Annotated in this window: 103 protein-coding genes and 1 pseudogene (2 of these 104 cut by a window edge); 49 read left to right on the forward strand and 55 right to left on the reverse strand. The window is 62.6% G+C overall.

Features of this window, described 5'->3' with window-relative positions; all coding sequences use genetic code 11:
• Window positions 1-345, forward strand: the 3' portion of a protein-coding gene (locus NKJ77_RS02805; RefSeq protein ID WP_081726812.1) for a cupin domain-containing protein. 24 nt of this gene lie to the left of the window's left edge; only the last 345 of its 369 coding nucleotides appear in the window; the start codon falls outside the window, past its left edge; its stop codon occupies window positions 343-345.
• A 23-nt stretch (window positions 346-368) separates the two neighbouring features.
• Here the strand turns inward: NKJ77_RS02805 and NKJ77_RS02810 are convergent.
• The 12 genes and pseudogenes from NKJ77_RS02810 to fliK all read right to left on the reverse strand — a co-directional run bounded on the left by NKJ77_RS02810 (window position 369) and on the right by fliK (window position 11,539).
• Window positions 369-2,011, reverse strand: a pseudogene (locus NKJ77_RS02810) (MFS transporter).
• 223 nt (window positions 2,012-2,234) lie between these two features.
• Window positions 2,235-4,103 carry an asparagine synthase (glutamine-hydrolyzing) gene (asnB, locus tag NKJ77_RS02815; protein WP_352534177.1) on the reverse strand — a complete coding sequence of 623 codons (1,869 nt, stop codon included), beginning with the start codon at window positions 4,101-4,103 and terminating at the stop codon, window positions 2,235-2,237.
• A 71-nt stretch (window positions 4,104-4,174) separates the two neighbouring features.
• Entirely contained in the window at window positions 4,175-4,441 is a 267-nt protein-coding gene (gene fliQ / locus NKJ77_RS02820) for a flagellar biosynthesis protein FliQ (protein ID WP_023671896.1), read from the reverse strand.
• A 24-nt stretch (window positions 4,442-4,465) separates the two neighbouring features.
• A complete protein-coding gene (gene flgD, locus NKJ77_RS02825) occupies window positions 4,466-4,873 on the reverse strand; it encodes a flagellar hook assembly protein FlgD (protein ID WP_023671895.1) in 408 nt (135 codons plus the stop codon).
• Window positions 4,873-5,316 (reverse strand): flagellar biosynthesis repressor FlbT, encoded by a 444-nt coding sequence (gene flbT, locus NKJ77_RS02830; RefSeq protein WP_023683290.1) that lies wholly within the window; start codon window positions 5,314-5,316, stop codon window positions 4,873-4,875. Before flbT ends, flgD begins: the two co-directional genes overlap by 1 nt.
• Window positions 5,313-5,660, reverse strand: coding sequence for a flagellar biosynthesis regulator FlaF (gene flaF, locus NKJ77_RS02835; RefSeq protein WP_023671893.1), 348 nt, complete (start codon window positions 5,658-5,660; stop codon window positions 5,313-5,315). Before flaF ends, flbT begins: the two co-directional genes overlap by 4 nt.
• A 30-nt stretch (window positions 5,661-5,690) precedes the next feature.
• Window positions 5,691-6,734, reverse strand: a complete 1,044-nt coding sequence (locus NKJ77_RS02840) for a flagellar hook-associated family protein (RefSeq protein ID WP_023733444.1) — start codon at window positions 6,732-6,734, stop codon at window positions 5,691-5,693.
• A 3-nt stretch (window positions 6,735-6,737) separates the two neighbouring features.
• A complete protein-coding gene (flgK, locus tag NKJ77_RS02845; RefSeq protein WP_023686357.1) occupies window positions 6,738-8,192 on the reverse strand; it encodes a flagellar hook-associated protein FlgK in 1,455 nt (484 codons plus the stop codon).
• 176 nt (window positions 8,193-8,368) lie between these two features.
• Window positions 8,369-9,622 carry a flagellar hook protein FlgE gene (locus tag NKJ77_RS02850; RefSeq protein WP_023691731.1) on the reverse strand — a complete coding sequence of 418 codons (1,254 nt, stop codon included), beginning with the start codon at window positions 9,620-9,622 and terminating at the stop codon, window positions 8,369-8,371.
• A 94-nt stretch (window positions 9,623-9,716) separates the two neighbouring features.
• Entirely contained in the window at window positions 9,717-10,385 is a 669-nt protein-coding gene (locus NKJ77_RS02855; protein WP_023683295.1) for a response regulator transcription factor, read from the reverse strand.
• A gap of 220 nt (window positions 10,386-10,605) precedes the next feature.
• Window positions 10,606-11,193: a transglycosylase SLT domain-containing protein gene (locus NKJ77_RS02860; RefSeq protein WP_502902114.1), complete on the reverse strand. Its 588-nt coding sequence runs from the start codon at window positions 11,191-11,193 to the stop codon at window positions 10,606-10,608.
• The gene (gene fliK, locus NKJ77_RS02865) at window positions 11,126-11,539 is read right to left on the reverse strand and encodes a flagellar hook-length control protein FliK (protein WP_352534181.1); all 414 of its coding nucleotides are present in this window, start codon (window positions 11,537-11,539) and stop codon (window positions 11,126-11,128) included. The genes NKJ77_RS02860 and fliK overlap by 68 nt, the downstream gene beginning before the upstream one ends.
• 576 nt (window positions 11,540-12,115) lie before the next feature.
• Here fliK and NKJ77_RS02870 point away from each other — a divergent pair.
• Window positions 12,116-12,448 carry a hypothetical protein gene (locus NKJ77_RS02870; protein WP_352534183.1) on the forward strand — a complete coding sequence of 111 codons (333 nt, stop codon included), beginning with the start codon at window positions 12,116-12,118 and terminating at the stop codon, window positions 12,446-12,448.
• 59 nt (window positions 12,449-12,507) lie between these two features.
• Here the strand turns inward: NKJ77_RS02870 and NKJ77_RS02875 are convergent, their stop codons facing one another.
• The 20 genes from NKJ77_RS02875 to NKJ77_RS02970 all read right to left on the reverse strand — a co-directional run bounded on the left by NKJ77_RS02875 (window position 12,508) and on the right by NKJ77_RS02970 (window position 31,196).
• Window positions 12,508-13,935 (reverse strand): MotC family chemotaxis protein, encoded by a 1,428-nt coding sequence (locus NKJ77_RS02875; RefSeq protein ID WP_352534185.1) that lies wholly within the window; start codon window positions 13,933-13,935, stop codon window positions 12,508-12,510.
• Window positions 13,932-15,296, reverse strand: a complete 1,365-nt coding sequence (locus NKJ77_RS02880; protein WP_352534187.1) for a MotB family protein — start codon at window positions 15,294-15,296, stop codon at window positions 13,932-13,934. Before NKJ77_RS02880 ends, NKJ77_RS02875 begins: the two co-directional genes overlap by 4 nt.
• A 31-nt stretch (window positions 15,297-15,327) precedes the next feature.
• A complete protein-coding gene (locus NKJ77_RS02885) occupies window positions 15,328-15,954 on the reverse strand; it encodes a hypothetical protein (protein ID WP_023683300.1) in 627 nt (208 codons plus the stop codon).
• Between the two features lie 3 nt (window positions 15,955-15,957).
• Window positions 15,958-17,598, reverse strand: coding sequence for a flagellar basal-body MS-ring/collar protein FliF (gene fliF, locus NKJ77_RS02890; protein WP_352534190.1), 1,641 nt, complete (start codon window positions 17,596-17,598; stop codon window positions 15,958-15,960).
• 189 nt (window positions 17,599-17,787) lie between these two features.
• Window positions 17,788-18,672, reverse strand: a complete 885-nt coding sequence (locus NKJ77_RS02895) for a flagellin N-terminal helical domain-containing protein (RefSeq protein ID WP_023683302.1) — start codon at window positions 18,670-18,672, stop codon at window positions 17,788-17,790.
• Between the two features lie 281 nt (window positions 18,673-18,953).
• Complete coding sequence (locus NKJ77_RS02900; protein ID WP_023683303.1) at window positions 18,954-19,838, reverse strand: flagellin N-terminal helical domain-containing protein; 885 nt, start codon at window positions 19,836-19,838, stop codon at window positions 18,954-18,956.
• 210 nt (window positions 19,839-20,048) lie between these two features.
• Window positions 20,049-20,780, reverse strand: coding sequence for a flagellar type III secretion system pore protein FliP (gene fliP / locus NKJ77_RS02905; RefSeq protein WP_023686348.1), 732 nt, complete (start codon window positions 20,778-20,780; stop codon window positions 20,049-20,051).
• Entirely contained in the window at window positions 20,777-21,277 is a 501-nt protein-coding gene (locus NKJ77_RS02910) for a flagellar basal body-associated FliL family protein (RefSeq protein WP_023686347.1), read from the reverse strand. The genes fliP and NKJ77_RS02910 overlap by 4 nt, the downstream gene beginning before the upstream one ends.
• Window positions 21,278-21,294: 17 nt before the next feature.
• Entirely contained in the window at window positions 21,295-21,999 is a 705-nt protein-coding gene (gene flgH, locus NKJ77_RS02915) for a flagellar basal body L-ring protein FlgH (protein WP_023686346.1), read from the reverse strand.
• Window positions 21,996-22,577: a MotE family protein gene (locus tag NKJ77_RS02920; RefSeq protein ID WP_031195437.1), complete on the reverse strand. Its 582-nt coding sequence runs from the start codon at window positions 22,575-22,577 to the stop codon at window positions 21,996-21,998. The genes flgH and NKJ77_RS02920 overlap by 4 nt, the downstream gene beginning before the upstream one ends.
• Window positions 22,578-22,580: 3 nt before the next feature.
• Window positions 22,581-23,822: a flagellar basal body P-ring protein FlgI gene (locus tag NKJ77_RS02925; protein ID WP_023683306.1), complete on the reverse strand. Its 1,242-nt coding sequence runs from the start codon at window positions 23,820-23,822 to the stop codon at window positions 22,581-22,583.
• On the reverse strand, window positions 23,819-24,346 hold the full coding sequence (flgA, locus tag NKJ77_RS02930) for a flagellar basal body P-ring formation chaperone FlgA (protein WP_023686344.1): 528 nt from the start codon (window positions 24,344-24,346) through the stop codon (window positions 23,819-23,821). Before flgA ends, NKJ77_RS02925 begins: the two co-directional genes overlap by 4 nt.
• Before the next feature lie 6 nt (window positions 24,347-24,352).
• A complete protein-coding gene (gene flgG, locus NKJ77_RS02935) occupies window positions 24,353-25,141 on the reverse strand; it encodes a flagellar basal-body rod protein FlgG (RefSeq protein WP_023686343.1) in 789 nt (262 codons plus the stop codon).
• 11 nt (window positions 25,142-25,152) lie between these two features.
• Window positions 25,153-25,488: a flagellar hook-basal body complex protein FliE gene (gene fliE, locus NKJ77_RS02940; protein WP_023686342.1), complete on the reverse strand. Its 336-nt coding sequence runs from the start codon at window positions 25,486-25,488 to the stop codon at window positions 25,153-25,155.
• Window positions 25,488-25,904 carry a flagellar basal body rod protein FlgC gene (flgC, locus tag NKJ77_RS02945; protein ID WP_023686341.1) on the reverse strand — a complete coding sequence of 139 codons (417 nt, stop codon included), beginning with the start codon at window positions 25,902-25,904 and terminating at the stop codon, window positions 25,488-25,490. The genes fliE and flgC overlap by 1 nt, the downstream gene beginning before the upstream one ends.
• A 2-nt stretch (window positions 25,905-25,906) precedes the next feature.
• The gene (gene flgB / locus NKJ77_RS02950) at window positions 25,907-26,287 is read right to left on the reverse strand and encodes a flagellar basal body rod protein FlgB (protein WP_023683310.1); all 381 of its coding nucleotides are present in this window, start codon (window positions 26,285-26,287) and stop codon (window positions 25,907-25,909) included.
• Between the two features lie 85 nt (window positions 26,288-26,372).
• The gene (locus NKJ77_RS02955) at window positions 26,373-27,239 is read right to left on the reverse strand and encodes a hypothetical protein (protein ID WP_023673646.1); all 867 of its coding nucleotides are present in this window, start codon (window positions 27,237-27,239) and stop codon (window positions 26,373-26,375) included.
• On the reverse strand, window positions 27,226-28,647 hold the full coding sequence (gene fliI / locus NKJ77_RS02960; protein ID WP_352534195.1) for a flagellar protein export ATPase FliI: 1,422 nt from the start codon (window positions 28,645-28,647) through the stop codon (window positions 27,226-27,228). Before fliI ends, NKJ77_RS02955 begins: the two co-directional genes overlap by 14 nt.
• A 4-nt stretch (window positions 28,648-28,651) precedes the next feature.
• A complete protein-coding gene (flgF, locus tag NKJ77_RS02965; RefSeq protein WP_023671749.1) occupies window positions 28,652-29,377 on the reverse strand; it encodes a flagellar basal-body rod protein FlgF in 726 nt (241 codons plus the stop codon).
• A gap of 7 nt (window positions 29,378-29,384) precedes the next feature.
• Window positions 29,385-31,196 (reverse strand): DUF1217 domain-containing protein, encoded by a 1,812-nt coding sequence (locus NKJ77_RS02970; RefSeq protein ID WP_023686338.1) that lies wholly within the window; start codon window positions 31,194-31,196, stop codon window positions 29,385-29,387.
• Window positions 31,197-31,340: 144 nt separating this feature from the next.
• Here NKJ77_RS02970 and motA point away from each other — a divergent pair, with 144 nt between their 5' ends.
• The 6 genes from motA to NKJ77_RS03000 are packed head-to-tail and all read left to right on the forward strand — an operon-like array spanning window position 31,341 to window position 36,198.
• Entirely contained in the window at window positions 31,341-32,216 is an 876-nt protein-coding gene (gene motA, locus NKJ77_RS02975) for a flagellar motor stator protein MotA (protein WP_023671751.1), read from the forward strand.
• 35 nt (window positions 32,217-32,251) lie between these two features.
• Entirely contained in the window at window positions 32,252-33,184 is a 933-nt protein-coding gene (locus NKJ77_RS02980) for a FliM/FliN family flagellar motor switch protein (RefSeq protein ID WP_023725154.1), read from the forward strand.
• Window positions 33,185-33,217: 33 nt separating this feature from the next.
• Window positions 33,218-33,607, forward strand: coding sequence for a flagellar motor switch protein FliN (gene fliN / locus NKJ77_RS02985; protein WP_023725153.1), 390 nt, complete (start codon window positions 33,218-33,220; stop codon window positions 33,605-33,607).
• Window positions 33,608-33,651: 44 nt separating this feature from the next.
• Complete coding sequence (locus tag NKJ77_RS02990; RefSeq protein ID WP_023728370.1) at window positions 33,652-34,668, forward strand: flagellar motor switch protein FliG; 1,017 nt, start codon at window positions 33,652-33,654, stop codon at window positions 34,666-34,668.
• 13 nt (window positions 34,669-34,681) lie between these two features.
• Window positions 34,682-35,764, forward strand: a complete 1,083-nt coding sequence (gene flhB / locus NKJ77_RS02995) for a flagellar biosynthesis protein FlhB (RefSeq protein ID WP_352534197.1) — start codon at window positions 34,682-34,684, stop codon at window positions 35,762-35,764.
• Window positions 35,761-36,198 carry a BspJ family T4SS effector nucleomodulin gene (locus NKJ77_RS03000; protein ID WP_023671756.1) on the forward strand — a complete coding sequence of 146 codons (438 nt, stop codon included), beginning with the start codon at window positions 35,761-35,763 and terminating at the stop codon, window positions 36,196-36,198. Before flhB ends, NKJ77_RS03000 begins: the two co-directional genes overlap by 4 nt.
• A 31-nt stretch (window positions 36,199-36,229) precedes the next feature.
• Here NKJ77_RS03000 and NKJ77_RS03005 read toward each other — a convergent pair whose 3' ends face one another.
• Window positions 36,230-37,000 (reverse strand): helix-turn-helix transcriptional regulator, encoded by a 771-nt coding sequence (locus NKJ77_RS03005; RefSeq protein WP_023683474.1) that lies wholly within the window; start codon window positions 36,998-37,000, stop codon window positions 36,230-36,232.
• A complete protein-coding gene (locus tag NKJ77_RS03010; protein ID WP_023831533.1) occupies window positions 36,997-37,707 on the reverse strand; it encodes a helix-turn-helix transcriptional regulator in 711 nt (236 codons plus the stop codon). Before NKJ77_RS03010 ends, NKJ77_RS03005 begins: the two co-directional genes overlap by 4 nt.
• A 507-nt stretch (window positions 37,708-38,214) precedes the next feature.
• Between NKJ77_RS03010 and NKJ77_RS03015 the strand changes: the two genes are divergently transcribed.
• Window positions 38,215-41,121 (forward strand): M16 family metallopeptidase, encoded by a 2,907-nt coding sequence (locus NKJ77_RS03015; RefSeq protein ID WP_352534199.1) that lies wholly within the window; start codon window positions 38,215-38,217, stop codon window positions 41,119-41,121.
• Window positions 41,122-41,182: 61 nt separating this feature from the next.
• Window positions 41,183-42,376 carry a TMEM43 family protein gene (locus tag NKJ77_RS03020; RefSeq protein WP_023831530.1) on the forward strand — a complete coding sequence of 398 codons (1,194 nt, stop codon included), beginning with the start codon at window positions 41,183-41,185 and terminating at the stop codon, window positions 42,374-42,376.
• 90 nt (window positions 42,377-42,466) lie between these two features.
• On the opposite strand, the gene NKJ77_RS03025 is transcribed toward NKJ77_RS03020, so the two are convergent.
• Window positions 42,467-43,498, reverse strand: coding sequence for a histone deacetylase family protein (locus NKJ77_RS03025; RefSeq protein WP_023831529.1), 1,032 nt, complete (start codon window positions 43,496-43,498; stop codon window positions 42,467-42,469).
• A gap of 24 nt (window positions 43,499-43,522) precedes the next feature.
• The gene (locus tag NKJ77_RS03030; protein ID WP_023686329.1) at window positions 43,523-44,176 is read right to left on the reverse strand and encodes a TetR/AcrR family transcriptional regulator; all 654 of its coding nucleotides are present in this window, start codon (window positions 44,174-44,176) and stop codon (window positions 43,523-43,525) included.
• Between the two features lie 270 nt (window positions 44,177-44,446).
• Here NKJ77_RS03030 and NKJ77_RS03035 point away from each other — a divergent pair, with 270 nt between their 5' ends.
• From NKJ77_RS03035 to NKJ77_RS03075, 9 genes are all read left to right on the forward strand, one after another.
• Window positions 44,447-46,126, forward strand: a complete 1,680-nt coding sequence (locus tag NKJ77_RS03035; RefSeq protein WP_023831528.1) for an amidohydrolase — start codon at window positions 44,447-44,449, stop codon at window positions 46,124-46,126.
• 156 nt (window positions 46,127-46,282) lie between these two features.
• Complete coding sequence (locus tag NKJ77_RS03040; RefSeq protein ID WP_023691713.1) at window positions 46,283-47,383, forward strand: ABC transporter ATP-binding protein; 1,101 nt, start codon at window positions 46,283-46,285, stop codon at window positions 47,381-47,383.
• Window positions 47,384-47,385: 2 nt separating this feature from the next.
• Complete coding sequence (locus NKJ77_RS03045) at window positions 47,386-48,306, forward strand: ABC transporter permease (RefSeq protein WP_023696888.1); 921 nt, start codon at window positions 47,386-47,388, stop codon at window positions 48,304-48,306.
• Entirely contained in the window at window positions 48,299-49,099 is an 801-nt protein-coding gene (locus NKJ77_RS03050; RefSeq protein ID WP_023671766.1) for an ABC transporter permease, read from the forward strand. The genes NKJ77_RS03045 and NKJ77_RS03050 overlap by 8 nt, the downstream gene beginning before the upstream one ends.
• Window positions 49,100-49,122: 23 nt before the next feature.
• Complete coding sequence (locus NKJ77_RS03055) at window positions 49,123-50,157, forward strand: ABC transporter substrate-binding protein (RefSeq protein ID WP_023671767.1); 1,035 nt, start codon at window positions 49,123-49,125, stop codon at window positions 50,155-50,157.
• A 62-nt stretch (window positions 50,158-50,219) separates the two neighbouring features.
• A complete protein-coding gene (locus tag NKJ77_RS03060; RefSeq protein WP_023831527.1) occupies window positions 50,220-51,416 on the forward strand; it encodes a serine hydrolase domain-containing protein in 1,197 nt (398 codons plus the stop codon).
• A gap of 32 nt (window positions 51,417-51,448) precedes the next feature.
• Window positions 51,449-52,630, forward strand: a complete 1,182-nt coding sequence (locus NKJ77_RS03065; RefSeq protein WP_023831526.1) for a serine hydrolase domain-containing protein — start codon at window positions 51,449-51,451, stop codon at window positions 52,628-52,630.
• 114 nt (window positions 52,631-52,744) lie between these two features.
• Window positions 52,745-55,066: a Tex family protein gene (locus NKJ77_RS03070; RefSeq protein ID WP_023831525.1), complete on the forward strand. Its 2,322-nt coding sequence runs from the start codon at window positions 52,745-52,747 to the stop codon at window positions 55,064-55,066.
• A 65-nt stretch (window positions 55,067-55,131) separates the two neighbouring features.
• Complete coding sequence (locus tag NKJ77_RS03075) at window positions 55,132-55,314, forward strand: hypothetical protein (protein WP_023831524.1); 183 nt, start codon at window positions 55,132-55,134, stop codon at window positions 55,312-55,314.
• An 11-nt stretch (window positions 55,315-55,325) separates the two neighbouring features.
• On the opposite strand, the gene NKJ77_RS03080 is transcribed toward NKJ77_RS03075, so the two are convergent.
• Window positions 55,326-56,237: a LysR family transcriptional regulator gene (locus NKJ77_RS03080; RefSeq protein ID WP_352534203.1), complete on the reverse strand. Its 912-nt coding sequence runs from the start codon at window positions 56,235-56,237 to the stop codon at window positions 55,326-55,328.
• Between the two features lie 105 nt (window positions 56,238-56,342).
• Between NKJ77_RS03080 and NKJ77_RS03085 the strand changes: the two genes are divergently transcribed.
• From NKJ77_RS03085 to amaB, 12 genes are all read left to right on the forward strand, one after another.
• On the forward strand, window positions 56,343-57,539 hold the full coding sequence (locus NKJ77_RS03085; RefSeq protein ID WP_023831523.1) for an acyl-CoA dehydrogenase: 1,197 nt from the start codon (window positions 56,343-56,345) through the stop codon (window positions 57,537-57,539).
• 248 nt (window positions 57,540-57,787) lie between these two features.
• Window positions 57,788-61,147 carry a transglutaminase family protein gene (locus NKJ77_RS03090; protein ID WP_023831522.1) on the forward strand — a complete coding sequence of 1,120 codons (3,360 nt, stop codon included), beginning with the start codon at window positions 57,788-57,790 and terminating at the stop codon, window positions 61,145-61,147.
• Between the two features lie 6 nt (window positions 61,148-61,153).
• A complete protein-coding gene (locus NKJ77_RS03095; RefSeq protein ID WP_023831521.1) occupies window positions 61,154-63,565 on the forward strand; it encodes a circularly permuted type 2 ATP-grasp protein in 2,412 nt (803 codons plus the stop codon).
• Between the two features lies 1 nt (window position 63,566).
• Window positions 63,567-64,451, forward strand: a complete 885-nt coding sequence (locus tag NKJ77_RS03100; RefSeq protein WP_023831520.1) for a transglutaminase family protein — start codon at window positions 63,567-63,569, stop codon at window positions 64,449-64,451.
• 101 nt (window positions 64,452-64,552) lie between these two features.
• Window positions 64,553-65,488 (forward strand): glycosyltransferase family 2 protein, encoded by a 936-nt coding sequence (locus NKJ77_RS03105; protein ID WP_023831519.1) that lies wholly within the window; start codon window positions 64,553-64,555, stop codon window positions 65,486-65,488.
• Entirely contained in the window at window positions 65,481-65,837 is a 357-nt protein-coding gene (locus NKJ77_RS03110) for a glycosyltransferase family 2 protein (RefSeq protein ID WP_352534206.1), read from the forward strand. The genes NKJ77_RS03105 and NKJ77_RS03110 overlap by 8 nt, the downstream gene beginning before the upstream one ends.
• The gene (locus NKJ77_RS03115) at window positions 65,789-66,358 is read left to right on the forward strand and encodes a hypothetical protein (RefSeq protein WP_023831516.1); all 570 of its coding nucleotides are present in this window, start codon (window positions 65,789-65,791) and stop codon (window positions 66,356-66,358) included. The genes NKJ77_RS03110 and NKJ77_RS03115 overlap by 49 nt, the downstream gene beginning before the upstream one ends.
• Window positions 66,355-67,116 carry a glycosyltransferase family protein gene (locus NKJ77_RS03120; RefSeq protein ID WP_352534209.1) on the forward strand — a complete coding sequence of 254 codons (762 nt, stop codon included), beginning with the start codon at window positions 66,355-66,357 and terminating at the stop codon, window positions 67,114-67,116. The genes NKJ77_RS03115 and NKJ77_RS03120 overlap by 4 nt, the downstream gene beginning before the upstream one ends.
• A gap of 63 nt (window positions 67,117-67,179) precedes the next feature.
• Window positions 67,180-68,280, forward strand: coding sequence for a DNA topoisomerase IB (locus NKJ77_RS03125; protein WP_023831514.1), 1,101 nt, complete (start codon window positions 67,180-67,182; stop codon window positions 68,278-68,280).
• An 81-nt stretch (window positions 68,281-68,361) separates the two neighbouring features.
• Window positions 68,362-68,736 carry a YciI family protein gene (locus NKJ77_RS03130; protein ID WP_023725131.1) on the forward strand — a complete coding sequence of 125 codons (375 nt, stop codon included), beginning with the start codon at window positions 68,362-68,364 and terminating at the stop codon, window positions 68,734-68,736.
• The gene (locus tag NKJ77_RS03135; RefSeq protein ID WP_023707663.1) at window positions 68,733-70,007 is read left to right on the forward strand and encodes an RNA polymerase sigma factor; all 1,275 of its coding nucleotides are present in this window, start codon (window positions 68,733-68,735) and stop codon (window positions 70,005-70,007) included. Before NKJ77_RS03130 ends, NKJ77_RS03135 begins: the two co-directional genes overlap by 4 nt.
• A gap of 175 nt (window positions 70,008-70,182) precedes the next feature.
• Window positions 70,183-71,697, forward strand: a complete 1,515-nt coding sequence (amaB, locus tag NKJ77_RS03140) for an L-piperidine-6-carboxylate dehydrogenase (RefSeq protein ID WP_023735004.1) — start codon at window positions 70,183-70,185, stop codon at window positions 71,695-71,697.
• A gap of 207 nt (window positions 71,698-71,904) precedes the next feature.
• Here amaB and NKJ77_RS03145 read toward each other — a convergent pair whose 3' ends face one another.
• On the reverse strand, window positions 71,905-72,774 hold the full coding sequence (locus NKJ77_RS03145; RefSeq protein WP_023814580.1) for a hypothetical protein: 870 nt from the start codon (window positions 72,772-72,774) through the stop codon (window positions 71,905-71,907).
• A gap of 298 nt (window positions 72,775-73,072) precedes the next feature.
• Here NKJ77_RS03145 and asnB (NKJ77_RS03150) point away from each other — a divergent pair, with 298 nt between their 5' ends.
• Genes asnB (NKJ77_RS03150) through nadE form a run of 4 tightly spaced genes read left to right on the forward strand, consistent with a single transcriptional unit; the run spans window position 73,073 to window position 77,868 of the window.
• Window positions 73,073-75,010, forward strand: a complete 1,938-nt coding sequence (gene asnB / locus NKJ77_RS03150) for an asparagine synthase (glutamine-hydrolyzing) (protein WP_023831512.1) — start codon at window positions 73,073-73,075, stop codon at window positions 75,008-75,010.
• 22 nt (window positions 75,011-75,032) lie between these two features.
• Complete coding sequence (locus NKJ77_RS03155) at window positions 75,033-75,296, forward strand: acyl carrier protein (protein WP_023671787.1); 264 nt, start codon at window positions 75,033-75,035, stop codon at window positions 75,294-75,296.
• A gap of 23 nt (window positions 75,297-75,319) precedes the next feature.
• Entirely contained in the window at window positions 75,320-76,867 is a 1,548-nt protein-coding gene (locus NKJ77_RS03160; RefSeq protein ID WP_023831511.1) for a class I adenylate-forming enzyme family protein, read from the forward strand.
• Window positions 76,864-77,868: an NAD(+) synthase gene (nadE, locus tag NKJ77_RS03165; RefSeq protein ID WP_023831510.1), complete on the forward strand. Its 1,005-nt coding sequence runs from the start codon at window positions 76,864-76,866 to the stop codon at window positions 77,866-77,868. The genes NKJ77_RS03160 and nadE overlap by 4 nt, the downstream gene beginning before the upstream one ends.
• Window positions 77,869-77,937: 69 nt before the next feature.
• Here the strand turns inward: nadE and NKJ77_RS03170 are convergent, their stop codons facing one another.
• The 5 genes from NKJ77_RS03170 to NKJ77_RS03190 all read right to left on the reverse strand — a co-directional run bounded on the left by NKJ77_RS03170 (window position 77,938) and on the right by NKJ77_RS03190 (window position 84,167).
• Window positions 77,938-79,053, reverse strand: coding sequence for a hypothetical protein (locus tag NKJ77_RS03170; RefSeq protein WP_352534213.1), 1,116 nt, complete (start codon window positions 79,051-79,053; stop codon window positions 77,938-77,940).
• Window positions 79,050-79,778 (reverse strand): N5-glutamine methyltransferase family protein, encoded by a 729-nt coding sequence (locus NKJ77_RS03175; RefSeq protein ID WP_023671791.1) that lies wholly within the window; start codon window positions 79,776-79,778, stop codon window positions 79,050-79,052. Before NKJ77_RS03175 ends, NKJ77_RS03170 begins: the two co-directional genes overlap by 4 nt.
• A gap of 169 nt (window positions 79,779-79,947) precedes the next feature.
• Window positions 79,948-81,078 carry a glycosyltransferase gene (locus tag NKJ77_RS03180; RefSeq protein ID WP_352534215.1) on the reverse strand — a complete coding sequence of 377 codons (1,131 nt, stop codon included), beginning with the start codon at window positions 81,076-81,078 and terminating at the stop codon, window positions 79,948-79,950.
• Window positions 81,056-82,654, reverse strand: coding sequence for a Wzz/FepE/Etk N-terminal domain-containing protein (locus tag NKJ77_RS03185; protein WP_031195430.1), 1,599 nt, complete (start codon window positions 82,652-82,654; stop codon window positions 81,056-81,058). The genes NKJ77_RS03180 and NKJ77_RS03185 overlap by 23 nt, the downstream gene beginning before the upstream one ends.
• A gap of 220 nt (window positions 82,655-82,874) precedes the next feature.
• The gene (locus tag NKJ77_RS03190) at window positions 82,875-84,167 is read right to left on the reverse strand and encodes a VpsF family polysaccharide biosynthesis protein (protein ID WP_210164489.1); all 1,293 of its coding nucleotides are present in this window, start codon (window positions 84,165-84,167) and stop codon (window positions 82,875-82,877) included.
• A 348-nt stretch (window positions 84,168-84,515) separates the two neighbouring features.
• On the opposite strand from NKJ77_RS03190, the gene NKJ77_RS03195 reads away from it, so the two are divergent.
• A complete protein-coding gene (locus NKJ77_RS03195; RefSeq protein WP_196815074.1) occupies window positions 84,516-85,619 on the forward strand; it encodes an acyltransferase family protein in 1,104 nt (367 codons plus the stop codon).
• A gap of 42 nt (window positions 85,620-85,661) precedes the next feature.
• Here NKJ77_RS03195 and NKJ77_RS03200 read toward each other — a convergent pair whose 3' ends face one another.
• Window positions 85,662-86,702 (reverse strand): glucosamine inositolphosphorylceramide transferase family protein, encoded by a 1,041-nt coding sequence (locus NKJ77_RS03200; RefSeq protein WP_352534218.1) that lies wholly within the window; start codon window positions 86,700-86,702, stop codon window positions 85,662-85,664.
• Between the two features lie 609 nt (window positions 86,703-87,311).
• Between NKJ77_RS03200 and wecB the strand changes: the two genes are divergently transcribed.
• From wecB to NKJ77_RS03215, 3 genes are read left to right on the forward strand one after another with little or no spacing between them, the layout of a single operon-like run.
• Window positions 87,312-88,466: a non-hydrolyzing UDP-N-acetylglucosamine 2-epimerase gene (gene wecB, locus NKJ77_RS03205; RefSeq protein WP_023831503.1), complete on the forward strand. Its 1,155-nt coding sequence runs from the start codon at window positions 87,312-87,314 to the stop codon at window positions 88,464-88,466.
• Window positions 88,459-89,796 (forward strand): UDP-N-acetyl-D-mannosamine dehydrogenase, encoded by a 1,338-nt coding sequence (gene wecC, locus NKJ77_RS03210; protein ID WP_023686301.1) that lies wholly within the window; start codon window positions 88,459-88,461, stop codon window positions 89,794-89,796. Before wecB ends, wecC begins: the two co-directional genes overlap by 8 nt.
• Window positions 89,793-90,596: a WecB/TagA/CpsF family glycosyltransferase gene (locus NKJ77_RS03215; protein WP_352534221.1), complete on the forward strand. Its 804-nt coding sequence runs from the start codon at window positions 89,793-89,795 to the stop codon at window positions 90,594-90,596. The genes wecC and NKJ77_RS03215 overlap by 4 nt, the downstream gene beginning before the upstream one ends.
• Before the next feature lie 40 nt (window positions 90,597-90,636).
• Here the strand turns inward: NKJ77_RS03215 and NKJ77_RS03220 are convergent, their stop codons facing one another.
• A complete protein-coding gene (locus tag NKJ77_RS03220; RefSeq protein WP_023831502.1) occupies window positions 90,637-92,076 on the reverse strand; it encodes a lipopolysaccharide biosynthesis protein in 1,440 nt (479 codons plus the stop codon).
• A gap of 168 nt (window positions 92,077-92,244) precedes the next feature.
• Here NKJ77_RS03220 and NKJ77_RS03225 point away from each other — a divergent pair, with 168 nt between their 5' ends.
• Window positions 92,245-93,363, forward strand: coding sequence for a glycosyltransferase (locus NKJ77_RS03225; RefSeq protein ID WP_031195420.1), 1,119 nt, complete (start codon window positions 92,245-92,247; stop codon window positions 93,361-93,363).
• 18 nt (window positions 93,364-93,381) lie between these two features.
• Here the strand turns inward: NKJ77_RS03225 and asnB (NKJ77_RS03230) are convergent, their stop codons facing one another.
• Entirely contained in the window at window positions 93,382-95,271 is a 1,890-nt protein-coding gene (gene asnB / locus NKJ77_RS03230) for an asparagine synthase (glutamine-hydrolyzing) (RefSeq protein WP_023831500.1), read from the reverse strand.
• 221 nt (window positions 95,272-95,492) lie between these two features.
• Window positions 95,493-96,734, reverse strand: a complete 1,242-nt coding sequence (locus tag NKJ77_RS03235; protein ID WP_031192949.1) for a glycoside hydrolase family 5 protein — start codon at window positions 96,732-96,734, stop codon at window positions 95,493-95,495.
• 16 nt (window positions 96,735-96,750) lie between these two features.
• Here NKJ77_RS03235 and NKJ77_RS03240 point away from each other — a divergent pair, with 16 nt between their 5' ends.
• From NKJ77_RS03240 to NKJ77_RS03250, 3 genes are all read left to right on the forward strand, one after another.
• Window positions 96,751-98,757, forward strand: a complete 2,007-nt coding sequence (locus NKJ77_RS03240; protein ID WP_023671805.1) for a heparinase II/III family protein — start codon at window positions 96,751-96,753, stop codon at window positions 98,755-98,757.
• Between the two features lie 203 nt (window positions 98,758-98,960).
• Entirely contained in the window at window positions 98,961-99,953 is a 993-nt protein-coding gene (locus NKJ77_RS03245) for a sterol desaturase family protein (protein WP_352534224.1), read from the forward strand.
• Complete coding sequence (locus tag NKJ77_RS03250; RefSeq protein WP_023831499.1) at window positions 99,950-101,104, forward strand: GNAT family N-acetyltransferase; 1,155 nt, start codon at window positions 99,950-99,952, stop codon at window positions 101,102-101,104. Before NKJ77_RS03245 ends, NKJ77_RS03250 begins: the two co-directional genes overlap by 4 nt.
• Window positions 101,105-101,565: 461 nt before the next feature.
• Here the strand turns inward: NKJ77_RS03250 and NKJ77_RS03255 are convergent, their stop codons facing one another.
• From NKJ77_RS03255 to NKJ77_RS03280, 6 genes are read right to left on the reverse strand one after another with little or no spacing between them, the layout of a single operon-like run.
• Window positions 101,566-101,928, reverse strand: a complete 363-nt coding sequence (locus NKJ77_RS03255; RefSeq protein ID WP_023711040.1) for a EutQ-related cupin domain-containing protein — start codon at window positions 101,926-101,928, stop codon at window positions 101,566-101,568.
• 3 nt (window positions 101,929-101,931) lie between these two features.
• Window positions 101,932-103,365, reverse strand: a complete 1,434-nt coding sequence (locus NKJ77_RS03260; RefSeq protein ID WP_352499100.1) for an NAD(P)/FAD-dependent oxidoreductase — start codon at window positions 103,363-103,365, stop codon at window positions 101,932-101,934.
• Window positions 103,365-104,543, reverse strand: a complete 1,179-nt coding sequence (locus NKJ77_RS03265; protein WP_352499101.1) for a M20 aminoacylase family protein — start codon at window positions 104,541-104,543, stop codon at window positions 103,365-103,367. The genes NKJ77_RS03260 and NKJ77_RS03265 overlap by 1 nt, the downstream gene beginning before the upstream one ends.
• Window positions 104,540-105,349, reverse strand: coding sequence for an ABC transporter permease (locus NKJ77_RS03270; protein ID WP_352499102.1), 810 nt, complete (start codon window positions 105,347-105,349; stop codon window positions 104,540-104,542). Before NKJ77_RS03270 ends, NKJ77_RS03265 begins: the two co-directional genes overlap by 4 nt.
• Entirely contained in the window at window positions 105,346-106,545 is a 1,200-nt protein-coding gene (locus tag NKJ77_RS03275) for an ABC transporter permease (RefSeq protein WP_352534226.1), read from the reverse strand. Before NKJ77_RS03275 ends, NKJ77_RS03270 begins: the two co-directional genes overlap by 4 nt.
• A 31-nt stretch (window positions 106,546-106,576) precedes the next feature.
• Window positions 106,577-107,632: an ABC transporter substrate-binding protein gene (locus NKJ77_RS03280; protein ID WP_352534228.1), complete on the reverse strand. Its 1,056-nt coding sequence runs from the start codon at window positions 107,630-107,632 to the stop codon at window positions 106,577-106,579.
• Window positions 107,633-107,752: 120 nt separating this feature from the next.
• On the opposite strand from NKJ77_RS03280, the gene NKJ77_RS03285 reads away from it, so the two are divergent.
• Genes NKJ77_RS03285 through NKJ77_RS03305 form a run of 5 tightly spaced genes read left to right on the forward strand, consistent with a single transcriptional unit; the run spans window position 107,753 to window position 112,322 of the window.
• The gene (locus NKJ77_RS03285; RefSeq protein WP_352499105.1) at window positions 107,753-109,087 is read left to right on the forward strand and encodes an aspartate aminotransferase family protein; all 1,335 of its coding nucleotides are present in this window, start codon (window positions 107,753-107,755) and stop codon (window positions 109,085-109,087) included.
• Complete coding sequence (locus NKJ77_RS03290; protein WP_352499106.1) at window positions 109,087-109,824, forward strand: GntR family transcriptional regulator; 738 nt, start codon at window positions 109,087-109,089, stop codon at window positions 109,822-109,824. The genes NKJ77_RS03285 and NKJ77_RS03290 overlap by 1 nt, the downstream gene beginning before the upstream one ends.
• Entirely contained in the window at window positions 109,824-110,930 is a 1,107-nt protein-coding gene (locus tag NKJ77_RS03295) for an ABC transporter ATP-binding protein (protein WP_352534230.1), read from the forward strand. The genes NKJ77_RS03290 and NKJ77_RS03295 overlap by 1 nt, the downstream gene beginning before the upstream one ends.
• 31 nt (window positions 110,931-110,961) lie before the next feature.
• Window positions 110,962-111,897, forward strand: a complete 936-nt coding sequence (gene kce / locus NKJ77_RS03300) for a 3,5-dioxohexanoate:acetyl-CoA acetone transferase (protein ID WP_352499108.1) — start codon at window positions 110,962-110,964, stop codon at window positions 111,895-111,897.
• Complete coding sequence (locus tag NKJ77_RS03305) at window positions 111,894-112,322, forward strand: acyl-CoA thioesterase (protein WP_352534232.1); 429 nt, start codon at window positions 111,894-111,896, stop codon at window positions 112,320-112,322. The genes kce and NKJ77_RS03305 overlap by 4 nt, the downstream gene beginning before the upstream one ends.
• An 814-nt stretch (window positions 112,323-113,136) precedes the next feature.
• On the opposite strand, the gene NKJ77_RS03310 is transcribed toward NKJ77_RS03305, so the two are convergent.
• Both NKJ77_RS03310 and NKJ77_RS03315 read right to left on the reverse strand, forming a co-directional pair.
• Window positions 113,137-113,826: a hypothetical protein gene (locus NKJ77_RS03310; RefSeq protein ID WP_352499109.1), complete on the reverse strand. Its 690-nt coding sequence runs from the start codon at window positions 113,824-113,826 to the stop codon at window positions 113,137-113,139.
• Window positions 113,827-113,987: 161 nt separating this feature from the next.
• Window positions 113,988-114,542 carry a transposase gene (locus NKJ77_RS03315; RefSeq protein ID WP_352499110.1) on the reverse strand — a complete coding sequence of 185 codons (555 nt, stop codon included), beginning with the start codon at window positions 114,540-114,542 and terminating at the stop codon, window positions 113,988-113,990.
• A 268-nt stretch (window positions 114,543-114,810) separates the two neighbouring features.
• Here NKJ77_RS03315 and NKJ77_RS03320 point away from each other — a divergent pair, with 268 nt between their 5' ends.
• Window positions 114,811-115,343, forward strand: partial view of a helix-turn-helix domain-containing protein gene (locus tag NKJ77_RS03320; RefSeq protein ID WP_352499111.1) — the 5' portion only. 484 nt of this gene lie beyond the right edge of the window; only the first 533 of its 1,017 coding nucleotides appear in the window; it begins with the start codon at window positions 114,811-114,813; the stop codon falls past the right edge of the window.

Raw genomic sequence — 115,343 nt, forward strand, 5'->3', positions numbered from 1 at the left:
TCGACCTTCCACGATCTCGCCAAGGCCGAGATCGGCGCGTTCTCTCCTAAGCCAACCTCGATTGAAGGGGATCAGGTCGAGGCCGTGCGCTCGTTCTTTCAATCGCCGGACGGGACTGTCGATGTCGGCATCTGGGAATGCACGCCCGGCCGCTTCACCGCCGATCGTTCGGACTCGTCGGAGATCTGCCACATCATTTCGGGGCGCGTGGAACTGAGCCGCATCGATGGCGAGGTGCGGGAACTCGGTCCGGGCGATCTCCTCGTCCTGCCGCAGGGCTGGAAGGGCGAGTGGCTGATACGCGAGACCACGCGCAAGCTCTACATGATCCAGAGCGCCGGCTGACCGGCGCTACGGCTATGGCGAGCTCAGTGATCGATCGGCCCCTTCGGCGAGACCAGCGCGGTGCCGGCGGTCGTCGGGCGCTCGATCAGGCGGCGCACGCGCGGCGGTTCGTCGCCGCTGTGCAGCGCCCGCACCCGCTCGCCGACGACGGCGTCGGCATGGGTGGCGCGCCGGTTGTGGCGGATGTATTCCAGCCAGGTCGGCGTGTGGTAGTGTTCGATCCAGACTGCGGGATTTTCTAGGTCCCGAGCCAGCGTCCAGTTGCGGGCGCCGTCGCGGCGGCGGATGCGCCCGCGCTCGGCCATGGTGGCGAGGAATTCGGGTACATCTTCGTCGCGGATAATGTACTCTATCATGATGGCGATGGGGCCGCTGCGCGGCTTCAGGTCGAGGCCGAGATGCGGCTCCTTGAAGCGGTTGAGCGGGTCGAGGTTGAGAGTCGTCTGCTGCGGCAGCGGCAGGAACAGGCCGATGGCGCCGCCAACAAGCATCGCGATGGCCGCCGCAATCAGCGCGGTTTCGGCGCCATGCGCATCGGCAACGACGCCCCAGATCCAGCTGCCCAGCGCAATGCCGCCGAAGGTCGCCGTCTGGTAGACCGACAGCACCCGGCCGACGACCCAGCGCGGCGTCGACATCTGCACCGTGACGTTGAAATGCGACAGCGCGATCACCCAGCAGGCGCCGCCGATGAGCAAACCCGCCGCAGTCTGCCAGGCATTGAGGCTGATGGCGGCGTTGAAGGCGCAGACGGCAAAGCCGGCGAACGCATCCGCACCATCGTCTCGCTGGATAGCAATTGTCTGAGACGCACGCTGATCAGCGCGCCGCCGACGGCGCCGATGCCGAAGGCGCCGAGCATGATGCCGTAGGTCAAGGCATCGCCCTTGACGACGTCGCGCGCCACCAGCGGCAGCAGCGCCAAAACCGCGCCGGCGCTGAAGCCGAAGGCGGAGCCCCTGACCAGCACCTTGCCGATGTTGGGCGACATGGCGACATAGCGCAGGCCGGCGCCCATGGCGGCGCCCAGCGTCTCGCGCGGTAGCGTCGAGACCGGCAGCTCCGGCTTCCAGCGGAATAGCACGATGATGAGACCTATATAGCTCAGCGCATTGGCGGCGAACGCAGCAGCCGCACCAGCGGCGGCAACGATGATGCCGCCGATCGCCGGGCCGACGCTGCGTGTCAGGTTGAAGCCCAGTGAATTGAGTGCAACCGCGGCCGGCAGCTTGTTGCGCGGCACCATGTCGCCGACCGATGCCTGCCAGGACGGGTTGTTGAGCGCCGTGCCGCTGTCGATTAGGAAGGTGAAGGCAAGCAGCGTCCACGGTGTCATCCAGCCGTTCCAGGTGAACAGCGTTAGAAGTGCAGAGACGACCAGCATGAAGATTTGGGCGATCAGCATCACCTTGCGCCGGTTGAAGCTGTCGGCGATGGCGCCGGCGACGAGTGCAAACAGCATGATCGGCAGAGTGGCCGAGGCCTGGACCAGCGCCACCTGATAGGGCGACGTGGCGATGGTGGTCATCATCCAGGCGGCGCCGACGCCCTGGATCAGGCCACCGAAATTCGACACCAGGCTGGCCGACCAGACGGCGCGGAAGATGCCGTGCCGGAACGGCGCCAGCGCCGAAACGCGTTCGCTGTCCGGCTCGTCATCGATCATCAGACCTGTCCCACCTTAACGTGCTGGTTTCGTCCGCCGGGACGACAATCATGGCATCCGTTTGAAATAGAGCACGACATCCAAAAGGGCGAACGCGTCTTCGAAAAAGATCATGGTCCAACAACAGGATAGCAAGGCGAAAATACGTCAGCCGGGAAGGGTTCGCTACCCAGAGCGATGTTCTCATTGGTCCACTGCTCGGGGCTGTCGGCCGCGCGCGAAGTCAGCTTCTGTCCCGGGCAGCGGTATGCAAGGCTTCGGTCAGCGTGCCTGTCGTCTCGCCGCCGGCGTGAAGGCGCAGGAAAAGCTCCATGCCGACAAGCCGCAGCCTGGACGGTTGCTCGCGCCGCGCCAACTGGACCATGTCCTCCAAATTCGCGGCGGGCCATTTCAAGGCATCGCGCAGGAAACCGCCGCGTAGCAAAGTCTCCGTGCCGGCCGAAAATTGCGACGACATCTCGAAGCCGATCTTGCGCGCCTGGACGTTCTGGCGCGGAATATGCTTTTCAGCGACCTTTCGCAAAAGCCATTTTCCTGTTTTGTCGCGGTATTTCTGCCGCCTCGGCAAATGGATGGCGAAGTCGATCAGGCGGTTTTCCAGGAACGGGACCCGCAGTTCCACGGACGCCGCCATGCTCAGCCGGTCGTGCCGGTGCAGTATGTCCTGCAGATGCGAATAGAGGTCGTAGAGGCAACTACCGAGAAAGGCGCGATCCGCGGGCGGCATAACCGGCTCCAGGCGGTCGAAGATCTCGGTTTGCAGGAAATTCAGCTCCGGCGACAAAGCACGCAGGACCATGCTGCGATCCATTTGTGAGTGGCTTCCAGCCGAGACCTTGTAGGGGGCATGACGCTGTTGCTCGAATCTCCGGTCGAGCGAGCGCTTCGAATGGACCAGGCGCCGGGGCCACGACCAGGAACGCCACTTCTTCATGCTCAAGGCCTGCAAGGGGTAGCCGCCAAACAATTCGTCTGCGCCTTCGCCGGTGAGCAGCACCTTGACGCCATCGGCCCGGCATCGTTCGGCAAGCGCCAGCAGTGCGACATGGCTGGCGTGCCAGCCATCGCTTTCAAGATGCCAGATTACCCTTGGCCAAAGTTCGAAAAACCGGTTCCTGTCGACCGGCACCCGGCGCAAGGGCACGCCGACATGGCGGCCGGTGCGTTCGGCGTCTTCGGCCTCGCTGTAGCCGAGCTGCGGGTCGACGACATAACCGTGGACTTCCGGCCTGAACCGCTTTGCCAGCGCCGTTATCAGGCCGGAATCGACACCGCTGCTGCAGGCGGTGGCAACGCTGGTATCGGCGATGCAGTGAAGTCCGACGCTGTCCTTGAGCAACGCCTCGAGCGTCGCCATGTGTTCAGCATCAGCGGATGCATCGCCGGTAATGCGCGCGGTCTCCAGCACGTCCAGCACATGCCAGAAGCGGCGCTTCTCGATAACGCCATCGGTGATCTTCCACAGGCCGGCGGGCGGCAGGCGCTCGATGCGGTCGAACAGGCTGTAGCTGGAATCGCGGCTCTGCCAGGCAAGCCGCAAGGTGATCTCGCGGCTGTCGATGTCGCGCGGAAAACCGTCGCAGGCGAGGATCGCCTTGTCCTCCGAGGCGAACAGGATTCGCTCCGGCGTGTCGGCCACCGACATCGGCTTGATTCCAAGACGGTCACGCGCAAGCCACAGCGCACTGCTGCGAGCGTCGAAATAGGCGAAGGAAAACATCCCGTCGAACAGCGGCACGGCTTTTTCGGGACCCCAGTGATGCAAGGCTTCGAGAACCACTTCGGCATCGCAGATGGTTCGAAAGACGACGCCTTGCGCCTGCAGCGTTTCGCGCAGCGAGCGGTAATTGTAGACCTCGCCATTGTAGACGAGAGCGCCATCGCCGGAAGAAGTCAGCATCGGCTCACGGGCGGCGGGCGAGGGATCGATGATGGTAAGTCGGCGGTGACCGAGCGCCAGCCGATTGTTGTGCCAGCTGTCATGATCGTCGGGGCCGCGATGTACCAGCGCCTGCATCATGCTGGCGACATCCGACAGGTCGTTGGCGTCGATCGGGTTTCGTTTGCGCCAGACGCCGGCTATTCCGCACATGGCCTGCCGGTGAGTTCTGCCTGAGTCATGGCCTGCAATCTAGCCGGAACACAGCCGCCTGCAAGCGCTGCCTAGAACCCGTTTTCGATGCGCTCGAAGATGACGTTGGTGAAGGCCGATATCTGGCTGCCGATGAACGGACCGGTCAGCGCCACGACCAGCATGATGGCTACGATCTTGGGTACGAAGGTCAGGGTGATTTCCTGGATCTGGGTCAGGGCCTGGATCAGCGCGATGCCGATGCCGACCACCATGGCAACCAGCACCACCGGCGCGGACGCGACGAGCACCGTCCACACCGCATACTGGACGATGTCTAGGGCGTCGGCCTCGTTCATGTGAGCGCGCCTCTATGGAACTGTCTAGCTGGCCGGCTTTATCGAAACGCCCGCGCCGACCGGCACTTCGGTGCCGTTCTGCAGCACGGCGATCACGCCGTTGCTTGCAAGCTTGACCGAGGCCACGACGCCGGTCGTCTTGCCGTCGGCCGAGGTGATCGAACGGCCGATCAGGGCATCGGCCTGCGATAGCGCCGACGACTGCATGATCTGGTCGAGCTTGGTGTTGGTCTGCACCGATTGCTCTACCTGCGAGAAGGTGGCGAGCTGGGCGACATACTGCGTCGAATCCATCGGTTTCGTCGGATCCTGGTTCTTCATCTCGGCGATCAGCAGCTTCAGGAACGACTGGTAGTCGACCGCTGTCTTCGATGTCTGCTGGGTACCCTGGTTGGCACCCGTGGGGATCGTCGTCGTCATGTCCACATTCATCAGTATTGTGCTCCCACGGCCAGCGGGCGCTTCGCACCCTGAACATCGTCGTTGCCGCCAAGTGCGCGGCGTTCGAGCGGATAAAGCGCACGGATAGCCTTCAGCGCTTCATAGATATGGTCCTCGCCGACCATGCGGTCGATCTGCTTCAGCGCGCCACTGATCTGCTCATCCTCGAAGCTTGCCAAAAGCAAGGGCAGCGAGCGGCGGAACATGGCGCGCGCCTCGATGGCGCCGGCCGGGTTCATCAGCATCACCTGCAGGATGAAATAGAGCTGCTTGAGCGGCGTCGAGGCATCGTCGGCCTGGATGACATGGTTCTCGAGCAGGAACTGTACGTCGTTCATCAGCTCGACGGTGACCTTGCGGTCGACGCGGATGACGGCGCCGTTGATGTAGATCTTCTCGTTCGGCTTCAGCGATATCTTCAGCGTGTTGGTCATTGAATGCCGTCCCGGATGATCTGGGACACTTCGATCAGCCCTTCGAAATTGTCGGTGCGGCCCTGGCGGATGTCCTCGGCCTCGCGCAGCAGCCACAGGCCGATGGAGATGAGGTTGGCGCGCAGTTCCTTGGGCAGGACATTGTCGCTGGAACCGAGATCCTCGACGAAGGTGGTCCAGACCCGGTTGGTGAAGTGCAGCGCTTCGACCGCCTCCATCGAGGTGTGGCCGACCGCCGCCGCCGCCGCCAGCATTTCGATCGAGCGGGTCAAAAGCTGCCGCTCGCGATCTTTCGCATCGGCAACGGAGTCTGTCTGGATGTCGGCGTAGGAGAATTGATACATCGTTTGGCTCTACCGTTGCGGTTGAGATTGTCAGGTCAGGTAGTTCAGCAGGCTCATCTGCTGCAGGCGCGCGGTCAGCGCGAAGGACGTCTCGATATGCTGCGTCAGATCCGCGACGCGGGTGGCGGCCTCGGCCGGATCGACGCCCTCCAGATCGAGGATATGGCGCTCGAACAGGTCGACCTGCGTCTTCATGCGGTCGCTCGCGTCGGAAACACGCTTCTCGGCAAGGCCGGTCTCGGCCTGCAACTGGCCGAGTCCGCCCAGCGCCTCGCCGACCATCGCCTGGGCGCGACCGACGACGGTGGTCTTCGCCGCCTGGCTGATGTTGCCGGAGAGCAGGCCGGTGACCAGGGCGGAAGCCATGGCGAGCTTGCGGATGCTGTCTTCATTGGCGCTGGCCGAGGTCTGGGTGGTTTCGCCCAGCGAAATGCGGCTGACGATCTGCTGGTCGGTGGCGTTCGACCAGTTGGCCTGCCAGCCGGCGCCCATGAACTGCGGCACGACATTGCTGGTGATGAAGCTATCCATCTGGGCGGCGGTGATGTTGGCGGCGAGCGGATCGGTCTGCGTGAAGCCGAAATACGACGAGAAGGAAGCGTCGAACGCCGCCTTGGCCGGCGAGCCGGCGGCAGTGAAGTCATCGATCGGCTTGACGTCGGTGTTGGTGCCGGCAAACAGATATTCGCCGTTGACGCTGGCGTTGAGGATAGAGGTCATCTGCTGCACGGCGGCCTTGCCGGCTTGCTGCGTGATGGTGCTCGAGGAATTGCCGGCGGCGGTCAGTGCGGTCAGCAAATTCTGCGCAGTGTCGGAAAGCTGGCCAAGCGCAGCCTGCGTCGAGGACAGCCGCGCGGTGACCAGCGAATTGGAATCGATGATGACGTTCAACCGGTCGAGGTCGCGCGAGAAGGTGACCGCCTGCGAGGTGCGCGCGCCGAGCGCCAGACCGACATCGGCGACGGTGCCGGTCGTCGATTCCTTGGTGGCTTTGACCAGTTCGCCCTGCATGCGCATCTGCTGATAGCGCGCGGCGTTGGAGAGAGCGGCTGAGGAGACGGATGTGGCTTTCATGGCTTATCCCACGGCATCGAGCAGGGCCGACAGCATGTCGTCGACGGTTTTCATCATGCGCGCCGAGGCCTGATAGGTGTGTTCGAGGTCGAGCAGCAGCGACATCTCCTGGTCGACATTGACGCCGGTGTCGTTGGACAGCGCCTCGGCGGTGCGCGATGCCAGCGCTTCCTTGGCGTCGGCGTTGCTCGAGGCCTGCTGGCGCTGGCCTTCGAACCAGCCAATGGCATTGGCGGCGTAGTCGGACACGCTGGACGTGACGGTGATGCCGGCCGCAGCGTCGAAAGGCATCGGCTTGTCGAGCTTGTCGCCATAGCCGATCAAGAGCTGCGAATAGGAGGCGTTGCCGGCAGTGTTGGCGATATAGGCCGCACCATTGGCGCCGCCGTCGCGCAGCAGCACCGGATTGCCGCCGACGCTCGAGTCCATTGCGGCGTTGACCTTGATCGAGCCGGCAAGCCCGTCGATCAGCGTGCCGGCGGCCGGAATGGCGGGCGCACCCGACCAGGTGAACAGGCCGGTTCGGTCGGGCTGCGAAGGTGCTGTTTCGGCAAAGGCGGTGATGAGGCCGCGCGCCACTTCGTCGAGCTGGCTCTGCATCGTCGCCGCGACGCCGTCGCGCAAGGTGATGAGCCCGGCGAGCTTGCCGTCGGCGCTGGTGTTGCCGCCAGCCCCGGCGCTGACCGGCACATTGTCGATGTAGATGGTGTTGCCTGGTGTGCCGGCCGTGTAGCCCGCCGACGGGGTGAAACTTACCGAGCGCGGAATGGTCTCGAACAGTGTCGTGCCATCCTTGGTGGTGATGACCATGTCGTTGTCGCCACGCGTGAAGGTCGACACCGGCACATAGTCCGCGATCTTCTTCAGCAAAGCGTCGCGCTGGTCGAGCGCGTCGGATGCGTCGGTACCCGAACGGGTTGCGGAGATGACCGCCTTGTTGGCGTCCTGGAACTGACTAAGCAGCGAGTTGAGATCGTTAACCGCCGTTGATATCTCGCCATCGGCCTGGGTGCGGAAATCCTGGATCGCGTTGGTGCCGTCGTTCAGAGCGCGCACCACCTGCTGGGCCGCGTCGATGACGCTGGAGCCGAGGTTCTGGTTGGATGGCGTAGCGGCGTAAAGCTGCAGCGCGTTCTGCAGCTTGCCGATCGCGGTCGAGGCAGAGGAGGCGTTGTCGACGCCGTTGACGGCAACGGCGAGGCGGTCAATTCCGCTGTAAAGCGTGCTCTGGCCGCTCCATGCCGATTGCGCGCTAAGGTTCTGGCGAAACAGCAGGGCGTTGGTGGCGCGCTGGATCTCGACCGAGCGGGCGCCGGGCGCGCTGCTGACGACGACCGCCGTGCGGCGGGCATAGTCGGGGTTGCTGGCGTCGGCAATGTTGCGGGAAAGGACGCTGGTCTGCTTCGATGTGGTCTGAAGCGACTGTTGGGCTATGGTCAATGCGGAAGTCAGCGACATGCGGGTCTTTCACGAGGCCAGTGGGGACGGGATGACGTCTCTGCCCTGTCGGCGGCATCGGCGTTCGGAAACCTGCAATTCCAGACCACCCCGGCCGGTTTGCCGGTGTGGCCTTGAATTCGAAATCCGCGCACCGCGCTGCTCTGGTTTGGGTTCATTCCCCTGGCGCCCGTCGTTTATCTCTTCAGGTTGACAAGGACATCCATGAGGTCGGAACCGGTCTGGAACACTTTCGAGTTAGCGGTGTAGCTGCGCTGCGCCGCGATCATGTTGGTCAATTCCTCGGCGATATCGACGTTGGAATTTTCCAACGCGCCGGAGATGATGCTGCCGAGCTTGCCTTCGTTGGCGAAGCCGATGCGCACGGTGCCGGAGTCGGTGGACTGCGCATAGACATTGCCAGGCAGTGCGGTGAGGTTGTCGGCGCTCTGGACGTCGGCCAGTGGAATCTTGAACAGCGGCTTGGTCGAGCCGTCCTGATACTGGGCGTAAATGACTCCGTCCTCGCCGATCTGGATCTTTTCGATCGTGCTGGGCGCGTTGCCGTTGACCTTGGCTTCGGAGACCGTGAAGCCGGTGCCGAGCTGAGTCAGCTTGGACAAATCGAGGTCGAGCGACGCACCGCCCGGTACGGGGATGGTAATCGAATCGACGGCGCCGGTGAGTTTGCCGGTGGTGGTGTCGAAGGTCAGGTTGGCCGTGGCCAGCGCGCCGCCCGTATAGGGGAAGGATGTGCCCGGCGTCGCCTGGGACTGGTCGAACACAGAGACCGACCAGGTGCCGGTCCCGGTGTTGGTGAAATAGAGGTCGAGCAGCTTCTTGTTGCCGAGATTGTCGTAGGTGACCATCGAGGATTTCGACGTGTATTCCGCCGTCGGGCTGTTGGTGGACGGCAGCGGACCGGCGGGCGGCGTGGCGCCGGCCGGCAGATTGGCGTTGAAATTGCCCGCGGTGCTGGGCGTCGCGGTCATTTCCTGGTCGGAGATCTGGACCGGCACCAGCCCTTCGAAACCATTGGCGGTGGCAGCCGGTGTGCCGTTGGCGTAGCTGTAGGCCATCAGCTGGTAGCCGGCGGCGTTGACCAGCCTGCCCTGAGCGTCGGGAACGAATGCGCCGGCGCGGGTGAGGAAAGGCGTTCCGCTGGGGTCCTGGACGACGAAGAAACCGTTGCCGTTGACCGCAAGGTCGGAAACCGAGGTCGTGTACTGCAGCACGCCCTGGGCGCTGATGGCCGAGCGGATGGTGGTGTTGACGCCGCCGGAATTATAGGCGCCGCCAACCTGCGGCATGATCAGCGTCGAAAACTCGGCCGAGGATCGCTTGTAGCCGGTGGTGTCGGAATTGGCGATGTTGTCGGCTGTCGCCGAAAGGCGGTTGGCCTGCGCGTTCATGCCGGAAACGCCGGTCCGCATCATTCCGTAAAGGCTCATCGAAACGTCTCCTCAATGCCCAACATCGTTGGGCCCATGTCTGTGGTCGCGAGGATATAATTTTTGTCTTGCGCGAGGCTGGCGCAGACCGCCATCAGAACACCAGCCGGTAGCCAAGGAAGCGCTTGGAATCTATCGGGTCCTGGCCGAGCTTTTCGCGCAGCTTCTTGCGCAATTTGGAGATGTGGCTCTCGACCACGTTCTCCTCGACCTCTTCGTCGAAGATGCCGTAGATGGCGTTGAAGACCTGGGTCTTGGTGACCCGGCGTCCGCGGTTGCTCGCCAGATATTCGAGGATGCGGCGTTCGCGACGCGGCAGAGGCAGCGGCTGGCCATCGATCTCGGGATCGCGGCCATCCATGAAGATGCGCATGGCGCCGATCTCGGTGTAGCTGACGTCCTCATGGGCGCGGCGGCGGATGGCGGTGATGCGGGCCAGGATCTCCCGAATATGGACCGGCTTGCGGATGACGTCGTCGACACCGCTCTCGAACAGCCGCAGCGTATTCTCGAGCGAGTGCTGTTCGCTCAGCGCAATGACCGGAGCGCCGGTGCGGTCGCGGATCTGGCGTGGCGAGATGGCGCCTTCGCGGCAGTCGCCGATGAGGAAGGCTCGGACCGATCGCAAATCCGTGTCGGCGGCCGATGTCACCCACTCGCCGAATTCGCCGGACGCGAAGCCTGCACAGGCGACGCCCTCACGATCGAAAAGTGAATTATAGCCTTCAGTTACGAGCTCACGCTCGTCAACGATTACAATCATCGGCCCCGCCTCCGAATCAGATCATCTGCCCCGTGGGAAGAGCCGTAACCGGTGCCGGGAATCCTGAACAACCATCATTTCTTGTAGCTATTTTCTTGGGAGTTATTTCGAGTTTCGAAATAACCGCAATCAGGAGGTTGTATCGTTGGTTGCCGAACGGGTGACGTGGCACGTCAACCGCCGGGCGTGGATTTGCAGCCGTTCGCAAGAGATGATTCACCTAAGGGTTGCAAAAGTTGCGGGCGTTCGGGGTCCATTTGCCGAAGCCGGTGGCGACCATATTGGCGATGACGCGGCAGACATAGAATTTCTGCGCGGGATCATTGTCGGGGCCGGCGTGGTAGCGGGCGACGGCCATCGACCAACTGACATGACGCGCATGCAGGCTGGCCAGGAAGCGTGCGGCATAGTCGACATTCTGGCGCGGGTCGAGCATGTCGTCGACGCTGCGGAAATGCGCGGCGTGATAGTGATGGTTGATCTGCATGCAGCCGAGGTCGATCAGCGTCTTGCCCTCACGCCGGGCTGCTTCGAAGGTGGCTATGGCCTCGGTGCGGTTCCTTGGAAATACCGCTTTCCCCTGTATATTCAGCGCATTAGGTTGCAAGCTACCCTTCTTGCCGGTCTCGGTCAGCCCGACCGCATAGAGGATGCCGGTGGGCACGCCATAGCGGTCGGCGGCACGCAAAATCTCGGGCTCGCAAGGGTTGGTGGCGGCGGTGGCCGGCTTGGTGGCGAGGCTAGATAAACATATCGTCGCCAGCACGCTCGCGAGCAGGCGCGCCAGCGCGGCCGAATTCCTGGGCATCGTCATTGCGGTTTCTTCCCGACTGGTGGCCGCCCGAACCCGTATTGTTGCCGCTCGAGTTTCCGGGCTGAAAAGCGGACTGGTCGCGGCCTTGCGGCATTGGCTGCGAGTTCGCTGCATCGCTGCGAACCCCTGCGTGGACTGCTATCGAAGGTTGCAGGATGGTGACCTTGTCGACATCGAAGCCGAGCCCGCGCAACGACTTCACGATGGCGTCGCTATCGGTGGCGAGACGGCGGTAAGCCTCATGGGTTTCGGGCTTCAATTCTATCGAAAGTTGTTCTCCGGAAAGCCTCAGACTGGCGGTGACCATGCCGAGCTCTGCCGGGTGAAGCTCGATCTTCAATATATGTGTCGGAACGGCAACAGAACCGGCCGTCTGGGCGGTCGTTGACGGCCTCGAAACGGCTGGCCGCAGGCCGTTGTCCGAAGCCAGCGCGTCGATAAGCGCCGAAGTCGTTTGGTTTATCGGACTATGCGCCGGCGCGGGGAAGCTCTGTTCGGCGACAATGTCGACGCGCGCAGCGAATGGCGGCTGTTTTCCCTGTGTGGACGATGCCGCGGAATGGGCTCCATCGACGGACTTCGCCGACGGCGCGGACCGTTTTGCCTCGGGTGCCGAAACGTCGCTTGCCGTCTGGTCCGCCGGTAGAGGAGGCGTCGGACCATCCTGGTGCGGCAGTTTGCCGGACTGGAGCCCGATCGCGGGCAGCTTTTGCGCCTGATCCTGTGCGGAAACGCTGGTACCGGGCTTGGCCCGTTCCGATCGCGTCGTCGTGTCGAGTCTGTTGTCAATGCCGGAAGCTGCGCGGTGTCTCTTCAGAGGCGACGTCTGTGCAGAAATGGCCTCGCCAGCGGGCGCCGGTTGCCCAGTCTGTCCATTCGTCGCGATGCCGTTCCCGCTTGTCCGGACCGTTGAGAAATGCCTGATATCGTGCAACGCCAGCACCAGTGGCAAATGATCCTGCAGCGATCCTGCATCCGCGTCTCGTCCGGCCACCTCAGCGTCCTTGGATGGTTTGTCCGGGCCACTATCGGCATGTTCTTTTGCGGCCTTGCCGGCAGCGGATTTCGTCCCCGTTTTGCCAGACTGGGTGTGTGGGATTTCGCTTTTGCCGGGACCGGCAGGGCTGCGTTTGGCCCAATGCAGCTCGTGCGACGCGGCCTCAATTGCTCCCTGGCCTATCGGTGTCGGCGCATCGTCGTCGCCGCGCACCATGTCGCCGAAGCTTTTGTCGCCGCCCTTGGCGTTTGAGGCCGACTGCTTCGATCCGGCGTGCGCGGGAGCCGGCAGGGCCTGGCCAACATTGGTGGTCATTTCGGGGCTGCTCCAAGCATCTGGTCGATCAAATCGAGCTGGCGACGCGTCCTCGCCATGGCGGCGTCGGTGGGATCGGCTGGCTCTACGGCGGCGGGGGCCGGCGCCGATGCCGGCACGACCGGAGCCGCATCGCTGGCCGGGGCGACTGCAGGCGTTTCCGCCGCCTTTGCCTCTGGCGTGCTTGGTGCCTGCGCGGCCGGTTCACTTGCCGCCTTCAGTCGGTCGGTTGCTGCCGGTTCACTCGATGTTGTGGCGGCTGGCTGTTCCGGCACCGCGCCTTCGACCGACGGCAGCTCTGGCTCGTCGGGTTTTTCCACTGCCGCGGTCTTGACCGGCTCCTGCCTGGCCGCGGCAGGTGCGGGCTTTTCGGCAGGCAACGGCGCCGGGGGGGCGATGACTTCACCGGCTACGGCCTGCGCGGCATCGAGCAGGTCGCGGTCGCTTTGCGAAAGCTGGTTGCGATCGATCTTGTCCAGCTTGGCGCGGACCTCGCCGATGGTGCCGGACGTTACCGTGGACAGGCTGGAATAGAGCTGGGCGCGCGGATCATCCTGATTGTGGATGCCGTCGCGGCCCCGTTCAGCCCTGGCCGAGGCAAAGGCGGAGAGATCGGCAAAGCCGTCGATGGCGGCGCGGCGGGCGATGCGCAGATAGATCACCTTCTCGCGCTCGGGATCCATCATTGCGGTGATGTCGGCGAGCTTGTCCTGGCTGATTGCCATGTGCAGCGCGATGACGCCGGAGACGAAGGCGTCGGCGAACTGGCTGGCATAGGGCGAATAGAGGTAGTCTTCGACATATTGGGTTGAGGCAAGCGCGAAACGCGCACCGTCGCCTTGCGCGGCGGCGATGCCGACCGAGCGGCGCAGCGCTGCTTCCTCGACCAGCGTGCCGGGGCTGAGCAGGCGAGCATCGCCGAGCAGCGCAAGCGCGCTGACCGGTTGCTCGGTGGCGAGAAGCGAGCCTTTGACCAGCGCCAGAAAGGCACCGAGATCGGGGGGCAGGGTCATCGGATCGATCGGCTTCAGCGCCTCGATCGCAGCCGCCTGCCGGCCGTTCAGATAATCGACAATGCCCTTGGCGATGGCCAGGCTTTGCGGGTCGGCCTTGGCGCGCGACACCGCCGCCTCGACGGTGACGGGGTTGCCGCCACTCATGCCATAGACCAGCAAGGCGCGAAAATTCTTCGGGTCGCGGAAATCGTCTGCGTTCGCCGCGCGCAGCCTTGTGTCGGCCATTTCGAGCAGCTTGGCCTGCATCGGCAGCGCGGCGTGATCGCCTGCGGCTATGCGGTCCTGCACAAGCTGCAGCGAGCGCACCAGCTGATAGGGCTGCAAGCCGTCCTCGGCGAAGGCCGATGGCGGATGGACAGCGCTCAGCAGCAGCAGCCCGACGCCGCCGATGATGGCGGCGCGCCTCATCCGTCGGTCGCCATCAGGATTTCGATGCGGCGGTTCGCTGCAGCCATCGGGTCGGCCGCGATTTTCGGCTCGCGGTCGGCGAAGCCGGCGACCTCGGTGATGCGGCGCTCGTCGACGCCGCCGCGCACCAGCATGTAGTAGGCGGAATGGGCGCGCGCCGTGGACAGCCGCCAATTGTCATAAGTGTCGCTGCGGAATGGCCGCGCGTCGGTGTGGCCGTTGATGCTGATCGTGCCTTTCTGCTCGTTGACGATGCGGCCGATCTTTTCCATCGCCAGCACCAGTTCACGCCTAGGCACCGCCGATCCGATCTCGAACATGCCGAAATCGAACTGGTCCGTGATCGAAATGACGACACCCTTGTCGGTGGCTTCGACGGAGACGCCATTATGCAATTTGTCGCCTGGCTTGAAGGCCTCGGCCAGTTCCTGCTTGACCTGCGCCGCGGCTCTAACAGTGGCGGCCGTCGGCGCTTTTTCTGCGGCTTCGGGTTTGGGTGCGGGTTGTGCTTCGGCGGCTTCGGCCTTTGCAATTTCGGCCTTCGCTGCTTCAGCCTTGGCCTCTGCTTTGGCTTCAGCCTTGGTCAGCGGCTTATCGGAAACGGATTTCGCCAGCGGCTCGAGCGGCGCCGCGGCCACTGGCGGCGCCGCGGCCGCTGGCGGCGCGGCCGGCACGGCCTTCACCTCCGCCACTTGCGTCTGTGCCGCCTTGTCACCCGGCTTCAGCGGATCGCCTTCGATCTTGGTGCGTTCGGCGGTGGCTTCGGCGCCTGGTGCAGCCACCTGCTGCGACCAGAAATCCGGCGCGAACGGGTCGCGGTAGGATTGGCCGCTGGATGCGCCGGTAGCTGGGCCGGACGCCTGCGCGCCGCCATCGCCCTTCTCGCTGACATTTTGCATGACGCCGGTGTCGGTGGCGATTTCCGACAGCACCGCATAGGGATCGGCAAACAGATGCTCGTCGGAAAGATCGGTCTTCGGCGCCGATTCCTTCGATTGCTTCTTGTCGGAAGTACCGGCGCCGCCGACGCCGTCCTGTCCGGCCTTGCTGGTCTTGTCCCGCGGGTCGTCCGCCGTCAGCCCGACCTTGCTCGGGCCATCGCCGAGGTCTTCGAGGCCCTTGCGGCTGGCGTTGCGATCGACCAGCTTGACCGGATTGAAGTAGCTGGCAACGGCCGCCTTGGTCTGCTCGTTGGCGGCGTTGATCAGCCACATGACGAGGAAGAAGCACATCATGGCGGTCATGAAATCGGCAAAGGCAATCTTCCAGACGCCGCCGTGGTGGGCGTCGTCGTGGTCGTCGTGATTGCGCCGCACGATGATGATCTCGTGCCTGGCGTCTGCGGCCTCGACAACGCTCATGACGTCCACTCGTTCATAATAGGGCCCTCGCTCATGATAGGGCCTCCGACAAGGCGGCCGACCATTCGGCAATGCGGGTTTCGAACACCGCCTCGTCAATGGCGACGGTAAGGTCGAAGCCGGGCGCCTCGATGAAATCGAGATTGGCCGCGCGTGGGCCGAGCGAAGCCTTCAGTGCCTCGAACAATGACAGCGGTCCGCGCACGGCGATGCGCACCGCCTCGCTGTCGCCGACGGCTTCGCGGATCGTGCCGGCAAGGGCTTCCAGCGAACGCTTCTGCAGATCGTCGCTGACAAGGCCGCCAATGATGCGCGCAATGGTGGCGCCGACGAGGTCGCTGACCTTCGCCTCCATGATCTCGATACGGGCAGTGACGACCGCGCCGAGATCGCCGCCGAAACTTTCCAGAAAGGCCTTTGCTTCATCGGCGTTGGCCTGTCTCTGCGCCTCGAGCGCTGCCTGGTGGGCGATGGCAAGGCGGGCTTCAAGGGCGGCTTCGGCATCGATGACCGCTTCGGCGATCAGCGCGCCGATGTCGGCCTGCGGCGCCGACGTCTCCGGCCTTGGCTCGGCCATGGCCGCGAGCGAGGGCTGGCCGGCACGCTGGCTGCGTGCGCCGAAATCCGGCAAAAGGTCGAAAAGCGCTGCCGAGGCCATGGTCTATACCGCTGCTTCCTGGGCCGCCCATTTGCGCAGGATCTGCGCGGTGCGCTCCTCATTGATGTCGACCATGCGGGCAAGCCGCTCCTGCGGCGCCGGCCTGATCTTCTGACGAAGATCGTCGAGTGGAGTCGCGCCTGGGCGGCTGCCGGGCAAGGCAGCCGGCGCCGGTTCGGCGCCGGCGGCTTCGGGTGTCGGCAGCGAACGCTGGACGTCGTCGAAGCTCGGACCGGCAAGTGCCGGCGTCGGCCGCGCGCTCAGCGCGGTGGCCATTGGCCTCAGGCCGAAGAAGGCGACCAGGAACACCACGACGATGAACGCGCCGGCGTTGATCATCGTACCGGCATGGGTTCCGATCGACGCCATTATGCCCGGCTGTTCGACCGGCTCGCCGTCCAGCCCGTCGATGAACTCGACCGCCGAGACATCGATGATATCGCCGCGCTTGTCGTCGAAGCCGGTGGCCGAGGCCACCATCTTCTGGATGTCGGCAACGCGCTTGGCGATCTGCTCGGGCGTTGCGTCCTTGCCGAGGATGGTCATCAGCCGCTGCTGATTGACGACGACGGCGATCGACATCTTGGTAACGGAATAGCCGTTCGAGACTGTGGCGATCTTCTTGGAGTTGATCTCGTAATTGGTGATCTCCTCCTTGCGGTCGTTCGCCGATGACGTCTGCGGACCATCGGTGCTGGTCGCCTGGGTCTCGGGCAGGTTCTGCTCGACGGTGGCCGGGGTCGAGGCCTGCCTCTGATTGCTGTTTTCGTTGGCGCGCACCGACTGCACGGAACGCTCCACGCGCGACTCCGGATCGAAGATTGTCTCTTCGGTCTGGCGGGTGTCGGTATTGACGTCGGCTTTGACGCTGGCGCGGAAATTGTCGGGGCCGAGATAAGGCGTCAGCGCGCGGCGGATGTTGTCGCCGATCTGCGCCTCGACGGTCTGCTCGACGCCGAGCGTGCGGGCAGCACTTGTGTTGGAGGGATCGTCGCCGGCGGCGAGAAGGTTGCCGTTGGAATCGAGCACGGTAACCTTGTCGGCCGACAGGCCCGGCACGGCGGCGGCGACGAGATGGCGGATCGACATGGCGCTCTTTTCGGCGTCGATGCCGGAATAGCGGATGACCACCGAGGCGGAGGGTTGCTGTTCGTCGCGGCGGAAATTGGCGCGCTCGGACATGACGATGTGAACGCGGGCGGCCTTGATGCCGGATATCGACTGGATGGTGCGGGCGATCTCGCCTTCCAGCGCGCGCACGCGGGTGATCTGCTGCATGAAGGAGGTCAGCCCGAGCGAGCCGACATTGTCGAACAGTTCGTAGCCGGCATTGGCGCTGGTCGGCAGGCCCTTTTCGGCGAGCAGCATGCGCGCCTGCGCGGTGGTGCCGGCCGGCACCAGCACGGAGGTGCCGTCGGAGCCGACGTCGAAGCCGATGCCGGCCTCGCCGAGCACCAGGCCGATCTGGTTCACGTCGGAGCGATCGAGCCCGACATAGAGCGTCTCATAGGCCGGGCGGTTGAGATAGACCGAGCCGATGCCGATGACGGCCATCACCAATGCGGCAATGCCGGCCAGCATGGCAAGGCGCCTGACGCCAAATGCCCTGAGATTCGAGATGATGCTCTGGATCTGTTGCGGCACGATTCAAGCGCTCCCAGCATGATATTCCGTGGGAACACTAGACCGCGAAGCTTGTGCGAAGATGATAGAGCATGTCGCCCGGAAGTGTGCAGCGGTTCCGGGTCAACGACATGCGTCAAAACACACCCATACAGGAAAGGGCCGCGCTGTTGGCGCGGCCTATTCAAGGAAGAGAAAGCCGGGTCAGGCTTACTGCTTGAACAGCGCCAGGATCGACTGCGAGTTGCCGTTGGCGATCGACAGCGACTGGATGCCGAGCTGCTGCTGGACCTGGAGGGCCTGCAGCCGCGTGGATTCCTTGTTCATGTCGGCGTCGACCAGCGCGCCGACGCCCTTGTCGATGGAGTCCGAGAGGTTCGACAGGAAGCTCTTCTGGGTGTCGATGCGCGACTTGGCGGCGCCGAGATAGGCGGCACCCGTGGACAGCTTGGCAAGCGCCGTTTCAACGGCGCCGAGTGCGGTGTCGATGGCCGCAGGGAGGACCTGGGTGGTGCTGGGATCGAAGAAGGTCGTCGCCAGCAGAGCGCCGACGATGCCGCCAGTGCCAGGAAGATCGAGAACCTGCGTGTCGGCCGCCTTGACGTCGATGGTGTCGATGGCGACGGTCGTGCCGGTGCGGTTATAGGACGCGACGATCTTCAGGTCGGAGGTCGCAGCAGCGTCGTTCTGCAGCAGGTTCGAGCCGGCATAGGAGGCGTTGGTGACCGACGACTTGATCTGGTCCTGGATGGCCTTGATTTCGGTCGCGATCTTCTGCTGGTCGTCCTTGCTGGCGCTGCGTGCAGTGACCAGCTTGGCCTTGATCAGGTCGACCTGGTCCTTGATGTCGGTGATGGCGGTGTAGGCGGTATCGACCTTGCCGGCGCCGAGGCCAAGCGCGTCCTGAACGGCCGAAAGCGCCTTGTTGTCGGACTTCATCGTGGTGGCGATCGACCAGTAGGCGGCGTTGTCGCTGGCGGTGGCGACGCGGTAGCCGGTCGAAATGCGTGACTGGGTGGTTTCAAGCTGCTTGTTGGTGTTGTTCAGGCTCTGCAGCGCGGTCAGAGCCGAAGCGTTCGTCATGATGCTAGCCAAGATATTTACCCCTTTTCAAACACTGGCGTGTCCCGAACACGCCGGATCAACTTCATCAAGGGGGTAGGCATAAGCCCATCGACCGTATGGTCTGCCCGCCATGGAATGGTTAACCATGACTACCGGGATATGGTTAACGGCCTGTTAAACCAAGCCATTCAGGGCGCTGGCCAAGAGCAAAAATCGGCAGCCATTCAGCAAGACAATCAACAGCCGCAAAAGAAATCGGGCCGCGCTGTTGGCGCGGCCCGACGGATGGTGTCAGTCGTAATGTCGAGAGATCAGCCGCGGAAGAGCGACAGGATCGACTGCGAGTTGCCGTTGGCGATCGACAGCGCCTGGATGCCGAGCTGCTGCTGGACCTGCAGGGCCTGCAGCCGCGTCGATTCCTTGTTCATGTCGGCGTCGACCAGCGCGCCGACGCCCTTGTCGATCGAGTCCGACAGGTTCGACAGGAAGCTCTTCTGGGTGTCAATGCGCGACTTGGCGGCGCCGAGCGAGGCAGCGCCGGTGGACAGCTTGGCAAGCGCGGTTTCAACAGTGCCGAGCGCGGTGTCGATGGCGGCGGGGGTAACCGCCGTGGTGCTCGGGTCGAAGAAGGCAGCGGCGAGCAGGCCGCCGACGATGCCGCCCGTGCCGGCGACATCGAGAACCTGCGTATCGGCTGCCTTGACGTCGATGGTGTCGATGGTGACGGTCGCGCCGGTACGGTTGTAAGCCGCAACGATCTTCAGGTCGGACGCAGCGGCAGCGTCGTTCTGCAGCAGGTTCGAGCCGGCGAAGTTGGCGTTGGCGACCGAGGACTTGATCTGCGCCTGGATGGCGTTGATTTCGGTCGCGATCTTCTGCTGGTCTTCCTTCGAGGCGCTACGGGCAGTGACCAGCTTGGTCTTGATCAGGTCGACCTGGTCCTTGACGTCGTTGATGGCGGTGTAGGCGGTGTCAACCTTGCCGGCGCCGAGGCCGAGGGCGTCCTGCACGGCCGAGTTGGCCTTGTTGTCGGACTTCATCGAGGTCGCGATCGACCAGTAAGCGGCGTTGTCGGAAGCGGTGGCAACGCGGTAGCCGGTCGAGATGCGGGCCTGCGTCTGCTCGAGGGATTTGTTGGTGTTGTTCAGGCTCTGCAGCGCGGTCAGCGCCGAGGCGTTCGTCATGATACTGGACATGGCTACTCGTACCTTGATTTTTACAGGGTGTTTTTGACATACCGGCTTTTCCGGTATGACGGAGCGGCATCATGCCAATGATCGTGAGACCCGATCACCCGCCATCTGCGAGCAATATGCGGGCAAGTCCCTACCAAAGGGCTAAACGGGACGGTTAACCGGAAATATATTGCATAAAACTTTAGCAAGGCGCCAACGGCGCGCGGACGGTCAGGTGAAGGAGCGCACCAGGCTGCCGACAAGCAGGTTCCAGCCGTCGATGAGGACGAAGAACAGGATCTTGAAGGGCAGCGAAACGACGGTCGGCGGCAGCATCATCATGCCCATGGCCATGGTGATGGTGGCGACGATCAGGTCGATGACGAGGAACGGCAGCACGATCAGGAAGCCGATCTCGAAGCCGCGGCGGATTTCGGAGATCATGAAGGCCGGCACCAGGATGCGCAGGTCGACGGTGTCCCTGGCAACGACCTGGCCGCGTTCGCGGGCGAGATCGGCGAACAGGTCGAAGTCCTTGTCGCGGACATTGTGCAGCATGAAGGTGCGGAACGGGTCCGAAATCTTTTCGAACGCCTCGGTCTGGCTGATCTGGTTGTCCATCAGCGGCTTGACGCCGGTGTTCCAGGCCTGGTCGAAGGTCGGCGCCATGACGTAGAAGGTCATGAACAGCGACAGCGAGATCAGGATCAGATTGGCCGGCGTCGACTGCAGGCCGATGCCGGCGCGCAGGATCGAGAAGGCGATGACGAAGCGGGTGAAGCTCGTCACCATGATCAACAGGCCCGGCGCCACCGACAGCACGGTGATCAGACCGAACATCTGGATGATATAGCCGACGGTGGCGCCGTCGGCCTTGCCGATGCCGCCGAGATCGAGCTGCTGGGCGGCGGCGACAGAGGTGGCGGCGACGACGATCGCGGCGGCGAGGACGAGTTTTCTCATTCGAGCAGCAATGTCCTGATCAGAACCTGTTTGGCATGGCCACCGCTGCGGATTGCGGCGCGCTCCTCGAGGTCGGCTTTCAAATGCTGGTAGCCGCTGGCGCCTTCGATCTGATGCATCTTCAGGGTGCGGACCATGGCAAGCAGGTCCTGGTGAATGCTTTCGGTAAGTTCCGGCGGCTGCGGCGCATCGTAGACCACCGACGCTTCCAGCCTTATCCAGGTGTCGGCAGGCGAAGCCAGATTGGTGGTGATCGGCGCCAGCTGGACAAGCGTCGGCCCGGTGCCGGGCGCATGTTCGGCCGCCTTGCTCGGTTGCTCGGCGTTGGACTGGTTCTCGGGCGCGGCGGGCACCGGCACCGGTCCCCCGACGCCCTTCAGATAGCCGCCGGACATCCAGCCCATGCCGATCGCGGCGCCCGTCATCGCCAGCAGCATCGCAAGCTGGATGACAAGCGACGGGCCCTTTTTTTGCTGAACCTGTTCGACATTTGCCACGGCGCCGTTCTCCAGTCCTAAAAGGGGAGGACTTGGTCGAGGATCTGCTGACCGTAAGCGGGCTGCTGGATTTCGCTGACGCGGCCGCGGCCGCCATAGGAGATGCGCGCCTCGGCGATGCGTTCATAAGAGATGGTGTTTTCAGCGCCGATATCGGATGGACGCACCATGCCGGCGATGGTCAGCACCCTGAGCTCGTAATTGACGCGCACCTCCTGTGAGCCCCGGATCATCAGATTGCCGTTGGGCAGGACTTCGGTGACGACGGCGGCGACGTTGAGCTCGAGGTTCTCCGAGCGCTTGATTTCGCCGTCCGCATTGGTTTCGGTGGTGGAGCTCAGCCCCGCGTCGCCCTTGCCGCTGGTGGTGGCACCTTCCCATCCGAGGTTGACGTCATAGCCGAGCTTGCGCCCGGCGGTGCGGCTGCGGTCGTTCTGGTTCTTGAAGTTGGCCTTGTCGTTGAGCTTGATCCTGACGGTGAGGATGTCGCCATCGCGCAGCGCGCGTGGGTCGGTGAACAACCGGCTCTGGCGATCATCCCACAGCGAGAATTTCTTCACTGGCGCGGGTGGCGTTTCGGGATAGGAGTAGGGCGCATTGACGCTGCCGGTAATGCCGGCGCCAACCGGCGACAGCGCCGGCTCCCTGCCGATCTCCCTGGGGTCGGAGGCGCAGCCGGCAAGTGAAGCGGTGGCGACCAGGGCGAGTATATGCGACTTCATGACGGGTCTACCCTTCGCGCCGCGCTGGCCATAATGCCGGTGAGCGTGGCTGCCGCCTTCTGGTCCATTTCGTTGAGAATGACGCCGGCCTTGCGCGAATCGAGTTTCATCAGGATGGCGGCGGCGAGATCAGTGTTGACCATGGCCAGGCGCTCGGCCGCGGCATCCGGTTTCATGCCGGCATAGATCTTGACGACGCCATCCTCGGCGCGGGCCAGGAAAACTTCACGCCGCTTCAGCCATTGCTCGTATTCGGCGCGCTTGTCGTCCAGCGCCTTCATGCGCTGGTCGATGCCAGCCTGCAACTGCTTCAACTCTTCGGCCTGCAGCGCGTAACGGCGGTCGCGGGCGGCGTCGGCGATGTTGGAGCAGAAGCGCTGGATCTCGCTTTCATCGGGCACCTTCTCGCGGACCAGCTGCTGCATTGCCGCCGGCTGTTGCCCGCCAGGCAGAACCTGCCGCACCGCTTCTTCCGCGCGGACAGTGCCGCCGGCAAGGACGGTGGCGGCGATGACGCAAGCTGCCAAGGCCGCGCTTCGGCGGTGCTGCTTTTGGGAAAAGAAATCGATCATCGGCATGGCCTATTGGAGAACCAGATCGGCCTGCAAAGCGCCGGCCGACTTGATGCCTTGCAAAATGGCAATGATGCCGTCCGGCTTGACGCCGAGACGGTTGAGGCCCGACACCAGCGTTTCGAGGTTCGGTCCGTCGAGCACATTGACGCGGGCGTCAGGCCGCGTGGCATCGATGGTGGTGAAGGGTTCCTCCGCTGTCACGCCCTTGGAGAACGGTTCCGGCTGGACGATCTTCGGCTGTTCGGTGATGCGCACGGTGAGCGTGCCGTGGCTGATCGCCACCCGCGAGATCTTGACCTCGTTGCCGATGACGATGGTGCCGGTGCGTTCGTCGATGACGACGCGTGCCGGCGTGTCGGTCTCGACCACCAAATTCTCGATCTCGGCGTAGAAGCGCGCCGCCGAAACATTCTTCGGCCGCCTGATCTGCACGGTACGTGCATCGCGCTCCGCCGCCACGCGCATGCCGAAGCGTTGCGAGGTGTAGCCGTTGATGGCGTCGGCGATGCGAACGGCAGTGGAGAAATCGGGGTTGCGCAATTGCAAGGTGAGCAGCGCCTGGTCCTCGAATTCGGCGCGCACCGTGCGCTCGACGATGGCGCCGTTGGGCACGCGGCCGGCCGTCGGCACGCCCTGCGTCAGCTTTTCGGCATCGCCCTGGGCAGTGAAGCCGGAAACGATGACCGAGCCTTGCCCGACAGCATAGATTTCGCCATCGGCCGCCTTCAGTGGCGTCATTATCAGCGTGCCGCCGGCAAGCGATGTGGCGTCGCCCATCGAGGAGACGTCGATGTCGATGCGGGCGCCCGACTGCACGTAAGGCGGCATGTTGGCGGTGACGATGACGGCGGCGACGTTCTTGGCCCGCGCGCTGCCGCCTTCGGTGGCGATGCCGAGATTTTCGAGCATGGCGCGGATCGACTGTTCGGTGAAGGGCGAATTGCGCAGGCTGTCGCCCGATCCGGCGAGGCCGATGACGAGGCCGTAGCCGACGAGCTGGTTGTCGCGCGAAGCCTGCAGCTGCGCAATGTCCTTGATGCGCGATGCGACCTGGCCGGGTGGCAGAGAGCTTGGGCCGTTGGAGACCCTGAACATGCGGTTGGTGGTGGCCGGATCATATTCGGGATCGACAAAGGCGCCGCCATTCTGGCCGGCAAGATCGCGCTTTTGCTTCGGCGTAAGACCGTCGGCCAGCGCCGGCTGCAGGCCGACAACGGTCGCGAGCAGAAGGGCAGCTCCGCGTCTCATGACGCGCTGACCCGGACGGTGCCGTCCGCCATCACCGTGCCGGAAAAGATCTTGCCGCTGTCTGTGTTGCGGACCTTGATCAAATCGCCGGCGGCACCCGGCTGCAGCGACACCGCCGTAGCCGAAATGGTGAGGTCGCCGGCGATGAAATAGACCTGCACGGCGGCGCCCTGTTCGACCAGCCAGGCGTCGCGGATGGCGGCGGCCGGGATGTAGCGGCCGGGCAGCAGCGTGCGCTTGGCGACCTTGCCCTGGAGTTCCATGGCCTGCGTGGCGACCGCATCCGGCCTGTGCTTTCCGGGGAGCAGCGTCACCGGTTTCAGCACGCCGGTGTCGATCATCTCGCCGGGATAAATGACCCGGTTGGGGATCAGAACGATCTCGCCGGTTGCCTGACTGCTCGCGACGTGGGTGCTGGTCTGCTGGTCTGCGCTCTCCTGGGCAAACGCCGGCACACCGCCGGCTACCAGCGCGAGCATCAGCGCGGTGCGGCAAAGCGCGGAGCGGGAGGCCGGAGAGAGCATCAAACCTTACCTGATGTTCTTGGACACGACGGAGGCCATGTCGTCGGCGGCCTGGATGACCTTGGAGTTCATCTCATAGGCGCGCTGCGCCGAGATCAGCTCGGTGATTTCCTTGACAGGATCGACGTTGGAGGCCTCGAGATAACCCTGCTCGACCGAGGCGAAGCCGGGATCGCCGGGCACGCCGACATTGGCCGGGCCCGAGGCCGGCGTTTCCTGGAACAGATTATCGCCGAGCGGCGCCAGGCCGGCTTCATTGGCGAAGTTGGCGAGTTGCAGCTGGCCGAGCAGCTGGAGGTCGGTCTGGCCGTCGATGCGGGCAAAGACCTGGCCGGTCTTGTTGACCACGACTTCGATGGCATCGGTCGGCACGGTGATGGCCGGGATGACATTGGCGCCGTCGACGGTCACCAGCTGGCCGGTGGCGTTGGTGTTGAAGGCGCCGGCGCGGCTGTAGAGTGTGCCGCCGTCGGCGCCCTCGATCTGGAACCAGCCTCGGCCGGTCAGCGCCATGTCGAAACTGTTGCCGGTCGAGGTCAGTTCGCCCTGGGTATGGACGTTGCGCACCGCCGTCGTCTTGACGCCAAGGCCAATCGACACGCCTTCCGGCACCAGCGATGAATTGGAGCGGTTGGGCACGCCCTGCGTGCGGTCGACCTGGTAGAGCAGGTCGGAGAATTCGGCGCGCGCGCGCTTGTAGCCGGTGGTGTTGATGTTGGCGATGTTGTTGGCGATCACTTCCAGATTGGTCTGCTGGGCATTCATGCCGGTCGCTGCGATGGCGAGTGCTTTCACGGCAAGTCTCCTCAGATGCCCATACGGCTGATTTCGAGATAGGCGGAGACGACCTTGTCGCGGATGGCGATCGTGGTCTGCAGGGCCTGCTGGGCGCTCATGACGGCGTCGACGACCTGACGGGTATCGGCGTCGCCCTTGAGCGCCTGGATCGAGACCTGCTCGGCGTTGTGCAAGGTGTTGACGGTCTTTGAAGCAGCCTGGCTCAGCGCTTCGGCGAAGGTGGCGCCGATTTCGCTGCCGGCCATCGGCGCCCTGGTGCCCTGGAACAGGTCGGTCGTGGTATCGGCGCCACCGATCTCCGGCTTGAGGGGAAGCGATCCGATACCGCCAATGCCGCTGATCATTACTGGTTCCTCATCAGGTCGATGGTCATGGAGATCAGATCACGCGCCTGCTTGATGACCTGAAGGTTGGCTTCGTAGGAGCGGTTGGCCTCGCTCATGTCGGCCATCTCGACCAGCACGTTGACATTGGGCATCTTGACGTAGCCCTTGTCGTCGGCGGCCTCGTTGCCGGGCTGGAATTCGACGGGAAAGTCGCTGGGGTCGCGGTCGATGGAGTTGACCTCAACTGTCGTGCCACCGGAGGCACGGTCGAGTTCCGAGACGAAACTGATGGTCTTGCGGCGATAGGGGTCAGCGCCCGGGGTGTTGCCGGTCGACTGCGCGTTGGCGAGATTTTCCGAGACGACGCGCAAGCGGTCCGACTGGGCGCTGAGGCCGGACGCGGCGATCTTGAGGGCTGAGGTCAAGGCGTCCATGGTCAGCTCTTCACCGCCATCATCATCATCGAATGGAAGGCCTTGACGATCGCGGTGTTGAGTTCAAACGAGCGGCGGACCTCGCCGGCCTTCATCAGTTCGTTCTCGACCACGACCGTGTTCTTCGAGGGCATGATGGCGCCGGTCGTCTCTTCTGGCTTGACCGTGAAGCCGGCATTAGTGGCGGCAGTGCCGAGGTGGCCTGCCTGGGTGGCGGTCAGCGACACTGCCGTGCGGTCGAGCACCTTCTCAAACGGCTCGACATCGCCGGCGGTGTAGCCCGGCGTGTTGACGTTGGCGATGTTGCCGGCAATGGCCGACTGGCGCACCGACAGCCATTGCGACTGCTTGGCGGCGAGATCGAAAAGATTGACGGGCTCCATGGGGATCTCCGGGCTGGTACGTACAAGACTAGGCTGCCAGTCTTGCGCGGACCTTGCGCGGCTCGGGGGTAAATCCGGTGTGCCGCTATTTGGAGAGTTCGATCACCTGGTCGGTGCTGGTGACCATGACCCACTTGCCGCCCCGTTGCTCGATCGACGAGACGACGCTGGTATCGGGCAGCTTCGAGCCGCGCTGGACGATCCACAGGCCGGCATCGTCCTCGATCATGGCGCGGCCATTGGCGACATGAACCATGCGAAATTTGGCGTCCGCCGGGAAGGGCTGCTCGTCGACGCCGGGAGGCTGGGTCTTGTCCTCGGGGTCCTGCAGCGTGCCGGTGGCGAACAGGTCGACATCGGGAACATCGTTTGCCGTCAGCGGCTGACCGCTGTTCTCCATCTGCGAGCCGCCGCTGACCCGCCCTGCATTGGTGCCGCTGCCGCCGAACTTGATCGCCTGCACGCCGAACTGGTCCTGATTGAAGAAGATATACCAGGGAAACAGCGCGCAGATCAGGCCAAGCGTGATGCCGAGCGCGGCAAAGACGATATCGCTGCGGCGGTCGGATTTCTTGTCGAGCCTGGGATATTGCGGCCTTGGCGGCTGCGGCCATTCGGTGACCGGGAACAGCCCGTCGAGAAGCGAGTCACGACTGGTCTCGATCGCTTCTTTGGGGCCGGCGCGAGGGGTCCTTGGCAATTCAGGCTTGACGACGCTGGGCAAGGCAGGCTCGGCCAAGCGAGGCACAGTGGACTCGACTACGCTGGCTACCCTGGGCAAGAATGGCCTGGCGGCCCTGGCCAGAATGGCCTCAGCCTTGGCGGCCTTGTCGAGATCGGCCTTTGCCCTGACAGCTCTCGCTTCGTTGGCCCGGGCTTCCTCGGCGGCACTGGCCTCTGCGATCATCTCGCGCAAAAGCCGCTCGGTGTACTGAAGCTCAGTCTCCTGCATCGACACTTTGCTTGCCTTTCAGATGACGGGCGAGGTCGGAGAATGCGTCGCTCGAGGCGCGATCCCTGGGCGACTGCGTCAGCGCCTCGTAGATCAGCGGCACCTGGCGCACGGCAATATCGAGCTCGGCATCGGCGCCGCCCTGATAGGCGCCGAGCAGGCGGATGTCGCGCGTGTCCTCGAAGCGCGAGATCATCGACTTCAGCCTGGTCACCAGCATGCGTTGCTCGGGGCTCCATGCCTTGTCGGCGAGGCGCGAGATCGACGACAGCGGATTGACCGGGGGGTAGCGGCCCTGTTCGGCAATGGCGCGGTCGAGCACGACATGGCCGTCGAGAATGCCGCGTACCGAATCGGCGACCGGGTCGTTGTGGTCGTCGCCGTCGACCAGCACCGAGATGATGGCAGTGATTGATCCCTGTCCTTTGATACCGGGGCCTTCAGCGCCCGGGCCAGCGCGTTCGAGCAGCTTGGGCAGGTCGGTGAAAACCGAAGCGGGATAGCCGCGGGCGACCGGCGGCTCGCCGGTGCCGGTCGCTACCTCGCGCAGCGCATGGGCAAAGCGGGTAATCGAATCCAGCACCAGCAGCACGCGATGGCCCTGGTCGCGAAAATGTTCGGCAACGCGCATGGCGGTATCCGGCGCGCGCCGGCGCATCATGGCGCTCTCGTCGCTGGTAGCGACGACGGCGACCGTCTTGGCCATGCTCTCTGCGCCGATCGTGTCTTCGAGGAATTCGCGTACCTCGCGGCCGCGCTCGCCGATCAGCGCCACGACCACGGTGTCGAAGGCGTCGGCGCCGGCCAGCATGGCGAGCAGCGTCGACTTGCCGACGCCGGAACCGGCAAAGACGCCGAGGCGCTGGCCGAGGCAGAGCGGCGTGAAGATGTCGATGACCTTGACCCCGGTCGTGAAGGCGGTGCCGACGCGCTGCCGCGCCATGGCGCCGGGCGTTGTGCCGTCGCCGCTCGCAGGCTCGCCGATCCTGATCAGCGGCGGGCCGCCGTCGATGACGCGGGTCAGCGCGTCGATGGCGCGCCCACGCCACGAAGCATGCGGCGTTACCGTCAGCGGGCCGCGGCGAAACACGGCGTCGCCGATGCCGGCGTCGGCGCTGCGTTCGAAAGGGGCGATGACGACTTCGTCGCGGCCGATCCTGACGATCTCGCCGCGGCGCGTGCCGGCATTGCCGCGCTGTTCGACGAGGTCGCCAAGCCTGGCGACTTCAGACAGGCCGCGCACCTTGTAATGCGTTGGCGAAACCTCCGAAACACGGCCGCCGCGCCGCAGCAACGTCTCGGTGTCATCGAAGCGGCGCCAGATCCGCTCCAGCGCAGCCAGCCGGTTTTCCGGTGCTGTCTCCGGTTGCCGTTCAAGCGCGCGTATCGATGATTTGCTGCTCGACATGCTGCTACGACTTGGAGCCGAGCGTCTTGATGGCGTCGTCGGTCGAGGCATCGGTCTGGCGCATCAGCGCCGCCGTGTTCTCGAAGGCGCGCTGGACCATGATCAGGCGCGTCATCTCCAGCACCGGATTGACGTTGGATTCCTCGACATAGCCCTGCGCGACGCCGAGATCGGAACGGTCGGTGACCGGCTCCGGCGCACGCGCGGGCACGATGCCAGAATTGCCGTAGCGGACGAAATTCGGGCCGGGATCGAAATTGAACAGGCCGATGGCGCCGACGAGCTTGTCGCCCTGGCGCAGCGAGCCGTCGGCGCCCGCCTTGGGTGGGCCGTCGCGCGGGTCGAGCTGGATCGGCGCACCGCCGGCGTCGAGCACCGGATGGCCTTCGAGCGACATCAACTCGCCGTTCTCGTTCATCGAAAAGCGTCCGTCGCGCGTCATCACGGTGCCGGCCGGGGTGTCGATGCCGAACCAGGCATCGCCCTGGACGGCGAAGTCGAACGGGTTGCCGGTCTGCGTCATCGCGCCATGCGCGCCGGACAAATAGGTCTTGCCGGAGGAGGCGAAGGACACCGATTTGGGGCCGCTGCCGGAGACGACATCCTCGAACTTCACGCCGGTGGCGCGAAAGCCGATGGTCGAGGCGTTGGCGACATTATCGGCGATGGTGTCGAGACGGCGCTCAAGCGCGATCTGCGAGGAAAGGGCGACGTAAAGGCTGTCCTGCATGGTGTTCTCAGAATCTCAGTTTCTGCATGGCCATCATCAGATCGGTCGAGATGCCGACGGTGGTCGGCTGCGCAAACAGCACACCGATCGATGTCTGGGCGGTCGAGGTCGGATGATTGATTTCCCAAAGGCTGGTGAAGCGGGTGAGGAATTTCTCGAGCTTGGCCGGGTCGGTGAAATCGGTGAGGTCGAGCTTTGCGTCGAAGGCCTGCGCCTGCTTGTCGATATCTGCGGCAGCGAAGGAATCGGGCAGGCCGATGGCGGTGCGTACCACGCTGGCCAGGGCCGTGTCGGCCAGCACGTCGTACCAGTTGGTGATGGTCGAGGCCTTGCGCTCGAAATAGAGCGCCAACCGCACGCCCTCATTGGTCTTGCCGGCGTCTTCTTCCAGGGTCTGGCGCATGTATTTGTCGACCACCGGCTGCTGCGACGGGCTGCGGGTCGTTGCCGCTTCGCCGTAGGCCTCGAAATTCAACGAGGTGGCGAGCCTGGCATAGGCCTTGTTGGAGAGCTTGTTGGCGACACTGGCGGGATCGCGGACACCGCCCTCAAGGACATCACGGACGAGATCCTTGTTGGTGGTCGCCGGATCGAGCCCGCTTGCGGACAGAGCATAGTTATAAAGGCGGCTGTCGGCCATCAGGTCGTCGACCGATTTCACCTTGGTGATGTTGGCGAGGTAGTAGCTGGTCTCGGCCTGGACGGCGTCCGCATTCGGCTTGATGAGGCCAAGACTGGACTCGGTCGTGTAGAGCTTCGGCGTGGTCTTCAGCACCGCGTCGCGCGTGATCGTCTGATCGCCATACTGGGCAAAATCAAAGGCGCTGACGAAGTTGGCGTAGCTCTTGTCGGTCAACAGGTTGGCGGGACTCAACGGATCGGTGACGCCGCCATTGACCATGGTGCGGATCTGCTTCGTCGTCTGGGTCGATGCATCAAGCCCATAGGCAGCCATGGCGAAGGTCAGCAGGCGCTTGTCCTTCAGCAGGTCTTCGATGGACTTCACCTTGGAGATGTTGGCTGCGTAGTAGTCGGCCTCGCCCTTGATGTATTGCGCGGTCGGCTTGACGAGCAACAGTCCGGTTCCGCCGATCACAGCCTTCGGCACCGCCTGCTGGACGGCGTCGCGCGCCGTAGCCTGGTCGCCATATTGGGCAAAGTCGAAAGCCGCGACGAAAGCCGCATAGCCCTTGTTTGTCGACGTGTTTGCGGGGCTGTTCGGGTCGGTGACGCCGCCTTCCAGCATGGCCCGCACGGTCGCAGCCGGCTCGGCGTCGGCGTCCAGGCCGAACGCGGCCATCGCATAGGTGAGCAGGCGATCGTTGCCCATCAGGTCGTCGATCGATTTTACGTTGGAAATGTTGCTCAGGTAGTACGAGGTTTCGCCCTTGTAGTAGGTGAAGCCGTTCTGCGAAGGGCCGACCGAGACCTGGAGACCATAATTGTTGGTCACGCCCTGCTGTGCCGAATTGTAGCTCGTGGCATTAGCGCCAAGTGCGGCGAAATTGAAGGCCGACACGAACTCGGCATAACGCTTGTCGCTCAGTTTGTTGGCGAAGCTGTCGGAATCCGACACCCCTTCCTTCAGGGCTTTGACCATGAAGGCCTTGGCGTAAGCCATGTCGCCGAGACCGAAGGCTTTCATGGCATATTTGAACAGCCGGTCGTTCTTGACGAAATCGTCGATCGATTTCACGCTGCCGATGTTCGCGAGATAGTAGTCGGTGTCGCGCTTGGTGATCGGCTCCGCCTCGATGCGGTCGATCGCCTTGGGGATGTCCCTGGCGATGAGCTGGTAGCTGGTAAAAGTGCTCAACACGACATGCCTCCGGTCGCAGCTTCAAAAGCAAGACTATGCGGACTTGCTTGCGCGAGGCTGAATCGCCTCACCTTGCATGATTCAAGCCTCACACAAGGCACGGGGGCTATCGGTTAGGCCTGACGTGATGCGGAAGGATCTGGCGTGGGCATTCTGATCGGACTTGTGGTGACGCTCGGCTGTGTTCTCGGCGGCTTCATGGCGATGGGCGGCCATCTGCATGTGCTGATGCAGCCTTGGGAAGCGGTGGTCATCTGTGGCGCCGCACTTGGAACCTTTCTCGTCGCCAACCCGATGAAGACGGTCAAGGACACCGGCAGGGGTATCCTCGAAGCGTTCAAGCAGGCGGTGCCGAAAGAGCGCGACTATCTGGAGACGCTGGGCGTGCTGCACAGCCTGATGCGCGAACTGCGCTCGAAGTCGCGCAGCGAGGTCGAGGCGCATATCGACAATCCGGAGGAGTCGGCAATCTTCCAGGCGTTCCCGACCGTGCTCAAGAACCACGACCTGACGAATTTCATCTGCGACTACTGCCGCATCATCATCATCGGCAATGCCCGCTCGCATGAGATCGAGGCGCTGATGGACGAGGAAATCCAGACCATCAAGTCCGACAAGATGAAGGCTTACCATGCGCTGGTGGCGGTGGGCGATGGTCTGCCGGCGCTCGGCATCGTCGCCGCCGTGCTCGGCGTGGTCAAGGCGATGGGCGCGCTCGACCAGTCGCCCGAAATCCTCGGCGGCCTGATCGGCGCTGCCCTTGTCGGAACCTTCCTCGGCATCTTCCTGTCCTATGCGGTGGTCGGGCCGGTCGCCACCAAGATCAAGACGGTGCGCGAGAAGAAGAACCGCCTCTATATCATCGTCAAGCAGACGCTGCTTGCCTACATGAACGGCGCCCTGCCGCAGGTGGCGATCGAGTTCGGTCGCAAGACCATCTCGTCCTATGAGCGGCCGACGATCGATGCCGTCGAGCAAAGCACGATGAACACAGCTTCCGCCGAGAAGAAAGCGGCTTGAGCCATGCATGACGACAGACAGGACCGCACGCCGTCATGACAAGTCCTGGCAGCCCCTCGCAAGCCCGCTCGCTGATCATTGAGCGTCTGGTCGGTGACAGCGGTGAGGCCGCTCATGTCATCGGCACCGGGCGCTCGATGGGCGAGCGCGCCCTGCCGCTGCTGCAGAAGAGCCTGGCCGGCGAACTCGGCGCACCGGTCACCGTCGACCTGCGCGCGGTCGAGATCAGCCGTGTTCCCGATGCCCGCACGAATGCCGGCGATGCCTTTGCCATGGCCATCATAGCATCGCCGACGTCTTCGGATGCGATGACGCTGGTGGCTGATGCGCCGGCCATCGCCGTGATGGTGTGCGCGCTGTTCGGCGGCGATCCGGATCAGCCGGTTTCGCCGATCGAGCGCGCTCTGTCGCAGATCGAGACCGATGTCGCGACCACGATCTTCCAGGAAGTTGCGCAGGCGTTGAACGGATCGGGCCGGCGCTCGCTCGAGCTGCGGCTGCCGGTGCCGCGGGCGCTTTCGGGCAGCGAAGCCAAGCGCCGCGTGCTGCGCGATGGCGCGGCGGTGCGCATCGTCTTCGGCATCTCGACGCCGACCGACAGCGGAACGGTCACGGTGATGATCCCGCAGCGCATCCTGCTGGCCACACGCGGTATCGCCGATGTCCACGACAGCGAAGGCACGACCTCCGACTGGCGGGCACGTTTTTCCGAAGAAGTGATGCGCTCGACGGTGACGCTCGAAGCGACCATGCCGCTGGCCCGCCTGACGCTCGGCGACCTCGCCGGCTTCGAGCCGGGCCAGATCATCGAGCTCGAGGAGACGGCGCAGTCCCAAGCCAAGCTGAGCGCGCGCGACAAGACGCTGTTTGTCTGCGAGTTCGGTAAACTCGGGCAGAACTACACCGTCCGGATCAGGCATCCTTACGATGCCGGTCAGGATTTTATCGATGGGCTCATGCCGGGCTGACGCCGGGCAAGCCCAAGCATCTGGAGACGAGTGATGGCCAAGACCAAGGTGGAAGCCAATATCGACCAGCCGGACGAACAGCTCGACCGCGCCATCGAGGAATTGCGCGGTGTCCTCCAGGAGGAGGAAAAGCGCCCCGACGCCGCCTTGCGGGCTGCCACGTCCGGCGCCAATTCGAACATCATCATGAGCATCCCCGTCGATGTGCAGATCATCCTCGGCAGCACGGAAATGTCGGTGTCGGACCTGATGGCGCTGCAGAAGGGCTCGACGGTGGCGCTCAACCGGCGCATCGGCGAACCGGTCGATGTCGTGGTCAACGGCCGCAAGATCGCGCGCGGCGAAATCACCGTGCTGGAAAGCGATCCGTCGCGCTTTGGCATCAGGTTGACCGAAATCATCGCTGCCGCCAAGAGCGCCTGAGGATTAGACGACATGCGGTCTCAGCAGCGATCGGAGCTTATGCCATGACGACGCCGGTGACGCTCACGCGCCCGCAAAAGGCCGCCGCCATCCTGGTGGCGATGGGCAAGCCTTCGGCCAGCCGGCTGCTGAAATTCTTCAAGCAAGAAGAACTGAAGGCACTGATCGAAGGGGCGCGGCTGCTGCGCACCATTCCGCAAAGCGACCTCGAACGCATCGTTGCCGAATTCGAGGCCGAGTTCACCGAAGGTGCGGGCCTGCTCGATTCCGCCGACCGGATGGACACGATCCTCAATGAATCGCTGTCGCCCGAAGAGATGAGCGCCATCATGGGCGACAAGCGCTTCGAGGTTGCGCCGGAAGGACCACCGCCGATCTGGCCGGAGCTGGAAAAGCTCGAGCCGACGCGTCTGGGCACGTTCCTTGCCGCCGAGCATCCCCAGACCGCGGCCATGGTGCTGTCGAAGCTTGCGCCGCAGGCCGCCGCCAACATTCTGCTGACGATGGAAAAGCCGATGCGCAGCCAGATCATCAAGCGCATGGTGACGATGGCGACCATTCCGGACGCGGCGACCAGGATCATCGAGAACCAGCTGCGCGCCAGCGTGCTGGCGCAGACAGCGACCAAGGACATCTCGGCGGGACAGGCGCGCGTCGCCAGTATGCTCAACGAGATGGACAAGCCTCAGTTGGAAGAGGTCATGCAGGATCTGGAAGAGGCCGGCACGCCGGACCTCGGCGGTGTCCGCTCCAGGTTGTTTGCCTTCGACGATCTGCCGCTTTTGACGCAGAAGGCGCGGGTGCTTCTGTTCGACGGGCTGTCGACCGAACTGATTACGCTGGCGCTGCGCGGTGCACCACCCGCATTGACGGAATCGGCGCTCTCGGCGATCGGCGCACGGTCGCGGCGCATGATCGAGTCCGAGCTCGGACAGGGCTCGGAAGGCATTCAGCTTGCCGACATCATGACGGCGCGCAAGAACATCGCGGTGGCGACAATCCGGCTTTCGCGCGAGGGGGCTTTCGAACTGCCCTCATCGCAGCAGAGCGAAGCGGCTTAACGCCGAGCGCTGAATGGCTGAAGCGGCGGACAAAGACTCCAAAACCGAAGACGCGACCGAAAAGAAGATCCGCGACACCGTCGAACAGGGCAAGCTGCCCCATTCGCGAGAGGCCGCACTTCTGGCGTCCTTCATCGCCATACTGGTGTTCACCGTCTTCTACGCCAAGGACGCGGTCGTTGATCTCGGCATGTTCCTGTCGATGTTCCTGGAAAAGCCCGAGGCGTGGCCGATGGACACCGAGACCGACGTCATCGCGCTCTACAAGACCGTGATGATGGAAATAGGCAACGCCGTCGTCAGCCTGCTGGTGCTGCTGGTGGTGGCCGGCATCGGCGCCTCGGTGCTGCAGAACATGCCGCAAGTCGTCGGCGAGCGGATCCGGCCGCAACTGTCGCGCATCTCGATAGCTAAGGGCTGGACCAGGATGTTCGGTATTCAGGGCTGGGTAGAATTCCTGAAATCGCTGGGCAAGCTCGGCTTCGCCAGTATCGTGCTCTACTTCACGCTGTCGCAGGACTACCGCCAGCTCCTGGCCGGCATGATCACCAACCCCGTCGCTTTCGGCCTCGTCATCAAAAGCATCACCGTCGACATATTGGTGGCGATCGTCTTCGTCATGGGGCTGATCGCGGCGGTCGACGTCGTCTGGTCGCGCTTCCATTGGAAGCAGGATCTGCGGATGACCAAGCAGGAGGTCAAGGACGAGTTCAAACAGTCCGAGGGCGACCCGATCATCAAGTCGCGGCTGCGCTCGCTGGCGCGTGACCGGGCGCGCAAGCGGATGATGACGGCGGTGCCGCGCGCGACGCTGATCATCGCCAATCCGACGCACTTTTCCATCGCGCTCAGATATGTCCGCGACGAGGATTCAGCACCCATGGTGCTGGCCAAGGGCCAGGACCTTGTGGCGCTCAAGATTCGCGAGGTTGCCAAGGAGCACAACATCCCGATCTTCGAGGACGTGGCGCTCGCCCGCTCCATGTACAAGCAAGTTTCGGTTGATAGCGTGATCCCGTCGCAATTCTACCAGGCCGTCGCCGAACTGGTGCGGATCGTCTACTCCAAAAAGGCTGAGCGGAGACAAATTTCATGAACCGCCAACCGCACGCAAAATCCCGCGAACTCATCGTCGCCAAGGCCATCGAGCAGGTGGTCGACGAGTTGCGGCTGATCGATGTCGCCGACTACATCGCTTTCATCCGGCTCGAGCATTTCGCTTGCCTGTCGGATCTGGTGGATTCGGCGGTGGAGCTGTTCTTCCTGCCGGGCACGCTCAGGCTCGGCCATGGCGGAGAGGCACATGTCGACTGGAGCGGCAGCCCGCGCATCGTGCTCGATCTCGAGCTTCGGCCGCCGGGCGTCACCGTCTATTTCCAGCTGACGCTGAGCGAGGAGAGGTCTTCGGTCGCGGTCAACTATGTGTCGTTCGAAAAGCCGGGCGAGGACCCCGAGCACAACACGGCCTTGCTGGAGACGGTGATCGAAGAGGCGCGGATTCGCCGGACCGAGCCGCTCGCCTATCGCTGATCTTTTGTCTTACTCCAACTGCCAGACGCGATCACTCGATCAGCCCCAGCCGCAGCGCCTTGGCCACCGCCTGGTTGCGGTTGACCGCGTTGAGCTTCTGCGTCGACTGGGTGAGATACTGGTTGGCGGTGTGGACCGACAGCTTCAACAGCCTGGCGATCTCTTCGCTGGTGTTGCCGTTGGCGGTCAGCTTCAGGCACTCCAGTTCACGCTTGGAGATCGACCGCATCCGGCCGGCATCGTTCGGACGAATGCGGGCGACGGCGGCGAACAGCGAAAAACAGCGGGCGTGGATTTCGTAGAGCGTGTCCTCCGGCAAAGCGATCGTCGAGCCGAGGAACACCACCAGCCCGCAATGGCCGCGATCGGCATGGACGGGAAAGCCAATGCCGTTGGTGCCCGGCGCCAGCGGCTCCGTCCGCTCCGCCCAGGCGAGGTTCTTGAAGACGGCGTCCGAGCCGGCGATGCCGTCATCGGCCCACCAGCGCGGCGCTGTCGAGGCGCCGCTGTGGCGAACCATCTCCTCACCATTGGCGCCGGCAATGAACTTGGTTGTCACCGCGGTGGCGGGATAGTCGGAATCGAAGCTCGGCACCAGGCGCGCCCGTTCCGGCGAGGGGCTGACGAAGTAGAGGCCAAACGCCGACGCGTTGATGTCGACGGCGATCCAGCGGCAGCGGCGCACCGCGTCCGGGATGGTAACGGCATGGTGCGTCTCGGAACCGATGGAGAAGGCGCCGAACGGATTGCGCTGCTCGTTGAAAAGGGCTTCGGCCGCCGCCTTGATGTCAGCATGTTTCAAATGATGCCGCTCCTGATCGCCGTGGCGATGGCCATCGCGCGGTTCGACGCCGCGAATTTCTGGATGGCGTGGGTGATGTAGCTGTTGACGGTGTTGGACGAGACCCCGAGGATCACTGCGACCTCATCGGTGGTTTTGCCTTCAGACACCCAGAACAGGCATTCGCGCTCGCGGTCGGACAGCGGGTCCTGCATGGCGACGGCGGCGATCAATTGCGGGATGGCGGACAGCGCGTAACAGCACTTCAACTGAGCCTTCATCAGCGCCGGCTGGTCGATACTGCCGGCCTCGGCCGCCGAGAAAAGCGCAAACAGCCGCTGGCGGCCGACATTGAGCCGCAGTGAATAGACTTCGGCATGTCCAAGCACGTCGAGCAGGCGCGCCTCTTCGCCTGTGAGCAGTCCGCCGGCGTCGGGTGCCGCGGCGGCGACCAGGGGCCTCGGGCGGATGCCAGGTGCAACGGTCAGCGGTCCCTGGGCAAGGCCGGCGATCAGCCGCTTGCCGATCAGTTCAATGGCGTCGAAGATCCAGTTGGATGAGACGATGCGGGCGTCGTTGCGGTCCTGGTCGTGGACGATGGCGACGAGCATGTAGCTGTCGGCGCCGATCTCGGCGGCAAGCTGCATGAAAAAGGAGGTGAGATCGCCGCGCGATTCGAGGCGCGAGCCTAACGTATCGGATTGGAGAGGCGCGGCGGAACTGCTCATTGGATGCTTTGGTTGTATGTCATGGCCGGAGTCTTTTCTTGAGCCCGGACGCTGGGGTTAGCAGCGGCCGAACTTGAAGACGCATCACGTTTACGAAGCACTCACACGGCGCGGCGGTCGCGCTGATCGCCGAATCCATTCAGGGAACGCGAAGCCGTCCGCGTCTGGTGCCGGTCATTGGCCGGAACTTGAGACTTTGGGTGGTCGCCGCGCCCCCCAAGGACCGGCTGATTCGGGTCTAATCTACCCGCAGATGAATCCGACATCAAACGCGATTTGACAAAATCAATATTATTGGACTCAAGCGACTCAGGGGCTGCTTTCGCGGCCTTTTCCGCCGCAAAAGGCCTGAAACGCCGACACGAAAAAGCCAGAGGGTGTTGCGATACTGCCGTATCGAGGGCCGATCGATTCCGATAGGGTCTCGGCAGCCGTGAGGGGTGGGCATCCCTTCGGTCATACGGCGGATTTGGCGGCGCTTGCTCGCGGCCATCAGCATCGGGGGTCATGATGAAGCAGGTTTTCCTGGCGTTCACGGTGGTGCTTGCGGCTCTTGCCGGCATGGCAGCGCCCGCCAAGGCTGAGCCGACCGTTACCTATGCGCTCGACAACGGGCTGCAGGTGGTGCTGGTGCCCGACCATCGCGTGCCGAAGGTGGTGATGAACCTGCGCTACCGCGTCGGGTCGATGAATGAACCCGCGGGACGCTCGGGCTTTGCGCATCTGTTCGAACATCTGATGTTTTCCGGCACGCCGGCCTGGCCGAACGTGTTCGGCGCGCACGCCGCGCTCGGCAACGAGATCAATGCCTGGACCACCGAGGACGGCACGGTTTATTATGTCGACGGGCTGTCGTCGTCACTGCCGATGATCTTGTCGCTTGAGGCAGACCGCATGGCCAATCTCGGCCGTTCGGTGACTCAGGCCAAGCTCGATCTGCAGCGCTCGGTGGTCAAGAACGAGATGCGCCAGAACGTGCTCGACAAGGCCGGCGCATCCGGCTGGGAAGCTTTCTGGTCCGGGCTGTTCCCGAAGCCGCATCCCTATAGCCGCATGGTCATCGGCTCGGTCGCCGATCTTGATGCGGCGACGCTCGACGATGTCAGGGGTTTCTTCAACAGCTACTATCTGCCCAACAATGCGGTGCTGGTGCTGGTCGGCGACTTGGAGATCGACGACACCAAGGCGCTGATTGCCGACACGTTCGGCAGCGTGGCGCGCGGCGCCGATGTGGCGCGGCCCGCCGTGCCGGCACCGACGCAGGCCCGGCTCAAGCTGGTGCTCGAGGATCGTGTACCAAGCCCCATCGTCGTGGTCGGCTTCAGTGGCCCGGTGGCGCAGTCGCCCGACAATGGTGCGCTCAGCATTGCCGCCGAACTGCTCGGCAACGGCGAATATGGATTTTTGCGCAACCGGCTGGTTTCGCAGTTGGGCATTGCCACCTATGCCAGCGCGAGCTGGACCGGCGGTCTGCTCGGTGGCCGCTTTACCTTCGAGGCGGGTGCCGCCGAAGGTGTGGCGCCGGAAGCGCTGGAAAGCGCGATGAAAACGGCGTTCGCGGATTTCCTGAAGACCCCGCTCGATCCGGTCGATGTCGAGCGTGCGCGCACGGGCATCTTGCAGGCAGCGCGGCTCGGCAGCGAAGCACTGAAGGATCGCGCCGGCGTCGTCTCCTACAATGCCGACGTGCTCGGCGATGCGCAGAGCGCGCTGGTCGACGACCCGCGGGTGAAGGACGCCAGCGTGGCGGATGTCGAGGCCACGATGAAGCGGCTGTTGAAACCGGAAGACGCCAGCGTGCTGGTGCTGAAGCCCGGACCGCGCGGCGGCTATCCCGATGCACTGATCGGCTCGTCCGGCACACCGCAGCCGTTCACCGCGCCGGAGCGAGCGGCGATCGACATTCCGAAGCATGCGGCCGGGCAAGCGCCTTCGGCAACACTGCCCGCCATGGAAACGGCGACGCTCTCGAATGGCATCAAACTCGTCCACTACACAATGCCGGAAGCGCCGATGGTCTATGTCGCGGCCAGTGCCGCCGGCGGCTGGAACAGCGTGCCGGAAGGCAAGGAGGGATTGCTGGAGCTTGCAGCAAGCATGGCGACACGCGGGGCCGCCGATCGCGGCTCGGCTGATTTCGCCAAGGCGGCCAGCGACATCGGCGCCGGCGTCGGCCACCAGGCCGGAACGCTGACCACGATGATGACGCTCGGCGTGCCGCCGGAAAAGCTCGATCAGGGTATTGGCCTGCTCGCCGACGCGGTGCTGAAGCCTCGTTTCGACAAGACCGAATGGACGGTGCTGATGGCGCAGACGGTCGACTGGCTAAACGGCCGCGAGGCGGATCTGCCCGGCGTTGCCGGCCGCATGGCAAAGGCGACGCTGATCCCGCAGGTGCCGGGCAAGACAGCGGTGGACTGGTCGGCAAAGGCGCTGGCCTCGATCTCGCTCGACGAGGCGAGGGACGCATTCAAGGCGGAGTTCACGCCGAAGGCGGTGACCTTCTACAGCGTCGGCCCGATGCCGGTCGCGACCGTCGCCGCCAGCCTTGAAAAAGCATTCGGCGCGTGGACAAGCGACACCGACGGCTATGCCGTCGAGCCGTCGCCGGCGGCGCATTTCAACGGGGGACAGAAAGTGCTGCTGGTGCCCGAACCCGGCGCCAGCCAGTCGGCGCTGTTCGTGGCGCGGCCGGCGCCCGGCACCGACGAGAGCGAGCGCGCCGAATCGACCGCGGTCTCCAACCTGCTTGGCGCCGATTTCTCCAGCCGGCTGAATTCGGTGATCCGCGAGGAGAAGGGCTACTCCTATGGCGTGTCGAGCTATCTGATGAGCCCGATGAAGGCCGGCTCGGGATTGGTCGTGGCAACCACCGTCGAGCGCGCCAACACAGGGCCGGCGATTACCGAAATCCTGAAAGGATTTGCCGGCCTGACCACCTTGCCGGTGGCGCAGGACGAGGTCGACCGCACGGTGACTGTCTATCGCCGGGCGCTGGCTGGATCGGCCGAGACGTCGGCTGGTCTGTTCTCCTCGCTGATTGGCGCGGTCGGCAGCGGATCGACGCTGGAGGACCAGCAAACCCGCATGGCGGCGCGCACAAAGCTGACGCTCGATGCGGTTCAGAAACAGGCGCTGGCCCTTGCGTCGCTCGATCCGTCGCTGATCGTGGTGGCGGGCGACCCCGATGTGGTGATGGCGCAGCTTGCCGCTATCGGTTTCAAGGACGTCGAGATCGTCAAGCGTGACGAGGTCGGCGAAGAGACGGCGATGCGGGCGCTCGATCTTCTCGGGGGCAATCGCCAGGCGCCGCTCTCCGCATCGCCATGGCGGGTCGGCGATGGCGGCACGACACGGGCGGTGCATTCCTGTACAGGCGATAGGGACTGCGGCGCGCAGATCCACGCCGACTGATCGATACGAGGCGGCCGCCGGCCGCGTTTAAATCTTGGGCAACTTTGTTTCGGGGGAAACGATGAGCGATTCATTTCGGGAAGTCACATCCGTCTCGTGGTTCGGGCGGATCAAGCGCGCCGTCGGCGGGGTCATCTTCGGCCTTATCTTGATCGTGCTGATGGTGATCGGGCTGTTCTGGAACGAAGGCCGCGCCGTGCAGACGGCGCGCTCGCTGGCCGAAGGTTCTGGAGCGGTGGTTTCGGTCGGCGCCGACAGCGTCGATACCGCCAATGACGGCAAGCTGGTTCATGTCAGCGGACTGGTGACGGCGGACAGCGGCCTGGCGGATCCGGATTTCGGCATCGCCACGCAAGGGCTGCGGCTGTCGCGCAGTGTCGAGATGTATCAGTGGAAGGAAGAGTCCAAGTCGCAGACGACCAAGAAGCTCGGCGGTGGCGAAGAGACGGTGACCACCTACAGCTATTCCAAGGTGTGGGACGACAGCCAGATCGACTCGTCGGACTTCAAGAAGCCGGACGGCCACCAGAATCCGCCGATGGAAATCCACGGCCGGACCTTCCAGATTCCTGAGGGCAAGCTTGTCGCCTTCGATCTCGATACGCCAGTGCTGGACCGTATCGAGGGTGACAAGGACTATTCGCTCTCAGCCGACCAGTCGGCGGCGATAAAGGCTGCCTATACCGGAACGAAACCGCTCAGCATCGTCGATGGCAAGATTTTTCTCGGCAATGACAACACGACGCCCGCTTTGGGTGACTATCGAATCGGCTACGAACTGGCGCCGCTGGGCGTGATCAGTATCATCGCGCGCCAGGCCGGCAGCCGCTTCGAGCCCTACCAGACGCAAGCCGGCGATGCGCTGCTGATGGTCGATACCGGCAACGTCCCGGCCGAAAAGATGTTCGCCGACGCGGTCAGCGCCAACACGCTGATCACCTGGCTGCTGCGCGGCGCCGGCTTGCTGTTGCTGACCATAGGCTTTGCGCTGTTCCTCAGCCCGATCGGGGTGATCCTCGACGTCATACCCTTCCTCGGCAGCATGGCGCGGATGGGCACCGGCATCATCGCCTTCGTCCTGGCGATCCTGGTCGGCACGGTGACGATTGCGATTGCCTGGTTCTGGTACCGACCGTTGCTGGCGCTCGCCATCCTGGCGGCAGGCGTGATTGCGGCGGTGATTGTCTACCGTATCGGTCGGTCGCGAAGGCCAGCCGTTCCGGTGGTTGCGCCCAACCCGGCGGCGGCCGCCTAGATAGAGGTCGGGGCGGCCGGAGCCGCCCCATATCTCTTTGGCGCAATTCCGGCCGGAAAACCGCCTCACACTTGTCCTGGAATTGCTTTCCTATTTGTCCTCGAAGCCGGTGAGCACGCCGACGGCGTTGATGCCGATCTCCTCGACGGCGTAGCCGCCTTCCATCACGAACAGCGTCGGCAGGCCGAGCTTGGCGATGCGATGGCCGATCTTCGGATAGTCCGGGCTTTTCAGCTTGAACTGGCTGATCGGGTCCTTCTCGAAGGTGTCGACGCCGAGCGACACGATGACGATATCGGGGGCGTAGGCGGCGAGCTTGGCGCAAGCGTCCTCCAGCGAGGCGTTCCAGGCGTCCCAATTGGTGCCGAAGGGCATGGGATAATTGACGTTGAAACCTTCGCCGGCGCTGGCGCCGCGTTCATCGGCATGGCCGAGGAAGAACGGATACTCCACCATGGGATCGCCATGCAGGTTGAGAACCTGCACGTCGGCGCGTTCATAGAAGATCTCCTGCGTGCCATTGCCGTGGTGATAGTCGACGTCGAGGATCGAGACGCGTTTTGCGCCCTGATCGAGGAACCACTGCGCGGCGACCGCGGCATTGTTGATGTAGCAGTAGCCGCCCATGAACCCGGCACCGGCGTGATGGCCGGGCGGGCGGCAGAGCGCGAAGGCCGACCGCTCGCCACCCTTGACCAAGGCCGCCGTCGTCAGCGCCACGTCATAGGACGATTTGATCGCGGTCCATGTGCCTTCGACGAAGGTGGCGCCGGCGTCGAAGGAATAGTAGCCGAGCAAGGCGTCGACGCGCTTGGGTGGCACGTCGCCGCGCAGGCCGCGCGTCGGCCAGGTGAAGGGCATCGCCGTGCCCTCGAAGCCGGCGGCCTTCCACGCCGGCCAGACGGTCGGCAGGAAGTCGATATAGTCGGCCTTGTGGATGCGCTTGGCGGCTGTGAGATCGTGCTCGACCGGTCCGATGATCGGCCCCAGCTTCTCGCTCTCGACCCGCGCCTTGATGAACTCGGCCCGCGACGGCTTTTCGAAACCCGGCACGATTGCCGACGTGACCAGTTCCATCTGGCCGGCATGGCCGGCATGAAGCGGCGAATAGACAGTCTTCATGAATTTCCTCTCGAAATAGCGAAATCAGTCAAGGTTGAGATAGGGGGTGACCAGAGCGAGCCACATTCTTTCCACATCGTCCTCAATGAGGTCGTATGTCTTGCGATCCCGCTTCAACCCCACAAGCCGGCAGGCGTGCCCGACATCCATCATCAGCACGCCGAGTCGGCTGGCGATCTTGTCTTCAAGGGCCGGGTTCACATGCTGCAGCCACGCGGCGTAAAGCGCGATGATCTGCTCGTCATATTCGTCCTGGATCGGCCTGAGGTCGGCATTGCCGGATATCGCCTCGATCACCGGCATCAGGGTGGCGTTTTCGAGATATATTCTGGAGGTATCGATGAAGAGCTTGCGCACCTCCTGCCGAAACTCGTCGCGGTTGGTGGGTGGGGTGACCTCGATGCGCCTGGCGATCACCTCGGGAAACGACGACAGCCAGCGCCGGGCGAGGTCGAGGAGAATGGCTTCCTTGTTGGGAAAGTACTGGTAGACCGAACCGACCGACAGGCCCGCGCGCCGGGCAATGGCGAGCGTCGTCGGCGTCTTGGTTCCCTGCTCCCGCGTCAGGATCAAAGCCGCGTCGAGTATCCGGTCGACCACCTTGCTCGACCGTTCCTGCCGCGGCTGCTTGCGCGGTTCGAGCGCCATCCTGGTTTCGCGGCTGAGACTGCGCTTCACGGATTGATGCCTTCGTTCCCTGCCGGTTTCAACACAGGTCCCGGTCTCAAGTGGTGTGTTGTCCACAATACATTCGAAATTCGGCACGTTGACAAACGCGAATAATTAGTCGCATTCTTTTATCCACGCTGTTTTGAGAGATCACAAGGGGAATTTCGAAACAGCGCACTGGCATCAGTTTTCGTCCGATAACGCCGCTCCAGCGGAGTGGCAGCTTGTCGGACAAGAGGGTTGTCGGTCTCAGCCAGTCGTCAAAAGCGCGGAGTCGCGATGTCTGTCACGGGTGCGGGTCAAAATGCTGATCTGATCGTCATCAATGGTCGCGTGCGGACCATGGACGATGATAATCCCGCCGCCGAGGCGATTGCCGTCAAGGACGGCGCCATCATCGCCATCGGCAACCACGCCGCCATCGAAAAACTCAAGGGAACGACCACAGACGTGATCGACGCCACGGGCGGTTCGGTCCTGCCCGGTTTCATCGAAGCCCACATGCATCTGTTCTCGGGAGGGGCTGAGCTCGCGCATCTTCAACTCGGCGGTATCCATGGCTTCGAGGCGCTTCAAAGCGCCATCCGCGACTACGCCACGACGTGGCCCGAGGCGAAGATGCTTGTGGGACAGGGCGTCGACTACACCGTGCTCGGCGACGAGCGGGTGACACGCCATCATCTCGACGCCATCCTGCCCGACCGCCCCTTCTGCATGGCGGCACCCGACCACCATACGATGTGGGCCAACACCAAGGCGTTGGAGATGGCCGGCATCCTGAAGGGACGCACGCTCGGTCCGGGCAACGAGATCGTGATGGGTGACGACGGCCTGGCCGCGGGCGAATTGCGCGAGGGCGAGGCCTTCGGTCCGGTGCTCGACCTTGCCGGCGAAAGCCGGGTGCGGTTGGGGCTGTCGACCGGCGGCGAGCCGGACCCAATGCCGTCGGCCGCCGAGCGGGCCGCTGACCGTGACATCATGCGGCGCGGACTTGCCTGGTGCGCGCGCCACGGCATCACCTCGATCCAGAACATGGATGGCAATCTCTACCAACTCGAATTGCTTTCCGAGATCGAGGCCGAGGAAGGCCTGCCCTGCCGCGTCAAGATCCCGTTCCACTACAAGAATTTCATGACGCTCGACATGCTCGAGAAGGCGTCCGTCATGGCCGAGCGCTACGACAGCGAGTGGCTGTCATCGGGCATGGTCAAGGTGTTCTATGACGGCGTGCTCGATTCCTGGACCGCGGTTATGGTCGAACCCTATGCGGATCGTCCCGACTGGGTCGGCGAGCCGCTGTTCACGCCGCAGCAATTTATCGATCTCGCCGTGGCTATCGACAAACGCGGGCTGCAGATCGCCGTGCACTCGATCGGTGACGGCGCCGTGCGCGCAGTGCTCGACGGTTACGAGGCGGCGCAGAAGGTCAATGGCAAGCGCGACAGCCGGCACAGGGTTGAGCACATCGAGGTCACCACAGCAGCCGACGTGCCGCGTTTTGCCGAACTCGGCGTCATCGCCTCGATGCAGCCGTCGCATCCGCCCGGCGCCATGGATTTTCCGCTGGAGCCGACGGTGTCACGCATCGGGCCGGCCCGCTGGCCGCTGAGCTATGCCTGGCGCACCCTGAAAAGCGCCGGCGCCCATGTCGTGTTCGCCTCGGACTGGCCGGTGGCAGCGATCGACCCGATCCTGAGCATTCAGGCGGCAGTGCAGCGCAAACCATGGGCAGAAGGCGATCCTGACCAGAGTTTCTCGCTGCAGGAAGCGATTGCCGCCTACACGGTCGAGGGCGCCTATGCCGAATTCGCCGAGCATCGCAAAGGCGTTCTGAAACCCGGCTACATGGCGGATCTGGTGGTTTTGTCGGCCGATATCGAGAAGACGGCGCCGGCCGATCTGCACAAGCTGCGACCGGTGACGACGGTCTGCGGTGGCAAGGTAACCTACCAGGCCTGACAATGGCATGCGGCTTGCACAGCTTGCCGCTTGCAAGACGAAATGACCGACTGAACTGTGGTTCAATGCCGGACTTGCCAACCTACCGGCCGTGTGGTCACATCGAACAGGGGAAAAACTCCGCCAGCAAGAGCGGGGTCAACAGTGAGGCGTATCGTGCCGGAAAAACCGGATCGGAATGCAATTGAAGTCGTAAACGTCAGTAAAATTTTCGGATCGGGTGAGGGGCAGGTTGCTGCCCTCGATACGGTCTCGGTATCCATCCGCGAGAATGAGTTCTTCACCCTGCTGGGACCATCCGGCTGCGGCAAGACCACGTTGCTGCGGCTGATTGCCGGCTTCGACTTTCCAACCGCCGGCGAAATCCTCCTCTACGGTCAGGACATCGCGCCGTTGCCGCCCTTCAAGCGGCCGGTCAACACCGTCTTCCAATCCTACGCGCTGTTCCCGCATATGACGGTCGCCGACAATATCGGCTTTGGCCTGGAAATGCTGGGCAAGCCGAAGGCCGAGATCAAGGCGCGCGTCGCCGAGATGCTGAAACTGGTGAAGATGGAGGCGCTGGCGGGCCGCCGCACCAGCCAGATCTCCGGCGGCCAGCAGCAGCGCGTGGCGCTCGCCCGGGCGCTGGCGCCGCAGCCCAAGGTGCTCCTGCTCGACGAACCGCTCTCGGCCCTGGACTACAAGCTGCGCAAGGAAATGCAGATCGAATTGAAGCGGCTGCAGCACGAGACGGGCATCACCTTCATCTTCGTCACCCACGACCAGGAGGAAGCGCTGACCATGTCGGATCGCATCGCGGTGATGTCGTCGGGCAAGATCCTGCAGGTCGGCTCGCCGCGCGACATCTACGACCGGCCGGCCGAGCGTTTCGTCGCCGACTTCATCGGCGAGTCGAACTTCCTCAAGGCGGATGTGGTTAGCGCGACTGGTGGCCGGGCGACGGTGAAGCTGCCGTCTGGTGTGGAAATCCCAGCCTCGCTGCCGGAAGGCTTCAGCCCCAGCGGCAAGGTCACCATCGTCGTGCGTCCAGAGCATGCGCAGTTGGGCACGGCCAGCCCGAGCGCTTCGCTGTCCGGCACCGTCGAAAACATCGTCTATCTCGGCACCGACACGCACTTCCATCTGCGCCTTGCCGGTGGCGAGCCGTTCATCGTGCGGCGTCAGAACAGCCGCGGCGCCGGTGACGGCTTCGTGCAGGGCGGCCAGATCGGCATCATGATCGGCAACGACGCCGCGCAAGTGCTGAAGGACTGATCATGGCGACCGCGGAACAAGTCGCCAAGGCAGCGCAGCGACGCGATGTGCGCGACCGGTGGCTGCTGTCAGCGCCAGCCTTGCTGGTGATCTTCCTCGCCGCGACAGGCCCCTTGCTGATCGTGCTGATCTACTCGTTCCTGACGCCTGGCCCCTATGGCGATGTGAAGTGGCAGTTTTCGCCCGATGCCTGGCTGTCGGTGTTCATGGAACGCGACATTTTCGACGATACGCTTTCGCTTGCGGCAGCGCATGTCACCATCTTCTGGCGCTCGATCAAGCTGGCGGTGATAACGACGATCGCCACTTTGGCATTGGGGTTTCCAACCGCCTATTTCATGGCGACGCGCAGCGAGAAAACCAGGGATCTCTGGCTGTTCCTGATCACCATTCCGTTCTGGACCAACCTTCTGATCCGCACCTTCGCCGTGCTGCAGATCATCCGCAACGAAGGCATCATCAACACCATCCTGATCAAGCTTGGTATCGTCTCGGCGCCGGTGCAGATCCTCTTCACCGACACGGCGATTCTGATCGGCATGGCCTATGTCTATCTGCCGCTGATGGTGCTGCCGATCTATGCCAGCATGGAGAAGCTTGATTTTCGCCTCGTCGAGGCGGGCTACGACCTCTACGCGACCCGATTCAAGGTATTGCGGAAGATCATTTTCCCGCTGGTCAAACCCGGCGTCATTGCCGGCTCCATCCTGGTCTTCATTCCAGCCCTTGGCGCCTATGTGACGCCGAGCGTGCTTGGCGGCGGCAAGAATATGATGCTGTCCAACCTGATCGAATTGCAGTTCGGCCAAGGCCGCAACTGGCCGCTCGGCTCGGCGCTGTCGATCACGGTGATGATCATCGTCATGGTGGCGCTGCTTGCCTATGTGCGCAATGCCGGCAAGTCGGGGGCGCGGCATGGCTAAGAACTTTTCCATCAAGCACCAGACCGGCTTCACGGTGATCGCTGCGACCTGTTTTATCGTGCTCTATCTGCCGATCATCGTGCTGGTCGCCTATGCCTTCAACGCGGCGAACTCGACGTCCGAATGGGGCGGCTTTTCGATGCGCTGGTTCCAGTCGGCTTGGCAGAACGTGCAAGTTATCGACGCGACGCTACGCTCGTTCCAGATCGGCGCCGTGGCTGCGGTGCTGTCGACAATCTTTGCCACCATGGCCGCGCTTGCCACCACGCGCACCGCGTCCTATCCGGGCCTCACCTTCAAATATGCGGCGATCAACCAGCCGCTGATGGTGCCCGAGATCGTCACCGGCGTGGCGCTGCTGATCTTCTTCTCGCGCATCAAGATCTTCACCGGCTATTCCGGCATCGGCTATCTGATCGCCGCGCACACGGCGTTCTGCATCCCGTTCGCCTATCTGCCGATCCGGGCGCGGCTGGAAAACATGGACCTGACGCTGGAGCGCGCGGCCGCCGATCTGTACGCGACGCCTTGGAAGACCTTCCGCCGCATCACGCTGCCGCTTTTGTGGCCCGGCATACTGGCCGGACTGATGCTGGCCTTCGTCATCTCGCTCGATGACGTCGTCATCACCGAGTTTGTCAAATCGGGCGGCCAGGATACGCTGCCCACCTACATGCTCGGCCAGATCCGCCGCGGCATCACGCCTGAGATCAACGCGATATCGACCGCCTTCCTGCTGCTTTCGGTCGCGATCGTCACGTTGTTTTTCTTCGTCAGCAGGAAAAGAGACTGAACCGACAAATGGGAGCTAAAACCATGAACTGGAAAACAACGACAGCCGCCATCGGGTTGGCGCTGCTCGCAACGACGAGCCTGGCCCGCGCCGATGGCGAGCTGAACATCTACAATTGGGGCAACTATACCAGCCCCGACGTGATCAAAAAGTTCGAAGCCAAATACAACGTCAAGGTGACCATCACCGATTACGATTCCAACGATACGGCGCTCGCCAAGGTACGCCAGGGCGGCACCGGCTTCGACATCGCCGTTCCGTCGCAAACCTACGTGCCGATCTGGATCAAGGAGGGCCTCGTGCAGGAGACCGATCCGGGCAAGATGGAGAACTTCAAGAACGTGGCGCCGGAATGGGCCAATCCAGACTTCGACCCCGGCCGCAAATATTCCGTGCCGTGGGCGCTGGGCACCGTCGGTGTCGTCGTCAACACCGATGCCTACAAGGGACCAGCCGACAGCTGGGGCATCATCTTCAACACGCCGGACGAGCTGAAGGGCAAGACCAATGTCGTTCCCGAGATGAATGACGTTATCTTCGCGGCGATCAAATATGTCGGCGGCCAGCAGTGCACCGACGACAAGACGGTGCTGAAGAAGGTGCGCGACACGCTTGTCGCGGCCAAGCCGAACTGGATCGCCATGGAATACAACACCATCGAAAAGATGGGCGCCGGCGACTTCAAGGCGACCAGCGACTGGAACGGTTCGGCGCTGCGTCAGCGGCTGGCCAATCCGGCCATCCATTACAATTATCCGAAGGAAGGCTACGGCCTGTGGAGCGATAACGTCGTCGTTCTCAAGGAAGCCAAAAATGTCGAGAACGCCAAGCTGTTCCAGAACTTCATCATGGATCCGGAAAACGCGGCCGGCCTCTCGGCCTTCCATCGCTACGCAAACGCCATTACCGGCTCGGACAAGTACATGCCGGCCGATATGAAGGATGCCCCGGAAGTCGTCATTCCGGAGGCTGCGAAGGCACAAGGCGAATTCCAGAAGATGTGCGCGCCTGAGATCCAGGACATCTACACCAAGATCTGGACCGAACTGCAGAAATAACCGCAGCCTGACAGACCCGGCGGCCTGCGCCGCCGGGTCTTTTCTTTTCCGGAATGGCTTTCATGGACTCCTATCGCAACAGCGATCCGCGGCCGTCGATCATGCAGGGCTCGCCGCCTCAAATGGTGCTGCCGAAGCTCGACTGGGACCGGCCGCCATGGAATCGCTGGGCCTTCCAACACATCCGCGAATTCCTGCCGACCATCGAGGTCTGGCGCGGCAATGGCCATCGCCATCGTCTTGAGCGCGCAGAGACCGATCTCGACGCGCTGCCGGTGGAAGACAGCAAGGGCCGTCCGACGACGCTCGTTGGCCTGCTCGACGAGACCTACACGGACGGCTTCCTGGTGCTCAAAGACGGCAAGGTCGCCTATGAGCGCTATTTCAACGGCATGGCCGAGCGTACGCTGCATCTGTCGCAGTCGATGGCGAAGTCGGTAACAGGCACCGTGTTCGGTATTCTGGTTGGGCGCGGCTTGATCGACCCGGCCAAACCGGTGACCGCCTATCTGCCGGAGCTCGGCGCGACCGGCTGGGACGGCGCCAGCGTGCAGCATGTGCTGGATATGACCACCGGCGTGCGGTTTTCCGAGGAATACACCGACCGTTACTCCGACATCGGCCAGGTTGATGTCGCCACGGGCTGGAAGCCGGTGCCGCCGGACAGCGATCCGGATTTCCAATGGCCGCCGCATCTGTTCGAGTTGATCCAGCAGCTGAAGGACAAGGTGCGGCCGCATGGCGTCGCGTTCGAGTACCGCTCGATCGAGACCGACGTGCTTGCCTTCATCATGGAGCGGGTCACCGGTAAACGGCTGGCGCAGCTGGTGTCCGAGGAGCTGTGGCAAAAGCTCGGCGCCGACGAAAGCGCCTGCTTCACGGTCGACAGCGCCGGCTATGCGCTGGCCGATGGCGGCTTCAACGCGACGCTGCGCGATTACGCCCGCTTCGGCCAGCTGATCCTCGACAAGGGCCGCGGCATCGTGCCGGCCGACTGGATCGAGGCGACGCGCAACGGCAGGCATGGGCCGGACTTCAATCCGAGCCTGCCCGAAGGCAGCTATCGCAACCAGTTCTGGATCGAAAACCCGCGCTCACGCGCGCTGATGTGCCGGGGCGTGTTCGGGCAGATGATCCATATCGACTGGGACACCGGCATGGTCGTGGTCAAGCTTTCGACCTATCCGGATTTCAGCAATGTCGCCTATTCGGTGGCAACGCTGAAGGCGGTGCACACCATCGCCATGGCGCTTGGTTGACCCACAACAAATCACCCTCCGAGGAAACGTTCATGACCGGCAAGACCGCGTTCGAGACCCGCTACGGCTTCGCCCGCAATGAGGTGCTGCTCTCCAACTGGCGCGAAAGCCCGTTCAACCGCTGGTCATTCCAGAACCTTGGCGAACTGGTGCCGACCGCTCCCGTGGCGGCGACGCCGGGAAGCGTCGAAGCGCCGGTGCGGGACCTGAGCGGCCTGCTCGGCGAAAAGGTTTCGATCGCCAGCGCCCCGGAAACGGTGGCCGAATTCCTCACACGTTCGAGCAGCGACGCGCTGACGGTGATGAAGGCTGGCAAGGTCATCGGCGACTGGTTCGCGCCCAATATGGATTTCGGCGCCCGTCACATCATCTTTTCGATCAGCAAATCGGTCACCGCCATCATCGCCGGAATACTGGAAGGCGAGGGCGTGTTCGACCCGGAAGCGCCGGTGACCCAGTACATTCCGGAAGCCGCCGGCTCGGCCTATGCCGATGCAAGCTGCCGGCATGTGCTCGACATGAGCGTCAGCCTCGATTTCGAGGAGGCCTATCTCGATCCCGAAAGCGCCTTTGCCCGTTACCGCCGCGCGACGCTGTGGAATCCGGGCGGCGGCACTGAAAGCTTGCGCGAATTCATTCTGACCTTGCAGCGGCTCGAAGAACCGCATGGCAAAACCTTCCGCTACCGTTCGCCCAATTCCGATCTGCTCGGCCTGCTGCTCGAACGAGCTTCCGGCCAGCGCTTCCCCGACCTGATGCGCGAGAAACTGTGGCTGCCGCTGGGTGCTGTCAGCGAGGCTTCGATCGGCGTCGACATGGAAGGTACGGCGCGCACCGCCGGCGGCATTTCGGTGACGCCGCGCGACCTGGCGCGTATCGGCGAGATGATGCGGCAGGGCGGCACGGCCAATGGCCGGCGCATCGTGCCGGAAGGCTGGGTGCGCGATACGACCGTTGCCGGCGGCAGCGCGGAGGCCTGGCAGCGCGGCACGATGGTGCATCTGTTCCCGAAGGGCCGCTATCGCAACAAGTGGTACCAAACGGGTGCGGCAAACGGTGCTTTCTGCGGCATCGGCATCCATGGCCAATGGCTCTACGTCGATCCGAAGACGGAAGTGGTGATTGCAAAAATGGGGTCGCAGCCGGTGCCTGAAGATTATCCGCTCGAACGCGAGATCGTTGCCTTTTTCGAGGCGCTGAGCGGGATGGTCTGAGGACGAGCCAAGGCAAGGCGCTTTCCTGTGGACCTCTTTGACGCTTGAGAACACTGCGGTTGGCGTGACGGACATCAGCGCCTATGGTCGCCGCTCTTTGCGACAGGGACCAGCATGGCAGCAGACAGCAAACGCATCGCATCCATCATCGCGGCAGAGATCGGGGCGCGGCCGGAGCAAGCATCAGCAGCTATAGGGTTGCTCGATGAGGGCGCGACGGTGCCGTTTGTGGCGCGCTACCGCAAGGAGGTCACCGGCGGGCTCGATGACACCCAATTGCGCGACCTTGCCGAGCGATTGGCCTATCTGCGCGAACTCGATGCGCGCCGCGATACCATTCTCGGTTCGATCCGCGAGCAGGGCAAGCTGACCGAGGAACTTGAGGCCAAAATTGTGGCTGCCGCCACTAAGGCTGAACTGGAAGACATCTACCTGCCCTACAAGCCCAAGCGCCGCACCAAGGCCGAGATCGCCCGGGAGCGCGGGCTGGGGCCATTGGCGGAGGCTATTTTGGCCAACCGGTCGTTGGTGCCCGCCGAGGCGGCGCTGGCTTATGTGACCGAGGATTTGACCGACGCCAAGGCCGCACTGGAAGGCGCACGCGACATCCTGTCGGAACAGTTCGCGGAAAATGCCGATCTGGTCGGCAAGCTTCGCACCTACATGAAGGAGCGCGCTTTCATGCGTGCCCGTGTCGTCGACGGTAAGCAGGAGGCCGGGGCGAAATTCTCCGACTATTTCGAGCATGTCGAGCGCTGGGCCAATGTTCCGAGCCACCGTGCGCTGGCCATGCTGCGCGGCCGCAACGAAGAGGTGTTGTCGCTCGACATAGAGGTCGATGCCGACGATGCCTCGCCGGTGAAGCCGGTCGAGCGGATGATCGCCAATGCCTACGCCATCGGCGGCAGCCTGCCGGGCGACCGCTGGCTGATGGAAGTCGCCGGCTGGACCTGGCGGATCAAGCTTTCGCTGCACCTGACGCTCGATTTGATGCGTGACCTGCGCGAGCGGGCGGAGGAAGAGGCGATCCATGTCTTTGCACGCAACCTCAAGGATTTGCTGCTGGCAGCGCCCGCCGGATCGCGGCCGACCATGGGGCTCGATCCCGGCATCCGCACCGGCGTCAAGGTCGCGGTGGTAGATGGCACCGGCAAGGTGCTGGCGACGACGACGGTCTATCCATTTCCGCCGCGGAACGATGTGCGCGGCACGCAGGCGGAACTCGCCAAGCTCATCCGCCTGCACAAGGTCGAGCTGATCTCGATTGGCAACGGCACCGGCAGCCGCGAGACTGAAAAGCTGGTCGCCCACATGCTGTCCGACATGCCTTCGGATGGTGGGCCAAAGCCGCTCAAGGTGATCGTCAGCGAGGCCGGCGCCTCGGTCTATTCGGCCTCGGCGACAGCGGCGGCTGAGTTTCCCGGGCTCGACGTGTCGCTGCGCGGTGCGGTGTCGATCGCCAGGCGCCTGCAGGACCCGCTCGCCGAACTGGTCAAGATCGAGCCGAAATCGATCGGCGTTGGCCAGTACCAGCATGATGTCGACCAGTACCGGCTTGGCCGCTCGCTGGAGGCGGTGGTGGAGGACGCGGTGAATGCTGTCGGCGTCGATCTCAACACCGCCTCGGCGCCGCTTTTGGCCCGCGTGTCAGGCCTAGGCGCGTCGCTTGCCGATGCCATTGTCGCGCATCGCGATGCGACCGGGCCGTTCGCCAGCCGCAAGGAACTGCTCAAGGTGGCGCGGCTTGGACCGCGCGCGTTCGAACAATCCGCAGGCTTCCTGCGCATTGCCAATGGCAGCGAGCCGCTCGACGCCTCGTCGGTCCATCCGGAAGCCTATGGCGTGGCCAAGAAGATCGTCGCTGCCTGCGGCCGCGATGTGCGCTCGCTGATGGGCGACAGCGCAGCGCTCAAGGCGCTCGATCCGCGAGTCTTCGTCGACGAACGCTTCGGCCTGCCGACGGTGCGCGACATCATTGCCGAGCTGGAAAAGCCCGGCCGCGACCCGCGCCCCGGCTTCAAGACCGCAACCTTTGCCGATGGCATCGACGACATCAAGGATCTGAAGCCCGGCATGCTTCTGGAAGGCACCGTTACCAATGTCGCTGCCTTCGGCGCCTTCGTCGATATCGGCGTGCACCAGGACGGGCTGGTGCATGTCTCGCAACTGGCCGACCGTTTCATCAAGGACGCGCATGAGGTGGTGAAGGCCGGCAACGTGGTGAAGGTGCGGGTCGTCGATGTCGACATCAAGCGCAAGCGCATCGCGCTGTCCATGCGCAAGGACGGCGGCGAGGGCGGGACGCCGAAGGGGCCGCGCGACAATGGCGGCGGCAAGCCGGCGCAACCTTCGCCGATGCCGCAGCGTCAGCCGGTACGACCGGCACAGCAAGGCGCGTTTGGCGCAGCACTGGCCGATGCCTTGAAGCGGAAGTAGCCTCGAATGGTTCCTTGCAATCGCTAGAGCGTTATCTACCATCCTTGTGTGGAGATACGCGCGATATGGCAAGTTTCGAGAAAGTGAGTGTCCAAGAGTTGGGGCGTCTTTGGGACGAGGGCATGGCGAGTGGCAGTTCGGTCGATGGAGACCAGGCTTTCGCCCGGATCAACAGCAAGCTCGATGCGAAAGTTGCCGAACGCAAGTCGCAAAAACGCTGCGCTTCCAGCCGGAAACCGAGCCGATGAAGCGGAAGTAGCTACCAGGCCAGAACGGCCGGTTCCTTCTCAACCTGGCTCAGCAGCCAGTCGCGAAAGCTGACGACGGGCGGGTGGCCGCGCTTGTCGTTCGGGACGACGAGGTAGTAGGCGCTGCGGCTTTGCATCGGCTGTCCCGGCGCCGGCACGAGCTCACCGCGCTGCAATTCGCCGGCGATAAGAACTTGCGGCAGGAGCGCGACGCCAAGCCCCGCCATGCAGGCTTGGGCAACGGTGCCGAATTGCTCGAACTGCATGCCGGGTCCGATCGGTGCGCTCAAGCCCTGTTCCTCGAACCATTCGCCCCAGGCCCCGGGACGCGTCGCCATGTGCAGCAGCGGCAGGCGGCTGATGTCGGCCGCGGTGGTGATATCGCGGCTGGCAAGGAAGTCTGGCGAGACCACCGGCATTACGGTCTCGCGCATCAGAAGCGTGGAGTCGGCGTCCGGCCAGTCGGGCTGGCCATGATGGATGGCGGCGTCGAGCCGCTCGCGGGCGAAGTCGAAGCGGCCGATGCGGGTGACAAAGTTGATGGTGATGTCAGGGTTTTCTGCGACGAAATCCGGGATCAGCGGCATCAGCCAACGCGTGCCGAAGGTCGGCAGTATGGCGAGGTTCAGCATGCCGCTATGCCGATTGCTCATCAATCCGAGCGCCGCGTCGTGCAATTGCCCGAGTGCCGCCCGCACGGCTTCGGCATAGATTTCGCCCGCCGTGGACAGCCGAACATTGCGGCTGTCGCGCTCGAACAGCCGGCGGCCGAACTGTTCCTCCAGAAGGGCTATCTGGCGGCTGACGGCCCCTTGGGTCAAATTGAGTTCCTGGGCGGCAGCGGTGAAGGAGCCAAGGCGGGCCACGGCCTCGAAGGCGGCAAGGGCGCTGGTGCTGGGTAAAAGCCGGCGTTGGACGTTCATGATCCATTACTAAACCTCATTGATCTGTGATGCAATTTTGTTTGATTTTTCCGAAGCGGAGGTGGATAAGCCCGAGCACTTCAAGATTTGGGAGAGGGCGAAGCCATGGCCGCCGACAAGAACGCGTTCGTCTGGGAAGACCCCTTCCTGATCGAGAACCAGCTTTCCGAGGATGAGCGTATGGTGCGCGATGGCGCGGCCGCCTTTGCCGCCGACAAGCTCGCGCCGCGCATCGAGGAGGCCTATCTCGAGGAAAAGACCGATGCCGGCATCTTTCGCGAGATGGGCGAGGCCGGCCTGCTCGGCATCACCATCCCTGAGGAATATGGCGGGCTCGGCGCCAATTACGTCACCTACGGGTTGGTGGCGCGCGAGGTCGAGCGGGTCGATTCCGGCTACCGCTCGATGATGTCGGTGCAATCGTCGCTGGTGATGTACCCCATCCATGCCTATGGCACGGAAGAGCAGCGCAAGAGATACCTGCCGAAGCTGGCTTCGGGCGAATGGATCGGCTGTTTCGGCCTGACCGAGCCGGATGCCGGTTCCGATCCGGGCGGCATGAAGACGCGGGCCGAGAAGACGGCGAACGGCTACAAGATTTCCGGCTCGAAAATGTGGATATCCAACGCGCCGATCGCCGACGTGTTCGTGGTCTGGGCGAAGCTGAAGGGCGACAACGGCAAGGACGAAATCCGCGGTTTCGTGCTGGAGAAGGGCATGAAGAGGCTGTCGGCGCCGAAGATCGGCGGCAAGCTCAGCCTTAGGGCCTCGATCACCGGCGAGGTGGTGATGGAAGGCGTCGAGGTTGGCGAAGACGCGCTGCTGCCCAACGCCAGGGGCCTCGGCGGCCCATTCGGCTGCCTCAACCGGGCCCGCTACGGCATTTCCTGGGGCGCGATGGGCGCCGCCGAGGATTGCTGGCACCGGGCCCGGCAGTATGGACTCGACCGCAAGCAGTTCGGCAAGCCGCTCGCCGGCACGCAGCTGTTCCAGAAAAAGCTCGCCGACATGCAGACCGAGATCGCGCTGGGCCTGCAGGGCTCGCTGCGCGTCGGGCGGCTGATGGATGAAGGCAAGATGGCCCCGGAAATGATCTCGATCGTCAAGCGCAACAATTGCGGCAAGGCGCTCGACATCGCGCGCCAGGCCCGCGACATGCATGGCGGCAACGGCATCCAGATCGGCTACCACGTCATGCGCCATGCGCAGAACTTGGAGACGGTCAACACCTATGAAGGCACGCATGACGTGCATGCGCTGATTTTGGGACGGGCGCAGACGGGGATACAGGCGTTTTTCTAAGCTGTGCCGAATTCAAGTGAGGCCGGCCTGCAAATGGCCGATACCTGCGCTTCCGGTGCTCGCGTGCCAAAAGTACGCTCTGCTCCGGTTCTCGGTATCAGCCATTTTCGACTCGGCCTGACCTGAATCTCGACACAGCGTAGCCGGCTTCGGCTGCTTAATTTAGGTGCAGCGCAACATCTCTGCTTGGAGAATGGCCAATAGATGTGTCAGGGTTCGGCTGAAGAAACGCCGATCTCCGGGGCCCCATGGCAATACTGGCAGCCGTCTACCACCTGACCCATTACAAATATGACCGGCCGGTGGTTCTCGGGCCCCAGGTCATCAGGCTGCAGCCGGCACCGCATTCCCGCACCAAGGTGCTCAGCCATTCGCTGAAGGTCGGGCCGGCGAACCACTTCGTCAATCTGCAGCAGGACCCCTACGGCAATTTCCTGGCCCGCTTCGTCTTCCCGGAACCAGTGACGGAATTGAAGATCGAGGTCGACCTCGTCGCCGACATGACGGTCTACAATCCGTTCGATTTCTTCGTCGAGCCATCGGCCGAGACCTTCCCGTTCGAGTACCCCGAAGACATCAGGGACGATCTCGCCATCTACCGCACGCCGGAGCCGGCGGGGCCGCTGCTGTCGGCTTTCCTCGCAACCATCGACCGTAGCGCCACCAACACCGTCAATTTCGTCGTCGACCTCAATGCGCGGCTGCAGCGGGAGATCGCCTATATCGTGCGGATGGAAACCGGCGTGTTCTCGCCGGAGGAAACGCTGGCCGCGAAAAAGGGATCGTGCCGGGATTCGAGCTGGCTGCTGGTGCAAATTCTCAGGAATCTCGGCCTCGCCGCGCGTTTCGTCTCAGGCTATCTGATCCAGCTGAAGCCCGATCTGGTCGCGCTCGATGGCCCAGCCGGAACCGCCGTCGACTTCACCGACCTGCACGCCTGGTGCGAGGTCTATCTGCCGGGCGCCGGCTGGATCGGCTTCGATCCGACGTCCGGCCTGCTCACCGGCGAAAGCCATGTGCCGCTGGCGGCCACGCCGCATTTCCGCAACGCCGCGCCCATTTCCGGCATGGCGAGCTTTGCCAATGTCGAATTCGGCTTCGACATGCGTGTCGACCGCATCGCCGAACATCCGCGCATCACCAAGCCATTCTCGGACGAAAGCTGGCAGGCGCTGGATGCGCTGGGCAACAAGGTCGACGCCGCACTTCAAGCGGGTGATGTCAGGCTGACCATGGGCGGCGAGCCGACCTTTGTGTCGATCGACGATTTCGAGTCCGCCGAGTGGAACACCGCCGCCGTCGGCCCGACCAAGCGCGAAAAGGCCGATGCGCTGATCCGTAAATTGCGCGAACGCTTCGCGCCGGGCGGCTTCCTCCACTACGGCCAGGGCAAATGGTATCCGGGCGAAAGCCTGCCGCGCTGGACCTTTTCGCTCTATTGGCGCACCGACGGCCAGCCGGTGTGGAGCGATCCGTCGCTGATCGCACGCGAAAAGAGCGATGCAAAGGTGGGGCCGCTGCAGGCCGAGAGCTTGCTGACGGCAATCGCCGGCGAACTCGGCATCGACAAGGCGATGGTCAGCGAGGCCTATGAGGACCCGGCCGAATGGCTGCTGAAGGAAGGCAAGCTGCCCGACAATGTCGATCCGTCCAACTCCAAGCTGGAAGACCCGGAAGAGCGCAGCCGCATGGCGAAAGTGTTCGAGCGCGGGCTGACCAAGCCGTCGGGCTACGTGCTGCCGGTGCAGCGCTGGAACAGCCAGGCTTCGGACCCGCGCTGGCGCTCGGAGAAGTGGAAGACACGGCGCGGGCGGCTGTTCCTGGTGCCGGGCGATTCCCCTGTCGGTTACCGCCTGCCGCTGGGCACGCTGCCCTATGTGCCGCCGGCGCAGTTCCCCTATATTGTGCCGGTCGATCCGTCGCTGCCGCGTGGACCGCTGCCGGCGCGGGAAGCCATACTGCCAGAACCGGCTCCGGCCGAACAGGAAGGCGCCGACGAGATGGCGCGGCGCCAGCAGGCGGTATCGTTCACTGCGACGACCGGCCAGCAAGACCGGGTGGAGCAGGAGATCACCGAGATCGGCGGCGCGGTGCGTACAGCACTTTCGGTCGAGCCGCGCGACGGGCGGCTTTGCGTGTTCATGCCGCCGGTCGAGGCGCTGGAAGATTATCTCGAACTGGTCGCAGCCGCAGAAAACGCGGCCAAGGCGATCCGCCTTCCCGTGCATATCGAAGGCTATGGACCGCCGCACGATCCGCGCCTCAACGTCATCAGGGTGGCACCCGATCCCGGCGTCATCGAGGTCAACATCCATCCGGCTGCCAACTGGCAGGACTGCGTGGCGACGACGACGGCGATTTACGAGGAAGCACGGCAGACACGGCTTGGCGCCGACAAGTTCATGATCGATGGCCGCCACACCGGTACCGGCGGCGGCAACCATGTTGTGGTCGGCGGCGCAACGCCCAATGACAGCCCGTTCCTGCGCCGGCCCGATTTGTTGAAGAGCCTGGTGCTACAATGGCAGCGGCGCCCGTCGCTGTCTTATCTATTCTCCGGCCTGTTCATCGGCCCGACCAGCCAGGCGCCGCGCTTCGACGAGGCGCGGCATGACTCGCTTTACGAACTCGAGATCGCGATGGCGCAGGTGCCGCATCCCGACCAGGGCAACGCACCGCTGCCTTGGCTGGTGGACCGACTGTTCCGAAATCTGTTGACTGACGTCACCGGCAATACGCACCGCTCGGAAATCTGCATCGACAAGCTGTTTTCGCCCGATGGCCCGACCGGCCGGCTTGGGCTTGTCGAGTTCCGCGGTTTCGAGATGCCGCCCAATGCGCGCATGTCGCTGGCGCAGCAATTGCTGGTGCGCGCCATCATCGCCCGTGCGTGGAAGAACCCGCTTGATGGCCGCTTCGTGCGCTGGGGCACCTCGCTCCATGACCGTTTCATGCTGCCGCATTATGTCTGGGCGGATTTCCTCGACGTGCTCGACGACCTCAAGCTCAACGGTTTCGAATTCCGGCCGGAATGGTTCGATGCCCAGCTGGAGTTCCGCTTTCCGTTCTGCGGCGAAGTCCAGCATGCCGGCATCAAGCTGGAACTGCGGCAGGCGCTGGAGCCGTGGCATGTGATGGGTGAGCAAGGGGCCATCGGCGGCACCGTGCGCTTCGTCGATTCCTCGGTCGAACGGCTGCAGGTCAGGACCGAAGGCCTCAACCCGGAACGTCATGCCATTGTCTGCAATGGCCGAATCGTGCCGATGAAGGTCACCGACAATCGCGAGGTCGCGGTGGCCGGTGTGCGCTTCAAGGCCTGGCAGCCTTCGTCGGGCCTGCATCCGGCGCTGCCGGTCAACACGCCTTTGGTCTTCGACATTTACGACCGTTGGACGGGGCGGGCGGTGGGCGGCTGCGTCTACCATGTCGCGCATCCAGGTGGGCGCAGCTACGACACGTTCCCGGTCAACGGCAATGAGGCCGAGGCGAGGCGTCTCGCCCGCTTCGAGCCGCGCGGCCATACGCCGTCGGCCTATGTGCTGCGCAATGAAGAAGCCTCTGAAGACTTCCCCATGACCCTTGACCTCAGGCGGCCAGCAAGACTCTGATCAGCGATGGCAAAGGGGAATCAGAAAAAGGTCCGCGGCAAGCCGCTGAGGCACAGTCTGCTGGAGCACTACCAGCCGATTGACGGCGTCGTCGACGAGATGGTCGATGCTTCGGGCCATCCGCGTCCGGCCTGGGCGCCCTTCATCGAGGCGCTGGAGGAGCTGGGTCCCGAAAAGCTGGGCCAGCGCTTTGCCCGCGCCGACCAGTATCTGCGCGACGCCGGCGTTTATTATCGCGTCTACGACAAGGCCGGCGCCAACGAGCGCGAATGGCCACTGGCGCATATCCCGCTGCTGATCGAAGACAAGGAATGGGCAGGGATCAGCGCCGGTCTCGTCCAGCGGGCCGACCTTTTCGAGGAGATAGTCGCTGATATCTACGGGCCGAACCGGCTGATCGAGAAGGGAATCCTGCCGGCAGGCCTGATTGCGGCGAGCCCCGAATATTTGCGCCCCGTCGTCGGCACCATGCCGGCCAGCGGTCATTTCCTGCATTTTTGCGCCTTCGAGCTCGGCCGTGGGCCGGATGGAAGCTGGTGGGTGCTGGGCGACCGCACGCAGGCGCCGTCGGGCGCCGGCTTTGCGCTGGAAAACCGCGTCGCCACGACGCGGGCTTTGTCCGACATCTATGGCGAGATGCATGTGCATCGCCTGGCCGGTTTCTTCCGTCGCTTTCGCGATGCTCTGATCGGCATGGCGAAGGAGAATGACGGCCGCGTCGCCATTCTGACGCCGGGGCCGCTCAACGAGACGTATTACGAGCACGCCTATATCGCCCGCTATCTCGGCATCATGCTGCTCGAGGGCGAGGATCTGACCGTCGCCGGCGGCAAGCTGATGGTGCGCACGGTTTCGGGGCTGATGCCGATCAGCGTGCTGTGGCGGCGGCTCGATGCCGCCTTCGCCGATCCGCTGGAACTGCGGCCAGACTCGCATATCGGCACCCCGGGGCTGGTCGAGGCGATCCGCCGCGGCACGGTTTCGACGGTCAATGCGCTGGGTTCGGGCTTGATGGAAACCCGGGCGCTGCTCGCTTTCCTGCCGAAGATTTCGCGCGCATTGCGCGGCGAAGAACTTCTGTTGCCAAGCGTCGCCACCTGGTGGTGCGGGCAAGCAACCGAACGGGCCCATGTGCTTGCCAATATCGATCGCTTGGTGATCGGTCCGGCGCTGTCGACGCGGCTGGCCTTCGAGGATGACGGCCAGACCAGGCTCGGTTCGGCACTGACGCCGGAGGAACGCATCGCGCTGATTGCGCGCATCGAGAGCGATGGCAGCGGTTTCGTCGGCCAGGAAGCGGTGACGCTGTCGACGACGCCGGTCTATGTCGGCGGCTGGCTGGAACCGCGACCGGCAAGCCTGCGCGTCTATCTGGCGCGCACGCCCGATGGCTGGACGGTAATGCCGGGCGGTTTCGCCCGTGTCGGCCTTTCGCTCGACCCGACGGCTATCGCCATGCAGCGCGGCGGCCAGGCGGCCGACGTCTGGGTGGTCAGCGACCGGTCGGTCGAGCGCGAGACGCTGCTGCCGCAGGAGCATGACAGCTTTGTCCGCACCATGCCGGGCAGCCTGCCCAGCCGCGCGGCGGAAAACCTGACCTGGCTCGGCCGCTATATCGAGCGCTCGGAGGATACGGTTCGCATCCTGCGCGCCTATCATGTGCGGCTGGCCGAGACGTCCGATCCTGACATGCTGCTGCTCGCCGATATCAGGGACTATCTCGAACCCTTCGGCGTCGATCTCGAAGCGGCCATTCCGCCCGGATTGATCGGCACGCTGGACAGCGCCGTCTACAGCGCCGGACAGATCCGCGACCGCTTTTCGCCCGATGGCTGGCTGGCGCTGAAGGACCTGTCGAAGACCATTCATCAGTTCGCCACCACGGTGGCGCCGGGTGACGACGCGACACGGGCGATGACGGTCATGCTGCGCAAGCTCGCCGGTTTCTCTGGCCTGTTGCACGAGAATATGTACCGTTTCACCGGCTGGCGTTTCCTCGAGATCGGCCGGCGGATCGAGCGCGGCATCCAGATCGCCCGTACTCTAGCCCGACTGACAAGGTCCGGTGCGCCGGACGGCTCGCTCGACATGATGCTGGAGATCGGCGACAGCGTCATGACCCACCGCCGGCAATATCCGGTGCGGGCCGGACGGCGCACGGTGATCGACCTCTTGGCGCTCGACCCACTCAACCCGCGCTCGATCCTGTTCCAGCTCGAACGGCTGAAGGCGGAGATCGGCCTGTTGCCCTCGGTCGGCCCGGAGGGGCAGATGTCGCTAGCGGCCAAGGAAATCCTGCAGCTCAACACGGCAATTGCCGTCATGGAGCCATCGGAGATATCGGCGGAGGTGCTGGACGATCTCGCAACTGAGATCGGCAACCTCTACAGCAGCCTGGCTAAAGCGTATTTCGGTTAACATGCTGTACGATATCAGGCTTCATCTCAGCTACGATTATGACGCCGCGGCCGGCGGCAGCCGGCATCAAGTGCGTGTATTGCCGCCGACCATTGCCGGCGTTCAGCGCGTGATCGCGGCCTCGCTTTCGTTTGTGCCGACCCCATCGGAGCGCACGGATTTTGCCGATTTCTTCCGCAACAATGTCACCGCGATCGCCTTTCGCGACGTCCATGACGGGCTCGACATCAGAATGAGCGCGCGCGTGTCGGTGTCGCGGCCGGAGCCTGGGCTCGACGTGTCGCCCGATCTGCAGCGCCTGTGGGAAGAACTCGGCGCCGTACGGTCACTGGCGCCGGATGCACCGCATCACTTTCTCGCCGCCAGCGATCATGCCGGCATCGATGCGGCGATCACCGCCTATGCCCGCGACAGCGCCGGCGGCTCGACGGTCGGCATGGCCATCGATCTGTGCAACCGCATCCACCGCGACTTCACCTATGACGGGGAAGCGACCACGGTGCGTACCGGGGCCAGCGATGCCTTCCGTTTGAAGCGGGGCGTGTGCCAGGACTTCTCCCACATCATGATCGCCGGCCTGCGCGGGCTAGGTATTCCTGCGGGTTATGTCAGCGGCTTCCTGCGCACCATTCCACCGAAAGGGAAGCCGCGGCTCGAAGGCGCCGATGCCATGCATGCCTGGGTTAAGGTGTGGTGTGGGCGCGATGCCGGCTGGCAGGAATTCGACCCGACCAATGGCATGCGGGCCAGCAACGACCACATCACCGTTGGCTATGGCCGCGACTATTCCGACGTGGCTCCGATCGTCGGCGTGCTGAAAACCACCGGCGGCCAGGTCGGCGACCAGGCCGTCGACGTCATTCCGGTTGCGCTCGAGAAGGCCTGACAGCCTCGAAGCACAGCTTCTCAACAACGTCCATGCCCGTTATGCTCGGTCGAAACTTCGGGGAGGATCGGTCGGCAGGCATGCTGATGCGGAGTTCGGTATTGACGGCAATCAGTGTCATCATCCCGGCGCACAATGCGGCGGCAACCATAGCGGCCACGCTGGCCTCGCTTCGTTCCGAAGCCGAGGTTATCGGCGAGGTGCTGCTGGTCGACGATTCCTCCTCGGACGGGACGGCAGAAGCCGCGCTGAATGCCGCCACGCAATTCTCGTTGCCGTTGCGCGTGCTCATGAGCAACTGCCGGGACGCGGGCGGCTCCCGCAATGTGGCGCTGGCGCAGGCGCAATGCTCCTGGATCTACCTGATCGACGCCGACGACTTGCATCTGGAGGGCGGGCTGCGGTCGATGCTGGTCCGGGCGGGGGAGCAGCCGGCCGCCGACATGGTGATCGGCGCCTACCGTCGGCGCACCGATGGCGAGAACCGGAACCTCAAGCTTCCAGCCGGCTACATAGAAGACGGTATAGCCAATGCCTCGGCCTATCTGGAAGGTCACATTCGCTCGATCGCCGTGGGCAGTGCGCTGGTTTCCCGGCGCGTCGTCGGCGACACGCGCTTCCCGACCGGGCTTGCCTATGACGAGGACACGCTGTTCTGGTCCAGGCTGATGGGCAGGGCGTCGCTTGCCCTGATCGTGCATCCCGTCATGATCTACCACGTTTCGGCAGTGCGTTCCGATGATCGCTTCATCACCAGGCCGGTGCGCCGCTTTCTCGACTGGCGGCTGGCGCTGCGCGAGCTGACTGACTGTGGCATCCCACTATCGTCGCTAAAAACCAGGGAGGGGCTGGTCGCCCTCAAGATCGCCAGGGTTCACTATGCGCGCGGCGATCTGGAGACGGCGGCGCGGTTCCTGAGGATCGCGGCGGCGGCGCCGAAGGTGCGGTCGAACACCTGGCGTTGCAGGCGCTACCAGCTGAAGCTGGCGCTGCGGCGCTGGCTTTCCTCTCCGCGCGTCCAGTTGCAACGTGCCTGAATCAGCCCCGCCGCAGCTTGCCGTCATTGTCATCGGCTATCGCGCGCCGGCTCAAATCGTCGAGGCTGTGACATCCCTGCTGGATCAGAATGCGCCGCTCGAGATCATGGTGGTCAACTCGGGCGGAGGTGAGGTCCTGGCGCTGCTGACCGGCGCCGGGGTCAAGGTGCCAGTGATGGAGGTCGGTCGAAGGCTGTTTGTCGGCGCAGCCCGCAATCTCGGCATTGCGGCCACCAAAGGCCTTTCGTTGCCTTTCTTGCCGATGATTGCCTCGCCTGTTCGGGCTGGGCCGAGGCACGGATGCAGCGGCATCTGGCTGGCGACCGCGCCGTGGCGAGCGCGATGGTGAATAGCCATCCGCGCAATCTGATCGCCTGTGCGGCTCATCTGATCATGTTCATGCGACGGCTTCCCGGTCTGCCGTCGGATCGTGCCCTGCGTTACGGCGTGTCGTTCGATCGGCGGCTGTTCGATGAATATGGCTTGTTCGATGAAACCATGCCTGCTGCCGAAGACACCGAATTTCTGGGGCGGCTGCCGCAGGAACTGCAGCCGGTCTGGGAGCCTAAGGTGCAAACCGTTCATCGCAACGAAACCCGGCTGTCCAGATTGCTTGCCGATCAGTACAGGCGCGGCTGTCGCCGCGGCGATTACCTCGCAGCGTCCGCCCTGAACACTCCGTTTCGGTGTTTTCGCGACACGTTTCGCGATCGGCGGAATGCCCGCAAGCTGGCGAAGATCGGGCTTTCCGATCGGGATCGAACTTTCGCGATGATGTCGATGCCAATTGTCTGGCTTGCCCTGCTGGTCAAATCCGTGGGTGTCTATATTGGCGTGCGAAATCGCGTGAAAGCGGCAACAAGAAAATGATAACGAGCCAAATCAAGCCTCGACGCTTGCGACGGAGCCGACTGTTCTGGACGCGCCAGAGAACGGTCGCAGTTTTCAGCTATCGTTATGACGCGCATCTGGTTGCCGATCTGATCACCAATATCGATCCGGTCGTTGACGGCTGGATTGCCTATGACGATCGCGGGGCGACCGGCGTGTTCAGCAGCGAGCCGCAGCGGCGGCGGATCTTACTCGACGCAGCGCATGAAGCTGCCGCCGACTGGATCCTGGCTATTGATCCCGATGAGCGGCTGGAACGCGGTACCGCGGAGCGGATCGGACAGCTGACGGGGGATTACAGGCGCACGGCCTGGGGGTTCCGGCTCCGCGAATTGTATTCGCCGACCGAGTACCGGGTCGACGGGCTGTGGGCCGAAAAGTTCCAGTATCGTCTGTTCAGAGCCTACGATCCGGCGAAGTACCGACCAGAGGACCTGCACGGGCTCTGGTATCCTCCCGATCTTGGTTTCAAGGCCCGCAACAGCGGGCTCAACCTCTATCATTTAAAGATGATGGAGCCGAAGCGGCGGATCGCCCGCCGCAATCTCTACCACCACCTTGATCCAAAGGGGCTCCTGCAGGATGTGGGCTATGACTACCTTGCCGATGAGGCAGGGGCCGTGTTCGAACAGATTCCGCCCGGGCGCGACTACCATCCGCCTCACGTCGACGATGGCGGCCTCTGGATGGCCGTGCCGGCTGGTGCCACCATTGGTGGACCCGACCACATTCCATAGCAACGGGGTGGAACCAGCAGTCGGCTTGGCGCTTATCTACGAGAAAAATTTCGTGGAGCGGGCATGCTTGACAAATCTGGGACGCCATCCGGCCGGTCGGCTGCCGGACAGGGGGACGATGGAGCGCCGAAGAACGGCGCGCAGACCGCTGCCGAACAGGCCTCGCTCACCTATATCAGCGACAGCGAGCCGGGGATCCGGCGCCTGAAGGCGGGCGAAGGCTTTTCCTACAAGGGCGCGAAAGGACAGGCCGTCGGCGCGGCAGCCATTGCCCGCATCAAGGCGCTGGCCATTCCGCCGGCATGGACGGATGTGTGGATCTCGCCCGATCCCGCCGGCCACATCCAGGCGACCGGCCGCGACCAGCGCGGGCGCAAACAGTACCGCTACCATCCGCTGTGGGCCGCCGAGCGCGACGGCGCCAAATACTCCAGCCTTGTCGCCTTTGCCGAAAGCCTGCCGGAGCTTCGCCGCCGGATCGATGCCGATCTGCGCCGCCGTGGCCTGCCGGCCGAGCGCGTCGTGGCGGCAATTGTCTGGCTGCTCGACAACACGATGATCCGGGTCGGCAATGCCGCCTATGCCCGCGACAACAAGAGCTTTGGGCTGACGACGCTACGCGACCGCCACGTCGACATCAAGGGATCCAGCCTGCGCTTTGCCTTCAAGGGCAAGTCCGGCAAGGAATGGAAGTTGAAGCTGGTCGACCGCCGCATCGCCCGGGTCGTGCGCGGCGCGCAGGATATTCCGGGGCAGCAACTGTTCCAATATCTCGACGAGGACGGCGAGAGGCATGGAGTGCGCTCCGACGATGTCAACCGCTATATCCGCGACGCGATCGGCGCCAATTTCAGCTCCAAGCATTTCCGCACCTGGGGCGGCACCATCCATGCCGCGTCGCTGTTTGCGCGGACGGAGCTTCCCCAAAGCCAGGCGCAGACCAAGCGTGTGATGAACGCGGTCATCGACAAGGTGGCCGAGCGGCTCGGTAACACACGCGCCGTCTGCCGCAAATGCTACATCCATCCACAGGTTTTCGAAGCCTGGGTGGAAGGGCGGCTGCTTAGCGAAATGACCGAGGCCAACAAGCGCAAGCGATCGATAGACGGTCTCGATGATGAAGAGGCTCTTGTGCTGAGATGGTTGAAGGCAAGCGAAGGCTGACAAAATGGCGTAACTTTTTTGTCGACGCCATGTCGGCATAGGCCCTACTGTTTCGTCCTTTGAGACAGAAAAGGACCTCCCATGCTCTACGCTATCCTCTGCTATGCCTCCGAAGATGTCGTCTCCTCCTGGAGCAAGGCACAGGATGACGAGGTCATGGCAAAGCTCATGCATGTGCAGGAAAAATACGCTCAAGCCGGCCGGCTTGGGCCGGTGGCGCGGCTTTTGCCCACCACCGCCGCGACGACGCTGCGCAAGGTCAAGGGCGAATCGGTCGTCATCGACGGCCCGTTTGCCGAGACCAAGGAACAGTTCCTCGGCTTCTACACGCTGGAATGCGCCGATCTCGACGAGGCCGTCGAGTTCGCGCGCGAGCTTTCCGAGGTTAATCCCAGCGGCGGATCCTATGAGATCCGACCGGTTTCCGTCTTCAACCCAACCAGAGTAGCCACATGACAGACCTCGCCTGGATAAGCTCGGCGATCAGCGCTGCCCGCCCGCAGGCTATGGGTGCGCTGCTGCGCTATTTCCGCAATCTCGATACGGCGGAGGAAGCTTTCCAGGACGCGTGTCTGAGGGCACTCAAGAACTGGCCGCAGAACGGGCCGCCGCGCGATCCTGCGGCCTGGCTGATCTTTGTCGGCCGCAATACCGGCATCGACGCGGTGCGCAAGCGCGCCAAGCAGGCGCCGATGCCGGAAGAGGACCAGATCTCGGACCTCGAAGATGCCGAGAGCGATATCGCCGAACGGCTGGACGGCGCCCACTACCGCGACGACATATTGCGGCTCTTGTTCATCTGCTGCCATCCGGATCTGCCGCCTACGCAGCAGATCGCGGTGGCGTTGCGCATCGTCTCCGGTCTCACCGTCAAACAGATCGCGCGTGCGTTCCTGGTCGGCGAAAGCGCCATGGAACAGCGCATCACGCGCGCCAAGGCGCGCATTGCAGATGCCGGCGTGCCGTTCGAGACGCCCGGCGCGGTCGAGCGCTCGGAGCGGCTCGCCGCCGTCGCCGCCATGGTCTATCTGATCTTCAACGAAGGTTATTCCACCAACAGCGGCGAGGCGCCGGCGCGTGCGCCGCTTTGCGAGGAAGCGATCCGGCTGGCTCGCCTGTTGCTGCGGCTGTTCCAGACCGAGCCGGAGATCATGGGCCTGACGGCATTGCTTTTGCTGCAGCATGCGCGCGCGCCGGCCCGCTTCGACGAGAATGGCGAGATCGTGCTGCTCGACGACCAGGACCGCTCGCTGTGGAGCCGCAAGATGATCGACGAAGGCCTGGCGCTGGTCGACAAGGCCCTGCGCCACCAGAAGCCCGGACCCTACCAGGTGCAGGCGGCGATCGCCGCCCTTCATGCGCGGGCGGCAACCCCCGAGGAGACCGACTGGACAGAGATCGACCTGCTCTACAGCCTGCTGGAGGCGATGCAACCTTCGCCGGTGGTGACGCTGAACCGTGCCGTTGCGGTCGCCAAGGTGCGCGGGCCGGAAGCTGCCCTTGCCATGATAGAGCCGCTAGGCGAGAGGCTGTCCGGCTATTTCCACTTCTTCGGCCTCAAGGGCGGTCTGTTGATGCAGCTCGGCCGTGGCGAAGAGGCGCGTGTCGCCTTCGATCGCGCCATTGCGTTGGCCAACACGGCAGCGGAAGCCGCCCATATCCGCATGCATATCGACCGGCTGATGCGAGACGGAGCCGTGAAGGCGCCGGCGAAGACAGCGCACTAAGCCTATTTCTCCTCTGGCTCAATCGTGCAATCCCGGCTTGGACCATGCCGGGGTGGCGATTTTCCCCTGAACCGAGTAATGGCACGCCATGACAGCGCCTGCGGCATGCGGGCGATAATGGCGCCAAGGCTCGACCGCCGCCCTATGATGGCGAGCGGATCTGAAAGGGATGAAAATGACGATAGCGAAGGAAACGGCCGAACTTCTGGCGAAACTGGGTGTGGCCAAGGACGCGCTGACCGGCGGCGACCTCGTCGTGCGCAGTCCGGTGACGGGTGAACAGATCGCGGCGCTGAAGACGATTTCGCCGGCCGATGCGGCCAAGACCATCGATGCCGCGCACACGGCGTTCCAGGTTTGGCGGATGGTGCCGGGTCCCCGGCGCGGCGAACTGGTGCGGCTGCTCGGCGAGGAGTTGCGCGCGCACAAAACCGAGCTTGGCCGGCTGGTGTCGGTCGAGGTCGGCAAGATCCCGTCGGAAGGCCTCGGCGAAGTCCAGGAAATGATCGACATCTGCGATTTCGCCGTCGGCCTTTCCCGCCAGCTCTACGGTCTGACTATCGCCACCGAGCGTCCGGGACATCGCATGATGGAGACCTGGCATCCGCTCGGCGTCGTCGGCGTCATTTCGGCCTTCAACTTCCCGGTCGCGGTGTGGTCGTGGAACGCGGCGCTGGCGCTGGTCTGCGGCGATGCCGTGGTGTGGAAGCCCTCGGAAAAGACGCCGCTGACGGCGCTCGCCTGCGAGGCGATTTTTGCCGGCGCGGTCAAGCGCTTCGGCGCGGATGCGCCGCAGGGCCTGGCACCGGTGCTGATTGGCGACCGCTCCGTCGGCGAGATCCTGGTCGACCACCCGAAGGTGGCGCTGGTTTCTGCCACCGGCTCGACCCGCATGGGCCGGGATGTCGGCCCGCGGCTGGCCAAGCGCTTTGCGCGCGCCGTGCTCGAGCTCGGCGGCAACAATGCCGGCATCGTCTGCCCGACCGCCGATCTCGACATGGCGCTGCGCGCCATCGCCTTTGGCGCCATGGGCACCGCGGGCCAGCGCTGCACGACGCTGCGGCGCCTGTTCGTGCATGACAGCGTCTATGACGCGCTGCTGCCGCGGCTGAAGAAGGCCTATGAGAGCGTCTCGGTGGGCAATCCGCTGGAGACGTCTTCGCTCGTCGGGCCGCTGATCGACAAGGCGGCCTTCGACGCCATGCAGAAGGCGCTCAAGGAAGCCACCGCTCACGGTGGCAAGCTGACCGGCGGTTCGCGGGTCGAGAATGGCCATCCCGATGCTTATTACGTGCATCCGGCGCTGGTCGAAATGCCGAAGCAGGTGGCTCCCGTCACCGAAGAAACCTTCGCGCCGATCCTCTACGTGATGAAATATTCCGATTTCGATGCCGTGCTCGACGAGCACAATGCGGTCGGCGCCGGACTGTCGTCGTCGATCTTCACCCGCGACCTGCAGGAATCCGAGCGCTTCCTCGGCGTCGATGGTTCGGATTGCGGCATCGCCAACGTCAACATCGGCACGTCGGGCGCCGAGATCGGCGGCGCCTTCGGCGGCGAGAAGGAAACCGGCGGCGGGCGCGAGAGCGGCTCCGATGCCTGGAAGGCCTATATGCGCCGCGCCACCAACACGGTGAACTATTCCAAGGCGCTGCCGCTGGCGCAGGGCGTGTCATTCGACATCGATTGAGATGCTGCGCCCGGCTTTTGACCAGTTGATCCACCCGAACCCGTCGGGCGGATCGCTGCCGCTCGCGCGGATCGTTCCGCTTTCAGGCTTCGCCCCCGCTGTCCAGATGTCCGTATCCCGACGGCGGAAAGGCCACCTCGGCCCTGCGCCCGGACGGGTCCTCGCGGTCGGCACGATCGGCTGCGCAACAGCGTCTGCGCCGAACGTTCAGCCAGCGTGCGGCGACGCCGGTCGGCAGGCTTCGAACGCGGCATCGATGACGGCAAGTTTGGCGGCCTGCACGGTCATGTATTCCTGGTAGAAGCTGTTCGAGACCCACATTACGGAATGCCCGCGCCGGCCCAGCCAGCCGACGCTGCCGAGCTTTTCGGCGTCGCGCAATTTGCGCGCAAGATGGGTGCGCGAGAGTTTTAGCCAACTGGCGAATTCGCCGATCGAAACCACGCTGGTCGGGATCCGGTCGAGGGCGGCATTGTCGGGATCGATGCCGGACATCAGCCAATCCATGACGATGCCGCCATTGTTGAGCCAGATGAACAGCGAAAACGTCTGCTTGGGCTCACGCACAGGGTTGGAGGAGAGCAGGCCTTCCGCCACCAGCGGCTGCAGCCTGGAAATCATGCCGTGCTGCTCGAGAAACGCGGCGAGGCGGTTGCCGCCGTCGAGACCGTCGAGCGTGCGCAGATGCGCAACCACCCAGCCGTCGAATTCCTTCAGCGTCGCTGCCGTCACCTGAAAGGGATGGGCTCGTCCGTCACCGGTGTGCGGCAGGTATTCGATGATGTGATAGTACAGCATCTCCTTGATGAAGGCTTCGGCCGTGTTGCGGCTAGCGACGGAATAGTGAAGCACGGCATCGATGAAGCGGGCCAGTGTGAGTTCCGTGCGGGGATCGCGCGGGTCGCGGGCGAAATGCAGGGCTAGGCCAGTGTGAGCCAGCAACCAGCGCTGTTGCGTGGCGAACACGGCGGCCAGGCGTGGGCTCGTTTCATAGATATGCAGCAACGCCTTCGACTGCGCCTCGACATGACGGTGCAGCGCCGGATGGCCGGCAATATATTCGAAATTCAGCGCCATCCTCCTCGTCCTCCGGCCAGCCCCCCGGCAGCGAAGACGTGCAATCACATTTCCAGCCTTAGCCGCCCGTGTCCAGCCATGCCAACCCGGACAAAAGGCCTAGAGCGAGCCAGGGCTATCGTTCCGGCTATTACGGCCGCAACCGCGAGGTGATGGAGAGCCATCGCGTCCTAGCCACGAAGACCACATCGTGGCAAACTTCTTGTTAACCACATGCTCGGTGAAAATATCGGATTAACCCCAGATGCCACTATCGAGGTTATGTTCCGTACCTTAGCGTTCAATATGAGTTCAAGGGATGTGTGGATTCGGGGGTTATTTCGGGTCAATCCGGGATGCGGAAGCTTTGCTCACGCACATGGTAGCCGCAATTGCCCATCGTGGGCCGGATGAGCAAGGGAAATTCGTAGCACCCGATGCCGGGCTCGGGCATGCGCGGCTGTCGGTGATCGGCATCGGAGATGGCCAGCAACCGATGTCCGACGAGGCCGGCAATTTGACGATTGCGTTCAACGGCGAGATTTTCAACTACATAGAACTGCGCGAAGGGCTGATCGCCAAGGGCCGACACTTTCGGACCTCGAGCGACACAGAGGTCATCCTTCAGCTCTATGAGGAGATGGGCGAAGACTGCTTGTCTCTCCTGAACGGTGATTTCGCCTTGGCGATATGGGACAATCGGCAGCGACGAATGGTGCTTGCACGAGACCGCATGGGTGTCCGGCCGCTGTTCTACACAACTAAGGACGGGGTGCTTTACTTTGCCTCGGAGATCAAAGCCCTGCTGAAGGTCCCGGGCGTCTCCGCTGAAATTGATCCGATTGCGCTGGATCAGATCTTTACGCTGTGGGCGCCGATCGCTCCGCGCACGGCGTTCCGCAATATCCACGAGTTGGAACCGGCAAGTGTGATGATCGCGGCGCAGGGGCAGGTCACGGTCAAACGGTACTGGCACCTGGACTATCCGCATCGTGATGAGCCGTCGAAGATCACGAACGAGGACCACGCGGCAGAGGAATTGCAAGCCCTTCTGACCGATGCGGTGAGGCTTCGCATGCGGGCCGACGTGCCGGTCGGTTCCTATCTTTCCGGAGGGCTCGATTCGTCGCTTGTTTCGGCGCTTGCCGCCGGCATGACTCCTCGGAGACTGGAGACATTTTCCGTAACCTTCGACAGCGCCGAGCATGACGAAAGCGCCTTTCAGACCGAAATGGCCTCGGCGCTCGGCACGCGCCACCACGCCATAGAATGCGGCGCCCGCGATATCGCCAGCGTCTTTCCTGAGGTCATCCGCTTTGCCGAGCGGCCGATCATCCGCACGGCGCCAGCGCCACTCTACAAATTGTCCGCGCTGGTTCGCCAGGCCGGCCTGAAGGTGGTGCTGACGGGTGAAGGCGCCGACGAGGTCTTCGCCGGCTACGACGTCTTCAAGGAGGCGCGTGTCCGCCGGTTCTGCGGGCGGCAGCCCACATCGCGCATAAGGCCGCAGCTGTTCCGCCGGCTTTACCCGTATCTGCCGGGCCTGCAACAGCAATCGGTGGAGTATCTGGCTGCCTTCTTCGGTACCAGCAACGCTGCCCTCGACGATCCGCTGTTCTCGCATCGGCCACGCTTCAAGACCACGGCGGCGGCGAAAATCTTCTTTTCCGGCGACCTGCGCGCGACGTTGAAGGGTTATGACGCAGCTGAAGAGCTGACCAGCCGCCTACCCGAGGCGTTTTCCCTATGGCATCCGCTGCATCAGGCGCAATATCTCGAAACCCGCTTCCTCCTGCCCGGCTACATCCTCTCCAGCCAAGGCGATCGGATGGCCATGGCGCACGGCATCGAAGGGCGGTTTCCTTTCCTGGATCATCGCGTGGTAGAGTTCGCGGCAAGACTTCCGCCGGAGATGAAACTGAAAGGCTTGATGGAGAAGCACATATTGCGCAAGGTGGCCAGGCACCACCTTCCGGCGGCGATCGGTAAACGCACCAAGCAACCTTACCGCGCCCCGGAGGCCCGCTCCTTCGTCGGGGCGGAGGAACTAGACTATGTTCGTGACTGCCTGGGCGAGGCGAGCATTACCGCCGGCGGCCTGTTCAACGCCAAGGCGGTGGCCAAGCTCCACGAGAAATGCCGCATGGAGACCGCGACCGGATTTCGCGACAACGCCGCCTTCGTCGGCATTCTGTCGACGCAGCTGTGGCAGAAGAATTTCGCCGGCCAAGCGGTCGGCGCGGCAAGAGCGGCCTGAGACGGCGAGGAAAAGGAAAGACATGATGACGGCAATCAAGGACAGGGTCAGAAGCTTTATCGTCGACAACTTCCTGTTCGGCGACACCTCCTACAAACTGTCGGATTCAGCCTCGCTGATCGAGAACGACATTATCGACTCGACTGCGGTACTTGAGCTGGTGGCCTTCATCGAGGACAATTTCGGCATCGCGATGGTGGATGCCGACATCGTTCCGGCCAACCTGGACTCGCTTGACCGCATCTCGTCCTTCATCGAGGCGAGAGCACAAACGCTGGCAGCGTAAGCGCCAACGGCGAGGAACGTCCCGTGCGGATCGAGCATTTTCTGGTGGCGAAGGCTGCTGCCCACCCGGCCAAGACGGCATTGGTCACCAAGGGCAAAAGGCTGAGCTACGAAGAACTCGACGACCTTTCGAGCCGGCTGGCCACCGCTCTCTTCATGAATGGGATCAGGCGCGACGACCGCGTTCTGATCTTCATGGACAATTGCTGGGAGGCCGCCGTATCGATCTTTGCCGCACTCAAGGCAGGTGCGACCTTCAGTCCGGTCAACCCCTCCACAAAGGCCGACAAGCTCGGTTACGTCATCGCCGATTGCGACGCCAGGGCGGTCCTGACGCAGGCGAAGCTGATGCCCGTGGTCACCGAAGCCTGCGCATCGCAAGGCAAGCCCGGCATCTTCGTGGCTTCCACCCCTGGGGCCGATGGGCAATGCCCGGCAGGGGCCGCGTCCCTGACTGACTGCCTGACGTTCGATGGCGCGGAGGTAAACCATCGCGGCATCGACGTCGACCTTGCGATGCTGATCTACACGTCAGGTTCGACCGGCCGGCCCAAGGGTGTGATGATGACGCATCGCAATTGCGACGCCGCCGCGGGGTCGATCGCCACCTATCTGCGCAACGCGCCGGACGACATCATCCTGAACGTCCTCCCGCTTGCCTTCGACTATGGCCTCTACCAGTTGCTGATGGCAGTCAGGCTCGGGGCCACGCTGGTGCTCGAGAAGTCCTTCGCCTTCCCGCACGAGATCTTCGAACGCATCCGCAAAGAGGGCGTCACCGGCCTTCCGCTGGTGCCTACCATGGCGGCGATGATCCTGCAGATGCGTGATCTGGCGCCGGGTTTCTTGCCCAGCCTCCGCTATATTTCCAACACCGCGGCCGCCTTGCCGCCAGCCCACATAGAACGCCTGCGCTCGCTGCTGCCCGGCGTCCGGATCTATTCGATGTATGGACTGACCGAATGCAAGCGCTGCACCTATTTGCCACCCGAGGAACTTGACCGCCGGCCAGGGTCGGTCGGCATAGCCATCCCCAACACGGAAGCCTTTGTCGTCGACGACCTTGGACAACGCGTGCCGGCGGGCGTGGCGGGTGAGCTCGTCATCCGCGGTCCGCACGTCATGCAGGGCTATTGGCGCAACCAGGCCGCGACGGAACGAGCGCTCCGGCCGGGGCCTAACCCTTGGGAAAAGGTGCTCTATACGGGCGACCTGTTCCAGACCGACGAGGACGGCTTTCTCTATTTTGTCGGGCGTAAGGACGACATCATCAAGACGCGTGGCGAGAAGGTCGCCCCCAAGGAAGTGGAGGCCGTGCTCCACGCCCATCCAGGTATCGCGGAAGCGGTGGTCGTCGGCGTGCCGGATCCGGTGCTGGGGCATGCGATCGGCGCGCTCGTCGTGCGGTCCGACCCGGCGCTTGGCGGAAAGGACATCATTCGTCACTGCGCGCGCCACCTGGAGGATTTCATGGTCCCCAAAATCATAGAGTTCCGCAGCGAATTGCCGAAGACGGAGTCGGGCAAGGTCAGCCGCCGGCTCGCGGCTGAGATGATGGAGGCCGAGCAATGAACATCGGCTCAACCCAGGATGCGCCGGCCCTCACCCAAGCCCTGGCCATCGATCCCGCCGCGGAAACGGACAGGATCGTGGCGGCCCTGCGCGAGCAGTTGCGCGGCATTCGCAAACGCGGCCTCGTGCTTGGTCTTTCGGGCGGTATAGATTCCAGCGTTTCGGCTGCATTGGCCGCGCGGGCCGTCGGCCACCAGAATGTGCTGTGCGTCCTCATGCCGGAAAGCGATTCCGACCCCGAAAGCCTGCGGCTCGGCCATCTGGTCGCCGACACTTTCGGCGTCGAGGCCGTTGTGGAGGATATCGGGCCGACCCTGCGGGCAATGGGCTGCTATGAACGCCGCGACGCCTTCATCCGCGAATTGGTCCCGGACTATGGCAAGGGCTGGGCCTCGAAGATCGTGATCGCGAACGTGCTCGAAGGCGAGGGCTACAACATCTCGTCGCTGGTGGTGCAGGACCCGCAAGGCAAGCAGACGAAACTGCGGATGCCGGTGGCAGTCTATCTCGGCATCGTTGCCGCCACCAACATGAAGCAGCGCACCCGCAAGCAGCTCGAATATTATCATGCCGACCGGCTGAACTTCGCCGTGCTCGGCACACCGAACCGGCTGGAATACGACCAGGGGTTCTTCGTCAAGAACGGCGACGGCGCCGCCGACGTCAAGCCGATCGCGCATCTCTACAAGACGCAGGTCTATGCGCTAGCCGCCTATCTCGGCATTCCGGAAGAGGTCCGCAACCGGCCGCCGACCACCGACACCTACTCGCTGGCGCAGACGCAGGAAGAATTCTACTTCTCCCTGCCTTACGATCGGATGGATCTGTGTCTCTACGGCCTCAACAACGGCGTGTCCGCCGAGGTGGTAGGGCAAGCGGCGGGATTGGCCGCCTCACAGATCGAACGCGTCTGGGCCGACATCGCCGCCAAGCGAAAGGCGACGCGCTATCTGCACCTGCGCCCGCAGCTCGTTGACGGCGTGGACGAAGTCGGCTCCTGACCTGATGCATTATGCCATTCCGGACGGAAACCGCGCACCCTTTCCTGGAATTGCTCTAGGCGGAACGCTTCAGGTGAAGCGGCCGCCGATCAACTGGCTCCACTGCTCGCCCGCAAGCCCGTTCAGAAAGACCTGCGCGTTCTTCATGACATCCAGAAGCTCGGGATCGCGTGAATGCACGACGGTCGAGGCGACCGGTATGAAGGCTATGCGTCTTACAAGCATGGCCTCCAGAAGCGCGGGCTGGACGCGGCCGCGCAAGCCGGAGACACCGCGCCGGGCGGCATGCTCGACCAGGCAATCGATCACCGGCCCGGCCTGGCCGGGAAGAGCGAGGACCTGCAGCACGCGGCCGATCCCGTCCGGTCGAGCGTAGTAGGCGAAAGCGCCGACATTGGCGCCGTTCGGCGATGCCACCGACACGCAGACAAGCTCTCCGAAATCCGGCTTTTGCGCCGCATCGCCCAGAATATGGTTGAGCTGACCTTCCGCCCACTGCGGACGTAGCGGAAACTGGGCGCAAAGCGGCTCCAGCAGCCCCGCAAAGCTGCCGCTGTCGATCTCGGAGGTCCGAAATGCCCCCCGGCTCGATGCGTTGGCGACGACGCCGGTCCAGCGTCGTTGACTGCCCTTCATTTTGCGAAGGTAGAGCCGGTCGACGATCCGGGCGAGCGGGTTGAACATCCAGGCAAGCTTCATGTGATTGGCAAAAAGGCTGAGCATGAAGGTCGCCGGCCGCATCACGCGAACCCAGTCAAGGCTGTATTGCGGCAGCACAACGCCGCGAAGCCGCGTCCACAATTTCACGGACGTATCATTGGCGGTTTCGCTGAAGGAGATGTCCTGCGGACCATCGAGGAAGGCCTTCAACAGGCGGGCACCGGCCATCGGATCGGTCTCGTGATCCTCGACCATCAGCGAGCTGCAGATGGCAGCGTAGAGCTGCCGGCCGTTGAATTTCATTGGCAGCGCATGAACGCCGACGAACCCGGAAACCTGGCCGGCGTCATTGACATGGACAAGCGAACGGAGCCCGCTGCCCCAGTCGGGTGCGTCCAGATAAAACCGCCTCATGTAATCGACGAGGGAGGCCGGCGCTGGCCCCCGCTTCTTGCGCAGCATGCGTTGAAACATGCCCGCGACGGCCGCAAGGTCGGCCTGATCGAGGGCGCGGACGACGCTCACGCCGGGCTCCCGGTTCCGGGAACCCGGCCACCATGTTTGCGCGCCATGGCGACACGGGGCTGGCCGTCGGCCGTCACGGCAAAGGTTGGGGTTTCGTAGGATTTCGTTCTCGATAAAAGGGTTGCTATCTGCCGATCTTGACCTTCGCCGAACTCAAATAGCAGCCATCCGCCTGGCTTGAGGAAAGCTGCGGCATCCCGGACCAGCCTTTGGAGGATCGAAATACCGTAAGGGCCGCCGTCGAAAGCTTCCCGAGGTTCGTTCTCCAACAGATGCGCGCTTTCGCTATCGAGACGGGATGAGGAAATATAGGGCGGGTTGCACACAACCATGTCGGCAGCGCCGCGGAGGCCGTCACCCTCGATCGCGGCAAATAGGTCGCCTTGCCGGACCTTGATCCTGTCCTGCAGGGCGAGGCGCACAACATTGCGGCGGGCAAGCGAAACCGTGCTGTCGGTCAGGTCCGCCGCCCATGCCCGAGCCCGAGGACATTCGCTGACGATGCCCACGGCAAGATTGCCGCTGCCGCAGCACATGTCGATCAGGATCGTTTCGTGCGCCTGTTCGCCAAGAATGGCCGCGGCCGTCCGGCCAAGCAGTTCCGTTTCGGCTCGCGGCACCAGGACGTCAGGCGCGAGTTCCAGCTCAACCCGCATGAAGCGGTGCAATCGCGGCCAATTGCGATCGTTTGCACGGCCGGCAGGAAGGCTGTGATGCTGCGGCAAGGAAAATCCCTATCCTGAGGATAAAACGCGGGTTCCCTGTTGTTACCAACTCCGGGTAAATTGATGTTAAAGATCATGATTGGATTGGGAGTAACCGGCCTATGTTGGCGGCGTCCTGTCCCATCAATGGCGAATTCCTGTGCCGCCGCAAGCCGATCCATGCGCTAATTCAGAGCAACGCCTCGTACCGGTCTCCGATCTTTTCAATTTCGAAATCCGCCGCCCTGCTTTTCAGGATCGCGGCGGTTGTCGGCTGGTCGAGCATTCCGGCCATCGCCACTGCTAGGGCCGCGGCATCGCCGACCGGCACCAGGGCGCCGAAGCGGCCGTCATCAAGTATTTCGCGCGGGCCGTGCGGCGCGTCCGTGGAGACCACCGGAATCCCCGCTGCCATGGCCTCGACCAGAACATTGCCGAAGCCCTCGCTGGTCGATGATAGGACGAACAAGTCAGCTACGGCGTAGCACGCCGCCGGATCATTGACATAGCCCGCAAACAGAACGTCTGCGCCGATACCGGATTCTTCGGCATAGGCGCGCAGCTCGTCGGCCAGCGGACCCTCGCCGAAGATGACAAGCCGGGCCCGGCGGCCGGCGCGCAGCACAGCGAAGGCCCGCAGCAACGTCCAATGATCCTTAACGGGCACCAGGCGTCCGGCGGTGATGATGATGGGGCCGTCGCCCATCGCCGCGAGCTCTGCCTGCCAGGCGTAGGAGCGTTGCTGGGATGCCGCAGCCGGCGGCAGCGGGTTGTTGATGACCACGACCTTGGATTTCGGGAAGCCTCGGGCCACAAGATCGCCGCCGACACCCTCAGAAACCGCGATGGCCCTGGTGGCGCGGGCCGCAACCAGGGCCGAAAGCCAGACCGCCATTTTCGCGCCAAGGCTGCCGGAAGGCAGTGAGGCGGCGGCGTGGAAACTCGGGAAGAACCGCGCCCTGCTTCGCGCGAGGGAAAGCGCCAGCGCCACGACCAGATTGGCGAATTCCGGGGCGCTGTAGATCGCGTCGGGAGAAAGGCGGCCAAGCAGGCCCGCGCTTCGCACGATGCCTTTCAATGTCGCCCACTTGCCATAACCCTCGCCGCGAATGGGGAGGCCGAAATCGACCAGATGCACGGCAGGCGAAAGCAGGGCGGCATTGGGCCCCTGCGCGTTCCAGGTAAAAAGCGTGACGTTGTGGCCGCGCCATGCCAGCTCGTTCGCCATCAGGACGAATACACGCTCGGCGCCGCCGCCCCTGAGGCTGGCAATGTGAAAGACAATCCGCTTCGCCATTTCAGGCGCGGCTGGCAATGACATCCGGGCGGTTCGGCGGAAGCCGCATGTCGCGCACGATACCCAGGGTAATGGCGAGCAACATGCCGAGGATCATGCCGCCAATGGCCCCCAGGCCGATCATCACGACGGTGCGCGGGGGCCATGAACGGCCCTTTGGCGGCACTGCGGTGGAAATCACCTGCACATTGGTGCTGTCGATCTGTTCGCGCTCGGTTATCTGGCGTGCCCGCGACAGGAAGCTCTCATAGATAGCCGTCTTCGACGCGGCGTCACGTTCAAGCTCACGCAAGGCGACCTCGGAATCGCTATCCGAGAACACGTTGCCCTTCAAGTCATTCATCTTGGCATTGAGGGAGGCCGACGAGGTTTTGGCGGCATCGAGATTGACCTTCGCCAGGCGCAGGGTGCGCGCGTATTCGGCGCTGAGTTGCGCGCTGACCGTGTTGTACTCCGTCTTCAGCCTGACGATCGACGGATGACGGGGGCCAAAGGTCATCGACTGCGAATCGATCTGCTGGCGCAGGCCGTTGGCCGTTGCGCGCAGCGCCACAAGCGCCTCCGACGTGGCGGGACCGGAATTGGTGCCGTTTGCGCCGGCGGCAAGCAGGGCGTCGTAACTTGCCTGCGCGGCGATGACGCGCGATTGCGTCTCCACGATCTGGCCGTTGAGCTGGGTCATGGTTTGCGAGGAAACAAGCTGCCCATTGCTGGTGGCCAGATTGTGGCTGCGCCTATAGGCCTCGACCTTCTCTTCGGCCGCCTGCACATCGCTCTTGAGCTGGCCCAGCCGCCCGTCCAGCGCGGCCGCGGCACGGCTGGCGCCGGAAGCCTCGGCGCTGGCCAGCTCTTCCTGGAAAGTCTTGACGATATCCTGCGAAATCAGGATCGCCTTAGCGGGGGTTTCCGCCGATACCATCAAGGTCGTGACAAACGACTTTTCATCCGCGATGCTGCTAACCCGTTCCGCCAGGTTCTTCAGGGCGGTAAGCTTTGGATCGGGTTTGGCGCCGTCCGTCCCTGTGCGGCTACGGTCCGCGTCGAAGAACTCCGGGTCACTGGCCAGGTCAAGATCGTCTACAACACGTGAAAGCACGCTGCCCGAGGTCAAGATTCGCTCTTTGCTGCGCGCGCTGAGCAACTGTCCATCGACCTGGGCCGATTGCGGGTAAAGATCATTCGGAACAACCTGAAGATTGGCCGGATTGATGAGGATGTCCGTGGTCACGGTGTAGCGCTGCTTGCTCAGCAGAGCGTAGGCACCGCCGACGATCCCGCCGACGATTGCCAGCAGGCATACCAGAGCGAGGCCGGCGCGCAGCCAGACAAACAGACGCCCGAAATCGAGTTCGAGAAAGGTTCCGATCTTGTTGAGCGTCACCGTCGTGACGGGCTCGGATACAGGCGGCGCCAGGGGTGCAGGCGACACAGGGGCCGACGTTACAGGGGCCGACGTTACAGCGGGTGCCGCCGCATGTGCCATGATCGGCGCGGTTTGTTGCGGCTTTGGCCGGCTGGCGCGCCGCGCATTTTCGATCCGTTCATAGGGGCTAATGCCGGCGGCGGCCGCGGTTGGAGGAGGACCGGAAGCGGCGGACATCATGCTAACCCTTTAATATTCAATACGCACAGCCTGCTTTACGGAAACATCGTTAACATTTCATTTTCCAGGCGTGTCAGGCGCGTTCCGGAACAGCGATCTATCCACCTTTGGTCGGTATTCTGCCACGCCCGTCGTAGCCTGGCAAAGCGCGCAGGCGTTTCAAATGGAAGATGCAAGAGGTCGTTGCGAGGGCATCCACAAGGAGCGGGCTTTGGCGTCATGTCGCTGTTGATGCTGGTTGGCCTTGAAGGGGCGTGCCGGTTTGGCGCCCATCCGGCTTTCGATAAGCGAGCAACAAGATGACGAGCAGCATGATATCCGGCGCCTTCGAAGAGAGGGCATTGTTTGACAATGCCGCGAGAATGGACGCGGCCGCTGCGATATGGGCGGCCCGAGGCGTATTGCGCAGGAGCTTGAAAAGGAACCGGAAGAAAGCAAACGCGAAGAGCAAGGCGATCGGCAGGCCAAACAAAAGCGTAAGAACGACCGGCGTGCTTTCGATGAAGGGGAGGTTGAGCTTTTCGTTGACGATCTTCAACAACTCGTTGGGATTCATGCCAAGCAGGATGTCCCTCCATTCAACGAACTTGAATACATCGTAGATCTTGACGCGCGCGTCGTAATTTTGATCAAAGAGCGTGTTGCTGAAGCGGTTCAGCAGCCCCGCCGAAGAGAGTATCGCAATCAGTATGGCGCCACCGGCCAGCGTCAGCATCAGCACCAGGAGTTTGGCCTGGCGTTGATGTCTGGGTGACAAGTCCGGCCAAGGCAGGAACACGAGCAGGAACAGGATCTCGCCGCAAGCGAGCAGCAGGGCGGTGCGCGCGCCCGAAGCGGCCGTGCCGATGAAGAGAATGAAGATGCAAAGCGCGCACACCCAGATACGCCACCGCGTCAATGCAACGAAACCTATGGCGGTGGTGCAAAGCGCGCCCAGCGCCAGCGGATGGGCCGACAGTCCGATCGGCCGAAAGTCCAGCTCAACGAGGGGATAGGGCAGGAATCGATGCTGGGTGACGGCCTCGATCGTTCCGATGATGGCGCTGAGGACAATCATGCCGACGATGACATTGCCAAGCGCCCTGCGCACATGGTCACCCAGGGCAAGCATGATCATCGCCGCGGCACAAGAGACCAGATAGGAATCGATTATGAAGCCGGCCGAGCCGGCACGGCCTATCACAAAGAGATAAGGCACCAGCCACAACAGCAGCAGCGAATATAACAATGTCGCCTTGAACAGCCTGACTTCATCGCCTTCGAGCCGAATTGGCCGGGTTGTGGCGATGACGACAAGCAGCAGAAAGATGGCATAGGTCCCGATATGCAGCTTTTCGGGAAACGACCCCCCCTCCGTCGAATAGGACATCACCATATTCATCAACTGCGGCGAGATGGTCGAGCGGAGCAGGAAAGCGAAGGCCGCGAGGAGAAAGAACAGGAGTGTGAGGGCGTCTTGGCGGCTGGCCTGCGCGGTCACGAACTGTTGCTCTGTGGGGGTGACACTCACGATTATCCGACCAGCGTTGCGGCTTGCGATTGAGATGGCAGGGGACGAACGCACCCCGGGTACATTTTCCTGCACGAACGTAAAGGAATATGGATAACCCGATCTTAACAGTGGCGATGCCGGGCATGGGCCGCCACATGTCAGCTTTGCCGAAAAGCCGGACACCGCTCATTGAAGTCTCACCAAAGTGCGCCGCGTGGGAACGAATGCACGCAATGTACTTGCGCGACATGCATCGGCAGCCGGATTTACGCTATTTCGTGAACTCGGTAACCCACACTTAATTGGCCGGTCGTATTGATGGCGATGCTTTGCACGGCGCCCGACGCGCTGCCTGTGGACGGCACAATGGCATCAGGCGCCGGCAAAGCGCAGGAGATCAAGGTGAAGAAATTCTATTCGATTCAGTATCTTCGCGCCTGCGCCGCCTTGCTGGTTCTGTTCGCACACGCCTTTTCCTATCAGATTGGCGTGGACAATCTGATTATTGTGACGGCGGGCCGCCTGGGCGTCGTTCTGTTCTTTGTCATCAGCGGTTTCATAATGGTCCATATTACGGGAGATGGTCCGTTTTCCGCTGCCACCTTCCTGAAACGCCGAGCAATCCGGATCATCCCCCTTTACTGGCTTTTCACCAGCCTCGCCGCGGTTCTGGCGGCGCTCGCGCCAAGTCTCTTCCAGAAGACCGTCTTTACATGGCCCCACTATCTTCAGTCGCTCCTCTTCATTGTTCACGAAGCGCCTGGACGGGATAGCGCCAGTCCAATTCTTTCACTCGGCTGGACGCTTAATTACGAGGTATTTTTCTATATCGCTTTTGCGGTGTTCGCATTCCTGTCCGTGACCTCGCGCGTATTTGTGCTGACGGTCTTTTTCATTGCGATGTGGATAGCCGGGCTGTGGCTGGCTCCCACCAACCCTGTTATCCAGTTCTATCTCAACCCTTCTCCGGTGGCATTCGTCATCGGTATGTGGATAGGGCGGCGCTATTTGGACGGTGATTTCACTTCCGACATACGCCATGCCTGGATATTCGGCGTAATGACCGCTGCAGGCGTGGTGCTTTCATTCGTCGATGACGGTACGCCGCTCTTGGGTCAGATCAGCTTCGCGGGACAAGCAATGTGGGCGGCGGGCCTGCTTCATCTCAGCCTCAATCTGGAGCCGAAACTCAAGCACTGGAGCCTTCTCGAGCAGTTGGGCGACGCTTCCTACGCGCTTTATCTGTCGCATATCTTCGTGATCGGCGCTGTGGCGTACCTGGCCAGACGCACCGTCGGATACGAGCATCCGACAACGGTATTGTTGGTGTCGGTGGTCAGCATCGTGGCAGCCTGCCTCGTCAGTCTGGTGATTTACGAGATGATCGAGAAGCCGATTCTTCAGACCCTGAACGGCAGAAGGAAGACGAGAAACACACCGCTTCCTCATATTGCCACGGAGAACAAATAAGCAGGTCACGCAACGGGACGCTCACGGCTTTCAGCGCTTCAGTCAGCCCGCGCTGTCCACGACCTCGACATTGCCGGCGCGGTTAAGCGTATGAATGCCCGTGCGTGCCCATGCTGGACCCGCGCCGATCGGCCGGGGCGAGGCGAAGCGGACGTCTGACGCGTCGAGTCGCTCAAGCTGCATCAGCCCCAGACCACCGCCATAGGCCCTCGATCCGTTCTGCACCGGCAGCACCAGGGCATCGTCCTGGCGGATAAAGGCGCCGCCCGGCCGGGTGGCCGAATGATCGACGGCAATGGGATTGAGCGGATGGGCGACCCATGGCCCGCGCAGCGAGGGTGCGCAATAGACCGCCATCGTGTCCGACGCGCTGCCGTAGCCGAACCGCTCCGTTCCAACCAGCCAGAAGCGACCGTCGGATTCGAGCAGCGTCGCGTCGTTGAAATCCCTGTCCGTCATCAGCACCGTGTCGCGGACCCAGCGGTCGGGAAACTGCGCGGCGCGATAGAGCACAAGTTCGCGAGCCGAACCACTTTCGGGGATCATGAAAATCTCGCCATCGTGTGCGAACACCTGCGGATACGACAGGTGGTGCGCTTCCTCCAATACAACCCTTGGAACACCGAAAGTGCCATCGTCACCGAGCTCGGCGACGGAAATCACGCCGCGACTCGTCGCGTAGGGGAATTCCTCGACAAACAGATGATGGCGGCGGTCGGCCTCGAAGACGAACGGGTCGGCATAGAAGCGTTGGCCATCGTCCCGCAGGACTGTGAACGGTTTGCCGTCGAGTTGCCCGGTTTCGGCGATGCCTGGTCCGTCGATCACCCGATAGGCAACCTGCCAATAGAAGGGGCGTCGTCCCCGCCTGATTTTTTGCACGGCGCGATCGATCAAAGCCCTGCCAAAAAAGGGCACATAGTGTCGAACAAAACTGTCGTTCTTCAGGATCGGCACCGGGTTGTCGCTTACCGGCACAAGCTTGCCCGCAAAGAAGCGGGCGACGGTTTGCATGATCAGCGACATGGCACCGGCGAGCAGGTCGTTGCAGCTTCGAGATAGCCAGAGCCTGTCTGCCAGCATCGGTCTAGCCTGGGCTACGACAACGCCATCGAGGCGAGCGCCAAGTTCAGGCAATTGTCCGCTCGCCAACATTGCGGCAACGCCGGCTGGAAAGCTGTTGCGGCCGCAAAATTCGAGCCTCAGGACTGGCGCGCCTTGCCCCGTTGCGCTGGCAGTGAGATCTATGACGAGGTCCGGAGGGCCGCGATCGATGGGCGGCAGCGGCTCGGACCGGCCCGCCAGCGAGGGACCGAAACGCCGGCTCTCAATCGCCAAGACAGTGTCCAGCCCCCGAGCGGTTGGCGCCGCCGCCGGCGCGTTGCAACTCGAGACCACGTAACCTGCCGCATCCAACCGCTTAAAAAGCTCATTTTCCCAGCGCCGGGATGCGACGGCGTGGCCGATGATTAAAATATTAGTCAACCCAAGTTATTCTCGTTAAAGCAAAAAATGGCTTTGCTTTGGTATCTTTCCCCACTGTTCCTGGCAAGGGTTGCCCAAGGGGGGCTGCGGACTCTAGCGTTAATCATACGTTAATTTTTTTGAATACGAAGGCGGTTCAGGGCGCTATTGTTAGGCTGTAAGCACATATCAGCCGGGCGCGCACGCTTTCGGTGACCAGGGTCAACCATGAACGCCGTTTCACATCCGAAATTGCCCGCAAGGCGAAAACTGCTGATCGTGTTCGGCACGAGGCCGGAGGCGCTCAAATGTTTTCCGGTGGCGCGCGCCGCGCTTGCCCATCCGGGCTTTACCACGGAAATATGTGTGACGGGCCAGCATCGCGAGATGGTCGATCAGGTCATTGAACTGACGGGCCTGCCGGTGCACTACGATCTTAGCATCATGCAGCCAGGTCAGACGTTGTTCGACGTGACCTCGCGCGTGCTCCTCGGAATGGCGGGGGTGCTGGAGAAGGCGAAGCCGGACATCGTCATCGTCCAGGGCGACACAACCACCGCGATGACCGCGGCTCTAGCTGCCTTCTATAAGCGCATTCCGGTTGCCCATATCGAGGCGGGATTGCGCAGCCACAACATCAACTCTCCCTTTCCGGAGGAACTGAACCGCAAGATTGCCGGCAACATCGCCACCTGGCATTTTGCGCCGACCACCGAGGCGCGCGACAATCTCATCGCCGAAGGAAAGGCTGCGAACACCATCTTCGTAACCGGCAATACCGTGATCGACACGCTGCTGCATTTCTCCAGTGAGATCGATGCCGACGAGCTGATGAACGCCAAGCTCGCCGCTCGTTTCCCCTTCATCGATCCGACCAAGAAAATGATCCTCGTCACCGGTCATCGCCGTGAGAATTTCGATGGCGGCATCCAGAGAATCTGCACCGCGCTGAAGGCATTGTCGGCGCGCAGGGATGTGCAGATCATCTACCCGGTCCATCCCAACCCGAATGTGCGCTCCGTGGTCGACGCCGAAATCGGGACGGTGCCGAACATCCACCTGATCGACCCGCAGGACTATTTGCCGTTCCTGTACCTGCAGAAACAGAGCTACCTGGTGTTGACCGACAGCGGCGGCGTGCAGGAAGAGGCGCCTTCACTCGGCAAGCCGGTGCTGGTGATGCGGGAAAACACGGAGCGACCCGAAGGGATCGCCGCTGGTACTGCCCGGCTGGTCGGTACCGATATCGAAAAAATTCTGGCCAATGCCAATAGCCTGCTCGATGATGAGAGCGTCTATCGCGGCATGGCGGAGAGGCACAACCCATACGGCGATGGCCAAGCTGCGACCCGGATCGTTGAGGAATTGCTGAATCATGGCTGAAATCAAAACCGTTTCCGTTATCGGCATGGGCTATATCGGCCTGCCGACCTGCGCCATTTTTGCCAGCCGCGGACTCGATGTCATCGGTGTCGATATCAACGAGGCGGTGGTCGCGAAGGTCAACCGCGGCGAAATCCACATCATCGAACCGGACCTGGATGGTTTGATCCAGAAAGTTGTCGCCAATGGCAAGCTCAAGGCATTCAGCACGCCTCAGCCGGCCGATGCCTATATTATCGCCGTTCCAACTCCGATCACCCCGGACCGCAAGCCGGATGTCAGCTACGTGCTTGCGGCAGCGCGAAGCATCGCTCCGGTACTAAAACGGGACGACCTGGTGGTGCTGGAATCAACATCGCCGGTCGGTACGACGCGCGTCATGACAGCGCTGCTCGCGGAACTGCGACCCGATCTCAAATTTCCCGTCGCGCATGGCGAGGAAGCTGACGTCCTGGTCGCCTACTCTCCCGAGCGCGTGCTGCCGGGAAAGGTGCTGACCGAGCTGATCAACAACGATCGCTCGATCGGCGGACTGTCCCGAAAGTCTTCGGAGCGGACAGCGGCACTCTATTCAAGCTTCGTCGCCGGCGACCTGTTCATAACCCAGGCCGAAAGCGCGGAACTGGTTAAGCTGACCGAAAATGCGTTCCGCGATGTCAATATCGCCTTCGCCAATGAGCTTGCGGCGGTGTGCCAGGATCTGTCCCTCAATGTCTGGGAGGTAATCGATCTCGCCAACCGGCATCCTCGCGTGAACATCCTGCAGCCGAGCCCGGGCGTGGGCGGCCACTGCATCGCGATCGATCCGTATTTTATCATCGACGCCGCACCGAACAATACGCGGCTGATCAGTTCGGCGCGGCGCATCAATTCCGAGCGACCCTTGTCGGTGGTCAGGGACATCGAGGCATTGCTCGACCCGACCCGCAAGCAGACGATCGCCTGTCTTGGCCTCAGCTTCAAACCCAATATCGACGATATGCGCGAGAGCCCGGCTGTCGAGGTTGTTAAGCTTCTGTCCAAGATTCCCAATATCAAGATCGTCGCTGCCGAGCCCAATGCGCGTCAGTTGCCACACGAACTCGAGGGCAGCGGCGTCATGTTCACCGATGCACTTTCCGCTATTGACCAATCCGATATCGTCGTCCTGCTGGTCGACCATCGACAATTCAATCTGATCGATCCCGAAGCGCTCAAGGACAAGAAGCTCGTCGACACACGGGGCCTGTGGACCTGGCGCAAGGCGCGCAAGCCCGACGCCCGCATCGAAGGCAAGAAATCCGAAATGGAACGCTCGCAGTCTCTCGCTCGCACCGGAGAAGCGGCATGAACTCGCATGACCCGGCATGGGCGCAACACTCCCTATTGGCATCACGCCGCCGCGAGTTTCTCGGTGCGACCATCCATGCGCTGACCATCGCCGAGACGTTGGCCATCGCAGACGAGGCGATGGCGACGCGGCGGCCGCTTCATCATGTTGTCGTGAACGTCGCCAAGCTTGTGAACATGCGCAAGAATGCCGAACTGCGCGAGGATGTCGTCGGGGCGGATATGGTCAATGTCGACGGCAAAGGCGTGCTTTGGGGCGCGCGGCTCTGCGGCGTCGAGTTGCCGGAGCGTGTGACCGGCGTCGATGTCATGATCAACCTGCTTGCGCTGTGCGCCAGGCGTGGCTATCGCCCCTACCTTCTGGGCGCTGAACAGCACATTCTCGACGCAGTTGAAAGCCGACTTGCCAGAGATCATCCGAGCCTGGCCATTGCCGGCAGGCGCAATGGGTATTTCAAGGCGGACGAAGAGGCCGCGATCGTCGAGGCCATCAACGCTTCAGGTGCCGACTGCCTGTTTGTGGCGATGCCGACGCCGAGCAAGGAGCGCTTTCTCAAGCGCTATCGCGACGTACTCGCTCCGAGTTTCGTCATGGGCGTGGGCGGCAGCTTCGACGTCTATGGTGGAAAGGTCGCCCGGGCACCGAAACTGGTTCAGGCGGCCGGCCTGGAGTGGCTGTTCCGCGTGGCCCAGGAGCCGCGACGCTTGTGGCGCCGCTACTACGATACCAACACCGCCTATGCACTGCTGCTGTGGCGTGAGTTCTGGTCTCGCCGGGGACGCCGAAACGTCAATCCGTAGGCTCGCGACTTTCAGACAAGCATGCCTCATAGCGCGGGATTTATGCGATCCGGAGCCGTGCCCTTAGCTTGCCGATGAACTGCGTCACGGCCGCGGGGTGAAACAACCAGGTCAGTCCCAGGAAAGCCGCAGCGCCGGCGACGCCGCCCGCCGCGAGCGGAAAGATCGCCGGCATATAGCCCAGCGCAGTGCCGGCAAGGCTGGCGGCCAATCCGGTGCAGATAGAAATGATGACTGAGACAGCGATGTCGCGCCAGGGCACCGGCACCGGCGTGAGCCTCTCGGCGATGACGATGCAGGCTGCAAGACCTGCCAGCGATCCCCCTGCCAACGCCAAAGCCGCGCCAATCTCCGCCATGGTGGGAATCAACAGAAAAGACAGTGAAATCGTTGCCACCGAGCCGAAGGAATTGGCGATGATCAGCAACCACGGCCGCTTATGTGCGTGCACCACGACGCCATAAACGAAGCTTGTGAGATTGGCACAAAGAACGCTGAAGGCGATGATCGGGAACAGCAGGCCGAAGCGACCATGATATTCCGCGGGCAGCAGGAGTCGCGTGATGTCGCCGCTGAGCGCGATAAGCATTGCTGCGACCGGCAGGCAAAGGCGTATCATCAAGGCCATGAGTTGCGACAACAACCGCCCGGACGCCTCGGATCCCTCGTCGTCGAAGCGGCTGACCACTTCTGGAAATGCGCCCATGTTGATTGCGTTGGCGACCATATCGATCGGCTGCCGAGCCAATGCGTAGGCGGCTGCGAAGACAGCCACCGCGCCGGCATCGTAGTAGAGCTTGAGGAAGACGCGTTCAGCGCTGTTGAGACCGAAACCGACCAGCGCCATGATGACGAGGGGCACGCCGAGGGCAAAAAACTCCTTGTGGGTGAAGCGCGGCGGGCCGCCAATAACGCGCCCGGATGCCACAACGCACGCCACGATGCCGGCAATCAGCACGGCGAGGCTCGAGCCGAGCGATACCGTCAGAAACGAGCGTTGGAAGATAAGGATGGCGGCGATCGGCAAGGCGAGTTGCAGCAGGCCGCGCAGATATTCAAGCATCGAATAGAGGGAATGACGCTGCTGCATTTGCAGCACCGTCAACGCGAACCGGCTGATGGAGCCGGCAATCAGATAGCTGCAGACGGCGATTGCAAATTCGATCCAGCGCTCCGGCACGATCACCGCGGAGGCGATCACGGATATGATCAGGGCCAGCACCGTGGTGGCAAGCAATACCTGTCCGGCAAGCATCAGGCTGCCACGGCTGACGTCGCCTTTTCCACCAAGCCGCAGCAAGGCAATGCGCAGCCAGTTGGTAACGGCAACATCCGTCATTTCGCCCACGGTGACCACCAGGGTCAGCAGGCCATACTCGGTCTGGTCGATCAACCGCGTCATGACGACCAGCAGGAGCAGAGCGGAAACCCGCGTCAGCAGAATAGCAGGGCCATAGATGAGTGTGGAACGGAGCAGCAAAGGGTTGTCCCCGGAAAATTTGCCGTCGATTAACCGTTGACCGACGGGAATTCCAGCATGATGACGGCAAAGGGTGAACGGATACAGTTTGAACCAAAAGATTCGTCGTAAACCTTTTTTGGAACCTTTGCTTTACGGTCACCCGGCATTCGCAACCCAAATGGTGTCATGTTGCAGCGTCTCGCCCACAATAGAAAAATACATGTCTTGGTCGCAACGCCCTCGGGCGTTTCGGGACAAGGCGGCATCGACCGGATCATGGGGGCGCTGAAGCAGGAGTTCGAACGGCAAGAGATCGCCGACATCGATCTGCGCTTTCTTTCCAGCCGTGGCCCGGGACATGTCGGGCTTTCGATCTTCTACATGCTTGGTTTTTGCGCGCGGATGCTTGCGGCCCGCCTCGATAGACGCGCCGACGTCATTCACATCAATATATCGGTCTCCGGCAGCACCTATCGCAAGATGATGATCGCCGCTTGCGCCAGGCTGTTGTCGATACCGTACGTCCTTCATCTGCATGGGGCCCAGTATCAGACATTCTGGAAAGACGATCATAGTTTCATGAGCCGCCGTATCAGGGCTCTGTTCGAGCATGCCGGCCGGGTGATTGTCCTGGGGGGGCTTTGGCGCGATTTCGTCGCCAGCCGGGCACCGGCGAGCGGCGGCAATATTGTCATCGTTCCCAACGCCACGGCAGTTCCTTCCCTGGCGCATGTCGGCGGAGGCGATCACGTGCACATCCTGTTCCTCGGCCGCATCGGCGAGCGAAAGGGCGTGCCGCAGTTGGGCGAGGCGCTGGAGCGGATGAAACATCTCAGGGGTTGGCGTGCCACGATCGCCGGCGATGGTGAGGTCGAGCCGGCACGAGCGAGGTCGGTCGCTCTAGGGATTGCCGACCGTATTGCTTTTCCGGGCTGGGTGGGACCTGACGAGGTCGCATCACTGATCGCTTCGGCCGATATTCTGGTGCTCCCCTCGTTCGCCGAAAATCTGCCAATGTCGGTGATCGAAGGCATGGCGGCCGGCCTGGCTGTCGTGGCCACCCCGGTTGGCGCGGTCGAGGACATCATCACCCACGAACAATCCGGTCTGTTGGTGCCGCCCGGCGATGTGGCGGCGTTGACCGAGGCGTTAACTCGGCTGGTCGAGGATACGGCGCTGCGCGCGCGGCTTGGCGCCGCCGCCATGGCGGTGCACCGGGAAAGGCTTGAGCTTGCACCGTTTGTCGACGCGATCTGCGATGTCTGGAGATCGGTCGCGTCCGAGGCGCGATCGGTCAAGCGCTGACGCTGTCCTTCATTGTCGTCACTGCGGCGGGCCAAGCGCGAATTCGCGGTGGAATATCTCCAGGTTCAAAAGCGCCCATATCAGTTTTTCGTGGTCCGCGGCGCGCTCGGCGTGCTCCCTGACAATCTGGTCCAGCTTCTTGGCGCTCAAATAGCTACGGATGACCGAATGGGACGAACACAGATGGTCCCGTACATAATCGCTCATCGGCCCGCGAAACCATTCGGCGACGGGCACCTTGAAGCCGATCTTTGGGCGGTTGAGGACCTCGTCGGGAACCATGCCGGCCATGCAGTCGCGCAGGATCTGTTTGCTGTGCAGGAGGCCGAGCCTGTAATGATCGGGCAGTTGGCTAACGAAGGAAACCAGATCGCGATCAAGGAATGGCATTCGCCCCTCGATTGAACCGGCCATCATCACCCGGTCGCCCCGTTCCAAGAGGTTGTCGGGCAACCACGATGTCTGATCAAAAAACAACACACGGCGCAGATGAGATTCCGTCACACTCGAAGAGAACGGGAAATCGTTGCAGTCATGGCCGCAAGTGGCCAACCCACCGAGGAGCGAATCGCGTTCCCGCGCCGTCATGGCTCCAAACCAGGAGATCATCCGGGTGGCAAAGTCCCGTTCACCCGCGCTTCGGGCAAATGTATCGAACTTGGCCGATGCGCCGGGCAATGCGCGCATCAAAGGGGCGAGGAGATTGTTGTGAAGCGACGCTGGAACAAGTGACCGGTAGACACCCGCCAGAGACTCTGCGCGATGTTTGGGGTAGCCGCCGAGAATCTCGTCCGCACCTTCGCCCGTAAGCACCATCTTGACGTCCTGCGAGGCTCGAACCGACATCAGGTAAATTGGAATGTCCGTACTTTGTGAAACAGGTGCCCCCCGATGGCGGACCATCTTGGGCAGATGATTCATCAGGTCATCCGCCTGGATGACGATTTCGCAATGATCGGTCTTGAAATGATCGGCGACGCGCCGGGCGAATGGAAGCTCGCTGTAAGCCTGTTCGCTGAAACCGACCGAAAACGTACGAATGGGGTTGTCGCTGTGCCTGGTCATCAGGGCAACGATTGCCGACGAGTCGAGGCCCCCGGACAGAAAGGCGCCAAACGGCGCATCACTGCGCATCCTGATCTCGACAGAACGGTCGAGCAATTCCAGAAATCGCCGCTTGGCGGTTCCTGGATCGATATCCGCTGTCAGATCGGTCTGATCCGGGGGCGCATAGTAGCGCGTTTCCGTTACTTCCCCTTGCGACCACACAGCGTAGCTTCCCGGGTTGAGCTTGCGGATCTGTTTGAAAAGCGTCCGCGGTCCAGGCACGTAACGCCAGGTCAGATACTCGCGCACTCCATCCAGATCGAGCTGCTGGCCATCTGGCTGCGCAGACAACAACGCGCTGATCTCCGAGGCAAACGACAGCAAATTTCTGCCTTGCATGAGGTAAAGGGGTTTTTTTCCAAAGGGGTCGCGAGCGAGGATCAATTCGCGCCGTTGAGCGTCCCACAGCGCAAAAGCGAACATCCCGCTCAATCGGTCGAACATGGCCAGGCGCCACTGGTCATAAGCCCTGAGCAGCACTTCCGTGTCGGAGCGTGTGCGAAAACGGTGGCCGAGACCGATCAACTCCTCACGCAACTCGATGTAGTTGTATATTTCGCCGTTGAAAATAATCCGGAGCCGTCCGTCCTCGGTCTGCATCGGCTGATTTGAATCGGCGTTTAAGTCAATAATCGCCAGGCGGCGATGCACCAATGCCAACTGGTCCTCGCCTGTGTTCAGGTCCAGGAGTTCGATGCCTTCGGCATCGGGACCACGATGCTGCAAGGCATTCGACATCCCGGCGGCCCGATCTTGTGGCTTCTCGACCCTGCGCCCAATCCAGCCGGCAATTCCGCACATTCTTTCCCTTGGCCCTCTTTCCCTTGTTTGCGTATGATCGAGGACACCAATCTACAGCGAATATATTAATAGCTGCTCGGTGGAGTGATTTTAAAACTGAGCCTGATTTGGTTCGATCAGGCCCTCTCGGCTGCAACTGGAGACGACAGTCCTTGGGTTTCACGCGATTGATCGCCAGCAACCAGGCAGACCGCTCGAACCGATCCTGACCCGATGACGAGTTATGGCAGGCCCAGTGCCCGCAACATCTCCCGGTCCGGGATCGCAGGCCCCTTGGGTTGGATAACACTCATTCCGTAAGGATTGGAGAATTCCCAGGCCGACCACGGCATCGCGAAGCGTTCCGCCTCTCTGCGCACTGCCATGAGATAGCGCAGGCGATCAGCATCGAAAGCTCCCATGCGGCCATCCGCAGACATCAGGATAACGCCGAATTCGCCCACGAACAGGCGTCTGCTCGCTATGCCATGGGCTTCAGCCCAGTCGACCGCCTGACGGAAACCCGCTTCGAGCTGGCTCTGCCCCCAATTCTGCTCAAAGTATCGGGCGATCGTTTCACGCGCCGAGGCCATGTTCATCACCTCTTCGATCTGGCTCAAGCCGGCGGCGTCCATCTGCGCCTTGAGGGTTTCGGCGACCACTTCGGGCGTGCTGGCGTCGGCAGGCCAGGGAAGGCCGGAGGAGAAAGCGTTCTTGTCATCGGCCCGCTGGTGCGTGAAGCTGTGCGGATCATACATGTGGAAGCTGTAATAGACGTTGGGGTCGTCGAAGTTGGGGTCCAGGTTGACCAGTCCCGCGATGCTCCCGCCGCAGGCGCCGGTCGCGACGATGGTGAGTTCGCTGCTGACGGCGCGAATATCGCGAACCGTGCCTGCCATGATCCGCTGCCAGTCATCGCTGCCGCTTGAATCGCAAGGGTAGTAGGCGGGCTCGTTATAGGGCTCGAGGGCGACCTTGTCGGCGCCAATTTTGATCAGCATGGCAGCCACCGCCACTACCATTTTGCGATAGCGGGCAACACCCTCGCTGTCGGCCCCGCCATGGATCATTTCCATGCTGTAGGCCGGAACCTGGCTGACGCCATGCAGATCGAAAACCACCTTGAGCCCGCTTGAAACCACCCGCTGCACCGCAGCGGCAAGCATGTCCAGCGCCTGTTGTCGTTTGGCGCCCTCGCTGGCAAGCAGAGGGCCAGGGTCGACACTCAGCCGGACAAAGTCGAAGCCCATGGATCGAATGCGACCAAACTGGTCGCCGTCCGGCCAATCGGTGAGCGGCCTGCCGCCCGCAAGCCATTCCTTCTCGCTGCGATAGGGCGGCCATTTGTAGGAACCATCTTTCTCCACCGGCGACCAGTTGAGCCATTCATGGACGCCAACGCCGCGCTCAAGCGGGATCGGCGCCGCCTCGGCTGACAAAGCCATGCCAAGCGCGCACGCTATGACGTAGACAACTTTTCTCATCGCAAAACTCCGCGTCATGGCCGAAGATATTAACCGCGGGAACGGAAAAGAGGATGCCGCCACACGCTTTTTCGACGGGATGGTGTATGAGGATCAAAATCTTGGCGGAGCGCGGATGAGGGTCGGGTGGTATTTCAACCGATTGCGCAGCATGGAGTTGGCCGAGATATTGCATCGGTTGGACGAGCAGCGCCGGAGGACCGTTTCGCGCCGCCGCGACAACGGCTGGCAGCGCTATGCGTCGCCGCAGTTGCACCCGGTGCTGCACGGATTGCGGAATGCTGTGCCGGCCGCTGCGACACCAGCCCAGCGGCAAGCTATCGAGGCGGCTGCGCAAAACACTCTTCGGGGCCAGTTTTCAGCACTTGGGCAGACCTGGCCACAGCGAGACCCCTATACTCTCTTTCCACCCGAGCTCTGGCGCCTTGATCCGGTGACCGGCCGGCTTTGGCCAGGCCCCAAGACCCATACTTTCGATATCGATTTTCGCCATGCCACCGGCCGTGGCGATGTAAAATATGTCTGGGAAATCAACCGGCTGCAGCAACTGCCGCCACTGGCTGCCCATCTGCTTCTCACCGGCGATGATCAATCCCGTGCGGCCATCGAGGCGGCGATCGAGAGCTGGCATTTCGCCAACCCACCATTTCGGGGCGTTGGCTGGGCCTCGGGCATCGAGGTCGCGCTACGAGCCATCAGCCTGATTGTCACGCTCGACCTCGTCGGCGACCGGCTTGGCGCGGCGACGCGAGAAAAAGTCGGTGAAATACTGGCGGCAAGCGCCTATTGGCTGCCGCGGTTTCCCTCCCGTTTTTCGTCCGCCAACAACCATCTCGTCGCGGAATTGGCTGGCGAATATTTGATCGGTCTGGCTTTCGGGGCCGAGGTGGCTCGCGAGTCGCTCCTGGCTGAGGTGCTCAAACAGATCCTGGCCGATGGCGCCGGGGCCGAGCAGACCCCGACCTACGCCGCCTTCAGTGCCGAACTTTTCCTGCTGTGCGCTGCGGCGGCGCGCCAGGCCGGACTGCCTTTTCCCCAGCCCGTCGAAGCGCGTTTGGCCGCTTTCGCCAATTTCGCAGGCTGGCTCCCGCCGAAAACCAGCGGCTTCGGCGACAATGATGAAGGCCGCGTGATCACGCTGGGGGGCGAAACCGATTATGTCGGATCGGTCGCGGCCGCCATCCGTGGTTTTCTACGGATGCCGGGCAGCGCACCGGAGCCTGGCGATTTTCGTGCGCTTTTCTTCGGCGCGCCACCGCGGCCGGCGCCGGTGCCGAATGGATTGCATACATTCACGCAAGGCGGGCTCTCCGTCTGGCGCGGCGAGATGAATGGTCGCAACGTCCATCTGACATACGACCACGGCCCGCTGGGCTACCTTTCGATAGCGGCGCACGGTCATGCCGACGCGCTGTCGCTCACCCTGTGCATTGACGGCGATCCGGTGCTGGTCGACCCCGGCACATGGCTCTATGGTTCGGGGGGAGGCTGGCGCGACTGGTTCCGCTCGACGCCGGCGCACAACACGCTGAACCTAGAGGGTAAAAGCCAAAGCATCATCTCCGGGGCGTTCAACTGGTCGCACAAGGCGGTTGCGACATTGGTGGAGAGCGAGCCGGGGCCGCACTGGAGGCTGTGTGCCCGACATGACGGGTACAAAGGCCGCTTCGGCGTTGTGCATCAACGCGCCGTGACACGCGATGGCGACGGCATCCTCGTGACCGACCAACTGCTCGGCGGCAGCCGCGTCGCTGAGATCGTCTTCCAACTCGCCGCCGACCTCCACGCCAACAGGGATGGAAACATTGTCACGATATTGCGCGGCGCTGAACCTTTGATGACTATCCACTTTCCAGACGCAGCGATCCACATCCGTTCCGGCGGCGACACACCGGGCCAGGGCGGCTGGGTTTCGCCGCGTTTTGGTGCAAGGCAGCCAGCCGAACGCCTCGCATGGCGTGGCCAAGTAGGCGAAAAGGGAGTAGTCATCCGGCTCGCGCCAAGTCCGCCGCAGACCCGATAACGGGCAGGTTGCAGGCGCAGCGTTCGACATTAATTACGTTCAGATATTTAGCGGTTTTGACACCGTTGATCTGCTAATTTGGCCATGATTGTTCTGCCAGTCGCATCCCGATACACAGTTGCGGGCAGCATATGATGGGCCTGGCAATATGTGCTTCGCGACGAGCCGGATCACCATTTCACCACCTAGGAGCCACTGCATCGATGTTTTCGGAATTCGCCAGAGTGATCGTGGAAAAACTCTCACACATCGATCTGCTGACACTCGGTCTCCTGTTGCTCACGGCGCTGGGGAGCGCGGTGGTCGCCTACTGGCGAACGGTCGAACAGAAATCCTTCCGGGACTTTTTCGACTTCGCCTTTCCCGCGGAAGTCATCATGCACCCATCGGCGCGAGCGGACGCATTGTTCTGGATCACGAAAAGGCTGGTGATGCCCTTCCTGCTCATTCCCGCCGGTGTCACCTTCGTTGCCGCCACGGGATATGCAACAAACCAGGCAGTCGGCTGGCTCTTCAGCATCTCGCAACCGCTGATACCCGGCCCCGCCGGCCCAGTGACGATCATCCTCTTCACCGCAACCATGCTCGTTGCTTACGATATCTCCTACTACCTATATCACGTTGCCCAGCACCGTTTCCCGTTCCTGTGGGAATTGCACAAGGTGCATCATTCGGCCGAAGTGATGGTTGGGATCACCAAGGACCGGGTTCACCCCCTGGACGATCTGATGAACCGGATCTGGGACGGCGTCATACCGGGGATCAGTTTCGGCTTGTGGAGCCTGATTGCGCTTGATCCGGTCGAGATCGCCATATTTGGCATCAACGTCTATGTCATTCGCAACATTCTCATGATGGACTTTGTTCGCCACACGCATCTGAAGATTTCCTTCGGCCGGTTGAACGGCGTCATCTTGTGTCCGCACTGGCACCAGGTGCATCACAGTGTCGACCCTCGCCACTACGACAAGAATTTCGGGCTGCTTTTTTCATTCTGGGATCGCATATTCGGAACGCAGTTCATCCCGGATCCGGACGAAGACCTCAAGTTTGGACTGACAGATCGCGACGTACGCGACTATCAGTCGCTTTTCGGACTTTACGTGCTGCCGCTCAAGAAAATGGCAAACCATATCATGCGACTTTTTCAAAAGCGCATCGATGTCGCGCAGCCGCAGGACCGTCTCCAACCATGAACAAAATGGCTTCGATTGACGCTGTTGGTGCGGAGCGACTGGAAATCGTCAGTTCGACGGATCGCCTGGCCGCCATCGAAGCCGAATGGGTAGACCTATGGCATCGTACCCATGCACTGATCTTTCAGAGCCATGCCTGGGTTTCGGCATGGTGGAGCACCGTGCGTGACCGCGACCGGCGCTCGCTGCGGATCGGCCTGGTATGGAGCGATGACAGGCTGGTCGCTGTCATTCCCCTGGCGATCGGCAGACGAAAAGGACTTCGGCTCCTCGAATGGGCCGCCAATAGCTATACGGACTATGGTGATATTCTTGTCGCGCCGGAATGCTCCCTATCGGCCCTCCAGAACCTCTGGAACCGGATCTGTTCGGCGGGTGGCTTCGATCTTGCTTTTATCAATCGTCTGTCGCCGGATGCGGGAGCCCGCAGGATTTTTACACCGGGCTCTTCCAGCGGCGTCAAGCTTCGCGCCAATCACCGGGAGGAAGTCAGTTATCGCGTCGCTGGACAGTGGGCCAGCGGAGCAGCGTGGCTGGCGGACCAGCCGAAAAAGATGCGCCAGAACTATCGGCGCGGCATCAAGATACTGGAGGAAACAGGCGAAGCGAAATTCCGCCTCCTGTCGGCCGACGAGCCGCTGCAGCCATTGCTGGAGCGACTGTCGGCGCTGAAGCGCAGATGGCTGGAAAAGCACACGCGTGAATCCGACCTTTTCGAAGAGGGCGAGCCGGTTCTTGCCGCCCTGGTGGACGCGCTGTCACGCGCCGGTGTGCTGCGCATTTTCGTACTTGAATGCAATGGTGCGATGGTCGCGGTTTCCATCAACATCGTCCAGCACAACGTCATGATGGCATTCGTTACCACCTACGACCCTGATTTTAGCCGAGCGTCGCCGGGTGCGGTCCTGATTACGGAGTATATACAGTGGTCGTTTGATCACGGCTTGGGATTGGTCGATTTCCTCTGTGGCGGAGAGGCCTTCAAACATAGGTTTGCAACACAGGCCGTTACCCTCCAATCCGTTCTCGGGGCACGCACTGTGCAGGGCGCGCTCGCTTCTCTCGCTGATCGTATCTGTCAGACGATCCGCGTACGCTCACGCGGATTGGCGTCGGCGAATCCAGAGCGCCCGCCCGATGAGACTGCTTAATTTAGCAGGATAACTCGGGCAGAAGCCGCCGAGCGTCAGGGGCTTGGCGGGCGACACGGGCGCGCCATTCGAAAATCCGCGTCGATTGCGCCTCGGAATCGAGACCGAATGGGGTCCGCAGGTGGAGACTTTCGAGGCGCAGTTTGTTGTCTGCGAAGCGTCGCAACACGTTCGTTGGCGTCACAATGGCAGCAGGCTAGGTCCTAAAATCATTGAAGACTTTTTCGGACAGGGCGCCTACCATAGGTCCGCGTCTTTGCTATTATTTCAATAGCTTAAGGTGGGCTGGTAGCGGGAGAGCGCTACCGCCTTTCCCCCCACTCGTCGAACTACCGGTTCCTGCTTAGGTGCTGCGGCTGAGCTGTGTCGCTGCAATCTGCCGCCAGACATGCGCGGTGGACGCCCCGGGTTCGGAACTGCGCTGCGCATGGCCAACGCATGGAAAAGGAGTGCCTGTCAGTTCAGGGTTCTGCCGTTCCCTGCCGCGCTGCCCAGTCGAATGGGTAAAGGCAATAGAAATAGCCGGTACGCTCGGTGGCGATGTATTTCAGGTGGGTGCCGTTTGGCAGCCAGACGATATCGCCGGGATTGCACTCATGGCGACCGTCGTCCAGTTCGATCGTCAGGGTGCCCTCGTGGATGAACAGCACCTCGTCGTAGGTCACGGTCCAGTCGATCGAGGCGTTCTCGAGATACTCGATGCCGCCGCCCATGGTCCGACTGATATCGGCATTGATGACGCGGGCAATCGAGGATGTGCCGGTCGGTGTGATGGACGGCTTCAGGGTCAATTCGCTGCGCTTGAAGATCTTGGCCTTGGACACCGTTTATCCTTTTCTTGCGCGGAGGTTGGCTTTCGAAGGGGTGACGCCGGACGGGGCCAGTCCCGCGAGCCATCTGGTCAAGAGGTCGGGTTTTCGGCCGGCATGTTCGAGATCGTCGCGCCGCCGCACCGCGCCACGAACGAAATGCGCGCCGACGAACCGGAATGGTTCGGATGGGAAGCCTCGCGTCACTGGGCGCACGAGCGCCGAATGGGTGAGCTCGGATTCGCCGCCGGTCAACAGGCCGGTCAGGATCTTGCCGCCGAGATAGGCCATCGTCGTGCCGTTGCCGGAGAAGCCGTAGCCGTAGACGATGTCGCGGTTGGCGGGCAGGGCGCCGAACAGTGGCACGCCGCTGACGGTCCGATCGATCGGGCCGTTCCATGATGTATCGAGCGGAAAGTCGGCGAGCGCCGGGTGACCGTCCCGCAACGCGCGGCGCATGTCGGCGACCCGTGGCGATAGACCATGAAACCGCCTGTCGACGATGCCGCCGAGGCCGATGACGCCGCCACTGACGCCGACAGACAGCCGACCATCGCGCGTCGGTGACCAACCGCCGACGAAAACGCGGGAATCGATCATCAGCGGCGCGCGGCGGTAGCCAATCTTGTCGAGAAGGTCTGGAATGGGTTTTGACATGGCGTCGTCGCTGGAGATGTTGAAGATTGCCGGCGCCAGTTCTCGAATGGCGCCGGACCATGCATTCATGGCAAGCACGATCTTGCCGCAAGACACAGTGCCTCTCCCCGCCTCCACCTTGAGCGTGCCGTCGCGCGAAAACCGCGTCATCGGCGACTTTTCATAGATGCGCACGCCGCGTGTTAGTGCTGCCCGGCGCAGGCCGCGCACGACGAAACCGGGATGCACGGTTGCCGAGGACGCATCGAACGCGCCGCCGAGGTGGCTCGTCGTGCCGGCCATCGCTGCGATCTCGTCGCGCGAAACTCGTCGCGCCGGCACGTAGCCATGCGCCGCCAGCTTGTTCAACGCGTCGTCCCAGGCGCCAAGCTGGGCTTCGCACGTCGCACCCCAGATCCAGCCGATGCGATCAAACCAGCTGTCTATTCCCTCGGCCTTGCAGAAAGCCTCGATGCCGCCGATTGCGGCTTCGGATGCCTTGATGATCGAAAGTGCATCGTTTCCGTCGCGCAGCGCGGCGAGCGCGCTGTATTTCGTCCATGCCGAGAGCACCATGCCGGAGTTGCGGCCGCTCGGGCCACCGCCGCAAATGTCACGCTCGACGATGACAACATCGAAGGCGGGATTGTGCTCCTTGAGGCGTATAGCGGTCCACAAGCCCAGATAGCCGCCGCCGACGATGCAGATGTCAGCCTGGGTCGCCTCTTCGAGCGGAGGCGCAAGGTCTGGGTCCTCGGGCAGGGCCTGCCGCAGCCAATGGCTTCGCCAGACGATGTCCTTTTCCGACAGTTGCATCACGATGCGCCTCTGGCTGATAGGCGGCGCTCCACGAGCCTGACCCAAAGGCTCGCGCCAATCGGCAGGATTGCGTCGTTGAAATCGTAGTTGGTGTCGTGAGCCGCGGCCTGGTGCGCATCGTCGGCCTGGCCGAGCAGGAAATAGCAGCCGGGCCGCTGTTCCAGCATGTAGCAGAAATCTTCAGAACCCATCTCGGGAGGCGGATCGATGACGAGACTTGCCGGTCCCATCACCTCGTTCACAATCGCGATCATCGCGTCGGCTTGCGCCGCAGTGTTTATCGTCGGTGCGAAGGGCGTTTCGTAGCGGATGTCGACGCCGGCGCCAAAAGCTTCAGCTTCGTTTTTCGCGATGCGGCGGATTGCCGTCTCCAGCGTCTTTTGAACCTGGTGGTTGAAGGTGCGCACGGTGCCGGTCAGAAACGCCGTATCGGGGATGGTGTTGAAGGCTTCGCCTGCGAGCAGGCTGCCAACGGTGACGATTGCGGAAGAATGCACATCGGTGACGCGGCCGGGCAGGGCTTCGATTGCCAGCAGGATGCGCGCGGCGATGGGGAGTGGATTGATCGCCAGATGCGGCATCGCCGCATGGCCGCCCCTTCCGTGGACGACGATCTCGAAGCGATCGGCCGCCGCGGCCACCGTTCCGCGGTGGACGGCGATCTCGCCGAGCGGCCGTTCGCAATTGTGCAGCGCGTAGACTTCATCGCAGGGGAAACGCTCGAAAAGGCCCTCGTTCAGCATGGCAAGCGCCCCACCTCGACCCTCCTCGGCCGGCTGGAAGATGAAATGCACCGTGCCGGCGAAGTCGGGCGAGCGAACAAGCGCCGAGGCTGCGCCGAGCAGCATAGTGGTATGGCCGTCATGGCCGCAGCCATGCATCCGCCCGGGGGTGCGGGACGCATGCGCCAGCGGCCGTGCCTCAGTCATCGGCAGGGCATCCATGTCGGCGCGGATGCCAAGGCTGCGACCAGCGCCAAGCCTGCCCCTGAGCGTGCCGACGACACCTGTGCGTCCGACGCCTTCGGTCGTCTCGATGCCCCACGCGCGCAGTTTGTCCGCCACGAAACGGGCCGTCTCGAACTCTTCGAAACCGAGCTCGGGATTGGCATGGAGATGCCGCCGCCACGCCGTCATCTCGGTCTCGAGTTGCTGCACCGACGGAACCAGTTTCATGCCGATGCCTTTGCGCGGAGAGCTTGCGAGCGGCTCTGCAGGATGGCGATGACCCCAAGCAGGATCGCCGAGAAAGCGATCAGCAGCACGGCGACGGCCGCGATGGCAGGGCTGATGGACTCGCGCACCCCGGAGAATATCATGCGGGGCAAGGTTCGCTCCGCGCCCGTCGAGAGGAAGCTTGCGACGACGACTTCGTCGAAAGAAATGATGAAGGCGATGATGGCCCCTGTAACGACGCCCGGCGCTATCAGCGGCAGCACCACCTTGAAGAAGGTGCGCATGGCGCCGGCGCCCAGCGATGCCGCCGCACGAACCAACGTCCGGTCGAAGGTCGAAAGACTGGCGACGACGGTGGTTAGCATCACAGGCACGGCCATCGCCGTGTGCACCAGAATGATCGATAGCTTGTTGCCAACGAGTCCCAACGTGGCGAAGAATGAAAAGGCCGCGACGCCGACGATGACGACCGGCGTCACCAAAGGCGCGGCGATGATCGCGTAGAGGATCCGTTTCCCGGCAAAATCACCCCAGGCGAGCCCGATCGCCGCAGGTATGCCGAGCAGCAAAGCCAGAACCGTGGTGGATAGCCCGATGACGACCGAGTTCCACAGCGCGTTCGGCCAGCGCTCGTCGACCCACAGTTCGGCATACCAGCGCAACGACCAGCCCGGCGTTGGAAATGCCAGCGAATTGCTCGAGGTCAGCGACATGGGGACCACGATCAGCAGGGGCAGGATGATGAAAGCCAGCAACGTCGCCGCATAGGCATACATCAGCCATTTCCGGAAGCGGTCGGCGCTCATGCGACATGCGCCTTGCTGCGGAAGAGGACGGATGCCGTCCAGAACAGGAACGCAAACAATACGAGGATCATCAGCAGTTGCAGGGAAAGCGCTGCGCCCATGCCCCAGTTCAGCGTGCTGTTGGTGTAGAAGGCTATGTAGCTGGAGATCATCTGGTCTGTCGGCCCGCCGACAAGCGTCGGGGTGATGTAATAGCCGAGCGCGAAGACAAAAACGATCGCCCCGCCGGACAGGATCCCGGGCAGGATCAACGGCAACTGCACGCGGCGCCACGCCGTGAGCCACGGCGCACCCAACGACAGCGCCGCGCGCATGTAGGTGGTCGGAACCCGCCGCATGATGGCGACGACGGAGAGGACCATCATGGGCAGCAGAACCTGAACCATCGCCAGGTACAGCGAAAAGCGAGTGTAGATGAGGTCGAGGGGTTCGCTGACGATACCCAATCCGAGCAGTGTGGAATTCACGGGGCCGTTCTTCTGCAGCACGATGATCCAGATGACGGTGCGCACCAGCAGCGATGTCCAGAGCGGAAACAGGATCAGCGCGAACATCAGCTTCGACCAGGCAGGCGGCGCGCTGACGATCGCCTGCGCCAGCGGCACGGCGAGCACCGCGCAGATGACCGTCACCACCATGCTGATCCAGATCGTACGCAGCAGCGCGTCGACGAAGATGGCGCGGTCGGCCGAAACGGCTTCGATCGAATTGTCCGCGCCGCGCTTCAGGTCGAGGCTCGCAAGCAGATAATAGTCCGTTCGCGCGCTTTGCTGACGCGCTATGACCTGCCAGAGATCGATGTTTTTCCAGCCGGCCTGTTTGGCGACCACCTCGTCGCGCACGGGGCGCATGCCGAGCTTGCCGTCGGCCGCGTCCTTTGCCGTCTTGATGACGAGGAAACGACTACCGACGACGCGCTGGTTCACGAGTTGCGCCAGGACGCCTTCCTTCCCGGCGCGCCGCGCGTCGGCCAGGTCCTCGACGAGTGCTGCAAAGACGGGTTCGCCAGGCAGGCCGCTCTCTGCTTTCCAGCCGGCCAGAGCGGCAATTGTGCGCGGCAGGTTGTTCGAGAAATCCGAGTTGTCGACGGCCAGAGCCAGGAAGCGCGCCACCGGCCACAGAAACAGAATGACGACGAATAATATAAGCGGAGCGGTCAACAGGGCGAGCATGCCGCCCCGTTGGCGTCGCTTCATAGCCGGTTTAGTCCCGACCAACATGCCCAAGTTACTTCGCGAGCCAGGCCTTGAAGCGTTCTTCCAGCGCTTCCTTGTGCTCGGTCCAGAAGTCGTTGTCATAGGCGGCGCCGTACTGGAGGTGCTCCGGCGACGTCGGCAGGTTGGCCTTCCAGTCCGCGGGAATGAGGTCAGCGGCTTCCTTGCGGCCGGTGCCATAGGCATAGAGCTTGGAGAAGCCGGCCTGATTTTCAGGGATGGAGAACCACTTGAGGAGATCCAGCCCGCCTTGCTGGTGCGGTGCGCCCTTCACCACGGCCCAGTAGTCGGTGCCGTAGAAGAAGCCGGCGTCCCATGCGATGGCGTAAGGCTTCTTCTCGTTGATGGCTTCGTTGGTGATGCGTGCATTGAACGCGTCGCTGAGCGTCACTTCGCCGCTGTCCAGGTTCTGGATGCCCTGCGTCGTGGTGGACCACCAGACGACGTTCGGCTTGATCTTGTCGAGCATGGCGAAAGCCCGGTCGACGCCTTCCGGCGTGGCCAGCACCTTGTACATGTCCGCGCGTTTCACGCCGTCGGCCATCAGCGCATTTTCCAGTGTGAACTGCGCTTGCTGGTAGAGGCCGCGCTTTCCTGGAAATTTCTCGACGTTCCAGAAGTCCGCCCAACTCTTTGGCGCGGCGTCGCCCTTATAGACATCCGTGTTGTAGGCAAGAACCGTTGCCCATGTGTCGGACGCGACACCGCATTCATGCAGGGTGCCTGGGAGATAATTCGCCGCGTCGCCGGTGATCTCGGGCGTCAGCGCGACGAACAGGCCTTCGGCGCAGCCGACTTCCATGGCGGGCGCTTCCACCGAGACGACGTCGTAGGTAATGTTGCCCGCCTGCACCTGGGCACGCACCTTGGCGACCTCGCCGCCCCACTCTTCCATGATGATCGGGACGCCCGTCTTTTCGGTATACTTGTCCCAGACTCCATCCTTGTAGGCCTTGTCCCATGTACCACCCCAGCCGACCACCGTGACGGGATCGGCCGCGGACGCGGCAAAAGCCGAGGTCGCGAGGCAGATCGCGGCGGCAGATACGGCTTGCAGATAAGTCCTCATCGCAGTTCCCCTTTCTTATGTTGTGGATTTGATCAAATTTCAAACGCAAAATGGATTGATAAGCAACAGGAATTTGCGATAGGGTGCAAAAAAGTTAAAAAGACAAGGGGATTTGATCGAATGCTGCAAGGCACTAGAGACGTGCGCGCCAATGTCAGTCTCGCTGCTGTTCTGGACGAGGCGCGACAGCGTTTCGCTGACGCCAACCCGAACAGCCTGGCGCGTCAGAACGAGGCCGCGGCATCGTTGCCGGGCGGCAATACGAGGGCCGTTCTATGGTACCCGCCATTCCCTGTTTCGTTCGTCTCCGGCGAGGGCTGCAGGGTCACCGATCTCGACGGCCATACCTATGTCGATCTGGTCTCGGAATACAGCGCCGGCTTCTACGGCCACTCCGACAAGGCGATTTCGGCGGCCCTTGTGGACGTCATACAGGGCGGCATCATGCTGGGTGCACCCAACCGCTACGAGGCGCGCCTGGCAGCGGCGGTGGTCGAGCGTTTTCCAGCCATCGAGCGCGTGCGCTTCTGCAACTCGGGCACCGAGGCGAACATCATGGCGATTTCCGCCGCTCGCGCCATCACGAAGCGTTCGAAGATACTCGCCTTCCGGGAAGGCTATCACGGCGGCGTACTGACTTTTGCGCATGGCGGCTCACCGCTCAATTTGCCTTTCCCCTTTGTCTTCGCCGACTACAACGATAGTGCAGGCGCCGTGGCGCTCATCAAGGAACAGGGCGACGAGCTTGCCGCCGTCATCGTCGAACCGATGATGGGCGGCGGCGGCTGCATCCCGGCGACCCGCGAGTTCCTGCAGGCGCTGCGCACAGCGACGAAGGAGACCGGCGCGCTGCTGATCTTCGACGAGGTCATGACCTCGCGCCTCGACTATCGAGCGCTCCATGGCGCGCACGGAATTTTTCCCGATTTCGTGACGCTCGGAAAGTACATCGGCGGCGGTGCGAGTTTTGGCGCATTCGGTGGACGCGCGGACCTCGTCGACCGCTTCGATCCGGCCTTGCCTGGTGCGTTCTCGCATGGCGGGACGTTCAACAACAATATTCTCAGCATGGCTGCTGGTTTCACCGGTCTGACGCAGGTGCTGACGCAAGAGGCGAGCCGCGCCATCAATGCGCGCGGAGATCGCTTGCGTGAAGCGATGAACGTCTCACTTGAGCGGCATGGCGTGGAGGGTATCGTCATAGGGCGCGGGTCGTTGATGAACCTGCATTTCGTCAGGGGGCCGGTGGACACGCCGGCGCGGCTCGACGATGCCGATCCATCGGTGATTGCGCTGTGGCATATCGAGATGCTGTTGCGAGGGTATTATGTGACGCCGCGCGGCATGCTGGCGTTGTCACTGCCATTTGGCGACGCCGAACTCGACGGCTTCGCCGCCGCATTCGACGATTTCCTGTCGAGCAACCTCAAAATACTGCCCCGCCGGACAAACTGATGCTCGATCGCAAGGATGCCACCGCCGGCTCGGCCGCGCAAAAGACAGCTCATGTTCGTGTCCATACGGACTTGAAGGAAGCACTGATGAACGGTGACTTCCTGCCCGGCCAAAGACTGGTCGTGCGACAGCTTGCCGAACAGTACCGGACCAGCGCCATGCCGGTGCGCGAGGCCTTGCGGCAACTCGTCAGCGACGAGGCGATGTTCGACCACCCAAACCGGGGCGTCATCGTCCCCGAGGCCACGGTGGCGCGTATTTCGGATCTCGTGCGTGTGCGCTGCAGCGTCGAAGGGACGGCGGCCGAATGGGCTGCGACGACCATCACGCCCGAAGAACTCGATGAATTGGCGAAGCTGAACAGCCTGATGCGCGAGTGCGTCGAGAGCAACGTCATGGCTAACTATCTCGGCCTGAACAGGCGCTTCCATTTCACGATGTACCATGCCGCGCGGTCACCTCTCATCCAGCAGATCATCGAGAAATTGTGGCTGCAGGCAGGACCGTTCTTGAACATCGTCCGCTCGGACGTGACCTACGGCCTGGGCCTGGACCATCACGACGAAATGCTCGCGGCGCTGCGTCGCGCCGATGGCGCGGCTGCGCGCAAGGCCCTGGTGGCCGATCTGCGCGAGGCCGCCGACATCATTCTTCGCGCCGCGGCGGCGGCTGAGGCGCAGCCTGCTCGAAAGCGCCCGACTTCGGTGCGCCGTGATCCGAAGGCGCAGGCGCGGTGATGGGCGGATCTCCGCGTGGGCGGGTTCACGTCGAGTTTCGCGGCGTCAGCAAGCGCTACGGGCATGCGGTCCAGGCGGTGCGCCAGCTCGACCTGGAAATCGTGCGCGGCGAATTCCTGACGCTGCTGGGCCCTTCCGGGTCCGGCAAGACGACGGCGTTGATGATGCTGGCAGGATTCGAAGATACGACCGAGGGCGAAATTCTCATTGACGGTCAGCGCATCGACAACGTTCCCGCCAATCGTCGCGGCATCGGCATGGTGTTCCAGAACTACGCACTTTTCCCGCACATGACGGTCGCCGAAAATCTGGCTTTCCCGCTCGAGGTCCGCAAACTTGGCCGCGAGGAGGTCAGGCGACGTGTCGGGAACGTTCTCGACATGGTCCAGTTGCCCGAATTCGGCAATCGGCGGCCAGCGCAGCTTTCGGGCGGGCAGCAACAACGTGTGGCGGTTGCCCGCGCCCTGATTTTCGAACCAAATCTTGTCTTGATGGACGAACCGCTTGGCGCCCTCGACAAGCAGCTGCGCGAGCAGATGCAGTTCGAGATCAAGGATATTCACGCCCGGCTGGGCGTGACCTTCGTCTACGTCACGCACGACCAGACCGAAGCGCTAACCATGTCGGACCGTATCGCGGTGTTCAGCGCCGGCCGCATCGAGCAACTGTCGACGCCGCGCGAACTGTACGAGCGTCCCGCGGCGAGCTTTGTCGCAAGCTTCATCGGTGAGAACAACCGCATGTTCGGCGCCGTGCTGGCCGGGAGCGAGGATGGCGGCGTATCCGTCCGTCTCGACGACGGCGACGTTGTGTTGAACGCCATGTCCTGCGGTGCTGCGCTTTCTGCGGGTGTCAGGGTGACGCTGTCGATAAGGCCCGAGCGCCTGTCAGTTCTGCAGGACGGCGTCACGGCGCTCAACGAGATTCCGGCGACGGTCGTTCAATCAATCTACGTCGGCGATCATGTCCGGCTCGTCGCCGCGACCGCGAGCGGCCAGAAATTCATCGTCAAGCTTGCTACTTCGTCGTCTCAGCCAAAGCTCGATCCGGGTACGGCGATCCGGCTGGGCTGTGGTCGTGAGGATTGCCTCGCGCTCGATAGATAACAACAAAAGGCAGACAAGGGAGACTCCAACCATGAAGAAATCGCCGAAAGTCGTCATCACCTGTGCGGTCACCGGCTCGATCCACACGCCGACGATGAGCCCGTATCTGCCCATAACGCCGTCAGAGATCGTCGATGCCGCCGTCGGCGCAGCCGAAGCCGGCGCGTCGGTGATCCATCTGCATGCCCGCGACCCCGAGACGGGCAAACCGACCCCCGATCCCAAGCTCTTCATGGACTTCCTGCCGCGCATCAAGCAGCAAACCAACGCGGTGATGAACATTTCTACCGGCGGCGGCCTCAAGATGACGCTCGACGAACGTCTCGAAGCCGCTCATGCCGCCAAGCCCGAACTCTGCTCGCTCAACATGGGGTCGATGAATTTCGCCTTGCACCACATCGCGCCGAAATACACCGACTGGAAGCACGACTGGGAGAAGGGCTACCTGGAAGATACCAAGAAGGGCATCGTCTCCAACACGTTCGAGCAGATCGAGCGCATCATTGTCGAGGTCGGCCAAGCCTATGGCACCAAGTTCGAGTTCGAGTGCTATGATGTCAGTCACCTCTACACGCTGGCGCACTTTCTCGACCGCAAGCTGCTGAAGCCGCCGCTTTTCGTCCAGACGATCTTCGGACTTCTGGGCGGAATCGGCGCCGACGCCGAAGACATGATGCACATGCGCAGGACGGCGGACAGGCTGTTCGGAGACGACTATCTCTGGTCGATCCTTGCCGCCGGCAAGCACCAGATGAACCTCTGCACGATGGGTGCGATCATGGGTGGCAATGTGCGTGTCGGGCTGGAAGACAGTCTCTATATCGGCAAGGGCGCGCTTGCCAAGAGCAATGCCGAGCAGGTCGCCAAGATCAAGCGCATCCTTGGCGAACTGTCGCTTGAAATCGCAACCCCCGACGAAGCCCGCCAGTTGCTGGATCTCAAGGGCGGAAACGAGGTCGGGTTTTGACGCCCCCGATTGAAACCTATGTCGGCGTCGTCCATCCTTGGATGTGTGACGCGATGGGCCATCTCAACGTCCGTCACTACGTCGCTATGTTCGACGACGCCAGTTTCCAGCTGCTTGGCAGGATCGCCGATCCCCGTTTGACGCCGACGCTCGGCTGGGCGGATGTGAGGATGGAGATCGACTACGTGCACGAAACCGAGGTGGGAACTCTGATCACCGTTCGCACCGTTATAGAAAAGCTTGGGAAGTCGTCGCTGACCTATCTGCATGAAATGCGCGGCACGCTGGACGATGTGCTGCATGCACGCATGCGCACCGTGACGGTGCGCTTCGATCTTCAAGCGCGGAGCAAGATCGAGATCGAAGGCGAAGCCCGACAGGCGTGCGCGAAACTCCCGAGTGGTGAAGTCGATACGCGTGGGTGACGGCGAGAATGTCTGGTGAGGGCATCGTTAGCGGCATTGGCGTGACTTGAGCGAGATGCTCTAGGTCGCGGAAGGCTTCTACTCGCCATAGGAAGGGCAAAATATAGCCGCTATTGCACAGACACCGCATTGGGCGGCCGCCACAATCGGGTGTTCTACGCTTTGACGGCGGCTGTGCGCCTCATGTCGGTCTTTCGTCGCGCCCTAAGCTGCGTCAACAAGCAGACATCCAAATCAGGTTGTGGACACCTACGCCACCGCCAAGCGGCGCGGCAACAAAGCGCTTGTAGTTGTGCCGCCGGTTTGGGCGACACGTCTTCAGAGCCGACTGGTAGGCGGTTTGCCAGGGTCATCGGTGTGACGACGACTTGCGGTTTGTCCGGATCAACTCGCGCTCATAACGAACGCGCGATGCCTCCATTTTGGAACCGAACCAGTGGGCCCCGAGGTGGCCGCGCCGCGGGGCCCTGGCGTAAAACCGGCCCAAGGGGGTTGGGGTGCCTGGATCCGCTGTGATGCAACCTTGTTCAAGCACCTATGGGGGGTCGATTCGGTAGACATCGCGAGACCCACCATTGAGAGGGCGTTCTCTTGCTATCGTCGGCGTGCTTCGTGACAGCGAGTCGGGATAGCGCAACACGAAGACTCTCCGCAACGATCCGCGCCTCACCGACTACCTCCGAGCCGGGTCTATCCTTCAGTCGGTCACGTCGAGTACGTGGTATCTGAGAGCCGCCAGCCTGGCGGACACAACATCAACGAGTTTAATTCGACAGACATTAGAAATTTCTAGTTATGCAACGGAGCACATCAATCATCGGATTGTCACCCGAACATAATCCCCCTTGATGTTTATTGCCGGTTTTGAGTTAGGGGTATTCGCAAGCGAACTGTCAGTGAAGGATGCTTTGGCCGCAACCGAATAACTGATCAGAACATCTTGTCCGATTCCCAGATAGACATCCAAGGCCCTTGCGTCGAAGTCGATATTTTCGGTTTTCTCCACCCTATCGAATACGAGGCGGGCTTTGATGGCTTCCCCCTTTACGGAGACGCTTGACGCGTGACCTTCTAGGGTAACATCCCCAGCCTTGCTGGCGATTGTGATGGAGGAAAAATCCCCGTCTAGCTTAGCCATAAGTGCGATTTGATCGATCAAGATCGAATTACCGCTTGGTATATTGGCATTGATCTCAACCGTGCAGTCAGACAGGTTCGTCCAGGAAGACGGCGGGACGTCAATGAATAGAGTGCCGTTCTCAACTCGCATTTCGCCGCCTTTTCGGCAACCGCTGAAAAACCAGCTAGACCATCCCGATCTCTGACTGTTGATTGAGGCCCGGTAAGCTGCCCCCGCCAATGTGGTGAGGTGGACGGAACTCGCATTCCCAGAGATCGCAACGGCAGTCACGCCGGAAACGTCCAGATTCTTCTCTGGTACGTCAGCATAGGTTGACGGTGATAACCCGATTAAAATCATAAGGGCAAACAGTCTGTTTTTCATTTCAAGCCTCCGATCCTGATTCCTTGGCCGAAGGCGAAGGCCGAAGGCCGAAGGCGACCAGTCTTGGAACGATGATCAGAACAATGGATTGCCGCGACCTTGATCATGATCTGGTCGACCGCGATCGCGATAAAGGACATTCTGCTTTCCGGTGACAGGTCTCAACCCAACGCTTTGGAGGCAGCGCGAACGGGCGTCCCGTGGCAAACCTGTCCTTGCCCGCATGCGCAAGCGCGGGATTGAGGTTCATATCCACACTGTTCTCGCCGAAGATGCGGGAAATTCCAGTTCGGCGAACGCGTCGGCAAAGCTTTTTCGGGCGGTCTGGACACAAGGGCAGCCGTGCACCGGATGCGTGCGAAAGGTGCTGATCTTCGCGGCCTCAATGGAGGGGCTCTGTCAATGGCCTTGGCGAGGACCACGTTGCGGTTTGCGGCCTTGATGTGGATGGCGACTTCGTTCTGTTGAGCACCGAGTCTTCCAGTCATGTCTGCGTCGGACGTGTCGTCGTCGGTCAATTCGAAGGCTATGATTATATTGTCTGCAGGGTTCACAGAAATGTGTAGCTTGCGCCAGGATCGGCGCGTCTGCTTTCTGCATGCCCATTCGCCTGCGCCGAAGAACTTCAAGCCGGTGCTGTCGACGACCGAGGCGATCAGACCCTTGGGTGGCCAGCGATAGGCGCAGACCTGCACCGTACCTCGAGCGAGCGTCATTATGATCTGGCACGACCAGATCGAGGCGCATTAGGCTGACATCGCCGCGCTGGACCAGGTCGCGATCATACTCGCTCCAATTCCTGATCTGATATCGAGTCTTCGAGATACAGTAACGCCGAGCCGCATTGAATTTGAACAGCGTATGAGAAACTCGGCTGGGTTGTGACTCCCTCGATCGTGCCATCGCAGGGGTTGCGGAAAGCTGTTCTGTGGACAATGATAGCGCCGACTGACTATACCTTGCAGTCCGAGTTGTGCAGACTTCATGCTATTCATCCCGCTTCCCTTCGTCGTCGCCATCCTGCTTCTGATTCTGTTTGTCATCGTAGTCCGGCGCGACGACGATGCGCCGCCAAACGTGCCGTTTCTCGCCTTGATTCTGGTGTCCGTGGTTCAATCGACACTGTTGGGGTTGCGTTGGGGCTACTCGGTAAACGGCGTCAGCCCCATCCTTCCCGTTGTCGCAGCCACTATACCGCCGCTTATCCATGCCGGGGTGTCCCGGTTGGTCCGGAAGAGTGCCCTTGCAACTTTCCTGCGCATTGGTCTGCATGTCATTCCGGCTGTCGGCATCGTGATACTTATTGTGGTATGGCCGGATGCCATCGACATCGCGGTTGCGTCAATTTTCGTCGGTTACGCGATAGCGATATTGCTGCTAACGCGGTCGGGCGCCGATGCGCTTCGCCTCGCACCTTTCGAGAATGCTGGACCAGCCTATCGTGCGATCCTCTTAGCCGCGTCTGTTCTACTTGTGTCGGCGGCAATGGATATTGTCGTCTTTTTCGACTTTGAGTG

Origin of the sequence: Mesorhizobium sp. M0052 (genome assembly GCF_040323255.1) — a bacterium.
Classification (GTDB): Bacteria; Pseudomonadota; Alphaproteobacteria; order Rhizobiales; family Rhizobiaceae; genus Mesorhizobium.

Coding starts and splice junctions, on each gene's coding strand:
- NKJ77_RS03215 (WP_352534221.1), top strand. CDS start 89,793: ATGAACTCGCATGACCCGGCATGGGCGCAACACTCCCTATTGGCATCA.
- NKJ77_RS03285 (WP_352499105.1), top strand. CDS start 107,753: ATGCTGCAAGGCACTAGAGACGTGCGCGCCAATGTCAGTCTCGCTGCT.
- asnB (WP_023831512.1), top strand. CDS start 73,073: ATGTGTGGATTCGGGGGTTATTTCGGGTCAATCCGGGATGCGGAAGCT.
- flgC (WP_023686341.1), bottom strand. CDS start 25,904: ATGGACGCCTTGACCTCAGCCCTCAAGATCGCCGCGTCCGGCCTCAGC.
- NKJ77_RS03155 (WP_023671787.1), top strand. CDS start 75,033: ATGATGACGGCAATCAAGGACAGGGTCAGAAGCTTTATCGTCGACAAC.
- NKJ77_RS03290 (WP_352499106.1), top strand. CDS start 109,087: ATGCTCGATCGCAAGGATGCCACCGCCGGCTCGGCCGCGCAAAAGACA.
- NKJ77_RS03065 (WP_023831526.1), top strand. CDS start 51,449: ATGACCGGCAAGACCGCGTTCGAGACCCGCTACGGCTTCGCCCGCAAT.
- NKJ77_RS03055 (WP_023671767.1), top strand. CDS start 49,123: ATGAACTGGAAAACAACGACAGCCGCCATCGGGTTGGCGCTGCTCGCA.
- NKJ77_RS03000 (WP_023671756.1), top strand. CDS start 35,761: ATGAACCGCCAACCGCACGCAAAATCCCGCGAACTCATCGTCGCCAAG.
- asnB (WP_023831500.1), bottom strand. CDS start 95,271: ATGTGCGGAATTGCCGGCTGGATTGGGCGCAGGGTCGAGAAGCCACAA.
- NKJ77_RS02875 (WP_352534185.1), bottom strand. CDS start 13,935: ATGAGGCGCGCCGCCATCATCGGCGGCGTCGGGCTGCTGCTGCTGAGC.
- NKJ77_RS03310 (WP_352499109.1), bottom strand. CDS start 113,826: ATGAAAAACAGACTGTTTGCCCTTATGATTTTAATCGGGTTATCACCG.
- fliE (WP_023686342.1), bottom strand. CDS start 25,488: ATGATCAGCGGCATTGGCGGTATCGGATCGCTTCCCCTCAAGCCGGAG.
- NKJ77_RS03265 (WP_352499101.1), bottom strand. CDS start 104,543: ATGAAACTGGTTCCGTCGGTGCAGCAACTCGAGACCGAGATGACGGCG.
- NKJ77_RS03195 (WP_196815074.1), top strand. CDS start 84,516: ATGGCATCAGGCGCCGGCAAAGCGCAGGAGATCAAGGTGAAGAAATTC.
- NKJ77_RS03050 (WP_023671766.1), top strand. CDS start 48,299: ATGGCTAAGAACTTTTCCATCAAGCACCAGACCGGCTTCACGGTGATC.
- NKJ77_RS02920 (WP_031195437.1), bottom strand. CDS start 22,577: ATGCCGATGATCGATTTCTTTTCCCAAAAGCAGCACCGCCGAAGCGCG.
- NKJ77_RS03130 (WP_023725131.1), top strand. CDS start 68,362: ATGCTCTACGCTATCCTCTGCTATGCCTCCGAAGATGTCGTCTCCTCC.
- NKJ77_RS03020 (WP_023831530.1), top strand. CDS start 41,183: ATGAGCGATTCATTTCGGGAAGTCACATCCGTCTCGTGGTTCGGGCGG.
- NKJ77_RS03125 (WP_023831514.1), top strand. CDS start 67,180: ATGCTTGACAAATCTGGGACGCCATCCGGCCGGTCGGCTGCCGGACAG.
- NKJ77_RS02860 (WP_502902114.1), bottom strand. CDS start 11,193: ATGCCCAGGAATTCGGCCGCGCTGGCGCGCCTGCTCGCGAGCGTGCTG.
- NKJ77_RS03275 (WP_352534226.1), bottom strand. CDS start 106,545: ATGAAGCGACGCCAACGGGGCGGCATGCTCGCCCTGTTGACCGCTCCG.
- NKJ77_RS02855 (WP_023683295.1), bottom strand. CDS start 10,385: ATGATTGTAATCGTTGACGAGCGTGAGCTCGTAACTGAAGGCTATAAT.
- NKJ77_RS03240 (WP_023671805.1), top strand. CDS start 96,751: ATGGCCGAAGATATTAACCGCGGGAACGGAAAAGAGGATGCCGCCACA.
- flgH (WP_023686346.1), bottom strand. CDS start 21,999: ATGAAGTCGCATATACTCGCCCTGGTCGCCACCGCTTCACTTGCCGGC.
- NKJ77_RS03295 (WP_352534230.1), top strand. CDS start 109,824: ATGGGCGGATCTCCGCGTGGGCGGGTTCACGTCGAGTTTCGCGGCGTC.
- NKJ77_RS03025 (WP_023831529.1), bottom strand. CDS start 43,498: ATGAAGACTGTCTATTCGCCGCTTCATGCCGGCCATGCCGGCCAGATG.
- NKJ77_RS02925 (WP_023683306.1), bottom strand. CDS start 23,822: ATGAGACGCGGAGCTGCCCTTCTGCTCGCGACCGTTGTCGGCCTGCAG.
- flbT (WP_023683290.1), bottom strand. CDS start 5,316: ATGACCAACACGCTGAAGATATCGCTGAAGCCGAACGAGAAGATCTAC.
- NKJ77_RS03085 (WP_023831523.1), top strand. CDS start 56,343: ATGGCCGCCGACAAGAACGCGTTCGTCTGGGAAGACCCCTTCCTGATC.
- NKJ77_RS03070 (WP_023831525.1), top strand. CDS start 52,745: ATGGCAGCAGACAGCAAACGCATCGCATCCATCATCGCGGCAGAGATC.
- NKJ77_RS03315 (WP_352499110.1), bottom strand. CDS start 114,542: ATGACGCTCGCTCGAGGTACGGTGCAGGTCTGCGCCTATCGCTGGCCA.
- NKJ77_RS03145 (WP_023814580.1), bottom strand. CDS start 72,774: ATGGCGCTGAATTTCGAATATATTGCCGGCCATCCGGCGCTGCACCGT.
- NKJ77_RS02840 (WP_023733444.1), bottom strand. CDS start 6,734: ATGAAAGCCACATCCGTCTCCTCAGCCGCTCTCTCCAACGCCGCGCGC.
- NKJ77_RS03010 (WP_023831533.1), bottom strand. CDS start 37,707: ATGAGCAGTTCCGCCGCGCCTCTCCAATCCGATACGTTAGGCTCGCGC.
- NKJ77_RS03045 (WP_023696888.1), top strand. CDS start 47,386: ATGGCGACCGCGGAACAAGTCGCCAAGGCAGCGCAGCGACGCGATGTG.
- NKJ77_RS03200 (WP_352534218.1), bottom strand. CDS start 86,702: ATGCTGGCAGACAGGCTCTGGCTATCTCGAAGCTGCAACGACCTGCTC.
- NKJ77_RS02990 (WP_023728370.1), top strand. CDS start 33,652: ATGACGACGCCGGTGACGCTCACGCGCCCGCAAAAGGCCGCCGCCATC.
- NKJ77_RS03080 (WP_352534203.1), bottom strand. CDS start 56,237: ATGAACGTCCAACGCCGGCTTTTACCCAGCACCAGCGCCCTTGCCGCC.
- flgK (WP_023686357.1), bottom strand. CDS start 8,192: ATGTCGCTGACTTCCGCATTGACCATAGCCCAACAGTCGCTTCAGACC.
- fliN (WP_023725153.1), top strand. CDS start 33,218: ATGGCCAAGACCAAGGTGGAAGCCAATATCGACCAGCCGGACGAACAG.
- amaB (WP_023735004.1), top strand. CDS start 70,183: ATGACGATAGCGAAGGAAACGGCCGAACTTCTGGCGAAACTGGGTGTG.
- flhB (WP_352534197.1), top strand. CDS start 34,682: ATGGCTGAAGCGGCGGACAAAGACTCCAAAACCGAAGACGCGACCGAA.
- asnB (WP_352534177.1), bottom strand. CDS start 4,103: ATGTGCGGAATAGCCGGCGTCTGGCGCAAACGAAACCCGATCGACGCC.
- NKJ77_RS03260 (WP_352499100.1), bottom strand. CDS start 103,365: ATGCAACTGTCGGAAAAGGACATCGTCTGGCGAAGCCATTGGCTGCGG.
- NKJ77_RS03250 (WP_023831499.1), top strand. CDS start 99,950: ATGAACAAAATGGCTTCGATTGACGCTGTTGGTGCGGAGCGACTGGAA.
- NKJ77_RS03225 (WP_031195420.1), top strand. CDS start 92,245: ATGTTGCAGCGTCTCGCCCACAATAGAAAAATACATGTCTTGGTCGCA.
- NKJ77_RS03115 (WP_023831516.1), top strand. CDS start 65,789: ATGCAGCGGCATCTGGCTGGCGACCGCGCCGTGGCGAGCGCGATGGTG.
- NKJ77_RS03135 (WP_023707663.1), top strand. CDS start 68,733: ATGACAGACCTCGCCTGGATAAGCTCGGCGATCAGCGCTGCCCGCCCG.
- NKJ77_RS02880 (WP_352534187.1), bottom strand. CDS start 15,296: ATGAGCGTTGTCGAGGCCGCAGACGCCAGGCACGAGATCATCATCGTG.
- NKJ77_RS03270 (WP_352499102.1), bottom strand. CDS start 105,349: ATGAGCGCCGACCGCTTCCGGAAATGGCTGATGTATGCCTATGCGGCG.
- NKJ77_RS02900 (WP_023683303.1), bottom strand. CDS start 19,838: ATGTCCAGTATCATGACGAACGCCTCGGCGCTGACCGCGCTGCAGAGC.
- NKJ77_RS03180 (WP_352534215.1), bottom strand. CDS start 81,078: ATGTCATTGCCAGCCGCGCCTGAAATGGCGAAGCGGATTGTCTTTCAC.
- NKJ77_RS02955 (WP_023673646.1), bottom strand. CDS start 27,239: ATGCAGGAGACTGAGCTTCAGTACACCGAGCGGCTTTTGCGCGAGATG.
- flgD (WP_023671895.1), bottom strand. CDS start 4,873: ATGAATGTGGACATGACGACGACGATCCCCACGGGTGCCAACCAGGGT.
- fliI (WP_352534195.1), bottom strand. CDS start 28,647: ATGTCGAGCAGCAAATCATCGATACGCGCGCTTGAACGGCAACCGGAG.
- flaF (WP_023671893.1), bottom strand. CDS start 5,660: ATGTATCAATTCTCCTACGCCGACATCCAGACAGACTCCGTTGCCGAT.
- flgB (WP_023683310.1), bottom strand. CDS start 26,287: ATGGAGCCCGTCAATCTTTTCGATCTCGCCGCCAAGCAGTCGCAATGG.
- NKJ77_RS03280 (WP_352534228.1), bottom strand. CDS start 107,632: ATGAGGACTTATCTGCAAGCCGTATCTGCCGCCGCGATCTGCCTCGCG.
- kce (WP_352499108.1), top strand. CDS start 110,962: ATGAAGAAATCGCCGAAAGTCGTCATCACCTGTGCGGTCACCGGCTCG.
- NKJ77_RS03060 (WP_023831527.1), top strand. CDS start 50,220: ATGGACTCCTATCGCAACAGCGATCCGCGGCCGTCGATCATGCAGGGC.
- NKJ77_RS03120 (WP_352534209.1), top strand. CDS start 66,355: ATGATAACGAGCCAAATCAAGCCTCGACGCTTGCGACGGAGCCGACTG.
- NKJ77_RS03100 (WP_023831520.1), top strand. CDS start 63,567: ATGCTGTACGATATCAGGCTTCATCTCAGCTACGATTATGACGCCGCG.
- fliQ (WP_023671896.1), bottom strand. CDS start 4,441: ATGAACGAGGCCGACGCCCTAGACATCGTCCAGTATGCGGTGTGGACG.
- NKJ77_RS03015 (WP_352534199.1), top strand. CDS start 38,215: ATGATGAAGCAGGTTTTCCTGGCGTTCACGGTGGTGCTTGCGGCTCTT.
- fliP (WP_023686348.1), bottom strand. CDS start 20,780: ATGAGAAAACTCGTCCTCGCCGCCGCGATCGTCGTCGCCGCCACCTCT.
- NKJ77_RS03235 (WP_031192949.1), bottom strand. CDS start 96,734: ATGAGAAAAGTTGTCTACGTCATAGCGTGCGCGCTTGGCATGGCTTTG.
- flgF (WP_023671749.1), bottom strand. CDS start 29,377: ATGCAGGACAGCCTTTACGTCGCCCTTTCCTCGCAGATCGCGCTTGAG.
- nadE (WP_023831510.1), top strand. CDS start 76,864: ATGAACATCGGCTCAACCCAGGATGCGCCGGCCCTCACCCAAGCCCTG.
- NKJ77_RS03075 (WP_023831524.1), top strand. CDS start 55,132: ATGGCAAGTTTCGAGAAAGTGAGTGTCCAAGAGTTGGGGCGTCTTTGG.
- NKJ77_RS03035 (WP_023831528.1), top strand. CDS start 44,447: ATGTCTGTCACGGGTGCGGGTCAAAATGCTGATCTGATCGTCATCAAT.
- NKJ77_RS02980 (WP_023725154.1), top strand. CDS start 32,252: ATGACAAGTCCTGGCAGCCCCTCGCAAGCCCGCTCGCTGATCATTGAG.
- NKJ77_RS02850 (WP_023691731.1), bottom strand. CDS start 9,622: ATGAGCCTTTACGGAATGATGCGGACCGGCGTTTCCGGCATGAACGCG.
- NKJ77_RS02885 (WP_023683300.1), bottom strand. CDS start 15,954: ATGGCCTCGGCAGCGCTTTTCGACCTTTTGCCGGATTTCGGCGCACGC.
- NKJ77_RS03185 (WP_031195430.1), bottom strand. CDS start 82,654: ATGTCCGCCGCTTCCGGTCCTCCTCCAACCGCGGCCGCCGCCGGCATT.
- flgA (WP_023686344.1), bottom strand. CDS start 24,346: ATGCTCTCTCCGGCCTCCCGCTCCGCGCTTTGCCGCACCGCGCTGATG.
- wecB (WP_023831503.1), top strand. CDS start 87,312: ATGAACGCCGTTTCACATCCGAAATTGCCCGCAAGGCGAAAACTGCTG.
- NKJ77_RS03090 (WP_023831522.1), top strand. CDS start 57,788: ATGGCAATACTGGCAGCCGTCTACCACCTGACCCATTACAAATATGAC.
- NKJ77_RS02870 (WP_352534183.1), top strand. CDS start 12,116: ATGCCTGATATCGTGCAACGCCAGCACCAGTGGCAAATGATCCTGCAG.
- NKJ77_RS03245 (WP_352534224.1), top strand. CDS start 98,961: ATGTTTTCGGAATTCGCCAGAGTGATCGTGGAAAAACTCTCACACATC.
- wecC (WP_023686301.1), top strand. CDS start 88,459: ATGGCTGAAATCAAAACCGTTTCCGTTATCGGCATGGGCTATATCGGC.
- NKJ77_RS03095 (WP_023831521.1), top strand. CDS start 61,154: ATGGCAAAGGGGAATCAGAAAAAGGTCCGCGGCAAGCCGCTGAGGCAC.